This is a genomic window from Paludisphaera soli (assembly GCF_011064595.1).
Classification (GTDB): domain Bacteria; phylum Planctomycetota; class Planctomycetia; order Isosphaerales; family Isosphaeraceae; genus Paludisphaera; species Paludisphaera soli.
The window spans coordinates 57,672-171,364 of sequence record NZ_JAALJI010000015.1; the positions used below are offsets into that span (position 1 = coordinate 57,672).

105 protein-coding genes, 1 tRNA gene and 2 pseudogenes (1 of these 108 only partly in view) are annotated in these 113,693 nt (G+C 70.1%); 84 read left to right on the forward strand and 24 right to left on the reverse strand.

Annotated features, from left to right (window positions below):
* Window positions 1–817: the 5' portion of an ATP-binding protein gene (locus G6O68_RS18625; RefSeq protein WP_165250144.1), read on the reverse strand. The gene continues 524 nt to the left of window position 1, outside the view; the window shows 817 of its 1,341 coding nt (coding positions 1–817); it begins with the start codon at window positions 815–817; the stop codon falls past the left edge of the window.
* Between the two features lie 338 nt (window positions 818–1,155).
* On the opposite strand from G6O68_RS18625, the gene G6O68_RS18630 reads away from it, so the two are divergent.
* From G6O68_RS18630 to G6O68_RS18640, 3 genes are all read left to right on the forward strand, one after another.
* Window positions 1,156–2,058 (forward strand): serine/threonine protein kinase, encoded by a 903-nt coding sequence (locus tag G6O68_RS18630; RefSeq protein ID WP_165250145.1) that lies wholly within the window; start codon window positions 1,156–1,158, stop codon window positions 2,056–2,058.
* Between the two features lie 70 nt (window positions 2,059–2,128).
* Window positions 2,129–3,160, forward strand: a complete 1,032-nt coding sequence (locus G6O68_RS18635) for an acetyl-CoA carboxylase carboxyltransferase subunit alpha (RefSeq protein ID WP_165250146.1) — start codon at window positions 2,129–2,131, stop codon at window positions 3,158–3,160.
* A 291-nt stretch (window positions 3,161–3,451) separates the two neighbouring features.
* Window positions 3,452–4,417, forward strand: coding sequence for an FkbM family methyltransferase (locus G6O68_RS18640; protein ID WP_165250147.1), 966 nt, complete (start codon window positions 3,452–3,454; stop codon window positions 4,415–4,417).
* A gap of 41 nt (window positions 4,418–4,458) precedes the next feature.
* Here G6O68_RS18640 and G6O68_RS18645 read toward each other — a convergent pair whose 3' ends face one another.
* The 5 genes from G6O68_RS18645 to G6O68_RS18665 form a co-directional block, all read right to left on the reverse strand.
* Window positions 4,459–5,913 carry a sensor histidine kinase gene (locus tag G6O68_RS18645; RefSeq protein ID WP_165250148.1) on the reverse strand — a complete coding sequence of 485 codons (1,455 nt, stop codon included), beginning with the start codon at window positions 5,911–5,913 and terminating at the stop codon, window positions 4,459–4,461.
* On the reverse strand, window positions 5,910–6,614 hold the full coding sequence (locus G6O68_RS18650; protein WP_165250149.1) for a response regulator transcription factor: 705 nt from the start codon (window positions 6,612–6,614) through the stop codon (window positions 5,910–5,912). The genes G6O68_RS18645 and G6O68_RS18650 overlap by 4 nt, the downstream gene beginning before the upstream one ends.
* A 70-nt stretch (window positions 6,615–6,684) precedes the next feature.
* A complete protein-coding gene (locus tag G6O68_RS18655) occupies window positions 6,685–6,966 on the reverse strand; it encodes a hypothetical protein (protein ID WP_165250150.1) in 282 nt (93 codons plus the stop codon).
* 220 nt (window positions 6,967–7,186) lie between these two features.
* On the reverse strand, window positions 7,187–7,918 hold the full coding sequence (locus G6O68_RS18660; RefSeq protein ID WP_165250151.1) for a tetratricopeptide repeat protein: 732 nt from the start codon (window positions 7,916–7,918) through the stop codon (window positions 7,187–7,189).
* A gap of 106 nt (window positions 7,919–8,024) precedes the next feature.
* The gene (locus tag G6O68_RS18665) at window positions 8,025–8,177 is read right to left on the reverse strand and encodes a hypothetical protein (RefSeq protein ID WP_165250152.1); all 153 of its coding nucleotides are present in this window, start codon (window positions 8,175–8,177) and stop codon (window positions 8,025–8,027) included.
* A 296-nt stretch (window positions 8,178–8,473) separates the two neighbouring features.
* On the opposite strand from G6O68_RS18665, the gene G6O68_RS18670 reads away from it, so the two are divergent.
* Both G6O68_RS18670 and G6O68_RS18675 read left to right on the forward strand, forming a co-directional pair.
* Window positions 8,474–8,740 carry a helix-turn-helix domain-containing protein gene (locus G6O68_RS18670; RefSeq protein WP_165250153.1) on the forward strand — a complete coding sequence of 89 codons (267 nt, stop codon included), beginning with the start codon at window positions 8,474–8,476 and terminating at the stop codon, window positions 8,738–8,740.
* 286 nt (window positions 8,741–9,026) lie between these two features.
* On the forward strand, window positions 9,027–9,302 hold the full coding sequence (locus tag G6O68_RS18675; RefSeq protein ID WP_165250154.1) for a hypothetical protein: 276 nt from the start codon (window positions 9,027–9,029) through the stop codon (window positions 9,300–9,302).
* A gap of 65 nt (window positions 9,303–9,367) precedes the next feature.
* Here G6O68_RS18675 and G6O68_RS18680 read toward each other — a convergent pair whose 3' ends face one another.
* The 3 genes from G6O68_RS18680 to G6O68_RS18690 form a co-directional block, all read right to left on the reverse strand.
* Window positions 9,368–10,402: a hypothetical protein gene (locus G6O68_RS18680; protein ID WP_165250155.1), complete on the reverse strand. Its 1,035-nt coding sequence runs from the start codon at window positions 10,400–10,402 to the stop codon at window positions 9,368–9,370.
* Between the two features lie 924 nt (window positions 10,403–11,326).
* On the reverse strand, window positions 11,327–12,757 hold the full coding sequence (locus G6O68_RS18685; RefSeq protein ID WP_165250156.1) for a UTP--glucose-1-phosphate uridylyltransferase: 1,431 nt from the start codon (window positions 12,755–12,757) through the stop codon (window positions 11,327–11,329).
* A 777-nt stretch (window positions 12,758–13,534) separates the two neighbouring features.
* Window positions 13,535–14,344, reverse strand: a complete 810-nt coding sequence (locus G6O68_RS18690) for an MBL fold metallo-hydrolase (protein WP_165250157.1) — start codon at window positions 14,342–14,344, stop codon at window positions 13,535–13,537.
* A gap of 167 nt (window positions 14,345–14,511) precedes the next feature.
* On the opposite strand from G6O68_RS18690, the gene G6O68_RS18695 reads away from it, so the two are divergent.
* The 3 genes from G6O68_RS18695 (at window position 14,512) to G6O68_RS18705 (ending at window position 16,953) form a co-directional block, all read left to right on the forward strand.
* Window positions 14,512–15,513: an IS701 family transposase gene (locus G6O68_RS18695; protein ID WP_165250158.1), complete on the forward strand. Its 1,002-nt coding sequence runs from the start codon at window positions 14,512–14,514 to the stop codon at window positions 15,511–15,513.
* Between the two features lie 81 nt (window positions 15,514–15,594).
* Window positions 15,595–15,668, forward strand: a tRNA-Arg gene (locus tag G6O68_RS18700).
* 97 nt (window positions 15,669–15,765) lie between these two features.
* Entirely contained in the window at window positions 15,766–16,953 is a 1,188-nt protein-coding gene (locus G6O68_RS18705; protein ID WP_165250159.1) for a tyrosine-type recombinase/integrase, read from the forward strand.
* A gap of 130 nt (window positions 16,954–17,083) precedes the next feature.
* On the opposite strand, the gene G6O68_RS18710 is transcribed toward G6O68_RS18705, so the two are convergent.
* The 5 genes and pseudogenes from G6O68_RS18710 to G6O68_RS18725 form a co-directional block, all read right to left on the reverse strand.
* Complete coding sequence (locus G6O68_RS18710; RefSeq protein ID WP_240911390.1) at window positions 17,084–17,995, reverse strand: hypothetical protein; 912 nt, start codon at window positions 17,993–17,995, stop codon at window positions 17,084–17,086.
* A 54-nt stretch (window positions 17,996–18,049) separates the two neighbouring features.
* Window positions 18,050–18,223, reverse strand: a pseudogene (locus G6O68_RS33605) (DNA methyltransferase); the annotation flags it as partial.
* Window positions 18,220–19,206 (reverse strand): hypothetical protein, encoded by a 987-nt coding sequence (locus tag G6O68_RS18715; protein WP_165250161.1) that lies wholly within the window; start codon window positions 19,204–19,206, stop codon window positions 18,220–18,222. The pseudogene G6O68_RS33605 and the gene G6O68_RS18715, both read right to left, overlap by 4 nt.
* Window positions 19,199–20,353, reverse strand: coding sequence for a hypothetical protein (locus G6O68_RS18720; RefSeq protein ID WP_165250162.1), 1,155 nt, complete (start codon window positions 20,351–20,353; stop codon window positions 19,199–19,201). Before G6O68_RS18720 ends, G6O68_RS18715 begins: the two co-directional genes overlap by 8 nt.
* A gap of 454 nt (window positions 20,354–20,807) precedes the next feature.
* Window positions 20,808–21,269, reverse strand: a complete 462-nt coding sequence (locus tag G6O68_RS18725; protein WP_165250163.1) for a hypothetical protein — start codon at window positions 21,267–21,269, stop codon at window positions 20,808–20,810.
* A gap of 405 nt (window positions 21,270–21,674) precedes the next feature.
* Between G6O68_RS18725 and G6O68_RS18730 the strand changes: the two genes are divergently transcribed.
* The 45 genes from G6O68_RS18730 (at window position 21,675) to G6O68_RS18950 (ending at window position 52,978) form a co-directional block, all read left to right on the forward strand.
* Window positions 21,675–22,001 (forward strand): hypothetical protein, encoded by a 327-nt coding sequence (locus G6O68_RS18730; RefSeq protein WP_165250164.1) that lies wholly within the window; start codon window positions 21,675–21,677, stop codon window positions 21,999–22,001.
* Between the two features lie 37 nt (window positions 22,002–22,038).
* Window positions 22,039–22,500 carry a hypothetical protein gene (locus G6O68_RS18735; protein WP_165250165.1) on the forward strand — a complete coding sequence of 154 codons (462 nt, stop codon included), beginning with the start codon at window positions 22,039–22,041 and terminating at the stop codon, window positions 22,498–22,500.
* A 62-nt stretch (window positions 22,501–22,562) separates the two neighbouring features.
* Entirely contained in the window at window positions 22,563–23,222 is a 660-nt protein-coding gene (locus tag G6O68_RS18740) for a hypothetical protein (protein ID WP_165250166.1), read from the forward strand.
* 94 nt (window positions 23,223–23,316) lie between these two features.
* Window positions 23,317–23,784 carry a Rad52/Rad22 family DNA repair protein gene (locus tag G6O68_RS18745; protein ID WP_165250167.1) on the forward strand — a complete coding sequence of 156 codons (468 nt, stop codon included), beginning with the start codon at window positions 23,317–23,319 and terminating at the stop codon, window positions 23,782–23,784.
* Entirely contained in the window at window positions 23,781–24,704 is a 924-nt protein-coding gene (locus G6O68_RS18750; protein WP_165250168.1) for a bifunctional DNA primase/polymerase, read from the forward strand. Before G6O68_RS18745 ends, G6O68_RS18750 begins: the two co-directional genes overlap by 4 nt.
* Entirely contained in the window at window positions 24,683–26,041 is a 1,359-nt protein-coding gene (locus G6O68_RS18755; RefSeq protein ID WP_165250169.1) for a hypothetical protein, read from the forward strand. Before G6O68_RS18750 ends, G6O68_RS18755 begins: the two co-directional genes overlap by 22 nt.
* Window positions 26,038–27,630, forward strand: coding sequence for a DEAD/DEAH box helicase (locus G6O68_RS18760; RefSeq protein ID WP_165250170.1), 1,593 nt, complete (start codon window positions 26,038–26,040; stop codon window positions 27,628–27,630). The genes G6O68_RS18755 and G6O68_RS18760 overlap by 4 nt, the downstream gene beginning before the upstream one ends.
* A gap of 413 nt (window positions 27,631–28,043) precedes the next feature.
* Window positions 28,044–28,565, forward strand: a complete 522-nt coding sequence (locus G6O68_RS18765) for a hypothetical protein (protein ID WP_165250171.1) — start codon at window positions 28,044–28,046, stop codon at window positions 28,563–28,565.
* Between the two features lie 175 nt (window positions 28,566–28,740).
* Window positions 28,741–29,073 (forward strand): hypothetical protein, encoded by a 333-nt coding sequence (locus G6O68_RS18770; RefSeq protein ID WP_165250172.1) that lies wholly within the window; start codon window positions 28,741–28,743, stop codon window positions 29,071–29,073.
* Window positions 29,074–29,267: 194 nt separating this feature from the next.
* Complete coding sequence (locus G6O68_RS18775; RefSeq protein ID WP_165250173.1) at window positions 29,268–29,753, forward strand: hypothetical protein; 486 nt, start codon at window positions 29,268–29,270, stop codon at window positions 29,751–29,753.
* A gap of 313 nt (window positions 29,754–30,066) precedes the next feature.
* Window positions 30,067–30,303, forward strand: coding sequence for a helix-turn-helix domain-containing protein (locus G6O68_RS33295; protein WP_261345603.1), 237 nt, complete (start codon window positions 30,067–30,069; stop codon window positions 30,301–30,303).
* Between the two features lie 91 nt (window positions 30,304–30,394).
* Window positions 30,395–30,676 (forward strand): hypothetical protein, encoded by a 282-nt coding sequence (locus G6O68_RS18785; RefSeq protein ID WP_165250175.1) that lies wholly within the window; start codon window positions 30,395–30,397, stop codon window positions 30,674–30,676.
* A complete protein-coding gene (locus G6O68_RS18790) occupies window positions 30,676–31,413 on the forward strand; it encodes a hypothetical protein (RefSeq protein ID WP_165250176.1) in 738 nt (245 codons plus the stop codon). The genes G6O68_RS18785 and G6O68_RS18790 overlap by 1 nt, the downstream gene beginning before the upstream one ends.
* A complete protein-coding gene (locus G6O68_RS18795) occupies window positions 31,410–32,132 on the forward strand; it encodes a hypothetical protein (RefSeq protein WP_165250177.1) in 723 nt (240 codons plus the stop codon). The genes G6O68_RS18790 and G6O68_RS18795 overlap by 4 nt, the downstream gene beginning before the upstream one ends.
* Window positions 32,129–32,464 carry a hypothetical protein gene (locus tag G6O68_RS18800; RefSeq protein WP_165250178.1) on the forward strand — a complete coding sequence of 112 codons (336 nt, stop codon included), beginning with the start codon at window positions 32,129–32,131 and terminating at the stop codon, window positions 32,462–32,464. The genes G6O68_RS18795 and G6O68_RS18800 overlap by 4 nt, the downstream gene beginning before the upstream one ends.
* A gap of 61 nt (window positions 32,465–32,525) precedes the next feature.
* Window positions 32,526–32,903 carry a hypothetical protein gene (locus G6O68_RS18805; RefSeq protein ID WP_165250179.1) on the forward strand — a complete coding sequence of 126 codons (378 nt, stop codon included), beginning with the start codon at window positions 32,526–32,528 and terminating at the stop codon, window positions 32,901–32,903.
* 104 nt (window positions 32,904–33,007) lie between these two features.
* A complete protein-coding gene (locus G6O68_RS18810) occupies window positions 33,008–33,700 on the forward strand; it encodes a hypothetical protein (protein WP_165250180.1) in 693 nt (230 codons plus the stop codon).
* Window positions 33,688–33,960, forward strand: coding sequence for a P27 family phage terminase small subunit (locus G6O68_RS18815; protein WP_165250181.1), 273 nt, complete (start codon window positions 33,688–33,690; stop codon window positions 33,958–33,960). Before G6O68_RS18810 ends, G6O68_RS18815 begins: the two co-directional genes overlap by 13 nt.
* A 4-nt stretch (window positions 33,961–33,964) precedes the next feature.
* Window positions 33,965–34,309: an HNH endonuclease signature motif containing protein gene (locus tag G6O68_RS18820; protein ID WP_165250182.1), complete on the forward strand. Its 345-nt coding sequence runs from the start codon at window positions 33,965–33,967 to the stop codon at window positions 34,307–34,309.
* Window positions 34,302–34,730: a hypothetical protein gene (locus tag G6O68_RS18825; RefSeq protein ID WP_165250183.1), complete on the forward strand. Its 429-nt coding sequence runs from the start codon at window positions 34,302–34,304 to the stop codon at window positions 34,728–34,730. The genes G6O68_RS18820 and G6O68_RS18825 overlap by 8 nt, the downstream gene beginning before the upstream one ends.
* Window positions 34,663–35,184 (forward strand): phage terminase small subunit P27 family, encoded by a 522-nt coding sequence (locus tag G6O68_RS18830; protein ID WP_165250184.1) that lies wholly within the window; start codon window positions 34,663–34,665, stop codon window positions 35,182–35,184. Before G6O68_RS18825 ends, G6O68_RS18830 begins: the two co-directional genes overlap by 68 nt.
* Entirely contained in the window at window positions 35,126–36,790 is a 1,665-nt protein-coding gene (locus G6O68_RS18835; RefSeq protein WP_165250185.1) for a terminase large subunit, read from the forward strand. The genes G6O68_RS18830 and G6O68_RS18835 overlap by 59 nt, the downstream gene beginning before the upstream one ends.
* A gap of 2 nt (window positions 36,791–36,792) precedes the next feature.
* Window positions 36,793–38,043: a phage portal protein gene (locus G6O68_RS18840; RefSeq protein ID WP_165250186.1), complete on the forward strand. Its 1,251-nt coding sequence runs from the start codon at window positions 36,793–36,795 to the stop codon at window positions 38,041–38,043.
* Window positions 38,040–38,675, forward strand: a complete 636-nt coding sequence (locus G6O68_RS18845) for an HK97 family phage prohead protease (protein ID WP_165250187.1) — start codon at window positions 38,040–38,042, stop codon at window positions 38,673–38,675. The genes G6O68_RS18840 and G6O68_RS18845 overlap by 4 nt, the downstream gene beginning before the upstream one ends.
* 58 nt (window positions 38,676–38,733) lie before the next feature.
* Entirely contained in the window at window positions 38,734–40,125 is a 1,392-nt protein-coding gene (locus tag G6O68_RS18850; protein WP_165250188.1) for a phage major capsid protein, read from the forward strand.
* A gap of 92 nt (window positions 40,126–40,217) precedes the next feature.
* Complete coding sequence (locus G6O68_RS18855) at window positions 40,218–40,574, forward strand: hypothetical protein (protein ID WP_165250189.1); 357 nt, start codon at window positions 40,218–40,220, stop codon at window positions 40,572–40,574.
* Between the two features lie 62 nt (window positions 40,575–40,636).
* Entirely contained in the window at window positions 40,637–40,834 is a 198-nt protein-coding gene (locus G6O68_RS18860) for a hypothetical protein (RefSeq protein WP_165250190.1), read from the forward strand.
* Window positions 40,835–40,837: 3 nt separating this feature from the next.
* Window positions 40,838–41,416 (forward strand): head-tail connector protein, encoded by a 579-nt coding sequence (locus tag G6O68_RS18865; protein ID WP_165250191.1) that lies wholly within the window; start codon window positions 40,838–40,840, stop codon window positions 41,414–41,416.
* Complete coding sequence (locus G6O68_RS18870; RefSeq protein WP_165250192.1) at window positions 41,413–41,748, forward strand: head-tail adaptor protein; 336 nt, start codon at window positions 41,413–41,415, stop codon at window positions 41,746–41,748. Before G6O68_RS18865 ends, G6O68_RS18870 begins: the two co-directional genes overlap by 4 nt.
* 4 nt (window positions 41,749–41,752) lie before the next feature.
* The gene (locus tag G6O68_RS33300; RefSeq protein WP_165250193.1) at window positions 41,753–43,150 is read left to right on the forward strand and encodes a collagen-like protein; all 1,398 of its coding nucleotides are present in this window, start codon (window positions 41,753–41,755) and stop codon (window positions 43,148–43,150) included.
* On the forward strand, window positions 43,150–43,725 hold the full coding sequence (locus tag G6O68_RS18880) for a hypothetical protein (RefSeq protein ID WP_165250194.1): 576 nt from the start codon (window positions 43,150–43,152) through the stop codon (window positions 43,723–43,725). Before G6O68_RS33300 ends, G6O68_RS18880 begins: the two co-directional genes overlap by 1 nt.
* A 15-nt stretch (window positions 43,726–43,740) precedes the next feature.
* Window positions 43,741–44,226 carry a hypothetical protein gene (locus tag G6O68_RS18885; RefSeq protein WP_165250195.1) on the forward strand — a complete coding sequence of 162 codons (486 nt, stop codon included), beginning with the start codon at window positions 43,741–43,743 and terminating at the stop codon, window positions 44,224–44,226.
* A gap of 3 nt (window positions 44,227–44,229) precedes the next feature.
* Window positions 44,230–44,718, forward strand: coding sequence for a tail completion protein gp17 (gp17, locus tag G6O68_RS18890; RefSeq protein WP_165250196.1), 489 nt, complete (start codon window positions 44,230–44,232; stop codon window positions 44,716–44,718).
* A gap of 14 nt (window positions 44,719–44,732) precedes the next feature.
* The gene (locus G6O68_RS18895) at window positions 44,733–45,161 is read left to right on the forward strand and encodes a phage tail tube protein (RefSeq protein ID WP_165250197.1); all 429 of its coding nucleotides are present in this window, start codon (window positions 44,733–44,735) and stop codon (window positions 45,159–45,161) included.
* A gap of 66 nt (window positions 45,162–45,227) precedes the next feature.
* Complete coding sequence (locus G6O68_RS18900) at window positions 45,228–45,578, forward strand: hypothetical protein (RefSeq protein ID WP_165250198.1); 351 nt, start codon at window positions 45,228–45,230, stop codon at window positions 45,576–45,578.
* Window positions 45,579–45,610: 32 nt separating this feature from the next.
* On the forward strand, window positions 45,611–45,886 hold the full coding sequence (locus G6O68_RS18905; RefSeq protein ID WP_165250199.1) for a hypothetical protein: 276 nt from the start codon (window positions 45,611–45,613) through the stop codon (window positions 45,884–45,886).
* A gap of 3 nt (window positions 45,887–45,889) precedes the next feature.
* A complete protein-coding gene (locus tag G6O68_RS33305; protein ID WP_165250200.1) occupies window positions 45,890–46,774 on the forward strand; it encodes an HK97-gp10 family putative phage morphogenesis protein in 885 nt (294 codons plus the stop codon).
* Entirely contained in the window at window positions 46,774–47,913 is a 1,140-nt protein-coding gene (locus G6O68_RS18915; protein WP_165250201.1) for a hypothetical protein, read from the forward strand. The genes G6O68_RS33305 and G6O68_RS18915 overlap by 1 nt, the downstream gene beginning before the upstream one ends.
* Before the next feature lie 90 nt (window positions 47,914–48,003).
* Window positions 48,004–48,402: a hypothetical protein gene (locus G6O68_RS18920; protein WP_165250202.1), complete on the forward strand. Its 399-nt coding sequence runs from the start codon at window positions 48,004–48,006 to the stop codon at window positions 48,400–48,402.
* 15 nt (window positions 48,403–48,417) lie between these two features.
* On the forward strand, window positions 48,418–49,401 hold the full coding sequence (locus G6O68_RS18925; protein ID WP_165250203.1) for a hypothetical protein: 984 nt from the start codon (window positions 48,418–48,420) through the stop codon (window positions 49,399–49,401).
* A 2-nt stretch (window positions 49,402–49,403) separates the two neighbouring features.
* Window positions 49,404–49,769, forward strand: coding sequence for a hypothetical protein (locus tag G6O68_RS18930; RefSeq protein WP_165250204.1), 366 nt, complete (start codon window positions 49,404–49,406; stop codon window positions 49,767–49,769).
* Between the two features lies 1 nt (window position 49,770).
* Window positions 49,771–50,532 carry an Ig-like domain-containing protein gene (locus tag G6O68_RS18935; protein WP_165250205.1) on the forward strand — a complete coding sequence of 254 codons (762 nt, stop codon included), beginning with the start codon at window positions 49,771–49,773 and terminating at the stop codon, window positions 50,530–50,532.
* Window positions 50,533–50,536: 4 nt separating this feature from the next.
* The gene (locus tag G6O68_RS18940) at window positions 50,537–50,818 is read left to right on the forward strand and encodes a hypothetical protein (RefSeq protein WP_165250206.1); all 282 of its coding nucleotides are present in this window, start codon (window positions 50,537–50,539) and stop codon (window positions 50,816–50,818) included.
* Window positions 50,819–51,223: 405 nt separating this feature from the next.
* A complete protein-coding gene (locus G6O68_RS18945) occupies window positions 51,224–51,607 on the forward strand; it encodes a hypothetical protein (protein WP_165250207.1) in 384 nt (127 codons plus the stop codon).
* Between the two features lie 528 nt (window positions 51,608–52,135).
* Window positions 52,136–52,978, forward strand: a complete 843-nt coding sequence (locus tag G6O68_RS18950; RefSeq protein ID WP_165250208.1) for a sigma-70 family RNA polymerase sigma factor — start codon at window positions 52,136–52,138, stop codon at window positions 52,976–52,978.
* A gap of 425 nt (window positions 52,979–53,403) precedes the next feature.
* Here G6O68_RS18950 and G6O68_RS18955 read toward each other — a convergent pair whose 3' ends face one another.
* The gene (locus G6O68_RS18955; protein WP_165250209.1) at window positions 53,404–54,192 is read right to left on the reverse strand and encodes a transglutaminase-like domain-containing protein; all 789 of its coding nucleotides are present in this window, start codon (window positions 54,190–54,192) and stop codon (window positions 53,404–53,406) included.
* A gap of 189 nt (window positions 54,193–54,381) precedes the next feature.
* Here G6O68_RS18955 and G6O68_RS18960 point away from each other — a divergent pair, with 189 nt between their 5' ends.
* On the forward strand, window positions 54,382–55,110 hold the full coding sequence (locus tag G6O68_RS18960) for a class I SAM-dependent methyltransferase (protein WP_165250210.1): 729 nt from the start codon (window positions 54,382–54,384) through the stop codon (window positions 55,108–55,110).
* Window positions 55,111–55,258: 148 nt separating this feature from the next.
* Window positions 55,259–55,711, forward strand: coding sequence for an oxysterol-binding protein (locus G6O68_RS18965; RefSeq protein ID WP_165250211.1), 453 nt, complete (start codon window positions 55,259–55,261; stop codon window positions 55,709–55,711).
* Window positions 55,712–55,856: 145 nt separating this feature from the next.
* Here the strand turns inward: G6O68_RS18965 and G6O68_RS18970 are convergent, their stop codons facing one another.
* From G6O68_RS18970 to G6O68_RS33615, 3 genes and pseudogenes are all read right to left on the reverse strand, one after another.
* Window positions 55,857–56,720 (reverse strand): transposase, encoded by an 864-nt coding sequence (locus G6O68_RS18970; protein WP_206108138.1) that lies wholly within the window; start codon window positions 56,718–56,720, stop codon window positions 55,857–55,859.
* 29 nt (window positions 56,721–56,749) lie between these two features.
* The gene (locus tag G6O68_RS33610) at window positions 56,750–57,073 is read right to left on the reverse strand and encodes a hypothetical protein (protein WP_240911391.1); all 324 of its coding nucleotides are present in this window, start codon (window positions 57,071–57,073) and stop codon (window positions 56,750–56,752) included.
* 30 nt (window positions 57,074–57,103) lie between these two features.
* Window positions 57,104–57,376: pseudogene (locus tag G6O68_RS33615) on the reverse strand (hypothetical protein); the annotation flags it as partial.
* 54 nt (window positions 57,377–57,430) lie between these two features.
* On the opposite strand from G6O68_RS33615, the gene G6O68_RS18980 reads away from it, so the two are divergent.
* A complete protein-coding gene (locus G6O68_RS18980; RefSeq protein WP_206108139.1) occupies window positions 57,431–58,450 on the forward strand; it encodes an IS630 family transposase in 1,020 nt (339 codons plus the stop codon).
* Window positions 58,451–58,713: 263 nt separating this feature from the next.
* Window positions 58,714–59,316, forward strand: coding sequence for a transcription termination/antitermination protein NusG (nusG, locus tag G6O68_RS18990; RefSeq protein WP_165250213.1), 603 nt, complete (start codon window positions 58,714–58,716; stop codon window positions 59,314–59,316).
* On the opposite strand, the gene G6O68_RS18995 is transcribed toward nusG, so the two are convergent.
* Complete coding sequence (locus G6O68_RS18995; protein ID WP_165250214.1) at window positions 59,306–60,646, reverse strand: FHA domain-containing protein; 1,341 nt, start codon at window positions 60,644–60,646, stop codon at window positions 59,306–59,308. The two genes, nusG and G6O68_RS18995, sit on opposite strands and share 11 nt — an antisense overlap.
* A 929-nt stretch (window positions 60,647–61,575) precedes the next feature.
* On the opposite strand from G6O68_RS18995, the gene G6O68_RS19000 reads away from it, so the two are divergent.
* The 20 genes from G6O68_RS19000 to G6O68_RS19095 all read left to right on the forward strand — a co-directional run bounded on the left by G6O68_RS19000 (window position 61,576) and on the right by G6O68_RS19095 (window position 89,409).
* The gene (locus G6O68_RS19000) at window positions 61,576–62,478 is read left to right on the forward strand and encodes an exosortase/archaeosortase family protein (protein ID WP_165250215.1); all 903 of its coding nucleotides are present in this window, start codon (window positions 61,576–61,578) and stop codon (window positions 62,476–62,478) included.
* A 78-nt stretch (window positions 62,479–62,556) separates the two neighbouring features.
* Window positions 62,557–64,857 (forward strand): polysaccharide biosynthesis tyrosine autokinase, encoded by a 2,301-nt coding sequence (locus G6O68_RS19005; protein WP_165250216.1) that lies wholly within the window; start codon window positions 62,557–62,559, stop codon window positions 64,855–64,857.
* A gap of 22 nt (window positions 64,858–64,879) precedes the next feature.
* Window positions 64,880–65,545: an exosortase-associated EpsI family protein gene (locus G6O68_RS19010; protein WP_165250217.1), complete on the forward strand. Its 666-nt coding sequence runs from the start codon at window positions 64,880–64,882 to the stop codon at window positions 65,543–65,545.
* A 77-nt stretch (window positions 65,546–65,622) separates the two neighbouring features.
* Window positions 65,623–66,357 (forward strand): sugar transferase, encoded by a 735-nt coding sequence (locus G6O68_RS19015; protein ID WP_165250218.1) that lies wholly within the window; start codon window positions 65,623–65,625, stop codon window positions 66,355–66,357.
* Window positions 66,358–66,466: 109 nt separating this feature from the next.
* Window positions 66,467–70,684 (forward strand): tetratricopeptide repeat protein, encoded by a 4,218-nt coding sequence (locus G6O68_RS19020; protein ID WP_165250219.1) that lies wholly within the window; start codon window positions 66,467–66,469, stop codon window positions 70,682–70,684.
* Window positions 70,685–70,985: 301 nt separating this feature from the next.
* On the forward strand, window positions 70,986–71,684 hold the full coding sequence (locus G6O68_RS19025) for a PEP-CTERM sorting domain-containing protein (protein WP_165250220.1): 699 nt from the start codon (window positions 70,986–70,988) through the stop codon (window positions 71,682–71,684).
* Between the two features lie 381 nt (window positions 71,685–72,065).
* Window positions 72,066–72,773, forward strand: a complete 708-nt coding sequence (locus G6O68_RS19030) for a PEP-CTERM sorting domain-containing protein (RefSeq protein WP_165250221.1) — start codon at window positions 72,066–72,068, stop codon at window positions 72,771–72,773.
* A gap of 149 nt (window positions 72,774–72,922) precedes the next feature.
* Window positions 72,923–73,636, forward strand: coding sequence for a PEP-CTERM sorting domain-containing protein (locus G6O68_RS19035; protein ID WP_165250222.1), 714 nt, complete (start codon window positions 72,923–72,925; stop codon window positions 73,634–73,636).
* 414 nt (window positions 73,637–74,050) lie between these two features.
* Entirely contained in the window at window positions 74,051–75,145 is a 1,095-nt protein-coding gene (locus tag G6O68_RS19040) for a glycosyltransferase family 2 protein (RefSeq protein ID WP_165250223.1), read from the forward strand.
* Window positions 75,142–76,413 carry a glycosyltransferase gene (locus tag G6O68_RS19045; protein WP_165250224.1) on the forward strand — a complete coding sequence of 424 codons (1,272 nt, stop codon included), beginning with the start codon at window positions 75,142–75,144 and terminating at the stop codon, window positions 76,411–76,413. The genes G6O68_RS19040 and G6O68_RS19045 overlap by 4 nt, the downstream gene beginning before the upstream one ends.
* A complete protein-coding gene (locus G6O68_RS19050) occupies window positions 76,410–77,609 on the forward strand; it encodes a glycosyltransferase (RefSeq protein ID WP_165250225.1) in 1,200 nt (399 codons plus the stop codon). The genes G6O68_RS19045 and G6O68_RS19050 overlap by 4 nt, the downstream gene beginning before the upstream one ends.
* Window positions 77,606–78,787, forward strand: coding sequence for a glycosyltransferase (locus G6O68_RS19055; RefSeq protein ID WP_165250226.1), 1,182 nt, complete (start codon window positions 77,606–77,608; stop codon window positions 78,785–78,787). Before G6O68_RS19050 ends, G6O68_RS19055 begins: the two co-directional genes overlap by 4 nt.
* Window positions 78,788–78,791: 4 nt before the next feature.
* Complete coding sequence (locus tag G6O68_RS19060; RefSeq protein ID WP_206108140.1) at window positions 78,792–79,409, forward strand: acyltransferase; 618 nt, start codon at window positions 78,792–78,794, stop codon at window positions 79,407–79,409.
* Window positions 79,410–79,425: 16 nt separating this feature from the next.
* Window positions 79,426–80,679: an O-antigen ligase family protein gene (locus G6O68_RS19065; protein WP_165250227.1), complete on the forward strand. Its 1,254-nt coding sequence runs from the start codon at window positions 79,426–79,428 to the stop codon at window positions 80,677–80,679.
* Window positions 80,615–82,027 (forward strand): glycosyltransferase family 4 protein, encoded by a 1,413-nt coding sequence (locus G6O68_RS19070; RefSeq protein WP_165250228.1) that lies wholly within the window; start codon window positions 80,615–80,617, stop codon window positions 82,025–82,027. The genes G6O68_RS19065 and G6O68_RS19070 overlap by 65 nt, the downstream gene beginning before the upstream one ends.
* 45 nt (window positions 82,028–82,072) lie before the next feature.
* Window positions 82,073–82,960 carry an FkbM family methyltransferase gene (locus G6O68_RS19075; protein ID WP_165250229.1) on the forward strand — a complete coding sequence of 296 codons (888 nt, stop codon included), beginning with the start codon at window positions 82,073–82,075 and terminating at the stop codon, window positions 82,958–82,960.
* Between the two features lie 127 nt (window positions 82,961–83,087).
* Window positions 83,088–84,554: a lipopolysaccharide biosynthesis protein gene (locus G6O68_RS19080; protein ID WP_165250230.1), complete on the forward strand. Its 1,467-nt coding sequence runs from the start codon at window positions 83,088–83,090 to the stop codon at window positions 84,552–84,554.
* A 135-nt stretch (window positions 84,555–84,689) separates the two neighbouring features.
* The gene (locus tag G6O68_RS19085; RefSeq protein ID WP_165250231.1) at window positions 84,690–86,513 is read left to right on the forward strand and encodes an asparagine synthase-related protein; all 1,824 of its coding nucleotides are present in this window, start codon (window positions 84,690–84,692) and stop codon (window positions 86,511–86,513) included.
* 26 nt (window positions 86,514–86,539) lie between these two features.
* The gene (locus G6O68_RS19090; RefSeq protein ID WP_165250232.1) at window positions 86,540–87,949 is read left to right on the forward strand and encodes a phenylacetate--CoA ligase family protein; all 1,410 of its coding nucleotides are present in this window, start codon (window positions 86,540–86,542) and stop codon (window positions 87,947–87,949) included.
* The gene (locus G6O68_RS19095; RefSeq protein ID WP_165250233.1) at window positions 87,946–89,409 is read left to right on the forward strand and encodes a hypothetical protein; all 1,464 of its coding nucleotides are present in this window, start codon (window positions 87,946–87,948) and stop codon (window positions 89,407–89,409) included. The genes G6O68_RS19090 and G6O68_RS19095 overlap by 4 nt, the downstream gene beginning before the upstream one ends.
* Here G6O68_RS19095 and G6O68_RS33440 read toward each other — a convergent pair.
* Window positions 89,372–94,030: a PKD domain-containing protein gene (locus G6O68_RS33440; RefSeq protein WP_165250234.1), complete on the reverse strand. Its 4,659-nt coding sequence runs from the start codon at window positions 94,028–94,030 to the stop codon at window positions 89,372–89,374. The two genes, G6O68_RS19095 and G6O68_RS33440, sit on opposite strands and share 38 nt — an antisense overlap.
* A gap of 1,818 nt (window positions 94,031–95,848) precedes the next feature.
* Between G6O68_RS33440 and G6O68_RS19105 the strand changes: the two genes are divergently transcribed.
* Both G6O68_RS19105 and G6O68_RS19110 read left to right on the forward strand, forming a co-directional pair.
* The gene (locus G6O68_RS19105; RefSeq protein ID WP_165250235.1) at window positions 95,849–96,901 is read left to right on the forward strand and encodes a hypothetical protein; all 1,053 of its coding nucleotides are present in this window, start codon (window positions 95,849–95,851) and stop codon (window positions 96,899–96,901) included.
* Window positions 96,902–96,963: 62 nt separating this feature from the next.
* A complete protein-coding gene (locus G6O68_RS19110; protein WP_165250236.1) occupies window positions 96,964–97,977 on the forward strand; it encodes an XrtA system polysaccharide deacetylase in 1,014 nt (337 codons plus the stop codon).
* A gap of 125 nt (window positions 97,978–98,102) precedes the next feature.
* Here the strand turns inward: G6O68_RS19110 and G6O68_RS19115 are convergent, their stop codons facing one another.
* Window positions 98,103–98,720 (reverse strand): GntR family transcriptional regulator, encoded by a 618-nt coding sequence (locus G6O68_RS19115; RefSeq protein WP_165250237.1) that lies wholly within the window; start codon window positions 98,718–98,720, stop codon window positions 98,103–98,105.
* A 224-nt stretch (window positions 98,721–98,944) separates the two neighbouring features.
* On the opposite strand from G6O68_RS19115, the gene G6O68_RS19120 reads away from it, so the two are divergent.
* The 4 genes from G6O68_RS19120 to G6O68_RS19135 all read left to right on the forward strand — a co-directional run bounded on the left by G6O68_RS19120 (window position 98,945) and on the right by G6O68_RS19135 (window position 109,421).
* Window positions 98,945–100,321 carry a DUF1501 domain-containing protein gene (locus G6O68_RS19120; RefSeq protein ID WP_165250238.1) on the forward strand — a complete coding sequence of 459 codons (1,377 nt, stop codon included), beginning with the start codon at window positions 98,945–98,947 and terminating at the stop codon, window positions 100,319–100,321.
* A 51-nt stretch (window positions 100,322–100,372) separates the two neighbouring features.
* A complete protein-coding gene (locus G6O68_RS19125; protein ID WP_165250239.1) occupies window positions 100,373–102,877 on the forward strand; it encodes a DUF1553 domain-containing protein in 2,505 nt (834 codons plus the stop codon).
* Between the two features lie 10 nt (window positions 102,878–102,887).
* Window positions 102,888–105,713: a c-type cytochrome domain-containing protein gene (locus tag G6O68_RS19130; protein ID WP_165250240.1), complete on the forward strand. Its 2,826-nt coding sequence runs from the start codon at window positions 102,888–102,890 to the stop codon at window positions 105,711–105,713.
* Window positions 105,714–105,878: 165 nt separating this feature from the next.
* Window positions 105,879–109,421, forward strand: a complete 3,543-nt coding sequence (locus G6O68_RS19135; RefSeq protein WP_165250241.1) for an FAD-dependent oxidoreductase — start codon at window positions 105,879–105,881, stop codon at window positions 109,419–109,421.
* Window positions 109,422–109,448: 27 nt separating this feature from the next.
* Here the strand turns inward: G6O68_RS19135 and G6O68_RS19140 are convergent, their stop codons facing one another.
* The 3 genes from G6O68_RS19140 to G6O68_RS19150 are packed head-to-tail and all read right to left on the reverse strand — an operon-like array spanning window position 109,449 to window position 112,562.
* A complete protein-coding gene (locus G6O68_RS19140) occupies window positions 109,449–111,047 on the reverse strand; it encodes an ATP-dependent DNA ligase (protein WP_165250242.1) in 1,599 nt (532 codons plus the stop codon).
* On the reverse strand, window positions 111,044–112,108 hold the full coding sequence (locus G6O68_RS19145; RefSeq protein WP_165250243.1) for a ligase-associated DNA damage response exonuclease: 1,065 nt from the start codon (window positions 112,106–112,108) through the stop codon (window positions 111,044–111,046). Before G6O68_RS19145 ends, G6O68_RS19140 begins: the two co-directional genes overlap by 4 nt.
* A 58-nt stretch (window positions 112,109–112,166) precedes the next feature.
* Window positions 112,167–112,562, reverse strand: coding sequence for a nuclear transport factor 2 family protein (locus tag G6O68_RS19150; RefSeq protein ID WP_165250244.1), 396 nt, complete (start codon window positions 112,560–112,562; stop codon window positions 112,167–112,169).
* A gap of 237 nt (window positions 112,563–112,799) precedes the next feature.
* Between G6O68_RS19150 and G6O68_RS19155 the strand changes: the two genes are divergently transcribed.
* Window positions 112,800–113,678, forward strand: a complete 879-nt coding sequence (locus G6O68_RS19155) for an MIP/aquaporin family protein (protein WP_165250245.1) — start codon at window positions 112,800–112,802, stop codon at window positions 113,676–113,678.
* Window positions 113,679–113,693 lie beyond the last annotated feature (15 nt).

A 113,693-nucleotide genomic window follows, 5' to 3' on the forward strand; every position in this document is an offset into this window, starting at 1 on the left:
AGGCCGACGGCTCGACGGGGGCCGCGACCGGGCGGTCCGCCGGGACTGCGGGGGCCGGAGCGAGGACCTCCCGGCGCACGACTGGGGCCAGGGCCCGCGAGGCCCGGTCGCCGGCCAGGGCGAGCAGCCGGCGCGGGTTGCCCGCGGCGTCGCGGTGCAGCCGCTCGACCTCCGAGGCGTCGACGCCGGCCAGCAGGCGCGCCGCCTCGTCGACGTCCAGCGGCGGCAGATGGACATGCTTCGCCAGTCGGCTGGCGACCGGCCTCAGCGGCCGCGAGGCCAGCCGTCGCGCCAGGTCGGTCCGGCCGACCAAGACCACGCCCGCGAAGCCCCCCGTCGCGTGCAGGCCGTCGCAGAGGGCCTCGATCTCGGCCCAGACCTCGGCCGAGGCGTGCTGCGCCTGTTCGACGACCAGGAGCCAGGGCCGGCCCTCGCGGGCGTCGTCTTCCAGGGCCTCGGCGAGGGCGATCCGCAGGGTGGCCGGGCGGTCGGCGGCGCAGGCCGCGCCGAGCCGGGCGGCGGCCAGCGTCAGGAAGTCGACCGCGTCGATCGTCGGGGCGACCTCGACCACGGCCGCCCGCCAGCCCTCGGGGAGCCGGTCGACGAGCCGCTTGCGCAGCCAGGTCTTGCCCGCGCCGGCCTCCCCGGTGAGCAGCAGGACCGGGCCGGCGCCGGGGGCGCCCGGGAGGGTCGAGCCGAGCGATTCGAGGGCCGTGCGCCGGCTGGCCACGGCGTCCCCCGCACCCGACCCGGGGCCCGCGACGGGCCGAGGTTCCGGGGCGCTTCCCTGCGGGGCGTTGTGCCGATTCCGCTCCATGATCGACCGACTCCTTGATTGGCTCCTTCGGGCGACGCGGCGGTCGCCCGATCGGTCCCCGACTTCACGCATCGACGGCCGAGGGGCCGCGTCGTCTCGTCGTGGCCGCCGGCGCGCGGACCGCCCGGCGGATTTCCCGCAATCTCATGATCGACGCGACCCGCCTCCACTCTTGAATGCCGCGTCGGACGGGACGGCGGCGAGGCTTGCGGGCGCGTTGTCGGCGATCCCGAGATTTTGTAGGATGAATCGGGTCGTGCGGCATACAGGGATTTCGCCGAGGACGCGGTCGCGGCCCCACGGGGCCGACGAGACCGCCTGCGCGAGGGGGCTGGGGATTGGCGACGAGCGGCGGCGCGGCCAGCGCGGAAGATCGAATCGGCGCGTATCGCGTCGTCCGGGTGATCCACGCGGGCGTCACCTCCGTCGTCATGGAGGTCGCCGACGAGTCCACCCACCGGCGTTACGTCGTCAAGCAACTGGCGGCCTCGCGGTGCGACGACGCCTCCGAGCGCCGGAAGTTCGCCTTCGAGGCCAAGCTCGGCCTGGAGCTGCGGCACCCGAACCTGATCCGGGTCCACGAGTTCGTCAACGACCGCGAGCAGCCGTACTTCGTGATGGAGTACTTCCCCGGGCTCAACCTGAAGCTCCCGCTCTCGCGGCCGAACGTCTACCCGATGCCGCGCGAGCACCTGCGCAAGATCATCCGCCAGGCGGCCTCGGGCCTCGCCTTCATGCACGAGAAGGGCTGGGTCCACCGCGACGTCAAGCCCGAGAACATCCTGGCCGACCGCGGCGGCGAGGTCCGGGTGATCGACTACACGATCGCCATGCGGCCTCGCTCGGGCCTCGCCCGGCTCTTCGGCGGCAAGATCCCCCGCCAGGGGACGGGGACCTACATGGCCCCGGAGCAGATCCGCTGCGAGTCCCCCGCCCCGACCGCCGACGTCTACAGCTTCGGCGCCACCTGCTACGAACTGGCCTGCGGCCGGCCCCCCTTCCGGGCCAACTCCCAGCAAGAGCTGCTGAACAAGCACCTTCGCGAGAAGCCCCTGGCCCTGACCTCGCGGGACGACCAGATCACCCCGGAATTCAGCGAGATCGTCCTGCGGATGCTCCGGAAGAACCCCGAAGAACGCTTCGCCGGCCTCCAGGAATTCCTGGCCGTCTTCCGGAATATCCGGATTTACCGGAACGACCCCGACCCGTGCGCCGATAATCGGGACGGGCCCTTCGCCTGAACTCGTCCGGCCCCGCCCCCCCGACCGCGACCGCGACCGTGCGTCCCCGAATTCGAGGATCAAGCGTCCCATGCGCAGCGCCCACGAACAGCGTCTCCCCTTCGAGGCCCCCATCTACGAGATGGAGCAGCGGCTCGGCGACATGGAGGCGCAGTACGCCAAGAACCGCGCCGGCGGCGACAACTCGAAGATCGGCGAGCAGATCCGCCGCCTCCGCCGCGAGCTGGCGGCGCTCAAGCGCGAGATCTACTCGCAGCTCGACCCGTGGCAGACGGTGCAGGTCTCGCGACACCCCCAGAGGCCCCAGACCCGCGACTACATCGACATGCTGTTCGGCCAGTTCCTGGAGCTTCACGGCGACCGCGCCGTCGGCGACGACCAGGCGATCGTCACCGGCCTGGGCTACCTCGACGACGTGAAGGTCATGTTCGTCGGCCACCAGAAGGGGAAGAACCTGGCCGAGCGCACCGCCTGCCACTTCGGCTGCGCCCACCCCGAAGGCTATCGCAAGGCGATGCTCAAGATGCGGTTCGCCGAGAAGTTCGGCCTGCCGATCGTCACCTTCATCGACACCCCTGGCGCCTACCCCGGGATCTCGGCCGAGGAGCGCGGGCAGGCCGCGATCATCGCCGAGAGCCTGATGGAGATGTCCGGCATCGCCACCCCCATCGTCTGCGTCGTCATCGGCGAGGGGGGCTCCGGCGGCGCGCTCGGCATCGGCATCGGCGACCACCTGGGGATGCTCGAGCACACCTACTACTCCGTCATCAGCCCCGAAGGCTGCGCCACCATCCTCTGGAAGGGTGCCGAGCACGCCCCCAAGGCCGCCGCCGCCCTGAAGTTCACCAGCCGCGACCTGCTCCGCTTTGGCATCATCGACGAGATCATCCAGGAGCCCCTCGGCGGCGCCCACCGCGACCACGCCGAGATGTCCACCGCCCTCAAGCAGTTCCTCCTCCGCAACATCCGTCGCCTCAACACCGTCCCCAAGGACGAGCTGCTCCAGCGCCGCTACGACAAGTATCGCAAGATCGGCGTCTTCCACGAGCAGGCCCCCGACATCGAGATCCGCCGCAACGGCCACGCCCCTTCGCCCGCCTGACCCGCCCCCCGGAGCAAGAATCGCGGCGGGCTTCGCGGACGCCCAAACCCTCTCGGGCGAGGAATGGCGTGAATCCTGAGACTCCATTCTCAGTTGCGAGTCGATCGCCCAAAAGTTTTCCCCCATTTTCGTTGCCCGGTCCCCTCCGCCTCGGCCATGCTCCTTAGCTGGTATCCGGATGACTTCGGACGATCCCCCGCCAACGCCGGGCCCAACTTCCATCGAATCCGCCGATGACGCGGGCGACTTTCACGGGCTGGCCGGTGCTGATTTCCGCCAAGAGAGGCCGCTTTGAACCTTACACAACGGCTGATCCGCCCCTACATCTTCCGCGAATTGCCAGGCTGGGGGCGACTGTACGGTCGGTTCGTGGGCGACTATCGGCGCGACGTGCACTGGGCCGGCGCGGGTCGGCGCACGATCCGGGGCAAGCTCCACGGCTACGAGATGGACCTGGATCTCTCCCACTGGTCGGAGCGGACCACCTACTTCCTGGGCCGATTCTACGACCTGGAGATGCAACTGCTGCTCATCGGCCTCCTACGTCCCGGCGACCGCTTCGTGGACGTCGGCGCCAACATCGGCATGATCTCGCTGGTCGGGGCCAGGTTAGTGGGGGAATCGGGGGTCGTGGACGCGTTCGAGCCGAACCCTGCGTGCGCCTCCCGCATCGAGTCCTTCGTCGCCCGCAACCGGATCTCCCAGGTCCGCATCCATCGCATGGGCGCGGGCGAGGCCGACGCGGAACTGACCCTGACCATCCCCCGTCGCAACGCCGGCGAGGCGAGCCTCACCCGATTCGACGGCGAGGCGATGGACCCCGAGGCGTTCGAGCGCGTCTCCGTCGCCGTCCGCCCGGCCGACGCGGTCCTGGACGAGGATCCGCGCCCTCCCGTCTTCATCAAGATCGACGTCGAGGGCTACGAGTGCTTCGCGCTCAAGGGCCTGGCCGGGACGCTCGCCCGGCATCGCCCGCTGGTCGCCACCGAGGTGGCCGCCGACTACCTGAAGCAGGCCGGCTCCACCCCCGCCGATTTGGCCCGCATCCTGGAAGGGCTCGGTTACCACGGCTGGAGCATCACCTCGCGTCGCGTCGGCCTCCGGCGCGAGCTGGCCCTGGAGCCGATCGATCCCGCGTCGACGTTCTACAACGCGCTCTGGATCCCCGACGAGGGCCCCGCCCGGGAACGCTTCCTCGCGAGCTTCCCGAACCTGGCTCGCCTCGTCAGCGCCCCCGGCGTGGCCGTCGCCCCCTGACGCCACGATCGGTCCCCGGCGCGGCGGCCCGGCCCGTCCCGTCACCGCGCCGCGTCGGCCGCGGGCAGGCGGATCGTGAACCGCGAACCCCCGCCGGGGACCCCGTCGACGGCGATGGTCCCGCGCGAGGCGCGGACGATCCGCTGGACGACCGAGAGGCCCAGGCCGACGCCGCCGCGCCCCAGCAACCGCGCGCGGGGGGACCGGTAGAACGGCTCGAACGCGGCGTCGCGCTCCTCCTCGGTCAGGCCGCAGCCGCGGTCCGAGACCGACAGCACGGCAGCGCCCGGCTCGCCGCGGACGGACACGACGACCGGCGTGCCGGGCTCGCTGTACTTCAGGGCGTTGTCGATCAGGTTCTCGACCGCCTGCGCCAGCAAGGGGGGATGCGCGCGGACCCAGACCGGCCTCGACTCGCCCGCCAGGCCCAGGTCCGACGCCCGGGGCCGACCGTCCCAACGCCGGAGCAGCTCCGGGAGCCACGCGGCCAGGTCGATCGGCTCCTCGCGCGGTGGATCGGCCTCGGATTCGGCACGCGCCAGGAAGAGCAGCGATTCGACGATCTGGTTCAGGCGCGCGGCCTCGCGGCGGACCTGGTCGAGCGTCTGCTCGTACTCCTCGGCGGGCCGGGGGCGACGACGCACCACGTCCACCAGGCTGAGCATCCCGGCGATCGGCGTCCGCAGTTGATGCGAGGCGTCGCCGGCGAACCGCCGCTGGCGCTCCAGCGCCTCGCGACGCCGCTCCAGGAGCGCGTTGAAGGCCCCCGCCAGCTCCTCCAACTCGTCGCCCGTCTCCGGCGTGGGCAGGCCCCCCTGATCGTCGGCGTCCCCCTTGGCGCGGGCCGCGGCCGCCAGCCGGGCGATCGGCGCCAGCGCCCGACGGCAGAGCCGGCCCCCCAGCGCGGCGCAGGCCAGCCAGGTCGACGCCGAGGCGGCCGCCAGCGTCAGCCCCAGTCGGGCGACGCCGGCGTCGACCGGCCCGGGGGCCAGGGCGGCGATCAGGATCAACTCGTCGTACTCGCCGTCGTCGGGCTCGTCGGGGTCCGGCCTCCTCCCATCCTGCCGGAGCATCTCCGCGAGCCGCAGGCGACGGCGTCCCACCCGCCAACCGGGATGGTTGGAGAAAGCCGCAGCGTCGCCCTCGGCCCCGTCGAGCGTCCCCGGAACGGCCAGCGGCGGGCTCGGGCCGGGGGCCGACTCCCAGTTCGCCGATCGGTCCACGACCCGCCCCCGGCCGTCCTGGATCGCCCAGCGGACCTGGTCGATCGCCGGGTCGACGCCCATGGTGATCCGGCGCTCCTCGGGCTTCCACTCCAGGCCGTCCGCCTCGAAATGGACGGCCGCCTCCAGAGCCGCGAGGGTCCTCCGCATGTGGTCGTCCAGCCCGCGATGGAGATACGACCGGCCCAGCGCGTACAACGTCGCCGAGAACGCCAGGAGGACCACTGCCAGCGTCCCCAGGAAGTACAGCAGCAGCCGGGTCGCCAGGCTCACGTCCCCTCCTCCTGGGCCGATCCGGGGGGGCGGCCGAACGAGTAGCCCCGGCCCCGGTGCGTGTGGATCAGCCGCTCGCCGTACGCCTCCAGCTTGCGGCGAAGCTCGAAGACGTGGACTTCCAGCGTGTTGGAGATCCCGTCATACCTCTCGTCCCAGACGTGCTCGTAGATCCGCGTCCGCGAGAGCACCTGCTCCGGGTGCCGCACGAAGTAGAGCAGCAGCGCGTACTCCTTGGCCGTCAGTTCGATCCCCTTGCCGGCCCGGGCGACCCGCTGGGTGGCGAGGTCGATCGCGACGTCGGCGTGGCCCAGCCGCGTCCCCCCCCTCCCCTCGCCTCGCCGCACCAGCGCATGGACCCTCGCGAGCAGCTCGTCGAACGCGAAGGGCTTGCACAGGTAGTCGTCCGCGCCGCCGTTCAGCCCCTTGACACGGTCCGAGACCGCGTCGCGAGCGGTCAGGAACAGGACGGGCGTGTCCGGGTCGCGCTCACGCAGCCGCTTGAGGATGGACAGCCCGTCCTGCGACGGCAGCCACCAGTCCAGGATGACGACGTCCCAGCCCCCCTCCGCCTGGAGGGCCCGCCAGCCGGCCTCGCCGTCGGCCTCGCGCTCGACGGTGAATCCTTCCTCGCGCAGCCCCCGCACCAGCGACTCGCCGATGAGTTCGTCGTCCTCCACCACCAGGATTCGAATGCCCATGGATCGGCCCCCTCGCGCGCCCCGCGACGAGAGACGCCGCGCTTTCCTGGGATTCTATCGGCCGAGACCTTCACATCCAGGGACGCGTCCCGCTCGCGACCCCCGACGACGCGGGCAGGAGCCCCATCTCGTCTCGCCGATCGGCCCCGCCGCAGAGCCCGCGCCAGGCCAGTTCGTCGCGACCCGCGGAGTCGTCGACCGCCTCGGCCCAATCCTCCTCATCCTGCTCGTCCCCTTCGATGAGCAGCCGGTCGAAAAACTGGAGCACCAGGGGCCCCAATCCCAGGGCCATCCCCCAGGCCCCCACCAGGCAGGTCGGCAGCGTCAGAACCTCGAACGCCTCGTATCCCATGATCCATCCTCCCTCGTGTTCGACGTCCGGGGCGGGGTCGTCCCGCCCGACGTGAGGAAGGATAGAGGCCCAAGCTTAGGCCGCCGTTAGGCGAGGTTAAACTCGGGATAATGTCGCTGAACACCAAACCGAGGATCGACTTGCGCTCGAAGGAGACCGCCTCTGACCGAAAGTGGGGCCGTGAGGGGCGACCGACGGCACGGATTCCTCGCGATGCTGATCAGATCGCGTCGAACGAGGCCAACCGCGCCGCCAAGACCCAACTCATGGGATCGTGCGCGGGCAGGCCGTGCGCCCGTCGAAGATGGGCGTCGGCCTGCGTCGAGAGCCCTTGCGCACGGGACCATTCGGCGAGGACGAAGTGGCATCCTCGGCGCTTCTCGACGGCCCGGTTGTGCTCCCAGGCGGAATCGGACTCGTTCACATCGGTCAAGGCGAGCAGTTCCGCCTCGCTGAGGTCGCCGGCGAGGAAGCGAGCCAGGGGGACCGGCCACGCCACCAGCTTCTCGTCGCGAGTCCCAGCGACCGCAGCGTCGTCCAGATACCAATCCAGGTATTCCCGGATCGCCGCCAGCCCCAGTTGCGGCTTGCCCTCGAACCGCCGGGCGAGGTCGATCCAGACGAACCGTTCCGCCCCAAGCTCAGGAGAATACCGATACACATGGCGGAAGTCCTGCCGGGAGAAGTCCTCGGCCGCCTCGGACCAACGCCGCTGGACGTAGCGGACGTATCCCCGATCCATCCGGGACCCATGCGCATCAGGCTGGAGGCGGATCGCCTCGTCGAAATCCTCCAGCGCCTTCCTGAGTTCCCCCTTCTTGCCCCACACCAAGGCGCGTCGGCGATGGTAATCGGGGTCGAGCGGGTCGAGCGTGATCGCCCGGCCGAAGTCGGCCAGGGCGAGGTCGTATCGATGCCACTCCTCGTGGAACGAGCCGCGAAGGGCGAACAAGGACGGACCCTCGGGGTCGAGTTCGACAGCTCGATCCAGGTCGTCCCGGGCCGAGCCGTTACCCGACATGGCGAGGAGACATCCCCGGCTCCGCCAGAAGGTCGGCTCATCGGGCTCGCGCGATCGCCTCGCTGAAATCGTCGAGGGCGAGCTGATTCCGACGTTCATCCCAGTAAATCCGCCCGCGCTCCCAGTAGAGCCAGGCGTCGGTCGGGTCGTTCTCGATGGCCCGCGTCAGTTCGTCGATATCCGCGTTCATTCGGGCGGAGGCTGATCGATCCCCCGGCATGCGATGTGGAACCTGGGCGACAGGTCGTGGCCGTGCCCCGGACCCGACTCACGATAGCCCCCCGATCGCCCGCCTGCAAGCCGGGGCGAGATGGCTGGAGTCGACCACGCCCCTGAAGTCCCATCCACGAGATGCCTTCCTGGGTTCAACCTCGTCGGGCGACGAGTTCGGCATGCCGATTGATGATCACTCAACCAGGACGGCGACGGCTCGCCGCGGAAGGGTCGGCCAGCGGACGATTCGCGATCGCGACGGGGGGAGAGGCGATGACGATCCGACTATCGGAGGCCGAGCGGAGCCGGATCCGCGGCATGGTCGCGCGGCCGAGGAGCCGCAGGCAGAAGTATCGCGCCGAGGCGCTGCTGGAACTGGACGAGGGGCGGCCGATCGAGGAAGTCGCGCGTCGGTTCCGCGTCGGCGTCGAGCGGGTCGAGGGGTGGGCGGAGGCGTTCTCGGCCCGCCGCCTCGCCTTCCTCGCCGAGCCCGACGCCGGCCGCCCCCGGCCGATGCCCGAGGCCGACGAGGAGGATTGAGCGACCCGCACGCCCGTCGCCGTCGATGCGGGGACGGCCGAGGTGCCGATCGCTTCACCCCCCCCATCGATCTCGAAGGCGGGCCGGCCCTGACCTTTGCTTATGGCCCAGGTCCCATGCCGCGAACCTCGCGCAGTTCGGAGGAACAAGGTATCATGGCAGCGTCCAGGAGATCGGCGAGACGGCGCGATCGATCGCCAGGTCGACGGTTCGCTGAGCAGCCGGCGCGAACTTCCTCTACCTTCGGCAGGCTACCGATCGACCCTCGTTCCTGCGGGGCGGCACTTTGGATCGCATCAAGGCGTACGTCGTACTCGTCCGGGAGTTGGAGCGGTTCCGTAGCCTCCCCCATGAGGAACTCTTGCGGCTCATAGGCGGCCCGACCATCGAGAAGACGGTGGAACATGAGGCGGGGCCGTTCGTGGTCGAAGTCCGGTTCGAGGGGGACGAGAACCGAGAAGGAACCGTCCGCATCCGCGCAACCGCCAACGGGCCGAGTTGGTGGCGGTTGGAACGGATGGAAGAAACGGCCCTGGTCTCCCCTCCGACGGTCGAGGGATGAATCCGTAGCCTGTCATCGGGCGAGCGTCGGACCGCGAGGCGATCCGCCTCGACTCGGCCGGGCTTTCAGCTCGCCGGCGGCTTCAGGGGGCCGAGCCCCAGGACCTTCTCGACCTCTTCCGCAGCGATCGCCAGGCGGCCGATGAGATGGCGATGCAGGTCCGTGACGCCGTCTAGCACCTGATCGGCCGCCTGCATCAATTGGATGGGGCTGTCGAGCGGCGGCATGACCGGCAGCAGGTGCTGCTCAAGCGTGAGGGGGCCGTCGGCGTCGAGGAGCGGCGAGTGGTCGGTCGCGGCGAGGGTGCGTCGGATGGCGGCAAGCCGATCGCCCAGCGCCCGGCAGGACTTCGCCGCCGCCTCGCCGAAGCTCTCCAGGGCCTTGGCCTTGGCCTGGACGGCCATGAGGGCGACCTGGGCAACCACCTGGTTCGCGTGCATCAGACCGGACTGGGATTCGACGACCTGCCGGGCCAGGTATGCGGCGGTCGGGTAGATGGTCCGGCTCCCGGATCGGCGCGTCGGCCCGCCGGCGACCCGCTCGGCGACGCGGTCGTCCTGGAGCAGCGCCAGGGCGATCGCCAGGCGTCGAGCGGCGGCCTCCTGGAACGGTTCGAACGCCGATTCGAGCCTTCGAATCCCCTCCTTCGCCGCCGCAAGGGCCGCCTCGGCGGCGAGGGGGGTCGCCTCCCGGAGGTCGAACTCGGCGGGCGCGATCCGCACGCCTGAGCGGAGCAGCAACGCGGCGGCCTCGGCCTTGACCGCGCGGGGCGCGAGCACGTTCAGCCGCCCCAGCGCGGCGAGATTGGCCTCCTGGGCGACCTCCATGTCGCGTCTTGCGTCGATCAGCTCGGCCTTCGCCGCCTTGAGGTCGGCGGGCGCGACGGGGAGTTCCGGGGGGAGCGGCAACGGCTGGATCAGGCTGATCGAATCCATGAAGAATCGGTCGAACGCCTCGACGGCCTGCGGGCCGGTCGCCTCGGCGGGCGACGGGACGACGACTTCTTCCTGGCACTTCGGGCAGCGTCCACGACGTCCCGCATGGCCGTAGGCCACGCGGAAGGATCCTCGACACGACGGGCACTCGACCGCGATCGACATGACGCAACCTCGCTTCACGAAGCCGTTAGACGTCCCCCCGCCCCCATCCCCGCTCGATCCGCGCGATCCATGCTACCCGTGTCGCGATTGGAAAAGCAGGCCCCCAGGCGCGGGGCAGTCGGGCCGTGGGACCACGAGGGCCCCCCCCGGCCCCCCGCCGCCCCGCACGTACGCCTTTGGGCATCGGCGCCAAGGATTCGACGAGGACTGACCGACCCGCGCGCCCGAGCCACGAGACGAGGTCGTCGCTTTCTCGCATCGCCGAGTCCTCATCCGGCCGGCCGGGCGCATCGTCCACCTAAGGGACCTTGCGCTCGCGAGGTTCCCGGCGACGGTCGGAGAGGTCGAAGCGATGCGCTGGAATGAGACGACGACGCCCGGTTCGGTCGGCCCTCCACGGGGCGATCGCCGCTGTTGCGGGTTCCGGGTCCCGAAGATCGAAGCGCTCGCGCGAGGATCGAGGCGTCCCCTCGGTCGCGAGGTCTCGGCGAGCCGGGGCCACCAATCGTTGCGACGAATCGCGCCGAACGAACCCAATTCCTCGAAGCCAACCACGAACCTAAACCTCTACCATTCAAAATCTTACGTCAAACGAGCCAGTTTCGAGCGTGCGCAAACGAACCCAAACCGAAGCCGATCTGGATCGGTCGACATGGGGCCGGAGTCGCGTCTCGCGCCCGGAGGCCGTCGCGTCTACGGCCGGCGGTTCGAGGTCCGGCGAACGCCGCCGACGGGGCCGAGGCGAGGGAGGTCGGGCGAATCCTCGAAAGCGCGCCGAACGAACCCAATTCCGGGGGCGGAGAACTGAGGTCAACGTCCATCGAGAAAACGACTTACGTCGATCGGGTTCATTCGCGGGTCGGTCGAACGAACCCAATATCGGGCCGGGCCGCCCCGGTGGGGTCGGGGCGGCCTTGGCCGAGCTCAGCGGAGGTAGATGGGGCGTTCGACGACGAGGCCGGGCTCGATCCTGGACTTGAGTTCGTGGGCGTCGAGGGCGAACAGGGGGCTGATCTCGATGGCGAAGGGGACGGTCCCGTCCGAGCGGCGGGGGACGACGGCGCCGGCCTGTTCGAGCCAGCCGCCGAACAGGTCGCTCATCCGCTGGTGGACGGTGGCCGGCGAGTCGGGGCCGACGGCGTTCTTGAGCGGCTCGAACTCCACGGCCCGGTCGGTCTCGACGATCACGAACCGCTCGGAGGCCGGCAGGGCGTCGAAGATGAACTGCTCGAACTTGACCGCGTTGGGCTCGGCCGGCTGGACCGTCCGGCCGTCGGGGGCGAGGAACGGGACCTTCTTGATCGCCCGGTGGAAGGGGAGCTTCAGGCCCCCCACGAGCCGCTCGACGAACGCGGTCTCGAAGGCGTGGATGGCGATGCTGCCGGCCCAGTAGGCGAGCTGGCCGTCGTCGCCGCGCTTCTCGGCGAGGGCTTTGGGGAGGTCGGAGTACTCGATGACCTGGGGGCGGTCGTCGACCAGGACGACGACGCCGACCTTCTCGTCCGGGGCCATCTTCTCGACGACCTTGAACGACATCTCGGCCTGGGCCTGGCGGTGGAGGCCGATGAAGGTCGGGTCGGCGATCTCGACCAGGGCGTTGTCGACCTGGAAGTAGAAGAGGGTCCGGACGCCGCGATCGCCCATCTCGGCGAGGCAGCTCGGCTCGCAGCCGGCGTCGCCGGGGCCGGCCAGGGCGGCGAGCGTGCCGCCGTGGCCGTCGGGGCTCATGGCGAGCCGGTCGCGGCCGGCGAGCAGGATCTTGCCCGTCTCCAGGTCCACGGCCGGCATCCGACCCTGGACGAAGAACCGGACGTGGTCCAGGCCGAACCGGTCGTGCTTCTCGAAGAACTCGACCGTCGTCTCGTGGTTCTCGGGGCTGGTCATGACGTACAGCGGCGGCTGCTTGCCGTGGCGGCGGCCCAGGGCGACGAGCTTCTCGGCGTGGATCTGGAAGAGGCTCGCGGAGGAGACCGGGCCGATCGGGAACGTCCCCTTGGGGCCGGCGAAGCCCAGCCGCGTGCCGGAGCCCCCCGCGACCAGCACCACGCCGACCTCGCCGGCGGCCAGGGCCTCCTCGCCCGCCTCGGTCGCCCGCCGCCGCGCGGCCCGCTCGCCGTCGGTCTGGGGCATCCGGACCACGTCGATGGGGAGGACCCGATCGGCCGCGACCTCGGGAGCCTCGCCGCCGCCTCGCACCAACTCGGCGATCAGGCGGTCGAGCTGCTCGAAGTCGATCGACTCGATCTCCTTCGCCAGCAACTCACGCCCGTCCTCGTCGAGGTCGTCCCAGAATTGAAGCAGATGCTCCTGACCATGCTTCCCCAGCCGTCCCGCCAGATCCTGCTTCAGAGCCATCGCGCGGCATGCTCCTGATTGATCGCCTGAGCGGCGCCCGTCGCCGTGTCCTCGTCGGCGCACCCGTACAGTAGGATAACAATTTCCGGCTGCTTCGGCATCCTCGCGACCGCCCTACGCCCGATCGGGCCGGGGCCGACGCGGCGGGGTGGGCGGTTCAGCCGGCGTCGGCCGTCGGGCGGGCCTCCCGGGGCGTCCGGCGCAGGATCTCGGCCAGGGCCTCGGCGAGCTTCGCGTTCGCGGCGGGGGTGGAGGGCCGTCCGCGACGAAAGTCAGGCGGTTCGAGGTCGGGCAGATCGCGTCGGTATTCTGCATCACGTAGTTGGGGGGACGCCGCCGGGCCGGCGACCTTGCGGACGGCGAATCTCGGCTCGACCCCGCAAGTAGTCCACCACCTGCCCCAGCGAGTCGGCCCGGAAGAGCATCCAGCCCTGGTAGGTCAGGACCAAGAACAACCCCATGGCGAGGACCGCGCCGGCGCGGCGACCGAGGTCGAGCCTCCCGGCCGGGGTCGGCCCGTGGTAGGCCCCCCAGAGGACGAAATTTCAGGCCGCGCCGTGCCAGAGCCCCCCCCAGCAGCATGGTGATCATCAGGTTGCGACGAGGCCGACTTCCCGCCGGCCGCTTCCTCCTCCAGCCCTGGCCACGGCGCCCCGTCGCAAGGCCGCCGAGGATCAGCCCGAAGGCCCGGGGGGCGACCGGCGGGATCTCGTATTCTCCCCGCGTCTCGGGCCGCACGCCGTTTCCGACGGGCGGACGCCCCGGCCCTCGGGTACCCTAGAACGGCACCACCAGCCCGTCAAAGGCCAGCTGCACATCGGACGGCAGCATGGCCTCGACTCGGGCGTGGTCGAACTCGTGCGAGCAATGCGTGAACAGGGCCCGTCGGGGCCGCAGCCGCTCGACCACCCGGAGCGCCTCTTCCAGGTGGAAGTGGGTGGGGTGGGGGTCGAACCGGAGGGCGTCGAGGACCAGGACGTCGAGCCCCCGGAGCGCCTCGAAGGTCTCTTCGGGGATCCGGTTGACGTCGGTGCAATAGGCGAGGCCCCCCACGCGGAAGCCCAGGACCTCGAACCGCCCGTGGTGGAGCCGGACGGGGAGGATGGTCTCGCCCAGGACTTCGAAGGGCCGGTACGGCTCCAGCCGCTCGAACTCGATCTTGGGGACGAAGCCCGCCGGCCAGTTGCGGGTCTCTTCGCGGAAGGCGTAGGAGAAGACCCGCTTGATGTAGTCCTCGGTGTCGGACTCGCAGAAGACCGGGACGGGCCCGCCGATCCACTTGGGGAACATCCGGGCGTCGTCGAGGCCGAAGAGGTGGTCGGCGTGGTGATGGGTGAAGGCGATGGCGTGGATCCGCCGCACCCCCTCGCGCAGGAGCTGGATGCGCATCTCCGGGGTGGTGTCGATCAGCAGGTTCCCCGCCGGGAAGGTCATCAGCACGCTCGGCCGGGTCCGGTTGTTCCGGGGATCGTCCGACGTGCAGACCGAGCAGTCGCAGCCCAGGACGGGGACGCCGGACGACGTCCCGGTGCCCAGGAAGGTCAGGCGCCGTTCCGGCGGATTGGGGCTCTCGATCAACCGACTCATCCTCCAGGCCCAGGCGCGTCCCCCCGACCGACGCCGGCCGGGCGCCTCGGGCGAGCGCCATTCTACAGCCCGAGCCCCCCTCCCCGCGACCCGAACCCCGGTAGGAGTTACGCAGTTGGCGCGATCGGCACTTGCGCCCGGGGCGGGTCGGCGGTAGTTTCGACGGCATGAACCCGCCCCGCTGCAACGACGAGGACTACATCCAGTTCCTCTTGGCCACACCCAAGGTCTGCTCGGCCCTCGAGGCCGCCCGCGTCGGGCCGCCGGGGCCCGCCGCCCCGGCCCACGACGCCTTCACCCGGCTCCTGCACCGGCTGGAGCCGGACGCCGAGGCCCTCTGGCGCGAGGTCGGGCCGCTCGTCGCCCGCGACGGCGGCGTCCTGGTCGTCGACGACAGCGTCCTGGACAAGCCCCACTCCCATCACATCGAGGCGGTCTCCCACCAGTGGTCGGGCCGCCACGGCGGCGTGGCCCGGGGCATCGGCCTGGTCACCCTGGTCTGGACCGACGGCGACCGCATCTACCCGGTCGACTACCGCATCTACCACAAGGAGGCCGACGGCAAGACCAAGAACGACCACCTCCGCGACATGCTCGCCGAGGCGAAACGCCGCGGCTTCGCCCCGCGGTGCGTCCTGTTCGACCGCTGGTATTCGGGCCTGGAGAACCTCCTGGCGGTCCGGGACCTGGGCTGGAGGTTCCTGGCGCCGACGCCGGGCAACCGTCGCCTGAGCCTGGAGCGGAGCAAGTCCGCCCGGGCCGACGCCCTGGCGATCGATCGGGCCGGCACGCCGGCGTGGCTGCCGGGGTTCGGGCCGGTGAGGGCGTTCCGGATCGTCGCCAGAGACGGCGGCGCGGAGCACTGGATCACCGGCGACCCGGCGATGACCGAGCTGGAGCGGCAGGAGCTGGACGCGCTGTCGTGGTCGATCGAGGAGTACCACCGGGGGCTGAAGCAGCACTGCGGCGTCGAACGCTGCCAGGCGAGGGCCGGCCGGGCCCAGCGGACGCACGTCGGACTGGCGATCCGGGCCTTCGTCCGACTGGAGTGGCACCGCTGGGACACCGGCGTCAGCTGGTTCGAGGCCAAGACGAGCATCGTCCGCGACGCCGTCCGCCGTTACCTGGCCGCCCCCTGGTATCGGCTCCCCGATGCGCCAACTGCGTAACTCCTACCCGGTTCCGCCGCCGCCGTCTTGACAAAGCCCCCCGCCCGCGGTGGAATGAGACCCTCAGCTAGACGGTCCGACGCACCCGTAGCTCAATTGGATAGAGCGTTAGCCTCCGGAGCTAAAGGTTGCAGGTTCAAATCCTGCCGGGTGTACTACCTAAGTCCTGCCGCAGCCCTCAGTTAGGGCTCACCCGCCCAAGGGCGGCGACGCGGCCAGAAACGGTCAACTACCGTTTTTGGAGTCGGCGTCATGCCCTGGTCCCGCGACCGCACCCCCTCCTATCGCCATCACAAGGCCTCCGGGCGGGCCGTCGTCACCCTTGACGGCAAGAACATCTACCTCGGCCCCTACGGCTCCGACGAGAGCCGGGCGGCCTACGACCGCGTCGTCGCCGAGTGGCTGGCCAACGGCCGCCGCCTCGCGTCGGACGACGTCCTCACGGTCGAGATGCTGGTCTCGCGCTACCGCGCGCACGTCGAGGCCCATTACCGCTCGCGGGAGCCGGTCAACATCCGGTACGCGGTCCGGCCGGTCCGCGAGGCCTACGGGCCGACCGATGCGGCGGACTTCGGGCCGCTCGCCCTCAAGGCGATCCGCCAGCGGTTCGTCGAGGCGGGGAACTGCCGGACGATGGTCAACAAGCGCGTCCGGATGATCGTCCGGATGTTCAAGTGGGCCGTTTCGGAGCAGCTGATCCCGGCGTCGACGTGGGAGGCCCTGCGGTCCGTCGAGGGGATCCGCCGGGGCTCGAAGGGGGTCCGCGAGGCGGCCCCGGTGAAGCCGGTCCCCGACGCGTTCGTCGAGGCGACGCTCCCCCACCTGCCCCGCCAGGTCCGGGCGATGGTCGAGCTGCAGCGGCTCACCGGGGCCCGGCCGGGGGAGATCTGCATCATGCGGACGTGCGACCTGGCGACCTCGGGCAAGGTCTGGGAGTACCGGCCGGCCGAGCACAAGACCGAGCACCACGACAAGGATCGGGTGATCTTCGTCGGCCCGGCCGCCCAGGAGGTCCTACGCCCCTGGCTGCGGGCCGACCTCCTCGCCTACCTCTTCCAGCCCCGGGAGGCGAACGAGGAGCGCATGGCGGCCAAGCGGGCGGCCCGCAGGTCGAAGGTCCAGCCGTCCCAGGCCGACCGGAGCAAGCCGGCGCCGCTCAAGAAGCCGGGCGAACGCTACACCCCAGGCAGCTACCGCCAAGCGATCACCCGCGGCGTCCAGAAGGCCAACGCGGAACGGAAGGCGAAAGACTCCGACGCCCCGGAGGTCCCGAACTGGCACCCCCACCAGCTGCGGCACTCGGCCGCGACCGCCCTGCGGCGGGAGTTCGGGCTCGACGTCGCCCGGGCCGTGCTGGGGCACTCGTCGCCGGCGGTGACGGAGGTCTACGCCGAGCTGGACGAGGCGAAGGCCCGGGAGGCGATGGAGCGGGTGGGGTGAAGCGTCCACAGCCATCGTCGGGTCGAGGACCAAAGAGCCTGCCCGAGCGAGGCTTGTTTGCGACTCATTAGGCCTTTAGGCTAAGAGCCTAAGGCGGCAACACGCTCTTGGGACCGCTAAGTCGGGAGTTTCAGACTAAGGTTTCGCTTGTAGGCGTATGCCTTACCATATTGCCAATGTCAAATTGGAAATGGCAGTCGATCTCTACGAGGCAGCCCTTAGTTCCAGGCCTAAAGGCATCGGTTTGCCTGTTCTTCAGTTCGCTGATTTCTTGATGCACGAGCTTGACGTCGCGTCCGGAAAAACGGCTGCTAGCTACAAGAAGATGCTGCAGCTTCTCCGGGCTGGTGATGCGGCTTCCCAGCCTCACCACCACGTTCGCACGATGTCCCATCACCTGCCCCATCGAACGCCACATATCGGCGATGAACCGCCAGTAGGCGTCCGAGGACTCATGCCGATCGTCGCGCGAAAGTCGACCGCGGGTAGGATGAGTCGGACCTCCCAGGAACCACAAGCGCAGCCATTGGTCCTCCTCGAAATTGGTGACGTCCAGATAGGGGGGCGACATGATCGCGCAATTGATCGGTCCAGGCAAAGTCTCGGTTAACCTGGTCAGTTGTCGCATGTCCCTATGAAGGATGACGGCATCGCCGGTCGGCGGCGGCGTTTCGTATCGGTAAATCGCCCTCGCCCTGAGCAGACCGAACACGTCCCGCTGAGGTGCGACGAGTTCACGCTCTTGCCAAAACCTAACTGAGTAGGCAGGTTTCGTACTGATCGTCCGCGGCATCTGATTGCTGAAGTACGACGACGACTTATCCATTTCCCCGTGAAGGGAACCGAGGACGAGTGCGGCGACCATTCCATCGCAACGCGAGCTTTTCCACTTCAGCTCGCTGCGAAGATACAGCAACTGCGACAATGTTTCGTCATGAAACGCGTAACGAAAGAATTCCGGGGCAGCCTCGACGGCTTCTCGCCACTTGGTTGCGACATAGCCCGATTGGAGAATCGTAAGCCGCCGTTTCAGGGTGGCCAAGGCAGGTGCGTTGGTTTTTGCTCTTGTCAGACAATAGGCCACATCATTCACATCACACGCGATGGCACGCCTCTGCATAAGGAGCGCGCACGTCGCTGTCGTGCCACGACCGCTGAAGGGATCGAGGACGACGTCACCAGGTCGCGTAAGCTCGCTAATCCATCGCTCGGCGAAGGACTCGGGAAACATGGCGAAATATGGGCAAATCGCGTGAAATCGATGCCTCATGGGGATGTCTTAGCCTTAGCAATCACATCATCGAGCCACTTTCTACAATCGGCGAGCGTCTCCGACTTGATCGAGTTTCCATAGTGCGCGATACGACAGCGATCAAAAAGTAGACCACCCGCGCGGGTGTCTTCATCCCAGCGATTTGCGACAATCCGATGCGGCACCATATAGATTCGCATGGGATCGACGAGCAGAGGCGAGACCATGTAATTCCCGCAGAAACCGCGTGGCTGAAGCTTCGGCAGATGCTCTCTCCAGTGAATGCCGGTCTTACATTGAGCGAAACCAACAAGGCTTCCAGAACGTCGATCGCGAAACCTGCGATATACGACTACGTCCAGCTTGCCGTCTCCAGCACCGGGCGACCGAGCATTAGTTCTCCAACCAATGCCTTCCTGAAGGACAGAGCAGAGGTGATTAACATGATGCGAGAAGACATTGCTTCTAGCGCCTTTGGGTTTAGCTTTGCCTTTAGACTTCACGGACAACTTCGCCGTGCCAAATACGATGCAGTCAGAGTGGGCTGACTCACCACCCCAGAATTCCTTAAGCACGTCAGCACAAAGTCGCTCAAAAATCTTCGTCGGATCGAGCTTCGCCCGCTTGCGGGCCTTCGAACTCATATCCGATCGAGTCAATGCGAGTAGGAACAAATAGAGCAAGCCGGCATCTGGTGCACTAGCGTCAGTGGATTTCTTCTGAAGCATGGTGTTTCCGTCCACCAGCTCGAAGGGGTAGCACGAGACCCTTGGATGAGAGTTCTCTCCGCAGGACTCTATTCGATCAGCCAGCTCATCGAAGGCATCCTGAGCCAATTCCCGGGCTCTGCTCTGGCTCAAGGAGCGGTCAAGTGCGATTGCACGTGCCAAATCTTCTTGGGACACGTTGCCATCGGCCTTGAACAAACTGGAGGCCTCGACCCAATCAGCATGCTCGACGATTTCATCATCCCCGGATCCAACATAGAGAATGCTACTCATCGCTAGCCTTTTCCCTATCACTCTCTCGCTTCGCCCTCTTCCGCTTCTGCATCATCCCCATCATCAGATCACTAGCCAGCTCCTCAACGTCCTGCGCGATCCTGAGGAGGTCGACATCCGAGGCAGTGTAGCCCGTGCTTAGGGTGCCGTGAGCCTTCTGCAACTCCTGCTTTGCCTGCTGAAGCGCCTGGCGAAAGAGCTTCTCGTCCCCAAGGCTTATGTCCTTAGCGACTCCCAACGGGAATCCATCCCGCAGTGCGTCTACGCCCTGCTTACTCATCAGGACAGTGTCGAGCACCTTTAAGTCAGGGTTCTGAGAATGAATCAGCGACGGCTTATCTCGCGTGCTATTGCCGTAAAGCCATTCCAAAACCTCACCAAGCTGTTTAGTCCTACTCTTAGGAACTGGCTCGCGAAGAGTTGTGGTTTTGGACCCTAAACCGAGAAATGCTGTAAAGCCTGGGTAATCAATCGCAGTATAAATATAATTGAAGTAGAACGAGGGCTTGGAGATCTCTTGACGATCGAAAACGCCGCTCTTTTCGGCCTGCTCGATCACCATAAGCCCGCGATACATGCGATAGACGGTAGAGTTGTAATCACCAATCTGCCTGGCGATTTCTTCAAGCGGAACGCCATAATTGTGATGCACCTTTGCTACATACTGAGCTTTCGCGTAAGACCCCCAACTCGACGGCCCATTGACATGCTTGAAGCCGAGATACCTCCAGACTTCTTCTCGCGTCGTAACAATGGCCGGGATGGTCTGCAGCTCGGCATGCCGCTCCTCAGAGATTTGGGGCAGGTCGGTCGCACGCAGCCTCTCGCGTAGAGATTTGTCGAGGAGCAGCTTGACCGCCGCCAGGCGCCGATTACCCTCAATGACAACTAACTCGGCTCCCTGCTTTTCTATAAACAAGGGCTCGTGAACAAAATACCCGTTGTACGCAATCGACATGGCGACTTCCTCGATCGCCATTTTTTGCCACAAGATCCTTAGCAGATCGAACTGCGTGGTCTTATCGTCGATGACATATTCGGCGAGACGAGGATTTTCGGCGTCGAACAAAAGTTCGGCGACGGGGAACCTTTGATAAGGTTCTCCCTTCGACTCCATCTGCTCTCCCAAGCTTTTAGTTTTCGCCATTCGACAATCCGATCACGAGAACAGACCACCTACCCTAGACAATCCCAGTCAATTGGTCGGCTCCAGGTGGGTAGGCCGATCACAAAATTCCGCTACAGAGAGTGAGGGACGGCTACGCGAGCCGAGTTCCCGATTCGGACTGCTGAGGATCACCCTATCCAAATAGAACACGGCGGGCACTGATACACAAGAGCCGGAGAGGCGGACGGTAAAGAATAGGCAAAATGGGCAATCTAAGGCCCTAAGACCTGAAAGCACTCGACGAAGGATGAAATCGACTTAGGCCGCTTGATCACTGATCGTCCGTACAGTATTCTTGCCGCAGAACGATGGGGCGGCGGAGGGCGGGGCGATGCGACTCGAATTCGCGCGGATCCGGACGGTGATCGAGGGGGAGGTCTACGAGCAGGAGGTTTGCGAGGCGTCGGCCGAGGAGTGGGCCTGGGCGGTGGAGTCAACTCCCGCGCTTGCGGGCTGGAGCCTTGCGCGGTTTCCGAGCGGGCGCGTCGTCGCCGTGGAGCCCCTGCCCTGCGTCCTCCGGCGGGTCCGGGAACTCGCGAGAGTAGCGAGTCACGGTTGAACGCGGCATCGCGGGTTGCGCATCCTGAATAGCCTGATCGGCGTCGGATGCCTCTTCGAGCGAAACCTCTGGGACTATGTCGTCCGCCGGTTGATGTTCCGCCCGTTCACGCACTTCCAGCCGAGGAAGCCACTTCGACAGCACTTCCTCGCGCTCGGCGGACGTCATCGATAAGAACGACTCTACAAGAGCCCCGACGCAAGGCTCGACGCCGAGCCTGCGACCAAAGTAGGTGTGCCGGTCGGCAACCTCTTGGATCCACGTGCGAAACTCGGTGTTCAGACCTCGCGGAAGTCTGACGTTCAGCTTTCCGGCGTGGGATTTCGTTCTCGCCATGACAATTAGTTTCGCCATAACCCCTTGGACGGTCAACAGTAAATACGGAAGTAAGAAAGTGCTTACTTTCCAGCTTGACTCAGAATTTGCGGCGGTTATCCTGTATCTCAATCAAAGTAAGCACTTTCTCACGTGCTAACCAAGGAGGTCAGCGATGGCCGCGAGAGGGAAGATCCGCGTCACTCGTGATGGCGAGCGTCTGACCGCCTTCATACCGCCTGCCCTCAACGAACAAGTCCGAGTCGAGGCCGTCGTCCGCCGCGAATCCATCTCGGACGTAGTTACGCGACGCCTCTCCGACTCTTACCGGCGTGATGCAGATCTCCAACCTGCGAAGTCCGGATAAATCCTCACGAGTTGTCGGGAGCATACACCACGTTTCTTCTCGTCTATTACGAGGGAGCCATGATCCCGCCCGTCCCTCCGCTGGAAGACCTACAGCCGTTCAAGGCGGTGGCCGCGTCGATCGGCCTGACCATCACCGCAGCGCATCGGTGGCGGCACAACCCGGACACGCCGTTCCACGCGTGGAAGGTGGGGCGGGAGTGGATGACGACCGAGGCGGCGGCGGCCGAGTTCATCCGGCTCCGGACGGAGCGGGCGTCGCGTGGTCGCGGGGCGGTCGAAGGTCCGCCCTCGCCTCGACCGGAGCAGGCCGCCCGGGTGCTCGACCGGCACGCCCGACGACTCCACCAGGCCGCGAAAGCGGCCAACGACCGGGCCGGCTGGTGAGCCCGGCCCCTTCCCCGCCCCACCGAGGAACCGCCTCATGAAGACGACGCCCGAATCCGTAGACGCCGAGCTGCGGGACCTCGCCCACGGGTTCCGGCTCCCCGACGACTTCGCGTCCGACGAGGTCGTTCGCCGCGCGGCGGCGTTCGACGCGGCGGGGACCGTGGAGTTCCCGACGCGCCTGCTCGCGTTCGCGGCGGCCCTCGACGGGTTCGCCGAGCATCTGCGGGCGATCGACACATCCCCCGCCTCGCTGCGGATGACGCCGGCCGCCTGGGGCGATCCGGAGGGGAGCTTCCTCAAGGCGTACGCCTCGATGGGGACCCTCCCCGCCCGATCGCTGGGGCGCGCCCTCGCGGCGTTCCGGCGGGGCGATCGGGCGGCGGCCGCCGACCACCTGGCGGTGACGCTCGCCCACGTAGTCTACGCGGCCGACCAGCTCGGCCTCGACCTGGGCGAGGCCGTCGCCCGGGTCGCCCCGGCCGTCGCCCCGGCCTGACCGGCCCGGCGGCCCCTCGTCCGAACCGACCTCCCTGATCCATCACCACCGAGGAGTTGAACATGAACGACGGCAAGTCGTTGACGGAGATGCTGCGCGCACGGGCCGAGCTGGAGGACCGCATCCGGGAGCATGAAAAGCGGTACGCCCGGACCAAGGCCGAGTGCACGGCGAGGGCGGCCGAGGAGTACGCCCGGGTCTGCAAGCCGGCGATCGAGGCGGCGATGGCGCCGCTCGACCCGGTGGCCGAGGAGGGGAAGCCGCTCGCGGCCGAGGCGGTCGCCCTCGACGACCGGATCGGCCCGGTGCTGGAGGACGGCAAGGTCGTGCTGTTCTTCCGGGCCGGGGAAGAGGGCCCGTACGCGGCCTACCTCGACGCGGACGGCGACCTGGCGATCGCGCCGGCGTCGTGGTCCTCGTCGCTCCCCCTCCCGGATCCGGCCCCCGAGCGGGCCCCCGCCGGACCGGACGTCGAGTCCGAGCGCGGCCCCGACGGCGTGCTCCGGGTGATCGCGGACGGCGTGCGGGACGCGCTCAAGGCCCGGGGGTTCGAGCCGGTCGACGTCGACGCGCGGGGGTGGGCGGCGGCGGTCTCGGGCTGCCGCTGCCCGAAGTGCCGGGCGGCCCGGGGCGAGGTCCGGGAGGCCGACGCGTCCCCGCCGGCCGCCGAGCCGGCCGACGTCGAGGAGTCGGTCGTGGCGATCGACGCGGAGGTCTCCTGAGGTTCGGCCGGCGGATCTTCGACGCGGCCCGGGCGATTGAGCCGGGCCGCGTCGGGGGCGGTCCACGATCCCACCATCTTGCGAGGCGACGGCGATGGACGAGGTCGACGAAGGGGGCGAGATCCAGGCGGCGAGGAAGCCGCCGAGCAACCACACCATCTTCGCGTACCTGGCGGCCCCGTTCCCGAGGGACGCGGTGCGGTCGAGGGAACTGAAGGGGGAGCGGTTCCACTACGTGACGGCCCGGACGGTCATGAACCGGCTGGACGAAGTGCTGGGCCCGTGGAACTGGTCGGACCATTACGAGGTCACGCCGCTGGGCGTGAAGTGCGTGCTGACGGTCCGGCTGCCGGACGGCCGGGAGGTCGTGAAGGAGGACGTGGGGGGCCTCAGCGCCACGCCGGACGCGAGCGACAAGGAGAAGACGGCGTTCACGGACGCGTTCAAGCGGGCGGCGGTGAAGTTCGGCGTGGGGCGCTACCTGTACAAGGACGGCGTGCCGGACTTCGTGCGGGGGATCCTCGCGGCCGAGGCCGAGGCGCGGAAGGAGGGCCGGCGATGACGCCGCTCGACGTCGCCGAGTGCCGCCGCTGGGCGGCCTTCTACCGGTCGCGGGGGTTCAACCCGCTGCCGAGCCGGACGGACGCCAAACGGCCGCTGGTCCGGTTCGCGGACCTCTGGGAGAAGCCGCTGCCGGCCGGGGCGTTCGACCGGTTCGAGACCTCGAACGTGCAGGTGATGACGGGCCGGCGTTGGGGCCTGCTGGTGATCGACCTGGACGGGCCGGAGGCGGCCGAGCGGTTCGACGCGATGGGGCCGGTCCCGCCGACGTGGGCCAGCCACTCGGGGGGCGGCGGTCGGCATCTCTGGTTCGCGGTCCCGACGGAGGGGCGTCCGCTGCCCAAGGCGTTCCTCTGGCGCGGCGACGGCGGGCATTCGGCGATCGAGCGGCTATGCGACCGCTCGCTGATCCTGGCGCCGCCGTCGATCCACCCGAAGACGGGCCGGCGTTACCGGTGGCTGGACAAGCGGCGTTCGCCGCTGGGGATGGGGAAGCCGGCCCCCTGCCCCGCCTGGGTCCTGCAGCTCGCCCCGGAGGCGGCCCGCGTCGAGCCGATCGTTTCGGCCCCGGTCGCGGCCCGCCCCTCCCGAAACGCGCCGGGGCGGGCTCCAGGGCCTTGGATCCCCTGGCGGGAGGTCGTCGCCCGGCTCGACGTGCCGGCCGTCGCGAGGTCGTGGGGCGTGCGGACGGTGGGCGAGCCGCAGAGGCGGCCCTCGGGGACGTGGCTGCCGTGCCACGCCATCGACCGGCCGGACGCCCACCCGTCGGCGGCGATCCACGTCGAGACCGGCGCGTACATCGACTCGGGATCGGGGTTGAAGCTGCGGTTCTGCGAGCTGGCCGTCGCGCTGGGCGTGTACGCGACGGACCGGGAGGCGTTCGAAGACCTGGGGGAGTCATGTCTAGCGCGACGGCGATGAAGGCGAAGCGGTGGGCGGCGTACCGGCGGATGGCGGACGGCTCGGCGAGGCTGCTGGGCGTGGTCGAGGCCGACGGGGAGAAGGCGGCGATCCGGGCGGCGATGGCCGAGCACGGGCTCGCCTGGCGGGCGGTCGCGGTCCGGATCGCCGGCGACGGCGAGCCCGCGGGCTCGATCGTGGTGGGACGGCCGGCGAGCCCGAGGCCCTGGGACGGGACGGAGCTGGTCCGGCACGAGCTGTCGGCGATGTTCCCGGACATGACGCCGGACGTGTACGGGAAGCTCGTCGAGAGCGTCCGCGAGCACGGGGCGATGAAGCCGGTCGTGCTGCACGAGGAGGCGGTACTCGACGGCTGGCACCGCTACCGGGCGTATCGCGAGGTCGGCGTCCCGTTCGACGTCGAGGACTGGAGCGGGGAGTACGGGTCGGCCCTCGCGTTCGTGCTCGCCGAGAACGAGGTCCGGCGCGACCTGACGCCCTCGCAACGGGCGGCCCTGGCGGTCGAGGTCAAGAAGCGGCTGGGGGAGGAGTATCGGGAGCGGTCGATCGCCAACCTCAAGTACAGCGGCGAAGAGGCCAAGGATCGAGTTACCAAGATTGGTAACTCGATGGCGAACGCCCAAGCCGAAGCGGCCGAGGCCCTAGGAGTTTCGAAAGGCTACGTCCACGACGCGGAGCGGATCGAGGAAACCTCTCCCCAGACGTTCGAGGCGGTCAAGCGGGGCGAGAAGACGATCCCGCAGGCCAAGCGGGAGCTGGGGCTCGACCGGCCCAAGCCGAAGGCCGAGCCGGAGCCGGAGCCCGCCCCCGAGCCGAAGGCCCCGCCGAGGACGGTGGTGAACGGCGAGGCGAGGGAGGACGCGGCGGTCGAGCGGCTGCGGGCGAAGGGGGTGATCCCGGCCGACGCCCTGGTGACGGTCGAGGATCCGGGCGAGGACGCGACGGACCTGGAGGCGATCAAGGAGGAGCACGCCGAGCGGGCGGCGAAGGCGGACGAGCTGCCCGACGACGAGTGGCTCGCCCGGCTGCCGCTGACTTCGAAGCTGACCGGGCTGAGCCTCGACCGGTTCAAGCGGGACGCGCTCTATTACCGGCGTTTCGAGGCGATGCGTCGGAAGCTGGTCGACTTCCACGGCCGAGCGGTGAAGGAGGTCTTCAAGGGGACGGCGTTCCGGGGCTTCGTGGCGTTCTCGGTCGCCCGGCTGCTGAAGGTCGAGCACCCCGACCGGTGGCACCCCTGCCCGGCCGTGGACAAGGGGGGCTGCGACGGGTCCGGCACGGTCCCGATGCTCGGCGACTGCCCGATGTGCCGAGGGAGGGGGTATCTGGCCCGATGAACGCCACCCTCCTCGCGACGCCGGAACTCGGCGAGAACACGCTCTCCCCCCGGCCGTACCAGGTCGAGGCGATCGACGCGGCCCGCGCCGCGCTGGCGGGGAAGCGGTCGACCGTGGTGATCCTCCCCACCGGGACGGGCAAGACGGTGCTGTTCGCGACGATCGTCCGCCGGGTCGTCGAGCGGGGGGGGCGGGTCCTGATTTTGGCGCATCGCGCCGAGCTGATCACGCAGGCGGCGGACACGATCGAGCGGGTGGGGGTGATGCCGGGCGTCGAACGGGCGGAGAGCTACGCGCGGTCGGCGTTCGACCCGGCCTGCGTGGTGGCGAGCGTCCAGACGCTCTCGGGGCGGAAGCGGCTCCAGTCGTGGGACCCGGACCACTTCGACCTGATCGTGATCGACGAGGCCCATCACGCCACGGCCGAGACTTACCAACGGATCTTGAAGCACTTCCGCCGGGCGAAGGTGCTGGGGGTGACGGCGACGCCGGACCGTGCCGACGACGACGAGATCGCCGACGTGTTCGAGTCGGTCGCGTACGAGATGACGATCTGGGACGCGATGACGGCCCCCTCCCCCGGTCCTTACCTGTCGCGGCTCAAGGTGGTCCGGTGCGAGACGCCGGTCGACCTGCGGGGGATCCGGACGACGGGGGGCGACTTCAACGCGACGGACCTGGAGGACCGGATCGGGCCGCTGGTGGAGACGCTGGCGAACGCGGTCCGCGACCAGGTGGGGGACCGTCAGACGATCGTGTTCACGCCGGACTGCGGCTCGGCCTCGGCGATGGCGACGGCGCTGCAGAGCCTCAATTTGAGGGCCGACTACGTGTGGGGCGACTCGCCCGACCGCGAGGCGAAGGTCCGGACGTACAAGGAGGGCGACCTCCAGATCCTCTGCAACTGCATGCTCTTCACCGAGGGCTTCGACGCCCCCCGGACGTCCGCCATCGCGTTGTGCCGGCCGACGCAGAGTCGGGCCCTGTACTCGCAGATGGTGGGACGCGGGACGCGGCTCGCCCCCGGCAAGGAGGACTGCCTCCTCGTCGACTTCGCGTGGCTGACCGACTCGATGGATCTGGTCCGGCCCGCCGACCTGTTCGACCGGTCGGACCGGGGCGACGACGAGGCCGAGGTCCTGAACGAGCTGATCGAGGCCTCGGCCGGCGCGATCGACGTCGTCGAGGCGTCGCGGCAGGCGAAGGAAGAGGCGACGCGGCGGCAGGCCGTGCGGGTCAAGGCGAAGGCACGAAAGATCGACATGCGGTGGGTCTCCTACGACCCGCTGGCGATGGCGGACACGCTGGGGATCTCGTTCCGGGGATCCTCGGCGGCCGTGCACGACCCGGCGACGCCCAAGCAGGTGGCCCGGCTGGCCGGGTTCGACGTGGTCGAGGCGGACAAGCTGAGCCGCCGCCGGGCGTCCAAGCTGCTCGACGTGATGGTCGAGCGACGGAACAAGAACCTCGCCACGCCCAAGCAGGTGACGTGGCTGATCAAGAAGGACGTGCCGCCGGAGCTGGCGCGCGCGATGAGCTTCCACGAGGCCAAGGCGAAGTTGGACGAGCTGTTCAACGGCCGGGGCTGACCCAAAGCAGTGCAACGCAGCAGAGGACAGTTCGACGACCTCGCCGCGCGTCGCGGCGGGGCGGTGGCCCCGGCCTTCCGTCAAACGGCCGGGTGATCCTCCCTAAGCGCAAGCCACGGAGGCGGGCATCGGGTTGGAACCTCCCCGAGTGACGCGAGGCCGATCGCAGGGCGGCCGAATCGACGAGCGAAACCAGCTCCCCTACGGGGGTTCCGGGCAACGGGCGGGTACTCGATCCCGCAAGCGGCTTACGTCCCGGTCGACACGCGGTGAGTCGGTGAATGAAAAGCTGGACGGTAAGCGAGTCGTAGCGTCTGCAAAGCCGGAGATCGTCGGACACGAAGCCGGGGGCCGGAACCCAATACCGCAGGGGAAAGCCGCCCGTATCGACACCCATGAGGAGATATAGACTCGTGCTCTCATTAGACGCGAAATCGGTCCGGGTGGTCCTGGAGGGGACGGCGCCGTTGGTGATGGAGGTGCACCGGCTGCGGTTCGAGCGCGACGGGGACGGCCGGGTGGTGCCGGCGGCCGTGCCGATCGCCCCGGACGCGGTGGCGGCGGACTACCTGGAGACGGACGGGGACGGGCGGCCGTGCATCGGCTGGGCCGGGCTGATCCATCGGATGGTGGCGGGGCCGGGCGAGCGGGTCGACGAGGGGACGCTGCGGCGGGACTGCGGGCTGGACGTCGAGGGGGGCCGGCTGGTGGTCGAGGGCGCCTGGATCCCCCGCCCCGTCGAGCGGCGCGGCCCGGACGGGCGGTCGTGGACGTCCTACCTGCCGGCGTTCGACGCGTGGTCCGCGTCGGGGGTGCTGCTGTACGAGCCGTCGCTCTGGACGGAGGACGAGCTGCGGCGGGCCCTGGAAGGGGCCGGGGGCGATTCGTTCCGGGTGGCGTCGTGGGAGCCGTCGCGGAAGGCGGTGGCGGCGTGACGGCGCTGCTGGGGGCCGCGGGGGCGTGGATCGTCGCGGCGTTGATGGTCGCCGCGTGCGTGGCGGCCGGGCGGGCGGACGAGGCCCTGGGGGAGGACTGAGCGATGCCGGGTTGGCTTTGGGTCGCGGCGTTCTGGATCGCGTTGGGCTGGATCGCGAGGAAGGAGCCGCCGCCGTGAACGACGAAGCGCCGCCCGACTTCACGCGCGGCTGGCGGGGCCTGACCTGGACGGACCCGGACCTCGACGACGACGCGCGGGCCTGCATCGAGGAGGCGATCGCCTCCCGGAACTACTTCTGCGGTTCGGAGACGCTGGCGGATTGGCTCCGCGAGCGGGAGATGGGAAGGGCGACGAACGGATACGGGAAGGAGGCGGGCGGTGTCCCTGACGAAGCGGCTGATCGAGGCGGGGTGGAGGGGGCCGCATCCGCTCGCGTCGTGGAGGTCGGCGGCCGAGCGAAAGGCCGAGGCCGACGCAAGCACGCGGCGGGCCCTTCCCTCTTCTGACGCCCCGTTCGAACCGGCCGTCCGCCGCCCTCGCCAGGCCTCGACGGACCCCATCGGGCCGTCGGGGCACGTGCCGCTGCCGGGACAGCTGTCATTCCTCGACCGGCTCGACGACGAGCCCTCGCGACGGCCGAGGCGGCGGCGTCGCGAGGAATCCACGCCGCTGTTCGACGGGCTCGAACCTTGAGGGGGCGATGGCGAGACGCGAGACGAGACGGATCGAGCTTCCCCCCGCCCCCGAGGCCGACGTCCTGGCCTCGTGCCGGGACCTGCTGCGGGCCAAGGGCTGCCGCGTCGAGCGGCGGAACACCGGGAAGTTCGTGCTGCCGGGCTCGAAGCGGTCGCGGGTCTTCCGGGCCGGCGAGCCCGGGGCGGCCGACCTCTTCGGTTGCTTCCCCGACGGCCGGCACTTCGAACTGGAGGTCAAGCGGAAGGACGAGCGCCCGAGGCTCGAACAGGTGCGGTGGCTCCGCGAGGCCAACCGCTGGGGGCCCGCGTTCTGGGTCGACTCGACGGCGTGGCTGGAACGGATCCTCCCCGCCCTGCTGGACGGGGCGATCGTCGAGTACCTGCCGGACCGATGGCGGTTCCGCGTCGAGCTGGAGCTGCCGGGCGGCCGCAAGACGTCGGCGTGGCTGATGGAGGCGGGCGGGGACTACGACCTGGGCTGGCCGGGCTGATTTACATGCATGCACTTTGCCCGGCAGAATGCGCATGCATGCAGATTTCACATAGGGGGTTGTGAATATGTTGAAAAGCGGGAGACGCAGACCGCCGGAGGTAAGTCGATCGCGAATTTCCCGGCAATTGCGAGGGCAAATTGTCTTCCCCCTTCCTGGCCCGGTTCCGGAATCAGCGCCGGGACGGCGTCGGGACCTCGGCCCAAGTACTGCGGAACGCTCGAACATTTTTTTATCTGGTGACGCTTGAACGGCTTGCGTCGCCCCGTTCGAGGCCGATCGGACATTCGTGTTCCATAGGGGTGCTTTCACGATGCTCGCGACGAAAGCGGGGGTCAGCGTTCTTGCTTCCAAGCCGCAACGTAGGCGGTGGCGTCCCGAGGAGATCGACCGTGCGAGGGATCTGAGCATGTTGTCCATGCGGCGGCAGGGCATCCCGCTCTCTGTGATCGCCGAGGTTTTCAACGTCGCCAAGTCGACCGTCTGCCGGCGGCTCGCGGCGATCCCCGAGGATGCGAGGGCTCACTATGCCGGCCGGGGCTTGGTCTGACTGGTCCCCCGACGTCGACGTCGTCACGGGGGAGGGATTCATCCCCGTATTCCCGGCCGACTCGTTCGTCCCGGATCGGATCTGCCCGCACATGATCCTGGACCCGAAGACGGGCAGGCCGACGGGCAGGCTCCGGCCGATGGCCGAGGGCGAGCGGCGGGTCTGCATGGGCTGCCATCAATCGGGGTATGACGACCATCCGGCGATGAAGCCGAATCCGCTCGTCGATCCGAGGCCGGAACCGGCCGAGGACGACGGCGAGGGGCGGCCCGACGACGAGGTCGGGCCGGCTCCGGCCCCGCCCGAGACGCGAAAGAAGCGGCGGGCGCGGCTGTTCGACGAGTTGAACCGCGAGGCGGTGCGGGGGCGTTGATGCGAGTTCGATTCGCGGCGGCGGTGCTGTGGTCGGCCCTGGTCGTCGCGGCGGCTCGCGGCCAGTCGATAGAGGACGGCGGCGAGGTCTGGACCTCGGAGCCGGTCTATCGGGGCGTCCGGGCCAACGCGGCGGTCCCGGCCTGGCTGCACATCCTGAACGAGGGGGGCAGCGACGGGGCCGGGCTCTGCGTGGTCGCGTCCAACACGCTCGACGGGCTTTATCAGGGGGTGCCGGAGTTCGCCGAGGGGAAGGGCTCGAACGTCTGGCGGCTCGCCAAGGAGCGGCCCGGCGGGTACTACCCGGAAAAGCTGGAGGGGCTGTTCCGCGACGCCGGGCTCGAAACGGCGTGGTTCCAGGCCGAGGGCGACGCGGCCGAGCTGCTCGCGGTGATCGAGCATTACAACCGGCAGGGCATCCCGGTCGGCATCACCTGGAACTTCGGCGAGCATTACGGCACGAACATTCACCACATGGTTTCGCTTATCCATCTCGACTCCGAGATGGCTTGCATCGTCGACAACAACTTTCCCGGCGAATACGTCTGGGTCAGTCGCGACGAGCTGGCGAAACGGATCGTCGACGGGCCGGCGGGCTGGGTCGTCGTGCTGCTCTGGCTCAAGGGTTCGGTGAACGTGCCGGTCCTGGCTGCGGCGGGCGGGCTCGCCCTCGCGGCCGTTCTGAACGGGGCGGCGGTGTCCGGTGGTCTCCTCGTCTTGCTGAGGCGTCCGCGATGAAGCGGGATCTTCTTTTCCTGGGGGCTGGTTACATGCTGGGCGCGTTGGCGGCGGTGCTGGCGGTCGTGCTCGCGGGCCAGTCGGCCCCCGAGGTCCCGAACGCGAAAGCCTGGCACCTGGTCGAGCTGAACGGCTCGGCGGTGCCCGTTTACGGCTGGCTCCACGGCGAGCGGCTGATCTGGTCGGTCGATGAACAGACGTGGTCGGCGGCCCCGGTCGACGGCGACCCGGGCGGCCGGGCGATGGGCTGGTATTTCGTGACGATCAACCAAGCCGAGGCGAGGGTCCGGGGCTGGGTCGACGATGCGGGCGGGTTGGGCTGGCGGTGGGCGGACCAAAAGCGGGCCCTGGCGACTCCTCGGCCGGCGGCGGTCAACCCGGCCGGGGCGATGGCGAACGGCGTCGACGCCGGCAAGCTCGACGGGCGGACGACGATCCGGGCGAGCGACGAGGCGACGGCGGGCGAGGTCCGGGCGGTCATGCAGGCGGCCAAGCCTCCCGACGCGGCGGCCCCGTGCAAGCCGGACGGCGGGCCCTCGAAGCCTGCGGCCCCGGACCGCATCAAGCCTCCCGACCTCGTCGGCGGCGGCCTCGGCATTCCCGGCGGTTTCTGGCTCTGGGCGGGCGTCGCGATCTGCGGCGGCCTCGCGTTCGGCCTCACGGTCGTCTGCGGCCTGCTCCTCCTCGCGTTCCTGCGGCGGAAGGGGGCGGCGGCATGACGTGGGAACACTGGATCCTGCTGGGAGCCGCCGTGGCGGTCCTGGCGAGCCTCGGCGGCTGTTTGCTGCTCGTGGGCGTGCTCTGGTTCACGAGGGGGAAGGCGGGCCCGGCGACGGTCCCGGCTCCTACCACTGAGGGCGGGCGGTCGGCCCCGTCTTCCTCCTCGTCGGACCTCCTCCTCGCGGCCTTCCGAATGGTCAAGGCTGAGGGCGAGATCGAAGCGGCGCGGGCCTTCGCGGGCGACCTGCGGGCGGCCGAGGCCGAGGCGGCGAGGGCGGGCATGGGCCGGACGCTCTCCCCAAAAGCGGGCGGCCCTCCGGGGCAGCCGTGAAGCGTAGGAAGGTCGCGCGATGGTACTTCCTCCCGGCTCGAAACGAAAAGGGGTCGTCTGCATGAGATGGGTTCTCGGTCCGAAAATCGACCTCCTCGCCCTGGTCCCTCCCGGCGAGACGCCGGCCGAGGCTCCCGGCCTTCGCGACGTCGAGCCCGAAGCGTTCTGGGATCCCGACTCTCGCGAGCTGACGGTGACGACCAAGCCTTTCGATCCCGAGGCCGAGGTCTCGCCGATCGTCGCGGCCGTGGTCGTCGTGCCGGACGGCTCCGAGTTCCTCGGCGCTTCGGCCGACGAGCTGATCCTCTCGCCGCTCCCGCGCACCACGACTCCGCTCTCGACCGATCCGGCGGGCGGCCAGTCGACGCCGGTTCCCCTGCCTGGCTACGACGACTCGATCAACAACGCGGTAGTCCTCCTGTACGGCTACCGCGCCTGACACAAGCGGGGGGGCGGCCGTTTACGGTTCGCGTTGGGGGCTTCGCGGCCGTTGGGGCGGCGGCCGTCCCTCCCTTGTTTTCCTCCAGCCATGCGGCGGGCGTCATGGGCGAAACGCGGTCGGACAAGCTGTTGCGGGCGGTCGGCGATCGGGTCTCGCATCATCGGCGGGTCTCGGAATCGTTCCGGTCTGCGGCCGAGACGATCGGGCCCATCACGAAAGGCATGCACGTCTTCTCGCTGACGCGGGGGCAATTCAGCCTCCTCGACTGCATCCTGCACACGCTGGAGCAAATCGGCCCGGCTCATCTGTCGGTCTGGGCGTTCGCGGTCTCGGATTACGACGTCGGGGCGATTCGCGGCCTCATGGCCCAAAGCGAGCTGCTCTCGGGCCGGCTGATGGTCGACTCTGCCATCGAAAAACGCTCATACGTCGCGGTCGAGCAATGGCGCGAGCGGTTCGGGGACGACGGGGTCCGGGTCTGCCGGAATCACGCGAAAATGTCGCGGGTCTGGAACGACGATTTCCGGGTCCTGATCCGGGGCTCGTTCAACCTCAACTACAACCCGCGATTCGAGCAATTCGACTTAACCGAGGGCGGCCCCGAGTTCGACCTCGTCGGGGCGGTTGAGGATTCGATGCCGGCCCTCTCCCGGGCCTACACGCACGCCGAGGTCGAGGCGGTGTCTCAGACCTCGCAATCCTACGAATTCCGCACGCTGGAGATGTTCCAGGGCGTCAAGGCGTTCGGCGAGCCGGTGAAGTTCGCGGGGGGGCTCAAGACGTGGACGAAGTGACGGGCCAGGGCGTCGAGGACGAGCGGAAGCGGGTCAAGGCGTGGCTTGTGGCTCGGGGCGAGCGCGTCGACGTGGCCGAGGCGTACGCGTCGGCGTTCGTCGAGTACCGCGAGGCGGCGGCCAACGTCAACGCGAACGGGTCCATCGTCCAGCATCCGAGGACGGGCAACCCGATAACGAATCCATACATCCCGATCCGGGACGCGGCGTTGCAACGGGCTCTCGCCCTCAACGTCCGGGCCGACGAGCTGTGGAGCTGACGGAGTGGACAAGGCCCCGACGTTCAAGACGGGGCCGGACCGCGAGGCGGTGTTCAAGCCGGTCCGCAAGCGGCCTCCGACTCCCGAGGAGGACAGGGAACATCATCGGTTCCTCTGCCGCGCGGCGTGGAAGCGGTGCCGGCTCCAGAAGCTGAAACGCTCGCCCATGTGCGAGCGGTGCCGGAAGGCCGGCGACCCTCGCGTCCCGGCGGTCGACGTCCACCACGTCATCGAGGTTCGCGACGCTCCGGGGCTGGCGTACGACCTCGCGAATCTTGAAAGCCTCTGCAAACGCTGCCACGGTCGCGAGACGCGGACGCGGCAACGGATGGAGTCTCGACGTGGCTGATCTGCTGCTTTTTCGGCTCGGCGGCGTGCTCCTGCTCGCCCTTCTCGGCGTGCTGCTGATCCAGGCGGCCTCGGCGGTCGCACTCTGGCGGATCTTCCGTCACGTCGACGCTCACGGCTGGGTCATCAGGGGTCGGGCGAAGGCGGCGATCTCGATGCTCGGCGAGGTCGAGGACGGGCTCGCCGAGCTGAGGCGGTCCGTCGACGAGCTGAGGCGTTCGCAGGACGCTCGCGGGCGGTGGATCGACCGGCGGACGCGGTCGGCCCTCGTCGGCTCCGCGAGCATCACGGCGGCCCTCCTGCGGAATCGCCTCGACGAGGCGGACGGGGTCGAGGCCGAGGAGGGGGGCGACGATGGCGAAGAGGGGGCGGAAGCCGGACCCGCCGAAGTTGAAGATCCTCAAGGCCAACGCGGGGCGTGACGCGGGCCCGTTCGCGGCGGTCCGGCAGGGGGGCGAGCCTCCGAAGCCGGACACGATCGCGGCCGACCCGATCGCCTCGGCGATCTGGGATCGGACGGTCTCGCTCCTCATGGACCGACGCGTCCTCTCGCCGGCCGACGAGGGCGTCCTAGTCGCCTACTGCTCGGCTTATGCGACGGTGACGCGGGTTCGCGACTTGATGCGGGGCCGGGACCTGGTCGTCACGAACTTCAAGACGGGGGCGGTCAAGGCCCATCCGCTGCTCGGGGTCCTGAGCGGGGCCGAGCGGTCGTTGCACTCGTTCGCGGGGACGCTCGGATTGACTCCTACCGATCGGGGGCGGGTCGAGGTCATCGGCGACGGCGAGGCCGGCTTGTCGAAGCTGGAGCAACTCAATGCCGCCGCAATCGCGAATCGAAATCGCTTCCTTCGATCCGGTTCGGAACAAGGCTGACGAGCTGGCGCTCCGCTCCGGGTACATCTTCGATCCGGCCTCGGCCCTCGCGGTCGAGAATTGGATCGAGGCCCTCTGCAAGCTCAAGACGGGCAAGTGGCGGGGGCAGCCGCTCCGGCTGATGCCCTGGCAACAGGATTGGATCTATCGCCTTTACGGCTGGGTGCACAAGGACACCGGCCTCCGGCGGTTCACGCAAGGCGGCCTCTTCGTCGCCAAGAAGAACGGCAAGAGTCCGCTGATCGCGGCCCAAAGCCTCTATCACCTGATCGGCGAGGGCGAGGCGGCACCGGAAGTTTATATCAACGCGTGCTCCCGCGATCAGGCGGGCATCATCTACCGCGACGCGGCGGCGATGGTCCGGCAGGAGCCGGAGTTGTCGGGCATCATCCAGGCCGTGCCGTCGCAAAAGCGGCTGATCTGCGAGGACAACGACGGAATCCTCGTCGCGAACTCCTTCGAGAGCGAGAACAAGGACGGCGTACAAGCGTCGTTCACGATCTTCGACGAGCTGCATCGTCAGCCGAATGACGACCTCTGGAACGTCTTCCAGTACGCGGGCGACAGCCGAGAGCAACCGCTCTTGGTCTTCATCACGACGGCGGGGGCCGATCAAACCACCGTCTGCTACCGGCAGTATCAACGATGCCTCGCCCTGGATCGCGGCTCGAATCAGGAATTGCATTTCCTGGGCATCGTGCACGGGCCGACCGATCCGACGCCGGATATCGACGATCCTCGCGTATGGCGGATGGCGAATCCGTCGATGGGCGTCACGATCGACGAGGCGAAGTTCGCGGCGCAGCTGGAAGAGGCCAAGGCGGGCGGCCCGGCCCTCCTCGCCAACTTCAAGCGGCTCAAGCTGAACATCTGGACGAAGGAGGATGAGAAGTTCGTCGACATGGGGCGATGGCACGCGGCCCCGAAGCGGCGGACGGTCGAGGAGGTCGAGGAGGCCGGGGACGTCTGGTCGGCCGGGCTCGACATGGCGATCAAAACCGACTTGAACGCTTATGTCAGGGTGGCGGGCAACCTCAAGAAGGGCGTCGACGTCTGGTGCAAGGTCTGGGTGCCGGAAGCCACGGCCGAGCGGCGGTCCAAGGAGGAGAATCTCCCTTATCTGGAGCTGGCCGAGCGGGGGTTTCTGGAGCTGGTCCCGGGCGAGGTCATGAATCCCGAAATCGTCCAGGATTTCATCGAAGAGGAACACGACCGATTCAAGCTCAAGTATGTCTTGAGCGACCATGTGAATACGGGGGCGATGGCCCCTTACCTGCGTAAGCGGGGCGTCCCGTTCGAGCACCTCAAGCCGGGACACCTGGCCCACACCTTCCCGACGAAGACGCTCGAAGCCCTGTACCTCCAAGGGCTCTTGCGGCACGGGGACAACCCGATGCTCGCGTATGCGGCGGGCAACGCGGTCGTCGATCGCGACCCGAAGAATGACAACGTCTGCCTCGTGAAGGGCAAGAGCACGGGCCGAATCGACCCGATGATCGCCCTCGTTTCGGCCCTCGCCGGGCTGATGCGGGCTATCGGCATCGACGGCCAGGGCGGCGACGCATCGAAGCGGCGGCCCTCCTCGATAGACTTCAAATGGGCCTGACCATGCGTAAGCTGCCACGACGAGCACTCGCGACGCCGGCCTCGCTGCTGAGGTCGGGCGGCTCGCCGGTCGGTCGCGATGATTTCCTCGTCTCGATGCGTCGCGAGTTGTACGGCTGGGGCCTCGGCCCCGACGAGGTCGCGGCCAAGGTGAACGTCTGGGGCATGCTGGGCCTCGCCACGGCCCGGCGGTGCATCGAGGCGATTTCGCGGGACCTGGCGTCGATGCCGCTGAACCTGGTCCGGGTGCGGGACGACGACACCGAGGAGCACGACCCGACGCATCCGCTCTACTCGCTCTTTCGCTGGTCGCCGGACGGGGGTTTGACGACTCCGATCGGGTTCCGTACGGCGATGACGGCGAACGCGCTGGCCTGGGGCAACGGGTACGGCGAGATTGCGACGGCGGCGGGGCGGCCTCAAATCCGGCTCCTCGGCTCGGGCACGACCGACCTCGCCTTTCGCGAGGGGCGGGCGGGCTATCAGACCGAAGCGGGATGGCTGCCGGCCCGGAGCGTACTGCATGTCGCCGGCCTCGGCTGCGACGGCGTGCGTGGGTTCAACCCGGTTCGGCTCCACGCGCATACGCTGGGGCTGACGGTGACGGCCGAGCGGTTCGGGGCGGCGTTCCTCGCCAACGGGGCGTTTCCGAGCGGGTACATCACGGCCGACGCGGCGATGGGCGACGACGAGGAGGCTTACATCCGCCTCCGAGAGGCGTTCATTAAGCGGCACGCGGAAGGGGTGGGCAAGGCCGGGCGAGTCGGCGTGCTGCCGCCGGGCTTCGGGTTCACCCAAGCCTCCGTCGATCCCGAGGTCGCGCAGTTCCTCGAAACCCGCGAGTTCCAGATCCTGGAAATCTGCCGGATCTTCGGAGTGCCTCCGCATCGCGTAATGCAATACAAGGACATGCATTATTCGACGGTCGAGGCGGTCAAATCGGAGTTCGCCCAAACGACGTTGCTCCCCTGGGCCCGGGTCTGGGAGGAGTCCTTGAACCTCCGGCTCCTCGGCCCGGACGACGTCGCGGCGGGCTGGACGTTCCGCCACGACTTCACGGGATTCCTGCGGGCCGACACGGCGGGCCGGGCGGTCATGTACCGGACCCTCTTCAATATCGGGGCGATCAGCCCCAACGAGGTCCGGGCTCAAGAGGGCTACGACCGGCGAGACGGCGGGGACGAGTTCTTTACTCCGTTGGCGATGTCTTCTCGGGCGAAGGCTCCGGCGGCGATCGAGGGGGGCGGGGCATGAGTTCCAAGGTCCGGCGGCGTCTGCAACAGGGGGCGGGGTTCCGGCGGCGGGACGCGGCCGAGGGCGAGGCCGAGGGGCCTCGCGTGCTGCGGGGGCACGCGGCGGTTTTCGGCGAGTCGACGGTCCTCTATCGGGCCAGGGGGTGGGAGGTCCGGGAGGTCATCCGGCCCGGGGCGTTCCGCAACGCCCTCGCCGAGCGGATGGACGTCCGGGCGCTGATCGACCACAACTCGACGCTGATCCTCGGCCGGACGGCCTCGGGGACGCTGCGGCTCTCCGAGGACGCTCGCGGCCTGGCGGTCGAGATCGACCCGCCGGACACCCAGGCGGCCCGGGACCTCCTCGTCTCGATCGACCGGGGCGACGTGTCGCAAATGTCGTTCGCGTTCGTCCCTCGGAAGGGGGGCGAGGTCATCACGACGCGGATGGACGGGGACCTGGAAGTAACGACGGTCGAGCTTATCGACCTCGACCTTTACGACGTGTCGGCCGTCACCTATCCGCAGTATCCCGGGACCGACATTCGGGCCGGGGGCGAGGCGGCGGACGTCGTCGACAAGGTCAAGGCGGATTGGCTGGCCGAGCCGGGGCGTGCGGCGTTGTTCGCCGAGCTGGAGCGGCGGGGGGCCTGACGGCGGCGGCGTTGCCGGTCCGGGGCGGTGGATTCCTGATAGCTGGGGAGGGTGAGGTATGACGCTGGCGCAAATGCGGGCGGCTGCGGCCGAGGCTCGTCGTCGGGCCCTGGAGCTGCGTAGCGAGTATCAGGCGGCCGAGGCCCCGACGCCGGAGATGCGGGCGGCGGTCGACGAGGCGGGGGCGACGGCCCTGCGTCTGCTGAACGAGGCTGACGCCGAGGAGCAACGGTCTCGCCTGTTCGCGGACCTGGAGTCTCGGGGCTCGGCCAACTTCGTCAACCGTTCGATCGCGGACGGCCGCGACGCGCACGGCGGCGAGCGCGGCCAGGAGGCCGAGTGGCGTTCGCTCGTCTCCCGGTTCTCGATCCGCCGGGCCCTCTGGGGCGCGGCCGAGCTTCGCGAGAACCGACCTTTCGACGGCGTCGAGTTCGAGGTCTCGCAGGAGCTGCGCCGCAACTCCGTCGCTCTCCGCTCCCGCCCCGGGGTCTCGATCCCGTGGGACGCTCCGGTCTCGCGGCGGATGTTCCCGAGGGGCTACGACTTCTCGCGGGTCGAGTATCGCGACCTGACCACCACGACGGGGGCCTCGACGATCCCGACCCTCGTCATGCCGACGATGATCGACCTCCTCCGGGCTCGGCTGGTGCTAACCGAGCTGGGCGCGCAGGTCCTGACCGGGATTACCCAGCCGTTCAACCTCTCGCGGCAGAACGCGACGGCGACGATCGCGTGGGTCGGCGAACAGGGCTCGGCGACGGCCTCGAACCTGGGTACGGACGACGTCCAGTTTCGCGCGAAGACGGTCACGGCGAACACGATCATCTCGCGGAAGTTCCTCTATCAGACGAACATGTCGGACGGCGAGACGTTCGCGGTCGACGACCTCATGAAGGCCGTCCAGCAGGGCGTCGAGCGGGCGGCGATCAACGGCTCGGGCTCCTCGAACCAGCCTCGCGGCGTCCTCCAGACGTCGGGCGTCGGCTCGGTGGCGACGGCCGGGGCGAACGGCGGCCCGATCACCTGGGCCCTGCTGAACGCGATGATCGGCAAGGTCAACAACGCCAACGCGCCCGACAACGCTCGCGGCTGGCTGACCAACCCCGACGTTCGCACGAAGATGGCGTCGACGCCCCGCGAGGCCGGCTACCCCAAGTACATCTGGGACGCCGACTCCCGCGACGAGCCGATCGCCTCTTACCGAGCTATGACCACCACGAACGTCCCCAACAACCTCGTCAAGGGCACGTCGGGGACGACGCTGTCGGCCATGATCTTCGCCGACTGGTCCGAGCTGGTCGTCGCGCTCATGTCGCAACTCGACATCCTCGCCGATCCGTTCTCGCTGGCCCACACCGGCGACATCCGATACGCGATCTTCCAGGACGTCGACATCAACGTCCGGCATCCGGGCTCGTTCTGCATCTGCTCGGACATCTCGACCGTCTGATCCTCGCGGCCCCGGGCGTTCCGGGTTCTCGGCACTGAGCGGGGCGGGCCTCGCGCCCGCCCCGCGTTCGGCAAGGCATGGGAGTGCGGTTCATGGGTCAGCGTTTTGAGCAAGTGCGGATGCTTCGGGCCCGGCTCGTGGGCGACGTCAACCGCGAGGTCGGCGACGTCGTCGAGCTGGAAGAACAGGCGGCCGAGCATTTCGTCCACTACAAAGACGCGGAGTACCTCCGCGAGGTCCCCGAGGTCGTCGGCGGCGACGACGAGGCGAACGACGAGGCGGTCCGGTCCATCCTCTCGGCCGTGGCTGACGGCTCGCAGGACCGGCCGGTCGGCGATCCCGGGCCGGAAGGCGAGCCGGGGCCGGCGGACGCTCCTGCGGCCGCCGAGGCGGCTCCTGCGGCCACCGAGGCGGCCGGGCGTCGCGGGCAACGGCTGCCGGCTCGCTGAGGCCGGGCGGGGCCGGGCGTTCCGGCCTCCTGATCGAGGGCGTCTGACGGGGAGGGCGGTTCATGCCGCGAATCGAGTTCACGGGCGGGGCCTGGGTGCAAGGCCGGGAGTTCAAGCGGGGCCAGTCGGCCGAGCTGCCGGACGCGGTCGCGGCCGACGTCGTCAAGTCGGGGGTCGGGCGGATCGCGGCCGAGGCCCCTCGCCAGGCCGTCGCGACGGCCCCGGCCGAGGCTCGGAAGGCCGTCAAGCTGGGGGGCTGATCCTTGGAAACGATCGTCGTGGTCGGGCCGGCGGCCGAGCCGGTGACGCTGGAGCAACTCAAACGGCATGCTCGGCTGCCGCTCGACCTCGACGACGAGGACGAGGAAATCCTCGGGTACGGCAAGGCGGCTCGGCGGCTCGTCGAGAAGCGGACGGCTTTGCGGTTCATCAATCAGACGCTGGCGACGACGTTCGAGGCGTTCCCGGACTGCGGCGAGCCGCTGCGGCTGCCGTGGGCCCCGGTGCGGTCGCTGGTCGCGGTGACGTATCGCGACGAGGCCGGGGCCGAGGCGACGCTCGATCCGGCGGCCTATCGACTCGCGGGCCGGACGCCGGGCGAGGTCCGGCTCGTCGACGTCGGCGGCCGGTGGCCTGACGGCTGCGAGGTCCGGGTCGAGTACGTCGCGGGCTACGGCGACGGGCCCGGCGACGTTCCCGAGGACGCGGGGCTCGCCCTCATGATCGTGGCCGGGCTCTGGTACGACCGACGTCTGCCGGTCGCCGCGGGCTCGATGGCGAATGTTCCGCTACACGTCAAAGACCTTATCGACGGGCTGCGGTGGGGGGCGTTCCCGCGATGATCGACCCGGGCTTGATGCGCGACCTCTGCTCCTATGAGGAGCCGGTCGAGACGGGGCCTCGCGACCTCATGGGCAAGCCGGTCTTGGCCTGGGTCGAGCGGTTCCGGTTCCGGGCCCGGGTCCGCGAGAAGCCGGGCGAGGAGGTCGAGGATGCGGCGAAACGGCTCGCGAAACGGCCGGTCCTGCTGGACTGCCGGTTCCGGGCCGGATTCGCGGCCGTGGGGCGGGTCCGGCTCCTCCCCTCCGGCCGGACGCTGCAAATCGTCTCGACGACGGACGCGGACGGGCGGCGGGAATGGCTGGAAATCGCTTGCATCGAAAGGTTGGGATGAGTCGATGCCGAGTCCGAATCTCTTCCTGAACGACGCTCGCGGCTCGGTCGTCGCGGCCCGATCCGAGGGCGGCGGCCTCCTCCAGCTCGACGACGCGTCCGGGTTCGGCTCGCCGACGCCGGACCTCTGGGCGAAGGTCTCGATCCTCCGGGCGGGGCGGCTGGTCACGATCCTCCGCGCGACGGGCCGGTCGGGGAACGTGCTCACGATCGCGGGGACGGCGGACGGCGAGGCCGACGCGACGGTCCTGCCCTCCGACGTCGCGCTCGTGGGCTGGACGAAGGGCGACGCGGACGGGGTCCATGCGAGGATCGACGCGGCGACGGCCCTGGTCGCCTCGGTCGAGGTCGACGACGGGCCGACGATCGTCCTCGATTGGGCGGCCTCGCCGACGCAACGCGTCGTCCTCGGCGGGAATCGCGAGGTCGAGTTCGACGGCGTCGAGGACGGGCGGTCCCTCTTTCTCCTCCTCGTCCAGGACGCGACGGGCGGACGCGTCCCGGACTGGCCGCCGGGCCTGCTCTGGCTGACTCCGGGCGGCGTCCCGCACGTCCCGGTCGGCGATCCGGGCTCGACGTCCGTCTACAGCTTCGTCGCCACGGCGGCGGGCGTGTTCGCGATCGTCGGCGGCGACGACGTCTCCAGCCTCGTCGGGCCGCAGGGCGAGCCGGGCGAGCCGGGGGCGACGGGGCCGCAGGGTCCGCCGGGCGAGCCGGGGGCGACGGGGGCGCAGGGCGAGCCGGGGCCGCAGGGCGAGCCGGGGCCGCAAGGCGAGCCGGGGGCGGCCGGGACTCCGGGCGCCACGGGTCCGGCCGGGCCCGGAGTGCCGGCGGGCGGGACGACGGGGCAGGTCCTCAAGAAAGCCTCGTCGACCGACTACGCCACGGTCTGGGGCGACGAGGCGGGGGGCGGTGGCACCGGCGACGTCACGCTCGAAGGCGCGCAGACGCTCGAAGACAAGAGTTTTCAGGCGTCGGGCTCGGGCGACGCACTCGCGATCCTCGATACCCTCGGCCTCGCGGCCTCCGGGTACGACGCGGACGGGTACGGCGGCGACTACTCGTTCTCGTTCCGGCTCGGGGTTCGGGTCGACGTCGTGAACGGTACGGCGGTGACGGGGGGTAAGACGGCGGGATGCGTCGGCAAGATCCGCGAAATCCTGTTTCGGGCCGGGGTCAACGGGCCGGCCGGGGGCTGCGTCGTGGCGGTCTTGCGGGACGGATCTTCGATCGGCACGAAGACGATCAACCCCTCGTCGACGTCGCAAGTCGTGATGACGGCGGCCGAGATGTCGTCGCTGACGTTCGGCAAGTCGACGCGTTTCGATTTCACGATCTCGGGCGCCGGCACCGGCCTCCAGGATCTTGAAATCGACATCAAGCATTCGAGAAAGAATCGCTGATGCCTGCGAGTTTCATCGGTCGCAACACGGTGCGGCAAGGCTATTGGAGCGGCCAGTATGGGCGAGACGGCTATCACGTCCTCGCCGGCTCGACTTACTCGGTCCTCCCGTCCTACGTCTCATCGGTGGCCCACGCCAACACCGGCGGCGGCGGGTTCTTCAGCTGGGCGGCCGGCGACTCGAATGCGAGGGCGATCCGGCGGCCCCCTCCGGCCGATCAGTCGACCGGGGACCGATACGCGTACTTCGGCAACACCACTGTAACGGTCACTGTCACGCTCGCCGACACGACGCCTCGCGTGTTCTCGGCCTACTTCCTGGACCCGGAATCGGGCTCCCGTTCTCAGACGGTCGAGATCCTGTCGTCTTCCGACGTGGTGCTCGACGCGGCCCGCGCGATGTCGAGCTTCACCGGCGGCCTTTATTACACCTGGCTCGTCAACGAGTCGTTCAAGCTGAGGCTCACCAAGACGGGCAGTTTCAACGCGGTGTATTCGAGCCTCTTCTTCGATCCGCACCATCGCAATCTCGCCGGCTCGCTCCCCTCGAACGGTTTCGGCAACTTCGCCTTTTGATCGGAGTCTCAAACCGTGCCTCTAGTCGGTCCCTACGTCGATCCGCGGAGCGGGGCGACTTTGCCGGCGGCTTACGCGGTCTGCAACCTGCTGCCGCTGAACTTCCGCAACTACACGGCGGCGATGGTCTATGACGTGTACGCGTCGGCGCAGGCCTGCTACTCGGGGAGGCCGGCGGTCGCGACGGTGGTCTATCCGATCGCGGCCGGGCCGACGCCGGGCGTCTACGGCCAGGCCGAACAACTGACGCCCTACGTCCCGCCGACGTACGGCGAGCCGGACCCGGAGACGGGCGAGGCGGTCGAGCTGTCTCCGGCGGTCGAGCCGACTTTCGGCCCGGCTCCGGTCCTGCGGGCTCCGCTCGTCGGCCTGGTCGAGTTCGTCGGCTCGCATCCGGCCCTCTTCGGCCAGCTCCGCGAGGCGGTCGACGGCGAGGCGGTCAAACAACCCGAGTTCACGGGCTGGGCGATCGTGCCGTCGCCTTTCGAGCAAGGGGGCTGATCCATGTTCGCGGGGTTCGCGTTCGCTACGGGCCCGTTCGCGGGCCTCGCCGATTGGTCGGGGCCGACGCCGGACCCGGGCCCGACGACGCTGCGGCAGGCCGTGCGGCGGCTCCTGCTCGACGCCCCGGCGGTCGCGGCCCTCGTGGGGTCGCGGGTGGCGTTCGCGGGCTCGGGGCGGTCCGACGCCTATCCTCGGATCACCTATCTGTGTCCGGCGTTGACGGCCGGTCGCGACCTCGACGGGCCGGACGGCACGGCCGAGGCTCGGGTCCGGGTCTCGTGCTGGTCGGACGATCCGATCGAGGCCGAGGCCGTCGGCCTCGCGGTCACTGAATCCCTCGACGGGCTCGGCCCGGTCTGGGTGGGCTCGATCTTCGTCGCCGACGTCGCGTACCTCCGGGAGTACGACCTCCCGGAATACGAGGGCGACGGCGGCGACGCGCAGACCTATCAACTCATCGTCGACTTTGAATTCGATCTCCGGGGCTGAGGAGGGGCGGCGGAATGGCTCGTTTGAAGTGCAAGGGCATGACGTTCTCGGTCGACAAGGTCGGCACGGGTACGACGTTCACCAAGATCCCGCAGGTCCATTCGATCTCGGGGCCCTCCAAGTCAGTCGGCACGATCGACGACACGGACCTCGATTCCGTGGCCGAGGAGATGTCTCCGGGGCTGACGGCCTCCGGCGAGATCGCGGTCGAGATGCGTTTCGACCCGGCGAACACCGATCACGCGTACCTCGACACCTGGACCGACGCTCCGACGATCAAAAAGGTGCAAGTCTCGGTCCCGACGTCCCCGGCGACGCTGTACACGGTCGACGCGTTCCCGGTGGGGCTCGACCGGCCGGGCGGGGCGAATCAGGACGCCTACATGGCGACGTTCACCCTCCAGGCCACGGGGCCCTGGGTCAAGACGACGGCGACGCCCTGATCGGGCGAACGCACAAGCGTCAATTGATGGTTTAAGCTCTGGTTTCGATTTCGGGGAGGGCGGCGGATGGGTTGCTTGTCGCGGTCGGATTTCTTCAAGGCGGTGGAGCCTCGGCGCGAGCGGGTCGAGGTCCCGGCCCTCGGCGGGTACGTCAACGTCCGGCAGGTTACGGCCGGCGAGGTCGACGAGCTGGAGTCGCGGATGTCGCGGCTCTCGCGTCGCGAGCGGCGCCGGCAGTCGCGGGCGCGTACGGTGGCGATGGTGGCGGTCGACGACGCGGGCTCGCCGCTGTTCGGCGAGGACGACGTCGAGTCCCTCGCCGATCGGCCGGTCGCCGAGCTGGAGCCGATCCTCCGGGCCCACATCAAGCTCAACACGGTCTCGACCGAGGAGGCCGACGAGCTGGGAAAAGGCTGAGGACGCGCCAGGCGGCCCGCGAGCCTTTCGAGATGGCCCTCGACCTCGGCTTGACGCTGGCCGAGGTCGAGGGCATGCCGGCCCGCGAGCGGGCGCGGTGGCGCGTCTATTTCCGGCATCGGCCGAGGTTCGACCCGTGGTGGGCGATGTCGCGGCTCGGCGTGGCGCTGTTCGAGGCGTTCGGCGCTAAGGCGACGATCGAACAGTTTTATCCGAAGGTCGAGGTCGTCAAGCGGCGTCGGCGTCGCTCGCTCAAGCCGGAAGACGCGGCGAGGGCGTTCGAGTCCATGTTCGGCGTCGGGGGGTGACTCGTGGCGAGACGGGCCGGCGGTGGGCGGGGGATCAGCCTGAACGTCGACGGCGACGTCGAGTTGATTCGGGCCCTCTCCTCCGTCGCCAAGGGGGTTCAAAAACGCGTCCTCCGGCGTGCGACGCGGGCGGGCATGGACGTGGTGACGCGGCTGGCTCGCCAGTTCGCGCCGGTCCTCACGGGCCGGCTGCGCGCGGCTATCAAGACGGTCGACGCGAACTCTCGCGGCCCGTGGCGGGTGCGGACCGAGACGCGGGTCGGGGCCGGCGACTTCAAGGGCGTCACGTTCTACGCGGCTATCGTCGAATTCGGCTCGAAGCGGTCGCGGCCCCGGCCTTACCTCACTCCGGCTTTCGAGTCGGGCAAGGGCGACGCGCTGAGGATCGCACGGGCCGAAATCCTCGACGGGGTCGAGGCCGAAATCTACGCGGCGGCGTTCCGGCGGACGGGCCTGGGGCGGATCGTGGCGCGGGCCGAGCGGGCGGCGGGCCGGGCGTCGAGGACGGCCTCGCGGGCGGCCAGGCGGGGCCGCAAGGCGGCCAGGGCGGCGGGCCGGTCGGCGAGGCGGACGCGGAAGCGGGCGACGAAGGCGGCCAAGCGGACGCGGCGGACGGTCAAGCGGGCCTCGAAGCGGCTGGGGCGGTCGGCCTCTCGGGTGCGGAAGCGGGCGACGCGCGCCACGAAGCGGCTCAAGCGGACCTCGACGAGGCGGACGCGGTCGGCGAGGCGTGCGGCCAAGCGGACGACGAAGCGGCTCGGTCGGACCTCGGCCAGGGCCGCGAAGCGGCTCAAGCGGACCTCGACGAAGGCGACGAAGCGGCTCCGCAAGTGGCTGCGGAAGGCCCTCCGGCCCTCGCGGCGGCGGCGTAGGCGAAAGGGGCCTTGATGGGAAGCCTCGGAAACATCAACGTCGGCATGCAGTTGGATGCGGTCGACTTCCATCGGGGGATGGGCGGGGCCCGCGCCGAGGTCCGCACGTTCGGGCACGACGTCGATCGGATGGGCTCGGCCCTCCGGGGCGTCTTCGCCGGCATCGCGGTCGGGACGGCGGTGCACGGGCTCGTCTCGATGGCGAAGGCGGCCGCGCACGTCGAGGAGGCGGTTCACGGGCTGGGGGTGACGTTCGGCGACCAGGCCGACGCGATGGAGGAGCACGTCCGGCGGATGTCGGGGGCGTTCAAGATCGGCCTCGGTACGCTGCTGGATCGCACGAATGCGATCGGGTCTTTCTTCCAGGGGGCGGGGCTCGACGACGAGAAGACGGCGCAGTTCACCAAGGCGATGCTCCAGGTCGCCAACGACTACTACGCGTTGAAGGACGTCCCGATCGACGTCTCGATGGAGAAATTCCAATCGGCCCTCGCCGGGGAGATCGTCCCTCTCCGGGCGTTCGGGATCCAGCTGTCGGAAGGCATGGTCAACGCGGAAGCCTACCGGCTCCGGCTCGCCAAGGCGGGCGGGGAGGTCTCGGAGTTCGCGAAGATGCAGGCGCGGGCGAGCCTCATCGTGACGAAGGGGGCCGAGGCCCTGGGCGTCGCCGCGCACGAGGCGGACGGGGCGGCGGCGAAGATGGCGGGGTTCTCCGGGGCCTGGGAGAACTTCACGACGCAGGTCGGCGAGACGTTCGCGCCGGCGGTCGGCGAGGCCCTGGGCACGGCCTCGGACCTCCTCACGGTGACGGCCGGCCTCTGGAAGGACAACGAGGCGGCGTCGACGTCGTGGCTCACGGGCCTTTCGGCCGAGCTGGGGCTCGCGACGACGGGGCTCGGGGCGATGACCGAGGCGGCGGGCCTGCTCGCCGACGCGGGGTGGATGATCAACCACGCGTTCACGGCGGCTCAATCGGGCATCCTCGGCGCGCTCGGCGAGGCGGCGGGCTTCCTGGGCGACCTCATGCCGGACCACAACGGCAAGCTCGTCGGCGGCGGCGGCCTCGACGAGGCGTTGGGCCCGTTCCTCCGGGCGTTCGGCGAGGAGGCCGGGTTCCGGGTGAAGGACATGGACGCGGAGTTCCTCAAGGCTTGAGGGGCGGGCCGGCCCTCCGATCGGCTGGCGAAGGAGCTGGAGCGGCTCCGCGAGAAGCTCGCCAAGGCTCGCGAGGAGCTGTCGAAACCGGTGGAGCTGCCGGTCTCCAAGCCGGAGCGGATGGTCTCCAATTTCGGGCCGATCGGGGCCGGGGCGTTCGCGGGCCGGTCGCAAGCCGGGTTCCCGGGCCTGCTCGGCGGGCCCGGCGGCCTGGCGGCGATCGCGGCGGCGGCGGGCGGCATCGCGGCCAGGCTGGGGACGGACCCGAAGTTCGCCAAGGTCCGGGAGTTCTCCCCTGCCATGCTCAAGGGCTCGGCCGAGGCGGTCGAGACGATCCTCCGCTCGAAATACGGCGGGGCGAAAGACCCGGTCGCGAAGAACACGAAGGACGCGGCCGACGTGTTGAAACGGATCGAACAGAAGTGGGACAAGCCCCCGGGCCGCGACGCCTGGGATTTCCGGGGCATGAAACTGATCGAGATCGTCTGATCCGAGGAGGGCGGCGTGGCGATAACCGAGATCATCGAGGCGAAGAACGGCATATCCGGCGGCTGGAACCTCCAGGCGGGCCGGCGGTTCACGGTCAAGCTCTTCGTCCACGCCGACGATCGCGACACGGGGCCGCAAGCCCTGATCGAGGCCCTCGGCCTGAACGTCGGCGACACCTACCGCTATCCGCTCACGCGGACTGCGACCGAGACGAACGCACGGCTTTTCCTCCAGGACATCTCGCTCGACGGCGTCGAGTACCTCGCGAGCGGGCTCCGCGGTACGGTCTCGGTGGCGTTCGGGCCCTACGATCCGTCGAAGAACGAGGGGCCGGTCGGCCCGGACGGCTACCGCGATCCGTTCGCGGCGCCGCCGCAGGTCCGGGGCTACGGCGAGGCCGAAGAGGAGGCGGTCTTGAAGGACGTCGTCACGGGCGCGCCTCTCCTCAACTCGGCCGGCGATCCGCTGCCGGGCGTGATGCGGCCGAGGTCGACGCACGTCGTCGAGGTTACGCGGGTCGAGCGGTTCCACCCCCTCTTTCGGATCACGGATTATAAAGACCACGTCAACGCCACGGCGTGGATGGGCTGGCCCTCCAAATCGGTCCTCTGCATGGACATCCAGCCTTCCCGACGCTGGGAGCCGGAAGTCTCGGGGTACGTCTGGGACGTGACGTACAAATTCGGGTTCCGCCAGGACATCCTCTCCGAGGAGGAGGGCGAGCCGGTCCTCTACACGGGCTGGAAGAAGCAAGTCCTCGACGCGGGCCTGCGTCAGAAGGTCGGCGGCGTGCGGCTGCCTATCCTCGACGGTCACTCGCCGGTCTCGGCACCGGTCTGCCTCAAGCCGGACGGGACCAAGGCCGGGCCGGACGACGATCCGCATTATCTGTACGTCGATGTTTATGAAACGGCCGAGTTCGCGGACTTCGGCTTTCCGGCCGACCTCTTCACGGCCGGCACGCCCGAACCTCCCCCCGATCCTCCCGAGGAGCCTTGACGATGGCTGGCGAAAACGACCCGGTCGCGTTCCGGCACAAGGACGGTCGCCGCATCGCTCGCGCGGTGCGGCGATCCGAGGGCCAGCCCCCGACCGGCGGCGATCGGCCGGTCGCGTCGGCCTGGGGCTGGAGTCCGGGCGTCCTCCGGGCCCGGGTGACGACGGCGATACCGGCCGGGACCATGTCGTCGCCGAGTTCGTCGGGGCGGGTGCGGCTCTGGCATCGGGTCGACGGGGCGTGGGCCGAGATCGCGGAAGACGTCGAGGTCTGGAACGACCACGCGTTTACGTCCTCGGTCGCGGTCAACAAGGCCGTCAAGGTGGGGTGGATCGGGCTGCAACTCTGGCTCGTGCAGGCGGATTGCTGACGTGCAGAAGATCAACTGTCCGGGGTGCTACTGCCCGACGCCGGGCCTGTGCGCGGCCTACACGGTGCGGTGTTGCTCGCCGACGAATATCAACCCGGGGGCGGGCGTGCCGGTCCGCATCCGGGCGTCGAGCGGCGGCGCGGTCGTCGCGTCGGGCGTCACCGATTCGGACGGCCGGGCGACGCTCTGCGTGCCGACGTCGGCGACGCGATGGGTCGAGGCCGACGTCCCGCATTTCGCGACGTTCGGGGCCTCGCTCCCGACCGGGACCGTCGCGCAGACGCTCAACGTCCCTGGGGCCTCCCTGCTCCCGGGCTGGTGCTGCAACGCGGCCTCCTTCCCCTGCACGCCGATGGGCGTCCGCCCGCGACTGTACATCACCGACGCGTTCGGGACATGGTCCCATCCGACCGTCTGCCAGCTCGACCAGATCCAGGCCGTCACCCCGGGGACGGCGAACACGGGCGCCCGGACGAGCCTCTTCGTGCCCTGCGAGGTCGGCACGAATCCGCTCCCCTACCTGTATTCGCTCGCGGCTATCCCCGGCCCTCTCTGGCGGCTTCGGCGGACCTGGGGCGAGGCGGCCTTGGTCGGCGGGGGCTGGCGCTACTCGGGGCAGAATTGCGGTTCCGACACGACGTGCATGGCGGACGCGACGTTCGGCCCGATCGACTGCGAAAACTTCTATTGGTCCGGCTCCCTCGTCCAGACGGCGGGGGCCCTCCCCGACCCTGTCGGCGGCACCGTGGTCGTGAGCGGATAGGCCGATGAACGAAACCCTTCGCGCCCTGCTGGCCTCCAAGCTCGACGATCCCGACCCGGTGGTCCGGGCCCATGCGGCGGCCCGGCTCTCGGCCCCGGCGGCGGCCCCGGGCGTCGAAGAATCCCGGCAGCTCGCGGCGTCCGTCCGGCTCATGAGGACGGCGGCCCGTTGCCCCTATCGCTCAACGTCGGCGTCGTGCGGCTGTTTCGCGTGCGGCGTCGCGGGCGGGGCGAGGCGGACGCCTCAAGAGTGCTGGAGCTGCGTCGAGACCTACGGCGTGGCCTGATCCATCGAGGAGCGACGATGCGAGTAGGCGTGAACGTCGGCGGCGGACTGACCAATTACGACGGTCGCCATTTCGCGGACCTGGTCCGCCAATCCGGGGTGCCCCTCGGCGAAGTGGGGTGGCCTCGGCGGCCGTCGCCGGCCGCCCTGGCCGCGTCGGCGACGACAAGTCCTATGACCGGCTCGAAGCCCCGGATCGCCGACTTCTAAGGATGCCAAATGGGAGATGCGCCGCGGAACGCCGGACGCACGAAGGCAGGCTCGGGGCGAAATGGGATCCGGGTGGAGAAGTCGTGTGGGAGATCCGTTCACGACGTATATGATGATAGAGACGGCGCAGGTCTCGATGGCGAGCCGCGCGACCTTGAGAGGGCGGAGCCCTCCTGTGCGACGAAGAGGACCATGAATGGCCGGCCACGATGCTCTTAACATCGGAAGACTTCCGAACCCGAGCCGCGACGGGGAGCCCGGCGAGGCCCCCATCGTCCTGGAGATTCTGCGCACCCTCGCCTCGCCCGCAGAGGTGGAGTTCCTGGCCGGACGCGCGTTCGGCGACGTCGATCTCGACTCCGTCCCTCGGGCCCGCGAGAGCATGGCCTTCCTGGCGGGGATGGCCGTCCGGGCGCGCAACACGGGGGCCCCTTTCGAGGCCACCTGGAGCCTCCTCAGCGAATGCAAAGGCCTCGACCAGATCACCGACCCCGCAGCCAAGGCCTTCTGGAACCGCGTGCGCCGCGCCATGAAGGACCTCTCCCGCCCGGATTGGAAGCCCTCCCCTCGCGAGGTCTGACTCCGTCGCAGCCCGCGACCTCGCTCCCCCCCGACGCCGTCTTTCGAGGCCCGGATCGACCTCCTATCCGGTCCGGGATAATCCGATCGGGCCTGGTCCTGTTGCACACGGCACGAAACGTGTCCTAGAGACTCTTTAGTGCGTCATGGCACCCTCGAAATCGGGCAATCATGACTGATTGCATGCATTCATTGGCCTTCAACGACGTTATTCATGCTTGCCCCCTATAAAATTTAGGTTTTAAGCAACCAGCCTCTTGAACAGCAGCCTACTTAGGGTAAGATCTAGGAGTGCATGGAACCTAGCTTGTCCCGGAATCCCGAAAGGGCCCGAGGATTTCTAGGCTCGCCACGACGCGAGATTTATGCACGGCCGATCGACGATGAACGCACGATCGGACGCCCCCCTCGCCGCATCGCCTACTCTCATCGATCCTCTACGACCGAAGACGAACCGGCCCCCTCCGGCCGTCCCCGGTCCGCGCCGCGACTCGGAACTAAGATACACATCTGTGGACGGAGCATTCGCATGAATCGCAACGAAGCGACCCGGTGCGACGTTTCGCACTCCCTGAGCACGTACCTCCACGACATCAACGAGGTCGCCCTGCTGACGGCCGACGACGAGCGTCGGCTCGCTGTGGCCATCGAACGCGGCGACGAGGAGGCCCGCGCCCGGATGATCTCGGCCAACCTGCGGCTGGTCGTGCGGATCGCCCGCGACTTCCAGGGCCGGGGCATGTCGCTCGACGACCTGATCGGCGAGGGGAACCTCGGGCTGATCCGGGCCGCCAAGGACTTCGACCCCGGGTTCGGCGTCCGGTTCAGCACCTACGCCGGCTACTGGATCAAGCAGTCCATCCGCCAGGCCCTCGTCGACACCACCCCCACGATCAGGATCCCGCACCACCTGGTGGGGACCCTGACCGAATGGCGGCGGGCGGAGGCCGAGCTCTCCCGCGAGTTGGGGCGGGCCCCCGAGTTCGACGAGGTCGCCGGCCGCCTCGGGCTGAGCGAGCTGCAGAAGTCGCTGGTCGCCAAGGCGAAGAAGGCCCAGGGCATCAAGGCGGAGGGGCACACGGACGACGACGGCGACTCCTGGTCGGCCGACGAGTCGGCCGCGCCCGATTTCGACCCGGCCGCCGATCTGGAGGGGCGGGACGAGCGGGACGACCTGCTCCGCCGGATGGCGGCGCTCGACGACCGCGAGCGCCTGGTGGTCTCCCACCACTACGGCCTGGACGGGGCCGAGACGCTGAATCTCAAGCAGATCGGCGAGCGGCTCGGCTTCACCCGCGAGTGGGTCCGCAAGATCGAGCGGCGCGCCCTGGCAAAGCTGCGGGCCGCCGGCCGCGAAGCCGCGATCGCCTGACAAGCCGGCGCGGCCCGGAGGGCCCGCCCCGAGCTACGTCATGGGCCGCATCCCGAGGATCGGCGCGGCCCATGGACGCGCGAACACGAAAATCAAAAACGGTATTTGACCGTTTGTACCGCCGAATCGGGGCCGATCTGGGCGATTTCGGTGAATTTTCGCGGGCTTGACTCGACCCCACCTTCGGCTACAATCTCAAACACGGAAAGAGTTTACCGTCTCTAATTCGGACTAGGCGGTGTGCCCCCGAGGGCTCCTCCGGAGCTAAAGGTTGCAGGTTCAAATCCTGCCGGGTGTACTCAGCGGGAGGGGATTCCCAACCCCCTGGATCGACGAATCCGCCGCCCTCGGGCGGCGGCCCCCGGGGTCGGCCGCTGCGATCTCGGCTCATCTGGGATGAACCCGACGCACGTCGAAGCCTCGGATCATCCCTCGACTTCGCAGACCTCGACGGTCTGCGAGATCAGCTCGCCTGAGCCCCAGAGGGTCGTCATGGCGACGTCGGCGGCGTCGCGGCCGACGGCGATCGGGATGAGGACGGGGCGCACGCCCTCGTAGGTGGCGTCGACGTTGTGCCAGGCCCGCCCCAGATAGACCTGGACGTGGCCGTGGAAGTCCGGCGGCTCCAGGCCGAGCGCATAGGCCGAGACGTAGCGCGCCGGCACCCCCAGCGCCCGGCAGAGGGCGATCGTCAGGTGGGCGAAGTCGCGGCAGACGCCGATCCGCTCGGTCGCGGTGTCGTAGGCCGAGGTCATGGCGTCGGTCGTCCCGTAGCGGTACTCGACGCGGCGCCTGACCCACTCGGCGATGGCCAGCACCCGCCCGCCGCCGGGGGCCAAGTCGCCGAACTCGCTGCGGGCCATGCGGTAGAGCAGGTCGGACTGGCAGTAGCGGGACGGCAGGGTGTAAACCATCGCCTCGGCGGGGATCTCCTGCGGCGGGTGCTCGGGGGCGTCGGGCGGGACCGGGGAGTTGGCGTCGGCGTCGATGGTCGCCGTGAATGTGAAGCCGAACGGCCCCCGGGGGGCCAGCAGCCGACGCTGGATGTTGCCGTGGAGGTCCGTTCGAAGCTCGCCGAGGGAGGTCTGCGTGGTGACCAGACGCTCTTCCCGGACGTTGTACCCCGGCCCGGCCAGGGGCGGCTCGACCATCAGGAGGACGAAGGTCTCTTCGGGCAAGTCGTAGGCGGCGGCGGCGCGGACGGAAAGCAGCATGGGCGGGGATCCCTCGATTTGTGTCGCGTCGTCTCCGCCATTATGCACCATGGCCGGGCCGAACGGCCCTGCCGTCGCGGATCGCGGGGATGGGGCCGAGGCGCGGACGGCGTCCCGGCGTAGAATCGCCCCGGTGGGTCGGAGGTCCGGCCCCGAGAGCGGACCGCGCAAGAGAGGCTCGGGGAGACGATGGGCGAGGCGTCGGATTCGGACGAGCTGCTGGAAACGACCGCCGGGGACTTCCCGCTGCTGGACTATCGCCTGAGAAGGGGCGGCCGCGAGTGGACGGTGCTGCACGTGGGGGCGGTGCTCACCGACGAGGACGAGACCCGGGCCATCGTCCGCAAGACGAACCGGCTCCCCTACGGGGTGTCGCTCTGGCCCTCCGGCATCGCCCTGGCCCACGAGATCGCCGTCCGCGAGGCCGAGTTTCGGGGGCGGAGCGTCCTGGAGTTGGGGGCCGGCGTCGGCCTGCCGGGGATCGTGGCCGCGACGCTCGGGACGCACTCGGTGCTGCAGACCGATCGCGACGAGGTGGCGCTGCACCTCTGCCGACGCAACGGCGAGCGGAACGGCCCGACGACGATCGAGCACCGCATCGCCGACTGGGCCGATTGGGCCGAATCGGGGCGCTACGACTGGATCCTGGGCGCCGACGTGCTCTACGGCGACTCGCTGCACCCGGATCTCCGGCGGATCTTCGAGGCCAACCTCGCCCCCGGCGGCCGGGTCCTGCTCTCCGATCCGTTCCGCCCCGGGGCGCTCGGCTTCCTGAACTCGCTGGAGGCCGACGGCTGGCGGGTCGAGTTCGCCCGCTGGGAGGTCGGCGAGGAGTCGACCCCCCGCCCCATCGGCGTCTTCGAACTCGCGCCGCCGGCCGACGGACGGGCCGAGCGACCGGGCGGCCGGGAGCGCTGAACGGGCCGCCGGGTCCGTCGCCGACGGGATCGAACCGACCTTGCCAGACGTTCCCGTCCGACCATACTATGCAGGGCGTCGCGAGATGGATCGAGCGATCTGCCCGGCCCGCGGTCCCGCGTCAAGCCAACCGAGGTCTCGGTCACTCATGGTCGACGAATCGTCGCGCCGTCTGCCCACGCACCGGCCCGGTCGGAAAATCCGCCTGGCCGATGGACGGCCCTGGTTCGTCCCGGCTCCGCCGACGTCGAACGAGCCGCACGACCTGAGGGCGGGCCCCGAGTACGACCAGCTGCTCGACGCCGCCTGCGAGGCGGATTCCGAGGCCGAACGCTTCCTGGCGGAACTGGCCCTCGTCCTGTTCCTCCTGGGCCGCAACTACGACCTCGGGCCCTCGGATTATCAGCAGTTGCTCAGCTTCCCCCCCGACTCGCCGGCCCTCCTCGAATGGCGGGCCGAACTGGGGGAACTCGTGCGCGAACACCTCCGAGCGCGCGGGGGGCCGTCGGGCCCTGCGCCCGCATCGACGGCCGAGCCCCTCTCCCAGGGGTGGCTCACCCGACTCCTCGCCCGGTTCTGGCTCTCGCCCACGGATCGGTGAAGCCCGGGATCGCGGCGGCGTCCCAGGCCCGCAGGGCTTATGCGGGTGTAGTTCCCGAGTCCAGAGATCCGAGGTTCCAGCCTCGGCGAAGCCTGGGCGCGGCCCCACGCGGACCGCGACCGTGGGGCGGCCGGCCCGGCCGCCCTCAGGGGAGTGGCCTTGAAACTGCCTCACTGATCGAACAACCCTCAGAAACCACGGAATCGGGAGCTATCCCTAGTCCACCAGGGTGAGCTGGTGCTTCAACCTGCGTGGGTCCACGACCGACTAGGGTCACTTGGCTCGCCAGTGGCCATAATCCCGCATTTCGTGGGACCGGGGCGCACGAGCAGGCCCCCGAGCCGCCGTGGCGATGGCGACGCTCGCGATGCCGCCGTCGGCGGGCCGCCCGCTCGCCGCCCCATCCGAAAGGCGTGGGCGACGCGTCCCAATGCCGTGCGGCCGCTTCGTACCAGGCGATGATCCGGGCCGCGTCGGCCGGGTGCTGGCCGTCCAACGCCCGCCGCTTGAGGATCCGCTGGAGGTCCTCGGCCATGTTCAGCCACGAGCCGCCGACCGGCGTGTACAGCGGCATGATCCCGTGCGCGAACAGCCAGCAGACGAGCTCCGGCGTCTTGTGGCCGGCCAGGTCGTCCAGCACCAGCAGCATCCGCAGCGGCGGCAATTCGGCGAGCAGGGTCGGCTTGATCGAGAGGCCCTCCTGCCACCGCTCCCAGGCCGGACGCCGCCCGGCGGCGGGCTCGGCCGGCGGGCCGGGCATCGCGGCCAGGATCGCGGCCAGCTCGCGCCTGAGCCAGGGGTGCAGCACCGCGTTGGGGCAGCACGTCACGCCGTTGACGCGGGCGTGGCCGTCGGCCGGGCGGAACAGCGTCAGGGCCTTGGCCGTGCCGTCGCGCAGGTACTCGTGGGGCTGGCGAGACGGCCGGCCCTCGGGCCGCCACGACTGCCCGGCGTAGGGGATCGTCTGGTAGGGGCCGGCCTGGTCGGCGCACCACACCGCCAGGCCCATCGCCTCGCCCGCGAGGTAGGCCGCCTCGATCAGCTTTTTTTGGGCTCGGCGTCCGGGTCGGCGACGACCACGGCGCCCGCCTTGCGCCGCCGCAGCGCGTTGCCGGCGGGGCACCAGGTCCGGGTACGCTGGCAGCCGGCCCCGGACTCGCGCAACACCAGCCGGATCGTATACGTGGAGACCTTCGGCAGCCCGTCGGGGGCGGCGCGGAGCGTCCGCTGCAAGGTCGAGAGCGACCAGGTCGCGGTGCCGTCGGCCTCGGGCGTCGGCGTGCGGGCCGCCTCGGCGGCGATCCGCGTCCGCTCCGGCGGGCCGTAGGTCGGCCGTCGGCCGCCGCCGTGGCGGGGCTTCAACGCCTCCAGCCCCTCGGCGTTGAAGCGGGCGACGAGGTGGGAGACGGCGTCGCCGGAGCGGCGGCCGACCGAGCGGGCGGCGTCCTGGTAGTCGTCGCCGCGGGCGACGGCCGGCAGGATCTTGGCCCGGATGACCTCCGCCGCCGGCGCGGAATGCGACCGGCCGAGCTGGACCAGTTCCTGCCGCTCCGGCTCGGTCAGCTCGCGAGCGGGTCCTGCTTGCGACGCGACATGGCGGCCTCCGTGGTGCGAGAGGCCGCCGATCCTACCATGGCCCGCAGTTATGGCTACGCCAAAGCCAATTGACCCACTAAGCGGGTGGACATGGTCTTCCTATAATTCGGCATGATCCGCACCATGCTCGACGACGACACCCGCGACCAACTCCGGGCGATACGACGGACCGACCTGCCGGCCAAGGCCCGCGACCGCATCGAGATGGTCATCCTCTCCGACGCCGGCTGGCCGGCGCCGAGGATCGCCCGGCACCTCGGCCGCCACCCGCAGACCGTCCGCGACCTGCTCCGCTCCTTCAACGCCCGCGGCGCGGCGGCCCTGCGGCCCTTCCCCAGCGGCCCGGACCCCGACGCCGAGCGGGCCGACCGGGTCGAGGCCGCCCTGCGCGAGCTGCTGGCCAAGCGGCGCACCTGGACCAGCCGGCAGCTGGCCGAGGCGCTGGCCGGCCGCGGCGTCGGCCTGGGGTCGAGGCAGGTCCGCCGCCACCTCAGGCGCATGGGCGCCCGCTACCGCCGCACCGGCTCGACGCTGCGGCACGAGCAGGACCCCGAGAAGGCCGAGCGGGCCGGCGGGGTGCTGGCCAACCTGAAGGCGAGGGCCGCCGCCGGGCGGCTGAAGCTCTACTACCTCGACGAGTGCGGCTTCGCCCCCACGCTGCCGACGGCCTGCAGCTGGGCCCTGCCCGGCGACGGGAAGCTGGTGGAGTACGAGGCGCCGCAGGGGCGGCGGGTCAACGCGATCGCCGCCTACCGGCCCTACGGCCCGGCCCCGCGGCTGGTCGCCTTCACCGCCGAGCGGACCTGGGACGCCCACGACCTGCTCGGCTTCCTGGGGGCCTTGCCGCCGGCCAAGGTGCCGCGGGTCGTGGTGCTCGACAACGCCGGCCTGCACACCGGCCGAGTCGTCCGGTCGGCGCGGGCGGGCCTGACCCGGCGCGTCATCCACCTGTACTACCTGCCGCCGTACAGCCCCGAGCTGAACGAGGTCGAGCCGGTATCCCGGCAGGTCAAGTACCAGGAGATGCCGCGGTGCAGCTACACCAGCCGACTCGGACCACGCGAGGCGGTCGAGGCGGCCTTTGACGGCTACGGTCGGAGCTTGCCTCGTAAAAGTCCGGGAAGACTACGTCCGGCCGCTTAGTAGGCCCTGGCGGCGAGGCAAGGCACCTCGCCGGTCGTCCTACCTGTCGACCGCGGCCGCCTCGAAGGCGTCGACCTCGAGCCGGAGGAAGACCCCGCGCATCGCCCCGAAGGAGGGTCGGCGTCGACTCCGAAGGTTGACATCGCCGCGATGATCAATTACACATCAGGTGTGTGAAGATGGTTCGACGAGGCCGAAAACATGCCGATTCGGCCCGCCGTCCCGTCGCAGGGATCCATGGTAGGCAAGGAGGCGGGATTTCCATGACGATCCTCGCCGCCGAGGCCGATTTCCATCCAGAGACCTTGTGGGATGAATCTCCCCCGGCCTCGCCCGACTCTCCCGAGGTTCGCTGGTGCTGCCTGCACACCAAGCCTCGCCAGGAGAAGGCCGTCGCCCGCGAACTGCGGCAGGCGGGGTTGAGCTTCTACTTGCCGCAGATCCTTCACGAGAGCCACACTCCCCAGGGCCGGGCGATCCGCTCGCTCATCCCGCTCTTCCCGGGTTACGTCTTCCTGAAAGGAGACCAGAACGACCGGGTGACGGCGAATCGCCGCAATCGCCTGGTCGGGGTGCTGGAGGTCTTCGACCAGGAGGCCCTGAGGCAGGACCTGCAACGCATCCACGCGATGCTGCGCTCGGGGCTCCCCCTGGCCGCCGAGCCCCACGTCCAGCCCGGCATGTGCGTGCGGATCAAGTCCGGGCCGCTCGCCGGCATCGAGGGGCTCGTCGTCCGGCGAGGGGGCGGCGACCACTTCGTCGCCATCGTCCGGTTCCTCTCGCGAGGCACCAGCGTCCAACTCCAGGACTGGCAGGTGGAGCCGATCTCGCAGAGAGGGACGTCGCGAGAGGCCTTCACTTGCTGAACTGGCCGATGATTCGTCGCCAGTAGCCCTGACGCTCTCGCTGCAGGCTCGCGATCCGTTCGGTCAGCAATCCGTGGGCGACCATGGGGTCCGCGAACCCCGCCGGCCCCTCGCCCTCCCCCGTCCGGGAGGATTCGCGAGGGGCGTCCGGCCTCGGCTCCGCCCCCTCCCGCCCCGGCGTCCCGCCCGACCGAGGAGGTGCCTTCGGGCTCCGCGATTCGGCCGAGGGCGGCGGCGCGCCGTTCCGCGGGAGGTCCGCCTCTCCGGCCGCGAGGCCCCGACTCTCCGACTCGTCAGCGGCCCGCCGGTCCGCCCGATCGTCCCCGGCGAGTTGCTCCTGGAGCGTGCTCAGCTCGCGGGTGAGCTGCTCGACCCGGTCCAGCTCGACCCGGACCGTGGCCAGGTGCTCCTTGTGCATCGCGACGAACATCTGGACCATCAGGATCATGTCGTTGTGGAACGACTCCATCAGCTGCATCTGCTGCTGCCAGATCGCCGGCGGCATCGGGCCGGCCTCCGAGGGGGGCGGCCAGGCGAGGGCCGAGACGCCGCCGAGGATCGACGGGGCCCCCACGGCGGGCCTGGAGGGCAGCAGCGGGCCCGGGGTCGCCTTCGGCCGTAAGGCCAGGTCGCGGCCTCCGGTCCGCCCCGAACGACCCCGCGAGCCCCCCCCGGGGGCGTCGACCGACGCCCCCGCCGCGAGCGGGACGTCGCGACGGCTCAGGCCGCCGCCCCCGTCCGGGCAGCGGACGATGAAGGAGAAACGGCCGATCCGGACCACGTCGCCGTCCTCGAGCCACGCCCACCGGACGGGCTCCCCGCCGACGATCACGCCCTCGCGGGAACCGAGGTCCACCGCCCAGGTGCCCAGCGGGGTCCGCAGCAGGACGGCGTGCAGCCTGGAGACGCTGTCGTCCGAGAGCGCCAGGTGGCAGCCCTCGGAACGGCCGATCAGGGTCGCGCGGGCCGGCAGCCGCCAGGGCTCGTCGCCCCCGGGCGTCTTGATCGGCCACTCCAGCGCGACCGTCGGCAGCCCCGAAGATTCGTCGGGGTCGGTGGGCGGCGCGGGAGATCCCCCGGACGAAGCCTCGATGGGAGCCTCGTCGACGACGACCCTGCGGATCTCCGCATCGCCGACCTCGAGCGGCTCGTCGGCCGCCAGCCACCCGCGATCGACGCGGCCGCGACCGCCCGGCCAGATCAACCCGGTCCGACTCCCCAGGTCGAGCACGAACAGGCGACCGTCCAGGACCTGGAAGTAGGCGTGCGACCGGCTGACCCGCGGATCGTCCAGGACGAGGTCGCAGCGCGGATCCCGCCCCGCCAGCACGAAAGGTCGGTCGAATTCATGGATCTCCGAACCGTCCCCCGAAGCCCGCCGACGGTCCCGACGCGCAAGGACGAGAGGCCCGTCGAGGCCGCATGCCCGGCGAAACAAGTCGAGCGGAGACTCATTCATGACGTCCGTCGATTCCGAAGCGGCGCGGCGGCGGCGTCCCCGGTTCGGCCTCGCTGGCCTCTCGGACCGGATCAGTCCGTCTCCATTCGATCGTCCGGGTCGCCCGTTTTCAAGAACCCACGAACGTTGCCGCCCTGACGGCACCGCGGCCTCCGCATCGCGAGGCCGTCCTTCGAATGTCTTCATGTGGCCCGGCGTCGACGCGTATTGCCGACACGAGGCCAGTTCCGCACACGTCGATGATGCAGAAAATCACCGTATGGAGCTTTTTTATTCTGGCCTATTCCAAGCGCATTGGCATCCACCCCGGCGGTCGGAAGCCGTCGACGTCCTAGCGCCATAACCGCGTCCCGCAGGTGCAGGAGGCCGCGAATCGGCCATAGAACCGCGTTTGCCAGTCCGCAATCAATTCGACGCGCCATCGTGATGATATAAGCCGATTTCGAGGATCCGCCTACTTATCCTTGGTTCCTTTTGAATCATTGTAAACCGGTTCTTGACAGCGCCGACCAGGCCTCGCAAGAATGACCAAAAGACTCGATCGAGGGGATCAGTCTTGGCTGAATGCACCCCTCGTCTCAGAGAGGTCGTGCTGAGAAATTCGTCGATTTCGCTCGCAGGGTTGTCCATTGCAACCCAAGGGGACGAAGTCCAACCTTTTTCGGCCCTCGCCGATCGCGGGCCCCCTCTCAACGACCGATCAGCCGGAGCCGCGCATCGGTGCCTCGACGCTTCAGGGCGAGCCTCATGAACCGCGATTCCGGATCCTGATCCCCCGACCTATTCGTGGAACGACGAAGATGCAACCAAAGAGATCACCCCTGGCGACGGCGCCATGGCTTCTTCTCCTGCTCTGCGTCTTCTGGGCGCTCTGGCCGTCGTTGACGACCATGGCCGACCGGTGGGCCCGGGATCCGCGCTACGCCCACGGCTACCTGGTCCCGCTCTTTTCGCTCGGCCTCCTCTGGAGCCGGCGCTCGGAGTTCGCGGACGACTCGCTCCGACCGAGCGCGTGGGGGATGGTCCCGATCGCCCTCGGGGCGGGTCTTCAGCTCGTGGGTGGCTTCCTGCTCGTCAACTCGGTCGAGGGAGGCGCGCTGATCCTCTACCTGACGGGGGTGGTGCTGCTCCTGGCGGGGGGGAAGGCGTTGCGACGGGCCTGGCCGGCGATCGCCTTCCTCGCGTTCATGATCCCCCTGCCCTGGACGATCGAGAACGCGATGGGCGGGCCGCTCCAGGCCGTCGCCACCCGCTCCAGCACCTTCGCGCTGCAGACGCTCGGGTTCCCGGCCTTCGCCGAGGGGAACGTGATCCAGCTCGAACGCGGCCGGATCGGGGTCGTCGAGGCGTGCAGCGGCCTGAGCATGCTGATCACGTTCGTCGCGCTCTCGACGGCCGCCGCGATGGTCGTCCGCCGGCCGATGCTCGACAGGGTCATCCTGGTGGCCAGTTCCATCCCGGTCGCCCTGGCGGCGAACATCGCGCGGATCACGCTCACCGGCGTGCTCCACGAGACTGTGGGAGAGGAGGCGGCCGGCCACTTCTACCACGACCTGGCGGGCTGGCTCATGATCCCCTTCGCGCTGGCCCTTTACTGGCTGGAACTCAAGCTGCTCGCCCGAATCCTGATCGAGGTCGACGAGGCTCCGCTTCTGGTGGGGCTCATGCCGGCGTCCCCGGCCCCGGCCCCGGCCGAGGCCTAAGCCTACGCCACGCGTCCGGCGATCGAGTCGGGCGCCCTGGTTCGGATCAGCCGCATCCCTTTCGCCCGGTGCATCGCCATGCAGTTAGAAAACTCATCGGTCCACCAGAACCCCGTCCCCGTGCCGACGTCGCTCCTGGCGAACGGGGCGGCGAGGCCGGAGCTGGTCGTCGCCGCGCGAGGCTCGCTGCTGGCGACGAAGACGACGTCGGCCCCGGGCCCGGCCGAGCTGCTGCGAGCCCTGCGGCGGCGACTGACCCTGGCGCTGGGGCTCGCCGTCCTCGCGGCCTCCATCGCCGGGCCGGCCGCCTGGTTCCTGGTCCCCCGGGCGAAGTTCCGGGCCCAGGCCGTCTTGCAGGTCGTGGCGCAATCCCCCCAGATCCTCTTCAAGGTGATCGAGTCGCAGGGCAACGGCGGCGAGGAGTACAAGCGATATCAGAAGACCCAGGTCAACCTCGTGAAGAGCCGCCTCGTCCTCAACGCGGCGCTGCAGCAGGAGGGGGTGGCCCGATACAAGATGATCCGCCTGGAGGCCGATCCCATCAAGTTCCTCCAGGAAAAGCTGGAGGTCGGCTTCGTGGGCGAGTCCGAGCTGATGGAGATCGCGCTCAGCGGCGAGGACCCCCAGGAGCTGGCCGGCCTCGTCAACGCGGTCAAGCGGGCCTACCTCGACGAGGTGGTCGATTTCGAGCTCAAGGGCCGCACTTCGCGCTATGAACAGCTGACGAAGCTGAGCAAGGAATACACCGAGCTGTCGAAGGGGAGGCGGGAGGCGCTCCGCAAGCTCGCCGAAACCGTCGGGTCCGACGACCGCGGGACCCTGGCGATGAAGCAGCAATACGCCCTCGACAACATGGCTTCGATCCGCAAGGAACTGCTGGACGTCCAGTCCAAGAGACGCAGGCTGGAGGCCCAGCGGAAGGCGAACCGGCCCGAGGCCCTCGGCCTGGAGCCCGACGTCGCCGAGGTCTCGAGCCGCGACCTGGACCGCCTGATCGACGAGGACCCCGAGGTGGCCGCCCTGACGAACCAGGTCGCGGAGCTCCAGCAGAGGCTCTCCGTCCAGACCGTGCACACGCGGCAGATCGCCCGCAAGCCGGCCGGGGAGCCCCTGATCAAGGCCCTGCGGGCCCAGGTGGACGCGGCCCGGAGGGAGCTGGCGAGGCTGCGGGCCGCGGTCCGCCCCGAGGCGTTGCGGAGGCTGCAGACGCCGGGGGCGGGGGACGCCCCCGCCTCGTCGGAGGGCGAGGTCGACCGGGAACTGGCGGCGCTCACGCTCCTCGAGGAGCAGTTGGAGGGGGAGATCGGGAGGCTGTCCGAGGGGAATCAGACGCTCACCGTCCAGACCCTCGACCTCCAGGACAAGCAGGACGAACTCTCCAAGCTCCAGGAGGCCTCCGGCCGGATCGGTTCGGAGGTGGAGGCCCTCAAGGTCGAGCTCAAGGCGCCGTCGCGGATCCGCAAGCTGGAAGACGCCGAGGTGCCCCGCACGCGGGACGAGACGAAGCGGTTCATGATGATCGGCCTGATCACGCTGGGTTCGTTCTTCGGGTCGATCCTCGGGATCGCCTTCCTGGAGATGCGGACGCTCAAGGTCGACAGCATGGACGACGTCAGCGGCGGCCTGGGCCTGCGGATCGTCGGCTCGCTCCCCGTGCTGCCGTCGAGGGTGCGGAGCGGGCGGGCCCTGGCGAGGAATCCGAAGGACCGCCTCTGGCAAAACCTGCTCCTCGAGTCGATCGACGCGATCCGGACCATGCTCGTGCACGCGGCCCGGTCCGCCTCGCACCGCGTGGTCATGATCACCAGCGCCGAGGCCGGCGAGGGCAAGACGTCGCTGGCGAGCCACCTGGCGACCAGCCTGGCTCGCTGCGGCCACGCGACCCTGCTGATCGACGCCGACCTCCGCAACCCGTCGATCCACAAGCTCTTCGACCTCCCCCCGGGGCCCGGGCTCGGCGAGGTGCTCCGGGGCGAGGCCGCCGCCGAGGACGTGATCGCGGCCACCGCGATCGAGGACCTCAAGGTGATGACGGCCGGCGGCTGCGACGAGCGGCTGCTCAGGATCCTGGCGCGCGGCGACCTCGGCGAGGTCTTCGCCGCCCTGAAGGGGCGGTTCGACTTCGTGATCGTCGACTCGTCGCCGATCCTGCCCGTCGCCGACGCCTTGATCGTCGCCCAGCAGGCCGACGCGGTCCTCCTCTCGATCTTCCAGGAGCGGAGCCGGAAGGCCAAGGTCCTCTCGGCCCTCCAGCGCCTCGACGCGCTGGGCGTCGAGGTCCTCGGGGCGGTCGTGATGGGGGGCGCGGAGAGCCTGTACGGGAACGACTACTACCGGGACGCGTGGGCCACGGCCGAGCCCTCTTCGACGAATTCCTGAACATCGCCGGGACACTTCGACCATGCAAGACGCCTTCCGCATCGCCGCGGCCGCCGCCCTGATCGTCGCCGCGGGCGTCGTCCACGGTGCCTGGACCAACCGCTGGGGCAACTCCGCCGCGCTGGCAGAGACGGCCGCCAAGGTGGACCTCGTCCCCCTGACCGTGGGCGACTGGAGGGCGACCTCCTCCGTCATGGACGAGAGGATCCGGGCCATGGCCGGCGCGGTGGGATACCTCTCGCGCGTCTACCGCGACCACCAGGGCCGGGCCGTCTCCGTCATGCTGATCTGCGGGCTGCCCGGCGACGTCGCCACCCACACGCCCGACGCCTGCTATCCCGGGGCCGGATACGCCCTCGGGCCCCAGGAGGTCGTCGGCGTCCGGGACGGGCTCGGCCGCTCGTCCTCGTTCCGGACCGCGACCGCGACCCGAGGCGGCGCCACGCCCTCTTCGCTGCGGATCTTCTGGGCGTGGAACGACGCCCGGGGATGGTCCGCCCCCGGCGACGCGCGATGGTCGTTCGCCTCGGCCCCGGCGTTGTTCAAGCTCTACGTGATCCGAGAAACCGTCGAGGCGGGGGGCGATGCAACGGGGGACCCGTGCGTCGAATTCCTCCGCGATTTCCTGCCGACGCTGGACTCCGCCCTGTTCGCGCCGGGCGGGGCCGTCGCGGCCGCCGCGCATTGACCTCCATCCGTGGAAGCACGCCTCGGGAAACGACACCAATGCATCCAATCGACGTCGATCGATCCATTGAGGACATCATGAAACTCCAAATCCACCCCGTCGGCCGGCCCAGCTACCAGCACCTCAAGCTGGCGAGCGACGTGAGCTTGGCCGGCCTGCTGCTGCTGGCGACCGCCCCCCTGATCATCCTCTGCCTGATCGCCGTCCGGCTGACCTCGCGAGGGCCGGCGATCTACACCCAGCGGCGGGTGGGGCTCCGGGGACGGCCGATCACGATCTACAAGATCCGGACCATGTACCAGGACTGCGAGCGGGAGACCGGCGCGGTCTGGTCGACGCCGGGCGACCCGCGGGTCACCCTCGTCGGGCGGTTCCTCCGCTGGAGCCACTTCGACGAACTGCCCCAGTTGGTCAACATCCTGCTCGGGCAGATGAGCCTGGTCGGCCCCCGGCCCGAACGCCCGGAGATCATCTCCCGGATCGAGAAGGCCCTGCCCGACTACCTGAGGCGGCTGGAAGTCCGCCCCGGCCTCACCGGCCTGGCCCAGGTCCTCCAGCCTCCGGACACCGACCTCGGCAGCGTCCGGAGCAAGCTGGAGCTCGAACTCCGGTATCTCGAGCAGGCGGGCCCCTGGATGGACGTCCGGATCCTCCTGGCCACGCCCTTGCACATCATCAGGTGCCCCAAAGACTGGATCGCCCGGATCTTCGGGTTCTCAGGCCGGGGGGCCCCGGCCCTCGAAGCGGCCGTCACGCCCGACTCCGCGGTCGGGGCCGAGGGCCCGCTCGTCCGGCCTCATTACGCGGGCTGACCCGGCGGACCGCGATCCGGATCTGCGCGGCCTCCTCCCCCGCGACGTCGCCGTCGTTCGGACGTCGCCCTCGGCCCCATCCCCGACCTCGAGTCCAGGCCCCAATACCGTGAGAAAGCTCAACCTCCCCTACCTGCTCGTCCTGCTCACGGCCGTCGCCGCCCTCGGGGCTTCGGGATATTTCCTGAACTCCTGGCAGGTCCGGCGCCAGGTGGCGTCGCTGCTGGACCGCGCCCGCGCGGCGGAGGCGGCCGGAGACCTGGCGAAGGCCGCGGAAAGTCTCGGGCAGTACCTGAGCTTCGAGCGCGAGGACGCCGAGGGATGGAAGTGGTACGCCCGGATCCTGGACGCCTCGGATCGGGACGGGCGGGGGAAGGAACGCGCCTTCCTCGCCGGCGAGAGGGCCCTGCAGTTCGACCCGAACGACGCGAAGCTGGAACGCCGCTGCGCCGACCTGGCGTTGGAACTCGGGCGGCACGGCGACGCCGACCGCCACGCCAAGCGGCTGCTCGCGCGGCTCGACACGGACGCGGCGGCCGGGCCGGCGGCGGCGGAGCTGGAGGAGATGATCGGCCGGTGCGCGGCGGCGACGTCCCGGCCCGACGAGGCCGAGCAGGCGCTCCGGGCGGCCGTCGGCCACGATCCGGCCCGGATCTCCGCCTACGCCCGGCTCGCGAGCCTGCAGGCCGGCGAGCGGCGCCGCCCCGAGGAAGGGGCCGCGACGATCGACGAGATGCTCGCCAAGAACCCGACGTCGGCGCGGGCCTTGATCGCACGGTGGCGGTTCCGGGCCGAATTCCAACCGCCGGCCGATTCCGCCGACGTCGAGCGAGCCCTGGCCCTGGCCCCCGACGACCCCGACGTGCTCCTCCCCGCCGCGGTCGACTCCGAGCGGAAGGGCGACATGGCGACGGCGCGCGTCCGCTGGGCCAAGGGCCTGGAAGTCGCCCCACGGAACGAGGCGTTCGCCGTCGGCCTCGCCCGCATGGAAAGCCGCGAGCGGCGTCCCGAACGCGCCGAGGCGATCCTGCGCCGGGCGTTCGATGCGACGCCGACGGCCACCCTGGCCTTCCTGCTGGCCGACTCGCTGATCGAGCGGGGGAAGATCGAGGGGCCGGGGGGCGCCGCCGAGTCCATGGCCCTGCTGCGGAGCCAGGGGCTGGGGGACACCTACGTCCGTTACCTCGAGTCCCGGGTCCTGATGCAGTCGAGGCGATGGGACAAGGCCGCCGTCGAGATCCGCCGCGCCCGGGTCCTGCTCAAGGACGAGCCGGTCCTGACGTCCCAGCTCGACTTGATGCTGGCCGAGTGCCAGCGTCGGCTCGGCCGGGACGAGGAGCTGATCCAGACCCTCCAGCAGGCCAGCCAGGGGGAGGGCGCCGCCTCCGACGCCTCGCGACGGGAACTGGCCCGGCTGCTCGCCCTCGCCGGGAAGGTGGACCAGGCCCTGTCCGTCCTGGGGACCGCGGCCGCCGACCAGCCCGAGGCCCAGGGCGAGCTCGTCCGCCTGCTCATCCAGCGGGCCCTGCGGCAGCCCCGCGATCGTCGCGACTGGACGGCGGCCGAGCAGGCCGTGCAGCGGGCCGCGAAGGCGCGCGGGGAGTCCGACGGGACGGTCGTCCTGCTCCGCGCCGACCTGCTCGCGGCCCAGGGCCGCCTGGACGAAGCGACCTCCACGCTCGCCTCGGCGGCGGCCGGCGACCCCGCGAATCGGGCCTATCGCCTCGCTCTGGCCAGCCTGGAGGCGAGGCGAGGCCGGCTGGACGACGCCGAGCGGCGGATCGACGCGGCCGAGCGTGACCTGGGGCCGAGCGTCGACGTCCAGATCGCGAGGCTGGAGCTGTGGGGGCTGCGCGGCGGCGAGGAGGCCGGGCGGGCGATCGCGGGGATCGCCGAGGGCCGCGAGCAGGTCGACCCGGCCGTGCGTCCCGCCCTCCTCAGGGGGCTGGCCGAGGCGGAACGTCGGCTCGGCCGGCCGGACCTCGCCCGCGGCCACCTCCGCGAGCTGGCGTCCCTCCGGGCCGACGAACTGATCGTCCGGCTGGACCTGTTCGACCTGGCCCAGGCGGCGGGCGACGCCCGGGAATCCGAAGCCCTGATCGAAAAACTGCGGAAGATCGAGGGCGACGACGGCACCTACTGGCGGTATGGTCGCGCCAGCCTCCTGATCGCGGACGTCCGCCGGGGCGGGGGCGCGAACGCGGAGATCGACCGCAGGAAGCTCGAGGAGGCCGCCGCCCTGGAGGCCGAGATCTCCCGGCGACGGCCCGAGTGGTGGGGAGGTCCGGCGCTGGCCGGCCAGGTCGCCGAGCTTTCGGATCGCCCCGACGAGGCGATCGCGCGCTTCACCCGGGCCCTGGAGCTGGGGAGCAACCAGCCCGAGCTGGCGCGACGACTGGTGGGCCTGCTGGATCGCCAGCATCGTCTCGACGAGCTGGACCGCCTGGCCGCCCTCTTCGGCGATCGCTCGGTCGTCCTCGAACAGGCGACGTTCATCGAGGCCCTGACGGCTCTCCGGGCGCGGGAATTCGACCGCGCCGCGACGCTGGCCCGCCGCGTCTTCCCCGAATCCTCCACGAACTTCGCCGACCACCTGGCCCTGGGGCGGATCCTCAACACCGCCGGCCGGGGGCGGGAGGCCGTTCAGGAGTTCCGCCGCGCGACCGAACTCGCAGCCGGATCGCCGGAGGCCTGGTTGACGCTCGTCGCGTCGCTGGTCGGCGAGGGGCGGCTCGACGAGGCGAAGGCCGCCATGGAGGCCGCCCGGAAGGCGCTCCCGCCCGGCCGGACCGCCCTGATGACCCTCGCCCAATGCCACGCGGCGCTGGGGGAAGTCGACCAGGCCCGGAAGCTCTTCGACCAGGGGCTGGCCGACGCCAAGAATCCCCCCGATCGCGGCGAACTCCGCGCCGCGACGCTCTTCTTCGCCAGGCATGGCCGATCGGCCCAGGCGACCGGCCTGATCGACCGGCTGGAGGCCCTCCCCGCGGCGTCGGCCCAGGATCGCGCCTGGAACCGCCGGGCGCGAGGGCTCGTGCTGTCGACGACCGGACGGCCCGAGGACCTGGACGCGGCCTTGCGGCTCGTCGACCAGAACCTCGCGGCCGCCCCGGACGGGATCGAAGACCTCCGGCTCAAGGCGGCGATCCTCTCCCAGCGGCCGGCCGGGCGGGCGGAGGCGGTCGCCATCCTCGAACGGCTCCGCGGCGACCAGAGGTTCGGCGCCGAGGACCACTTCCTGCTGGCGCGGACCTACCTGGCCCTGAAGGACTGGAGCAAGGCGAAGCCGGAGTTTCAGGCCGCGCTGGAGGGCCGGCCGGCCGACCCGGAGTCGCTGACCGCGTACGCCGAAGCCTCCATCCAGAACGGCGAGGCCGAGGCGGCCGGCGAATCGATCGCGAGGCTGGAGTCCGTCGCGCCGGAGGCCCTCGAGACGGCCCAGCTCAAGGCCCGGCGGCTGGCCGCCCTGGGGCGGGCCGAGGAGGCGGTCCCTCTCCTCAAGCAGCACGCGCAGGCGCACGCCGACCGCCGCGAGCGCGTCGCCCTGACCCTGGAGGCGATCGGCCGACCGGAGGCGGCCGAGGAACTCTTCCGGGCCCTGGCGGCGGAGGCCCCCGGCGCGGGGGGGCGGCTGGCGCTCGCCTCGTTCCTCGTCCGCGGGAAGCGGACCGCCGAGGCGCTCGACGCCCTGGAGGAAGCCTGGAAGGTCCCCCCGGAACCGATTGAGCCGCTGGCCGCCGCCAGCGTGGAGGCGGTCGTGCGATCGCAGGCCGACCAGGCGCAGCGGGGCAGGGTCGAGGGGTGGCTCCGGGGGGCCCTCCGCCGGCAGCCCGACAGCCTCCCGCTCCAGTTCCACCTGGCCACCCTGCACCTGTTCCAGGAGCGTTACGACGAGGCCGAGGCGATCTACCGCCGCCTCGAGGCCCAGGACCCCAGCAACGCGGCGGTCCTGGACAACCACGCCTGGCTGCTCGCCGTCCAGGGCGTCCGGCTCGACGAGGCGCTCGCGCTGAGCGAACGCTGCCTCGCCCTGGCCGGCCCCGCCCCCGAGGCGCTCAACACGAGGGCCCTGGTCGCCATCGGCCTGAAGCGTCCCTCGGAAGCGATCGCCGACCTCGACCGGGCCGTCGCCGCCGGGTCGCCGACGCCGGAAATGTACCTCCACCTGGCCCGGGCCCAGATGCTGACTTCGAACCGCCAGGCGGCCGCCCGGGCCCTGGAGGACGCGGGGAGGGTCGGCCTGTCGGCCGAATCCCTCCACCCCCGAGAACAGGCGGAGTTGCGTCGCTTGACCGAGGAGCTAAAGGGAACCCCGGATCCCCGCTAGAGCCCCGTCGTCCCGTCGCCCCTTACGAAGGAGGTGCCATCCGGATCGTCCTCGACGTCGTCGCCCGACCTTGAGCCTTCCTCAGACGCGCCGACGCACGATCGCCTTCGCGACGCCTCGGACGCCGAAGGCCGTCCGCACCGGGACTCGGTCCGTTCGACTCGACCGAGCCGTCCCCGCAAACCAAGCACTCGAACCCCGACCAGCGTTGTTCGGGGAGACCCCAGTCCGACGAGACGCCACCCCCGCTCGCGGTGGAGACGTCCCTCATGTTCCAGGAAACGCTCCGGAGGATTTCCCCATGTCTGTCAAGATGATCCGACTCGCTTCCGCGCTCGCGGTCGCCCTGGCCGCGACGACCTGGGCGGCCCCGTCCGCCTCGGCCCTCAGCACCACCTACGCCCTCTCGACGAACATCACGAACAACGGCAACTCCTACGTGGGGAACCAGCTGTTCGTGGACGTCAACGACGTCGCCGGCCAGCCCCAGCAGGTCGACTTCGTGTTCCGCAACGTCGGCCCGGTCGCTTCCTCGATCACCGACGTCTACTTCGACGACGGTACGCTCCTCACGCTGCTCTCCACCACGGTGAACAGCAGCGCCGGGGTCGCCTTCAGCGCGGGTGCCAGCCCCGGCAATCTTCCCGGCGGGAACGCGGTCAACTTCCAGACCACGGCGGGCTTCTCGGCCGACTCGGACTCGCCCGTGTCGACTAACGGCGTCAATCCCGGCGAGTACCTCACCGTGCGGTTCGCCTTGCAGGGCGTCCAGACCTATGCCAGCGTCATCAACGCGCTCGCCCTGGGGCTCGCCAACCCGGGCGTGAACTACACCGGCGCCCTCCGCATCGGCGTCCACGTCCAGGCGATCAGCCCGCAGGGGGGTAGCGACAGCTACATCAACGGCGAGCCGGTTCCGGAGCCGTCGACGCTGGCGATCGCCGGCCTCGGGGCGCTGGGGATGATCGGCTACGGCCTCCGCCGCCGCGCCCGCTCCTGACCGCCGGAGCCGAGGCGGTCGTCGCGAGCTTGGGGCTCGCGACGGCCGCCTCGACCCGGATCCGCGAACGGATTCCCCCCGACGAAGACGGCCGATCGCGATCCGCCCGGCGGCTCATCCGAGCCCGGGGGATCCTCCGTCGTCGCCTTCGCTTGACGTCGAGCCTTCCACATCCGATGCCAAGGACGTCGATCTGGAAGGCATCCCCTCTCGGGTCCCGGCCCGACCTCTCGGCCGGCCCCCGCGTCCCGCCCTCCGGATCCCGATCGACGATGCTCGGGGAGTTTCCAGCCCGAATCGACAACCGTCGGGATCGCGACGATGCTCAGACCACAGGGAAGACGTTTCTTTCGTTCCAGGGATCACTCCGGAGGATTCTCCATGCCCGCCAAACTGCTGCGATTCGGTTCCGCGCTCGCGATCGCCCTGGCCGTGGCGTCCTGGGCGGCCCCGTCCGCCTCGGCCCTCAGCACCACCTACGCCCTCTCGACGCTCCTCACAGACGACGACAACCCCTACGTAGGCGGCCAACTGTTCGTGGACGTCGTGGACGTCGCCGGCCAGCCCCAGCAGGTCGACTTCGTGTTCCGCAACACCGGCCCGATCGCCTCGACGATCACCGACGTCTACTTCGACGACGGCGCGCTCCTGGGGATCAACTCGACGACGGTGGCGAGCAGTCCCACCGTAGCGTTCAGCCAGAACGCCTCCCCGCCCCAACTGCCGGGCGGCACCACGGTCGATTTCAACACGTCGGCGGGCTTCTCGGCCGACTCCGACCCGCCGGTGATTCAGAACGGGGTCAACCCCGGCCAGTTCCTCACGATCCGGTACGACCTGCAGGCCGGCAAGGTTTACGCCGACGTGATCAGCGCGATCGCCCTGGCGTTCACCAACCTGAACACGGACATCGATGGCGGCCTGCGCATCGGCGTCCACGTCCAGGCCATCGACCCGACGGGCAACAACGGCAGCGACAGCTACATGCTCGGCGAGCCGGTTCCGGAGCCGTCGACGCTGGCGATCGCCGGCCTCGGGGCGCTGGGGATGATCGGCTACGGCCTCCGCCGTCGCCGCGCCCAGGCCTGAGCCTCCGCCCTCGAATCGGCTCCCGCCCCCGGCCTGGCCGGGGGGCGGGGTCGGCGGCGGATTTTCGTCGCCGGGAGGGGGCGGCCCCGATCGGGGCCTCTCCTTCCTCGTCGTCACCGTCCGATTTTCAACTGGGGGGTTTCTTCTTCATGTCTCCAAAACTAGCGCGGATCGGTTTATCGCTCGCGATCGTCCTGGCCTGGGCGGCCCCGCCGGCCTCGGCCCTGACGACCACTTACAACCTCGCGACGAACATCACGAATACGTCGACCTCCGTCGGCGGCCAACTCTTCGTGGACGTCGTCAGCATCTCCGGTCAGCCCAACCGGGTCGATTTCGTGTTCCGCAACGAGGGGCCGCGTCCCTCGTCGATCGGTGCCGTCTATTTCGACGACGATTCCCTCTTGACGCTGCTCCCCACGACCGTGCGCAACGACACCGGCGTGTGGTTCAGCGCGGGCGCCAACCCGGCCAACCTCCCCGGTTCGAGCGCCTGGAATTTCCACGCGACGTCGAACTTCTCGGCCGACGCCAACCTTTCGGACCTGGTGTTCGGCGTCAACCCGGGCGAGCGGCTCACCATGAGGTTCGGCCTGCAAGGGGGCCGGACCTACGCCAACGTGATCCACGCGATCAATCTGGCGGGGACCAATCCGACCCGGGACCTGCCGGGAGGCCTTCGCATCGGTGCCAGCGTCCTCTTGCCGAGCCTCGGGATCCTCTGGGGCGACCCCTGCTACGACAGCTATCTCCTGAGCGCGCCCGTGCCGGTGCCGGAGCCGTCGACGCTGGCGATCGCCGGCCTAGGGGCGCTGGGGATGATCGGCCATGGACTTCGCCGCAGTCGCCGCGAACGAGCCTGAGCCGCGGATCAGCTCGCGGACGGCGCGAGCCGGGACCGACGCCGTTGGTCGGACTCCCCGGCCGCTCGTCCACGCGCCACGTCGCGTGGACCCGAACGACCACCCAACGCCCCGCGCATCGCGTCGACTCTTGTTGATTTTTCTCACACGTCCTTGCGACCGGCCACGCAGAGTCGTACTGATGATGCATGGACTCTTGAATTGCGACACGGGCCCTCGATGGCGCCCCTCGCGTCGCGTCGACGGTCCCCGCGTTCGATGCCGAACGGAAGCGACCAGGCCCCGGGGCTCCTCGCTGCAACCGACGGGGACGGAGTCCGCCCGGGCCCCGAAAAGCGGCCCTCCCCGGGGCGCCTCATCCATCCAGATCGACGCCCGACGGCCTCGGGCGGCGGTCGATTCCGAGGGACGCCCGTGACAACCCCAATACCAACGCTCGTCGCCGACGCCTCGACGCGGGAAGGCCTCGATTCACGACCGGCTCCCCCTCCGTTCATCACCGTCGTGGTCCCGGTCCGCAACGAGTCGCGTTTCGTCGCCCGGACGCTCGAGCAGCTGATCGGGCAGTCCTACCCCTCGGGCCGATTCGAAATCCTGGTGATCGACGGAGCTTCGACGGACGCCACCCGCTCGATCGCCGAATCCATCGCGGCCGACCATCCAAACGTCCGGGTGCTCGACAACCCCCGCCGCCTCTCCAGCTCGGCGAGGAACGTCGGGATCCGCGCGGCCCGGGGCGACCTGATCGTGGTGGTCGACGGCCACTGCGAGCTCGAGGGCCGTGGGTATTTCCGCGACCTGGCCGAGGCGTTCGAGCGCAGCGGGGCCGACTGCATCGGCCGCCCGCAACCGCTCGACGTGGCCGGCGCGACCCCGCTCCAGAGGGCGATCGCCGCCGCGCGGTCGAGCCGGTTGGGCCACCATCCGGACTCGTTCGTCTACTCTTCCGAGGAGCGCTTCGTGCCGGCCCAGAGCGTGGCGGTCGCGTATCGCCGATCGGTCTTCGAAGAGCTGGGCCTCTTCGACGAGACATTCGACGCCTGCGAGGACGGGGAGTTCAACCATCGGATCGACCGGGCGGGCCTGCGCTGCTTCTTCACCCCGAAGGTCCGCATCCGCTACTTGCCCCGTCCCACGCCCGCCGCCCTTTTCCGGCAGATGGCCCGCTACGGCCGGGGCCGCGTCCGGCTGGCGCGTAAGCATCCGGCGACGTTCTCCATCGGCGGGTTCGTGCCCGCCGCCTGGCTCGCCGGCCTGGTCCTGGGCCCCTTGATCTGCACGCTGCGGCCGTCGCTCTGGTGGCTCTATGGAGGTGTTGTCGCCCTGTACCTGGCGATCGTCGCGGCGACCTCGATCGGCATCGCCGTGAATCGAGGCGAGCCGGGCCTGATCGGTCGGCTGATCTTGGTCTTCCCGACCATTCACGCCGGCTCGGGTTGGGGCGTCCTGATGGAACTGCTGGGCGGAGGCCGCCGGACTGCCGGATGGAGACGGGAGCAGCCGCGATGAGGGTCGCCATCGTCGACGAGGAGCTTCCCTACCCGCCCGATTCGGGCAAGCGGATCCGGACGTTCCAGCTCGTCCGGCGGCTCGCCCTCCGGCACCGCCTCACCTACCTCTGCCATCGCAACGCCGACCCCGCGGAGGCGCGGCGGGCCGAGGCCGCGTTCGGCTCGCTGGGGATCGAGACCGTCGTCGTCGACCGTCGTCCCCCGCCGAGGTCCGGGCCAGGGTTCTACGCCCGCCTGGCCGCCAACCTGGCGTCGCCCCTCCCCTACTCCGTCGCGTCGCACGCCAGCCCGGAAATCCGCCGGGCGGTCGAGCGTCTGGCGCAGGAGGGCCGGATCGACCTCTGGCAGGCGGAATGGACCCCGTATCATGCCGCGCTGCAAGGCCTGCCCCCCGAGGCGCCGCGGCTCATCATGGCCCACAACGTCGAGTCCCAGATCTGGCGCCGCTATCACGAAGCGGAGGCCAACCTGGCCAGGCGCTGGTACATCGGCCGGCAATGGCGGAAGTTCGAGCGCTTCGAGAGTCGGGCGTTCGCCGAGGCCGACGGGGTCGTCGCCGTCAGCGAGGAGGACGCCGAGGCGATCCGGGGCCGGTTCGGCGGCCGTCGCGTGGTCGTCGTCGAGAACGGGGTCGACACCGATCAATTCCGTCCCGGCTCGGGCCCGCGCGACCCCGACCTGGTCCTCTTCCTCGGGAGCCTCGACTGGAGGCCGAACCTCGACGCGGTGGACCGGTTGCTCGCGTGCGTGTTCCCCGCGGTCCTGAAGCATCGGCCGTCGGCCCGGCTCGCGATCGTGGGGCGGAATCCGCCAGAGGCCCTGCGGCGTCGCACGGCCCTGCTCCCGAACGTCGAGCTGCACGCCAGCGTCGCCGACGTGCGCCCGTTCCTGCACCGGAGCGCCCTGATGGTCGTCCCGCTCCGGATCGGGGGGGGCTCGCGGCTGAAGATCCTCGAGGCGTTCGCGGCCGGGCTGCCCGTGGTCTCGACCCGCGTGGGCGCCGAGGGGTTGATGGTCGAGGACGGCCGGCACCTGGCCGTGGTGGAGGGGGTCGAGCAGATGGCCGATCAGGTCGTGCTCGGCCTGAGGGATCCGGGGGCGATGGCGGCGCGGGCGGCCCTGGGGCGGAGCCTGGTCGAGGCCCGGTACGACTGGGACGGTCTGGCCGAACGCCTCGAATGGGCCTGGGCCGACGTCCTGGAGCCGGGACGCCCCGCGGCTCGACCGTTCGCGGACTCCGAGCCGGAAGCGCGGGTGCGATCATGACGGCCGTCTTCCACCTGACCGCCTCGACGTTCCACGGCGGGCCCGAGCGCCAGATGCTGGGCCTGGCGCGGAGCCTCGCGCCAGGGGTGCGCACCGTCTTCCTGTCGTTCTCCGAGGGGGGGCGCTGCCGCGATTTCCTGGAGCAGGCGCACGCCCGAGGATTCGAGGCCCACGCCCTGGGCAACGACACGCCGCGCCTCCTCGCCGCCGCGGACGAGCTGTCGCGTCGGCTCCGCGCGGCGCGGCCCGAAGCGCTCCTGATGCACGGCTACAAGGCCGGCCTGATCGGCCGGATCGCCGCGCGGCGGGCGGGGGTGCCGGCGGTGGCGGTCTCGCGAGGCTGGACCTATGAGAGCCCGAAGGTCCGGCTCTACGAGGCGATGGACCGCTTCAATCTGCGGCTCATGGACCGCGTGGTGTGCGTCTCGCGAGGCCAGGCCGCGAAGGTCCGGCGCGCAGGGGTCCCGGAGCGGAAGATCCTGGTGATCCCCAACGCCGTCGACGTCGAGAGGTTCGCCGCGACGGACCCGGCGGCCCGTGGGGAGCTCCAGGCGCTCTTCCCCGCGTCGGTCCGCCGGATCGTGGGGGCCGCCGGGCGGTTGAGCCCGGAGAAAGGCTTCGCCGACCTCGTGGACGCGGCGGCCCGGGTCGCGGCCCGCGAGCCCGACGTCGGCTTCGCGATCTTCGGCGAAGGCGTGCTTCGCGAGAGCCTCGGCGCGCGGATCTCGGCCGCCGGCCTCGACGGCCGCTTCATCCTCGCCGGCTTTCGTCCCGACCTGGACCGACTGGCGCCCCACCTCGACTTGTTCGTGCAGTCCTCCTGGACCGAGGGGATGCCGAACGTGGTGCTCGAGGCGTGCGCGGCGGGGGTCCCGGTGGTGGCGACCGCGGTCGGGGGGACGCCGGAGATCCTCGACGAGGCGGAGGGGGACCTCCTAGTCCCCCCCGGCGTGCCGGCGGCCCTCGCCGGGAAGATCCTGCACGCGCTCGGCCAGGCGGAAGCGCGACGCGACGTGGTCGAGCGGGCCCGGCGGCGGATGATCCGCGAGTTCTCGTTCGCGGCCCAGGCCGAGCGGTATCTCCGGCTCTTCGAAGACCTCGCCGCTCCGGATCCGGTGAGGGGCTCGACGGGCCGCCAGGCCGACGCGACGGCGGCGCGAGTCGGCGGCCCCGCGTACGGAGGGCGAGCGTCATGACGACTTCGGCCCCAGGTTCCGTCGAGGCGTCGCGTCCGGTCCGGGGGGGCCGAGCGGGGCGAGGGGAGGCCGGCCGGCCGATCCGCGTCTGCTATCTGATCGACCGGCTGCGCGTGGGGGGGACCGAAACCCAGCTGCTGTCGCTGATCCGGCACCTCGACCCATCGGTCTTGCAGCCCTACCTGTGCCTCCTCGACGGCGAGGACGAGACCTCGCGGGCGCTCGAGCCCCGGGGATGCCCGGTGACCCGCCTCGGCGTGCGCTCGATCCGAAGCGTCCGAGGACTGACGCGTTGCGGGATCTTCGCGCGGCAGCTCCGTCGCGAACACATCGACGTGCTCCAGGTGTACTTCCGCGACAGCGCGATCTTCGGCGCCGTCGCGGGGCGGCTGGCGGGGGTGCCTCGCGTCGTGCGGGTCCGGAACAACCTCGGCTACTGGATGACCCCTGGGGACCGCCGGACGTTCCGCGTCGTCAATCGGCTGATCACGACGACGTTCACGAACAGCGAGGCCGGCCTGCAGGCGCTCGTGGAACAAGAGGGCCTCGCCCCCGGCTCGATCACCGTCGTCGACAACGGGATCGACCTGGATCGCTACGACCGCCCTCGGCCGGTCCGCCCGCGCGGCGGGGCGACGCCCCGCCAGGTGGGGGTGGTGGCCAACCTGCGGGCGGTCAAGGGGCTGGACGTCTTCCTGCGGGCGGCGGCGACCGTCGCCGCGAAGCACGAGGACGTACGGTTCACGATCGCGGGCGAAGGGCCCGAGCGGGCGAGCCTCGCCGGGCTGGTCGACGAGTTGGGTCTCGCGGACCGGGTCCGGATGCCGGGCCAGGTCGACGACGTCCCCGGCTTCTTGGCCGATCTCGATCTGGCGGTGCACAGCTCGTCGTCGGAGGGCCTGTCGAACGCCGTCTTGGAATCGCTGGCGGCCGGCTTGCCGACGATCGCGACCGCCGTGGGGGCGAACCCCAGCCTGATCCGCGACGGGTTCAACGGCCTCCTGGTCCCCGCCGGCGAGCCGGCGCGGCTGGCCGCGGCGATGGATCGCTTGCTGAGCGATCCCGCGGCGGCGGGAGCGATGGGGCGGGCGGCTCGCCGGTCGGTGGGGGACCGCTTCTCCTGGCCGAACGTCGCTCGCGCCTACGAGGGCCTCTACGGGCGGATCATGGGGGTTTAGCGTCTTGGCCACGAAGAAAAGAGCCGGACGGCGGCTGGCTCGGGGCGTCCTGCTCGCACTGGCGATGTTCCTGACGTCGCCGCTCTGGATCCTGGACCGCCTCGAGTCCGCGCTGGGCGGCGAAGCGTGGTTCAACTTCTGTTCCGAGCTGCTCAGCCTGTGCCCCGGGGCCCCCGGCGTCCATCTGCGCCGGGGCTTCTATCGGATGAGTCTCGAAGCCTTCGGGGGCGGGGGTGAGAGCGTCAGCATCGGCTTCGGCACCACACTCTCGCATCGCGAGATCCGGATCGGCCGGCGCGTGTACATCGGGCATCGCTGCACGATCGGCCGGGCGGTCATCGCCGACGACGCCGTCCTCGGCAGCAACGTCGACGTGCTCAGCGGCGGCCGTCAGCACAATTGCGACGACCTGGACCGGCCGATCCAGGAACAGGGGGGCTCGTTCCGGCAAGTCCGGATCGGCGCGAACTCGTGGATCGGCAACAGCGCGGTCGTCATGAACGACGTGGGCGACCAATGCATCATCGGCGCGGGGAGCGTGGTGGTGCATCCCATCCCGGACCGCACCGTCGCCGTCGGGAATCCCGCGGTCGTCAAGAAGCATCGAGCCCCGGCGAGATAGCACGGATCGCTTGCCCATGCTTTACCTCCTGTTCGGATACATGTTCCTCTACATCCACCGGCCCTTTGAGATCTGGACGCGGCTCGCGACCATCCAGATCGAGCGCGTCTACGTCATCACATGCCTCGTCGCGCTGCTCGCCTACGATCGGAGGACCTGGTCGCGTTCGCCGCACACGGTCGCCATCCCGCTGTTCATCGGCTCGATGCTCGTCTCGTACCTGACGGGAAGGCACTCGGAGGAGGGCTACGCGACCATCGACAAGTATTTGAAGATGAGCGTGTTCTACCTGCTGGTTTTGAGCGTGGTCGGCGACGCGCGGACGCTGCGCAAGCTGCTGATCGGCTTCTTCGTCGTGATGGCCGTCTATCTCGCCCATTCCCTGCTCGAGTATCACAACGGCCGACATCAGTACCGGATGGGCATCGTGCGGATGATCGGAGTGGACGAATCCAACAGCGAACCCAACGCCTTCGCCGCCACGATCGTCTACTCGTTCCCCCTCGTCCTGCCGCTCTGGCCCCGGCGCGGGCATCCCGGCGAGGCGGCGCGCGACGACCGGCGGCTGAAGCGGTTCCTCGCCGGCTACGTCGCGCTCGGCCTCCTCTGCATACTCCTGACCGGATCCCGACAGTCGTTCGTCGGGCTCCTGATCCTGGGCCTTTACGGCGTCAGCGTCTCGCGGCGCCGACTCCTGCTCCTGCTGGCGCTCGCGGTCGCGGCGCCCGTCGGCTGGCAGATGCTCCCGGAGAGCCTCCAGAACCGCTATCTCACGCTCTACGACTCGAGCTACGGGCCGGAGAACGCCCAGGAATCCGCCGAAGGTCGCAAGCAGGGCTTCTACGACGGGATCGCGCTCTGGGAGAAGAGCCCCGTCACGGGGGTGGGCCCCGGCGCCTTCGGCAAGGGGACGGGCAAGGGATTCCAGGCGCACAACCTGTACGGGCAGGTACTCGGAGAACTCGGCACGCTCGGGGCGTTGGCGTTCGGCGGCGTCCTCGTCGCCTTCGCGCTCAACGCGAGGAAGATCCGGAGTTCGACGACGTCGGCCGAGGACGACGAGGGCCTGTTCCTCCGGGACCTGGGGAGGGCGATCTCGCTGGTCGTCGTGATGTTGCTGATCTTCGGCAACGGCAGCCATAACCTCTATCGTTACAACTGGGTCTGGCTGGCCGCGTTCCAGGCGGTGGCGATTCATTGCGTCGATGATCGACTACAGGCCGGCCGCGACCAGCGCGGAGGCGTCCGGGGCCGCCATGCTCATGCCTGACATCGGCTTGTCGCAGGTGCTCCCGCCCGATCGGCCGCGCGACGGCCGCACGAGCCCTCTCGCCCGCCGGGCCGCGCCCCGGTCGGACGGAGAAGGTCCGCCGACCTCCGGGCCGCTCGAATCGCCGGCGGGGGGCGTCCGGCCCGCGGGACTTCCCAGCCCGGGCGGAGAGGAGGCCGACGCCGACGCGGCCCGCAGGATCCTCTCGGTCGTCCGGTGGCCGGTCGGCGGAATCCGGACCTATCTCCTCTACAACTACCCCCGACTGCTGGATCGGGGCTATCGCTTCACCTTTGTGGGGCCGGCCGACGAGTCCTTCCGCGCGATGGCGGCGGAGCTCTCCGACTGGCCGGGGAGCGAGTTCGTCGAGGCCCCTCTGGTCCGGGGGCGATGTCGGCTCCGGCGCGTCGTGGGCGACCAGATCGCGACGGGTCGTTACACGCTGATCCACTCCCAGGGTTTCACCGCCGGGGCGGAGGCGGTCCTCGCCAACTGGCGGCGTCGGCTCCCCCACGTCATGACCTCCCACGACGTGCTGAGGCCGGATCAGTTCGCCGGAGCCGTCGGACGGCTGAAACGGTGGACGCTCCCTCGCCTGCTGGGCCGGGTCGACGTCGTCATCAGCGTGACGCGCGACGCCGAGGTGAACCTCCGGGGCTATTTCCCGTCGCTGGGGCGAGGACGCGCCCGGCTGACGGTCGTCGAGCACGGCATCGATCTCGAGGGCCTGGACGCCGCCCCCCCCGAGGGGGCCCCCGGTCTCCGAAGCTCCCTGGCCCTGCCGCCCGAGGTCCGCCTGGTCGGCTTCCTGGGGAGGTTCATGGAGCAGAAAGGGTTCCTGCCCCTGCTCCGCGCCCTGAAGATCCTGGAGGAGGATTCCTCGCTCCCCCCCTGGCACCTGGCCGCGGTCGGCGGCGGGGACTACCTCGGGGAGTACCGTCGGGAGGCGTCGCGACTCGGGCTCGCCGATCGAATCTCCTTCCTGGACCCGGTAACCCGGTCCGGGCCGGTTCTCGCCCAGCTCGACGTGCTCGCCATGCCCTCGCTCTGGGAGGCGGCCGGGCTGCTCGCCATGGAGGCGCTCGCGCTCGGCGTGCCCGTCGTCGGCTCGGACTGCCCGGGGTTGAGCGAGGTGCTGCGAGGATCGCCCTCGTCGACCCCGAAGGCGGGCGACGTCGGGCTGCTGGCCCGGGCCCTCGGCGAGGCGATCCGGTCCCCCTGGCGCCGGGCCGCCGAGGCGTACGCCTCGATCGCAAGGGCGCGGTTCGACGCCCGGAGGTCGGCCGACGAGCTGCTGCGATGGATCGAGTTCGCCGCGCCGCCCGAAGGGCCGGCGCAGGGGGCCTGAGATCGGACGCCGACGAACGACCATCATCACGCGGAGGAGATCGAAGTGCCGGCCGCCGCCAACAGAATCGCCCGCTCGGTCGGGCTCCGATACCCCTTCCTCAGCGGCCAGGGGACCCTGGTGCAGGCCCGGCCGCTCCGACGGCTGACCTTCGTCGAGCGGACGCTCCTGGTGCGCCTGTCGTCCGGGAAGAGCCTGCTCGTCTTCCCGAACGACCACATCGGCCGGCTCGCCTACTTCTTCGGCGACGTCGACCCGAAGGTCACGGAGCTGCTGCGGAGCGTCCTGGACGAGGGGGACTGCCTCGTCGACGTCGGGGCCAACGTGGGGGTCGTCTCCTTCCAGTGCCTGGACCGGGTGGGGCCGGGCGGCCGGGTGGTGGCCGTCGAGCCCCAACCGGGCTGCGCCTCGATGCTCCGGGAGTCGATCCGGCTCAACGAGCTCGCCAACGTCGAGGTGCACGAGCTCGCCCTGTCCGACCATCCCGGGGAGGGTTCGCTCCACGTGCCGGACGGCTCGAACCTGGGGATGACGACCCTCGAAGGCCGGGGCGAAGGCGCGATCCGGGTCCGGCTGACGACGGGGGAGGCGTTCCTGGACTCGCTGGAGGTCGCCGGCGACTACGTCATCAAGATCGACGTGGAAGGGCACGAGGGGAAGGTGCTGCGGGGGATGCTCGGCTACCTCCGCCGCCGGCCCCCGAAGGCTGTCGTCTTCGAATCCAACTCGTATCTCTACGGCGGCACGAGCTTCTTCGACGAGCCCTGCTTCGACCTCCTCTCCGGCCTGGGGATGCGGCTGTTCGAGATCCGCAAGTCGCTCCTGAAGATCCGCCTGAACGAGCTGACCTCCAGTGACGCAGAGCCGCGGGCGACGGATTTCATCGCCGTCCGGGACGATCAGGTCGATCGGCTCTGGGGCCGCCGCGGCTGAGCAGGCCGAGGGGGCGAGGGGTCGCGGCCGGGAGGATCCGCCGGCCGACCGTATCGCCTCGGCGACCGCCCGAATTCGAAACGCACGGCCCGAGGGCCATCCTTGCACCGCTGACTCGCGAGCTTTCATGACGAAACCGATGCTGGTCTACCTGACGGGCGCGATGGTCCTGAAGGCCGGCGGGATCCTGCTCCTGCCGATCTTCACGAGGTTCCTGGACCCGGACGATTTCGGCACCCTCGAGCTCCTCAATCGGGCGACCGACGTCCTCCTGCTCTGCCTGTTCGCCAACGGCAGCTGCCTGGCGGTCATCACATTCTACAACCAGGCGACGGACGAGGGACGTCGGCGTCGGATCGCAGCCACCGCGTTGCTCTACGGGGCGTTGAACGTCGCGGCCGTCGGGCTCCCGGGGCTGCTGCTGGCGGGACCCATCGGCGAGTGGCTCGGGATCGGCGACGCGTCGCTCGTGCGACTGGCGTTCCTCGGGGCCCTCTCCGACGCCTTGCTCCTCGTGTGCCTCTCCCTGGTCCAGGCGAGGGTCGAATCGATCCGACACACGGCGCTGCTCCTGGCGGGGTTCTGCCTCCGCCTCGCCCTGATCGCCGCCCTGGTCGGCCTGGGTCGCATGGGCGTCCGCGGGATCCTCTATTCGACGATCGGGGCCTCGTCGCTCCTCACGACGTACCTGGTGTCGGTTGAAGTCCGGCGGTCCGGCTTCCATCCCGACCTCGGGCTCCTGTGGTCGATGGCGAAGTTCGCGCTCCCGTTCCTGCCGGCGGGGCTCTGCGGCTTCATCCTGGGCGCCGGGGACCAGTTCCTGCTGTCGCGCTACGTCGACAAGGCCGAGGTGGGGTTTTACGCCCTGGGCTGCAAGATGGCGGTGATGGTCGGGGCCGTCGCCCTCGAGCCCCTGATGAAGGTCTGGGGGGCGAGGATGCACGTCGTCGCGCGGGGGGAGGAAGCCCCCCGCGCCTTCGGGCGGGTTTTCAGCCGATTCTCCGCGATGTACCTCTTCGTGGGCCTCGGCCTGGTCCTCTTCTCGGAGGACGTGATCCTCCTGCTCGCCGGGCCTCGGTATCTCTCGGCAGCGGGCTTCATCACCCCCGTGGTGGTGGCGTACTTCTTCATGGGATGCGGGGACCTGATGGATTCCGCGTTCTACATCCGCCGTCGGACCCTGGTCAAGCTCTGGATCACGCTGGCGACGACGGCGACGACGCTCGCCCTCTACGGGCTCCTGATCCCCCAGTACAAGGCCATGGGCGCGGCCTATGCGACGCTGGGCGGCTTCGCCTTCCGCCTGATGGTCGTGCGTTTCGTCTCGCAACGCCTCTTCGCCGTCGAGTACGAATGGGGGCGGCTGGCCCGGATCGCCTCGACGGCGGCGGCCTGCTGGGCCCTCTCGCTCGCCGCCTCCGGGACGCGGTACGAATTCTCCCTCAAGGCGGCGAGCCTCGCCGCGTTCCCGATCGCGCTCTGGCTGACGGGCTGCGTCACGCCCGAGGAGCGCCAGGCGGTTGCCGTCCCCCTCGCGCGGCTCCTGAGGCGCGTCGACGGGACGCGCGGCCGGCCCCTGCCGACCGAGAGTTGAGCCCAGGGCTCGAATTCCGACGCCGCGACGGGCCTCAAGGCCGGCGTCACGCGGCGTGGCGCCGGAAAGGTCGAAGGACGTCCGCCCCCTTTTCGATTCGATCGCGGTCCGCAATTCAGGAAGGCGCGAGGTCACGTGGGATATCTGGGCTGGGTGTTCTCCAAGTGGCCTTCCGAGGAAGGCGCGATGCGCAACGGGGCGGTCGAGCCCGCCTCGCCGGCCGTCCGCGTGCTGGATCGCACCGGCCGCAGGCTGGGACTTCGCACGTCGGGCGAGTTCCTGAGGACGGCCGCGCGCGGCCGCGTCACGCTGCTCGTGCGCGGGTTGATGGTCCTGTCGGGGGACGAGGGCCCCCCCTCCTCCCGCGCGGACCGGGCGGTCGAGGCTGCGTTCGCCCATTATGCGGCCCGGGGCGACCTGCCGGCGGAACGATTCGAGGGGAGCTTCACGCTCGTCCTGATCGACGAGGAGGCCGGCCGCGTCCTCCTGTTCCGGAACCTCGTCGGCGCCGGCTTCACCTACTACGCCGAGACCGACGGGGGCCTCCTGTTCGGCAGCAATCCCGCCGAGCTGGCTGAATACGGGGGCGCCGTCGCGGCGGTCAACGACTCGGCGCTCCCGGCCTTCTTCCTGTACCGATTCGTGCCGGGCCGGGAGACCCTCTTCCGGGGGGTCCGACGGCTGCTGCCGGGGGAGATGCTCGCCTACGACCGGGACGGGCTCCGGCTCCGGCAACGCCAGACCATCGGCGGGCTCCGGGGAGGTGAGACCGGGGACGGGGGCGGCGACGCGGTCGAGAGACTCGGGGCGACGATGGCGCGGGTGCTCGCGGACTGCGCCCTCGACCATCCCGGCGCCGTGAACCTGCTGTCGGGCGGCGTGGACAGCTCGTACATCCAGGTCGTCTGGAACGAGGGGCTCCCGGCCTCGTCGCGGCCGCCGGCCACGTACACGATCAACGTCGACCACCCGCGGACCCTCCCCGACGCCGAGTACGCCCTCTCGGCGGCCTCGCTGCTGGGGACCCGCCACACCCTCGTGCCCGCCGACGACTACGCGGCGAGGTATCTGGTGGAGGCCGTGGCGGGGACCGGCGAGCCGCCGAACCACGTCCAGTCGATCTACTTCCGCCGCCTGGGCCGGGTGCTCGCGGATCGGGGGGTGCCGGCGGCGCTCTGCGGCGAGGGGGCGGACAGCCTCTTCGGGGTCGGCTCGACCGCCACCCTCCAGACGGCCGAGGCGCTCCGTCGGGTCCTGCCCTGGAAGTTCGGCCGCGACCTCGTCTCGGCCGCGGCGGCCTTCGCGGGCCATCCCCGGCTGCCCGGCTATCTCGACCTGGCGGGACGGCTGGGCGACTTCACGCACCCGGGCCATCCGGTCAATGAGGTGGCCGTCTTCGCGGACCTGCGCGCCGTGCATTCCTGCTTCGGCGAGCCGGCGGCCTCGTCCGCCTTCGCCCTCCGCCGCGAGCTGGCGAGGATGCACGGCGTGGCGGACGACCCGCTCGAATTCGTGAACTTCGCGGGCTTCCTCGGCGAGGCCGCGGACACCGCCTCGCTCTGGACGGGCCTCTTCAACCTCGAAGGTTGCGACATGAGGTGCCCGTTCCTGGACTCGCGGATGATCCGATTCGCGATCGGGCTGCGGCCGCAGGAACGGTACCCGTTCCGGAAGCCCAAGGAACTCCTGAAACGCGCCCTGAGGCGACGCGCCCCGGCCGTCCTGGCCGATCGATCCAAACGCGGGTTCGGCCAGCCGATCTTCGAGTGGCTCGCCGTCGGCGGCCAGCTCCGCCCCCTCGTGGACCGGATCGGCGACTACGACTTCGTCGCCCACCGGGCGCTGGCGGAGGCTCGCGAGCGACCGAACTGGTTCCTGTACTCGCTGCTCTGCTTCGACGTCTGGCACAAGCTCTTCATCGAGAAGCGGCCCGCGTCTGCGATCGCCGACGCGACCTGAATCACCCTCCAACCGTGCGCCCCAACATGGACATCCAGCGACGCTTCATCGGTCGGGTCTCCCTGCCGGCCTACGCCTGGCTCAAGGGGACCACGGCGCAGTTCCGCCACCTCCGCGAGTTCGAGGCGTCCCAGCGCCTGCCGGTCGACGAGATCCGGGCGCGGCAGCTCTCGCGGCTGCGCGCGCTCGTCGACCACGCCTACCGTCGATGCCCCTACTATCGGGAACGCTACGATCGGGCCGGGGTCGTCCCCTCGGACCTCCGGAGCCTCGAGGACCTGAACGCGTTCCCGATCCTGGACAAGGGCGACATCCGCGCCCATGGCGACGACATGGTGTCGAGCGACTGGCCGGAAGGCGACCTGATCCCGAACTACACGGGGGGATCGACCGGGACCCCCCTCGAGTTCTACCTGAGTCGCGACCGGAAGGACTCCCGGTGGGCGGCGACCGTCCGGCACAATCGCTGGGCCGGCTGGGACTTAGGCGAGCGGGTGGCGTATTTTTGGGGGGCGATCTCGGACGGGCCGGCCCCCGGCGGATGGCGGCGGCGGCTCCGGCACGCACTCCTGGAGCCCCAGCTGTTCCTCAACACGGCGAACCTCACCGAGGCGGGCATGGCCGGCTTCAATGAGGCGATGAAACGGTTCCGCCCCAACGTCGTCCTCGCCTACGCCCGCTCCGCGGCGATGATCGCCCGGTACCTGCGGGCCCGCGGGATCCCGGCGTACCGGCCCCGGGCGATCGTGACGAGCGCGGAGATGCTCGAGCCCGAGGATCGCCAGGTGATCCAGGAGGTCTTCGGCTGCCCCGTCTTCAATCGCTACGGCTGCCGCGAGGTGAGCGTGATCGCGTCCGAGTGCGAGGAGCGGCGGGGGCTCCACACCATGGCGGAGTGCCTTCACGTCGAGATCGTCCGCGACGGGAAGCTCGCGGAGGCCGGTCAGGACGGGGAGATCCTCGTGACCGACCTCGCGAACCTGGCGATGCCGCTGATCCGCTACCGGATCGGCGACGTCGGCGCCTGGGAGGGGGGGCGATGCGAGTGTGGGCGCGAACTCCCCCGGTTGCGTCACGTCGCGGGTCGGGCGACCGATTTCCTGGTCGGCCATGACGGCCGGATGGTCTCCGGCCCCTTCCTCACGCTCGCGGCGGTCGGGGTGCGCCCCAGCATCGGCCAGCTGCAGATCGAACAGGAACGGATCGGCCAGGTCCATTTCCGGATCAAGCGCGGGTCGCGGTTCCAGGCCGCGGAGGACCTGGAGTTCCTGGTCGCCGCGGCCCGGACCTACCTGGGCGAGACAGCCGAGGTCGGCTGGGAGTTCGTGGACGAGATCCCCTCGGAGGCCTCCGGGAAGTTCCTGTTCTGCAAGTCGAAGGTCTCGCCGGCCTTCCTGCGGGATTCGATCGAGGCTTCGGGGGCGGATCGGAAATGATCGGCACATCGGAAACCGACCGCGTCCCGTCCCCGACGCCGGACGGCGGGGGGCGGCCGGTGGGGACGCTGAGGGCGGCGGCGAACCTCGCCTGGCAAGGCGTCCGCTGGGGCTCCTTCCGCGGCGGATGGTTCCCGCGCCACCTCCTCCGCCACCGGCCGTTCGACCTGGCCCGGATCCCGGCGGGGACGCCGGTCGACGTCATGGTCGCGATCGTCGACCACTTCGAACCGAGCGGGCGGAACGGCCCGGGCGCCGCGGCGGGACGGGTCCGCGGCTGGTGCGAGGCGCATCGGGCGATCGCCGATCGGTTCCGGGACGCCGACGGCCGGCCCCCCCAGCACACCTGGTTCTACCGGACCGAATACGCGAACTGGGCCTGCCTCGACGTCCTGAGCGAGGCCGCGTACCGAGGCTTGGGCGAGGTCGAGTTCCACCTCCACCACGCCTACGACGACGCCGAGTCGTTCGCCGCGAAGCTGCAGGCCGGCCTGGACCTCGGGAACCGGGCCGGGGCGATGCTCACCGCCGAGGCCGAACCTCGCCGACGATTCGCCTACATCGCCGGCAACTGGTCGCTCGACGACGGCGCGCGCGACCCGGCCCTGGGCGGCTGCGGCACGGAGCTGCTCGCGCTGAAGGAGGCCGGCTGTTACGCCGATTTCACCTTCCCCGCGCTGGGGAGCCGGGCCCAGCCCCGCACGTCCAACGCGATCTACTACGCGAAGGACGACCCGGGGCCCAAGTCCTACGATTCGGGGGTCGAGGTCGCCGTGAGTCGTCCCGCCTCCGGCGACCTGATGATCGTCCAGGGACCTTCGCTGTTCGACCGCCGCCGGGGCGGGTTCGAAGGCGCGGCTCTCGAATCCTTCGCGCCGCCCGACCCGCGACGGCTGGACGCCTGGACGCGCGCCAACATCCACGTCGCCGGCAGGCCGGAGTGGATCTTCGTCAAGCTGCACACCCACGGGATGCAGAGCCTCGACGCCCTGCTGGGCCCCCGGCTGGGGTCGCTCTTCGAAGGCATGGTGGGGCGGTGGGACCGGCCGCCGTTCCGGCTCCATTTCGTGACGGCCCGCGAGATGTACAACATCATCAAGGCCGCGGAGGCTGGCCGTTCCGGCGACGCCGGGCTCTACCGGGACTTCGAAGTCCCCCGGCCGGCCAACCGGGTGGTCCGCTGCGACCGGCCGTGGGAGCTGCTGGGGCACGACGCGACCCGGATCGCGCTGAAGGTCCACGACCCGGGTCCGGCCTGCATCGAGTTCAAGCACGGGCCGCTGCGTCGGGTCCGGGGCCGGATCCGCTCGCTGGAAGCCCGTTTCGCCGACGGCCGACCACCCGAGGTCCGGATCGACGGGGAGGGCGGGTGCGTGACCGACCCTCCCCTGGATTGTCATTTCGAGGGCCCGGACGGGGCGCTCACTGGACCACGATGCGGAGAGACTGGGCGCCCGTGAGGCTCACGGCGGCCGATCCCCGCTTGGTCCCGGAACTCGCCTTCACCGTGAACGGGCCGAAGGAGGCGTTCGTGATGAGGGAGGAGTCGGAGGTCTTCTGCTGGTAGTCGACGAATGCGATCGGGATCGCGGCCAGCATCCCCCTCGAATCCGCCGTGCCCGAATACGCGAGGGCGCCCCTCTGGTCGAACACCTGGACGTTAGCCCCCCCCGCCGCGGTCCCGTCCGCGAACCGGACGTCGAGCGTGAGGAGCGATCCGACCTGGACCTGCTTGACGCCCTGACCGGACCAGGAGATCGTCGACGTCGCGCCGTTCTCCAGCCTGGTGTCGAGGATCCGCACGTTCGACAGGCGGGCGGTGTAGTAGCCCGCCCTGATCCCGGTATAAGGCCGAGACGCGCCGGAGGCCGACTTCCGGAGGGTGTTGGAGATCAGGTCCAGGTCGCTGACGTCGGCGGCGTTGTAGCCGCCCACCGCCAGCGAGGTGTCGTTGCTCTCGAGGACGTTGTTCGAGATCTTCATGTTGATGCCGGCGCCGAGGCCGTCGACGACCAGCGCGGCCGCCGAGTAGGCCGGGTCGGCCGTCGTGACGAGGGCCTTGATGAGGTTGTCGTGGATGCTCACGTTGGCGTCGTTCATCGCGCCGCCGTTGTTGGCGTAGCCCACCCAGACCGTGTAGCCGTAGAGGGAGGCCCCCGGGCCGACCGTGGTGACGAAGGTGTTGCCCGAGACGTCGATGTTCCTATGGGCGCCCTGCATGTCGACGTCGTTGCGGATGCGGAGCGCCCGCGCGTAGGTCCTGAGGCCGGTCTCTCGGTTGGGAGGCTCCTGGGTCAGGACCGTGTTGTTCCGGATCACGCCGAAGCTCGAGGCCTGGGCCCGGAAGCCGTCGATCGCGATGCCCTCGCCCGCGATCGGGTCGATCTGATTGTTGGTCACCCGGAAGTTCGACGCCGAGACGAGGCCGATCGCCGAGGCGTCGGCGACCAAGGCGTTCTGGCTGATCCGGTTGCCGTCGATGACGATGGGGCCGTTCGAGGTGTCGATCTTCACGCCGGTCTGGGGGGATCCCAGGATCTTGTTGCCCTGGATCAGGATGGCCCCCGACGTCCGGATGAGGGAGATCGCGGCGGGGCCGGCCATTCGGTTGGTGACGTTGTTCGCGCCCTGCCGGATGGTGGAGTTGGTGATCGTCATGCGGGGGCCCGACGAATTCTCGAGGTTGATGCTGGTGGTGTCGACCCCGACGTCGCTGGTCTGGACCCTGTCGATGGCGATGCCGGAGCTGTACGCGGCGAAGATCGGCGAGCTGGCGAACCCCGCCCCCTGGCCCTGGACGACGGAGCCGTTGACGAGCCGGAAGTTCGTCACCTTCATCCGGTTGGCGTCCCAGACGGCCTGCACGGCCGCCCCCAGGTTCCGGTACCCGAGACCCGCGTCCCCGGACCAGGCCCTCGACGCGACGACCCCATAATCGAAGGAGGTGGTCAGCGTCGCCTCGTCGAGGTCGAGAGAATCCGTCTGGCCGGCGGCCGGCGTGACCACGACCTTGAGGACGACCTGGCCCGCCGTCGCGGGCACGAAGTGGACGACGGCGGAGAAGCCGCGCTGGACGTTGGCCGAGGTCGCCGAGCCCAGGACCTGATTGGTCGCCGCGTCGAGCACGAGGAGCTGCACGGTCGAGTTGGAGTTCACGCCGGCGGGCGTGATGGTCGCCGTGTAGGTGCGATTCGGCGTCGCGATGGTCATCGGCTGGGAGACGATGGTCTGGGGGGTGCTGAAGTTGCTGAGCCGCAGCACCTGCGAGCCGAAGAGGTAGTTGGAGTTCGCCGCGACGGCCGCCCGGGGGGCCTGGCTCAGGTTCCAGCCGGGGACACTGGCGCCGCTCCCCTGCTCGAATCCGCCGTTGGCGACCACGATCGGCTGGCTGTTGCCGTAGGTCACGGTGTGGCCGTTCAGGTCGAGCGTGACGTCCTTGTTCAGCACGACGAAGGCGGTCCCCGAAGTCGTGACGTCCGTCATCAGGGAGTAGACCGCCCCGGCCTGGTTCAGGATGTAAGGCCCCGCCCCCTGTCGGCTCAGCCAGGCGGCGTCGATGGGGATCACCGTCGCGAGCGAGATCGCGAGCGTCGTCGTCGCCAGCATGGTGGTCGCTCCTTCGGAACTCGTGGCGCGGACCGTGACGGTGTAGTTGCCCGGGCTCGAGTAGACGTGGCTCGGGGCCTCGCCGACGCCGGTCGAGCCGTCGCCGAAGTTCCAGGAGTAAGTGTATCCCGCGAACCACTCCGTGGGGCTGGGATCGGCGACCGAGCCGAGGAACTGGACGGCGGTGTTGACCGGGGCGACGGGCGGGGCCGCGATCGCGACCGTCGACGCGACGTCTGCCACGCTGATCCGCGCGGTGGAGACGCCGACCTGCCCGCTCGCGTCCACCACCGTGAGGGTCGCCGCGTACTCGCCGTCGGACTGGTAGACGTGGCTGGGGGACAGGGTCCCGCTCGCCGTCGCCCCGTCGCCGAAATTCCAGAAGTAGCTGTAGGGTGCCGTCCCTCCCGCCGCCGAGCCGACGAAGGTCCAGGCCGACCCCTCGGCCACGCCGCCGCTCGCCCCCGCGGAGACCGACATCCCCGACACCTGCAAGACCGAGGTCGCCGCCTGGCTGACGACCCCGTCCCACGACGTCGCCGTGACCGAGACCGTGTACGTCCCGGGCGACGCATAGACGTGCGTCGGGCTGGCGCCCGTCCCCGTGGCCCCGTCGCCGAATCGCCAGTTGTAGGTGAAGCCCGCCGCCCGGTCGAGGGGGCTGGGGTCGGTCGCCGAGGCCGAGAACGGCACGGCGGTCCCGGGCCCGGCCGAGGTCGGGGCGCTCAGGGAGACCGTCGGGGCGACGTCCAGGACCGTGACGGCCCTGCGGGCGGTCGCGCTGCGGCCCTGGGCGTCGGTGACCGTGAGGGTCGCCGTGTAGGCGCCCGAATCCTCGTAGCGATGCGAGGGCGTCGAGCTCCCCGAGCCGACGTTCAGGCCCTGGCCGATGAAGAGCCCGTTCAGCACCGCCGAAGGGCCCGCCAGTCTCGTGATCCGGAACTGGACGTGGCCGCCGACGTTCCAGGTCAGGTGGACCCCCTGCGAGAAGTCGGACACCGTCCGAGTGTCGAGCACGGCGCCCGTCGCCGCGTTCACGACCTCGACCTGCTGAGACCGGCCCTCGCGCCAGAAGTCCAGGAAGTAGAGGTCCACGGGGTGGACGTCCCCGTCCGTCAACTTGACGTCGACGACGAACGTCGTCGTGCTGTTCCAGGCGGCGGCGATGCGATCGGCCGGATTGGCGGGCTTCTGGAGGGCCCTCGCGTCGGTCGTGCTGGACGCGAAGGTGTAAGTGCCATTGCCCGTGGCTCCCACCTGGGCGTACGAGGGGAGTCCGACGCCGGCGCCGACGACGTTGTGGCCGGCCCCGCCGTAGACGCCCATCCAGCTCCCCTTCGTGGTCGCATCGCTCCCCACGAAGCCGGCGCTGGAGGTCGCCGCGGCACCGTCCCCGAAGTCCCAGCGATACTGATACGGGCCCGTCCCTCCCGAGACGACGGGCGCGAAATCGACCGTACCGCCCTCCGTCGTGACGACGTCGGGGCCGGCGCTCACGATGAGGCCGCTGGAGGCCGTCACCTGCACGATCCTCGAGGCCGCCGCGCCGACGCCGCCGTCCTTATCCCTGGCGGCGACCGTGACGGTGTAGGTCCCCGGGGCCGCATAGGCGTGCGTCGTCGTCGCGCCGAGGCCGGTCGTCCCGTCGCCGAAGTTCCAAACGTAGGTGAAACCCGCGGCGGTATCCGCGACACCGGGGTCCGTCGCCGAGGCGGTGAAGCCCAGCGCCGCGCCCACGGCCCCGCCGGTCGAGCCCCCGATCGTCGCGGTCGGGGCGACGTTCGCCACGGTCACCGGCACCCAGCTCGAAGCGGCCCGCCCGGCTGCGTCGCGGACGGTGAGAATGGCGGAAAACGTGCCGTTGTCGGCGTATCTGTAGCTGGGCGTGAGCGAGCCGGAGGCCGAGCCGCCGTCGCCGAAGGTCCAGGAGTACGTGTACGGGGCCGTCCCGCCGACGACCGAGCCGGCGAACGCGATCGCCGAGCCCTCGGCGCCGCTCCGGGCGGCCCCGGCGCTGACCGTCGGGCCCTGGTCGATGCGGATCCAGTTCACGTTGCCGGCCCAGCCGGTCCCGCCGACGGAATCGAAGGCCAGCCGCATGACCTGCTGCCCGGCCTTGAGCGACACGTTGACGCTCACCGTCTGGTAGACGTCCCACGAACCGGTGTTCGGGATGGTGAGCGAGCCCGTGGCGTCGACGCCCCCGAAATCGACGTGGAACTTGCCGCCCAAGGTCGGCGAGGCCGCGCGCAGGCTCAAGGCGTAGACCCCGGCCGCGGGAACGTCGATCGTGTAGTTGACCCACTCCCCCCCCTTGGTCCAGCCCAACGCGTAGCCGGGCCCGGAATCCTGGATGCCCTGGATGTCGACGTCGGTCGATCGGTAGTAGCCGCCGGAGTTGCCTCGCGAGTCGTCGACGTACGCGAAGTTCTTGCCCCCTTCGTCGAAATCTTCGGCCTGGATCAGACCGGGCACCGCGAAAGGCGTCCCGCCGAACGGCGAGCTGCGGCTCAGCAGCGTCCGATCCTCGAGAAGCTCGATGCGAGGGGGACGTCGACGGCGTTCGAGGCGGCTCCGGTGAGGGCGATCAGGGCGCGAGGGGGCGTCCCCCCCGTTGCGCAGCGGGGTGCTGGACCACATGGATGATATTCTCCGCGGCGAGTGGAAGCCGATTCTTAATTGAGTGCGTGACGGAGGAGATAGGGCGGCGCGGCGAGCGTCAGGGCGCCGAACGATACCGTCGTCGAATGCGACCGACGGGCGACGTCGTCCGTCTCGACACAACCCTAGGACGGGCGAGCGGGACTTTCAATTTTCAGACATTTTCAATCTAGAGAGGACGCAGCGTGAAACGGACGCATCGGCCGGGGAAGCGGACGAGCCGCGTCGAAACGAGGCCGAACCAGGCCTCCGAGACGCTCGCGACCCCACCAGCACGGGACGCGACGCCGAGACCCGAAGCACAGACTTGTTCACGATTGTTATTCAACAACTTCCGAACTTTTTGCGTCCGGGCCTCCCAGGCTCGGGGCGTCGACGCCGTTCTGGCTTCGAGATCGCGTCGCGCGGCGTCAGAACCTGCGCCGGGCGACGCCGGGGATCCGGCCTTGGGACCGCGACGAAGGGGGGCCCACTCGGTTCCGATCGAGGCGGACGGCGTCCTCGTCGGCACGGGCACGAAGCACACGCCGCGCCGGGGGCCCGCAGGTCGATTCCACCGCGGGAGACGCGACGGTCGGCCGGCGTGGGCCCGCGCGTCGGCGAGGCCCCTGGTCGGCCCGAGATCCCGTCGAGGCGACGGACCGCCCCCGCTCCGGCGAGAGGTCCGCGTCGCGGCGGCCTGAAGGCGGCGAGGATCGGCCCGAGTCGTGTTCGCTGAGGCGCGTGTCGACGGCCGCGGCGCGGCGACCCGGCTCGCCGCGCGAACGACGAACGAGGCCGAACGGCTGGACGCCGGTTCGATAGATCATGAATTCATGCTTTATGAGTAGGTCGAGGAACACGCGAGGTAGGGCCTGCCGCCATGCATCGCCCGAATGGGCGAGACATGGGATCCACACTCCATCCGACGGGCCGTCGCGAGGGACTTCCGCCCCCACTCCGGCGCCGTCGAGCGTCCGTGGATCGAGAGAAGCGAACCGGGTCCTGGAGGTCCTTCGTCGAGCCGACGGCCCCCCTTGGGCGACCACCGACTGACTCAGACCACCGGGGACGCGAAGCCGGCGACATTGCCGAAGGAGGCAAGGCGCCTGCTTAATAGAACATAAATCAGTCGATCATGGAGATACAATATGGGCCGAGGGCCGCCCCCCCCGCAAGCCACAAGCTCCAGTCGATCGTATTTTTTAAAGCCAAACATTGCTGACTGAGTGATTGACGCGAATCCCTTCGGCGCTTCGAGTTCGGTCTGCGGTTCGTGTCGAGAGCGGGACTCAACCGCACGATTCGAGATTTGCCCGAATGGCGGCCACGGCCTTTCTCGGCCGGCGGTCGAGCGAGGGGGGCTCGAAACTCGGATCGATGATATGCCCCTCGAAGCGTCGCAACGACGGCCGGACAAACTAAGATTACCATTGAACCCATTCGCTCGTCCACGCCATCTTTGACGACAACTGTCCGCCCGGCGACTCCTGGCCTAGCATAGGTCGGATCGCTTTATTTGTGCAAACCATCGGTGCCGACATTCTGATTCCACAGTTCCATCCCGCGGCCCGCGACCGCCGCCTTCGACGGCCCCTCGCCACGGGTCGTCCGACGCCCGCGGCCCGTAGGATCCCCCGAGGGCTCCCGGAGATGTGCCTCGCGACCACCATCCTCGGAATCTGTCTCGGGCTCCTGGCGCAACCGCCGGGATCGGGGGCCTGGGAGGTCGTGCGGACCCCCGAGGGGGACGTCGCGTTCTCGATGCCCGCGATCCCCACCAGGACCGAGGAGGAGGCTCACGAGGCCGGTGGTCGCGTGATCGTCACGGCCTATCGCTGCCGCATCGGAGGCGCGTCCTACGAATTCCTGCGCACTCAGGAGCCGGCCCCGGCCGCCCGGAATTTCGAGGCCGATCGGCTCAAACTCCTCAGGCCGCGACTCCTCGGCCCCGGCGCCCGGCCCGTCGCCGAGGCGGATCTCGTCGTCGACGGCGTGCCCGGCGACGACCTCACCTGGACGGCCCCGGCCGAAGGCCAGGCCGGCCTCACCACGTCCCGGGCCCGGCAGTTCGCGCACGGGTGCCACCGCTACGTCTTGAAGGTCGGATCCGCGCCCGGCGATCCGCTGCCCGAGGACGCCGGCAGGTTCCTCTCGTCCCTCACGTTCGAGGCGATCGTCGCGGCGGGCTACGGATCGCCCCCCGCGTCTCCGGCCCCACCCTCCCCCCCCGACGCCGCCTCGCTCGCGAAGCCGACCGGGGCCGAGAAGCCTGCGGACGAGGGAGTCGAGATTCGCGACCGCACCCCCGAAGACGCGCTGAGGACGTTCCTCCTGGCCATCGCCGCGAAGGATCGGGACCTGCTTCGCGCCGTCTCCCTCGCGGACGAGTCCCTCGACGTCCTGGTCGCGGGCCTCGACGCGCCAGCCCCGCCGGGATCGCTCGGGGCGCTGCAGTCGCGATTCGATCGGATGACGTTCAGGCGGCTGAAGGCGGGCGATCGGGTGACGATGCCGGGCGGTCGCGGGGGGACCATCCAGCCGTCGGACGTCCGCGAAGGGCGCGTCGTCCTCCTGCCCGAGGGCCAGCGGACGCCCACCCGCCTCGAACTCGTGGACGGGCGCTGGAAGGTCTTCGCGCGGCCGTTCATCGCGGCCCGAGGCGCGGCGAGGCCGCCGGCGACGGCCACTCCCCCGGCGCGCTGAAGATGGCTCGACGAATCGCCTCGCCCATCCTTGGCCCTTATTTTGGAACGTGGAGCGACGCCATGGCGGATGACGCCGCGACGGTGACGGCACGGCCGGAGAACGACGTGGCCACGGGGCCGGCCGCGGCGGCGCGCGGCAAGCCGATGGTCCTGAGCTTCGACGTCGAGGAGCACCACCGCATCGAGGCGGCCTCCGGGCTCTCGATCGATCCAAGGCTGAAGGCCGATTACGGCGATCGCATGCGGAAGGTCACGGAATGGCTCCTGGGGGAGTTGGCCGAGCGGAAAATCCTCGCCACGTTCTTCGTCCTGGGGCAGATTGCGGAAGCCCTCCCGAAAATGGTGCGGGCGATCGCCGAGGCGGGCCACGAGGTCGCCAGCCACGGCTGGGATCATCGTCGGATCCACCTGATGGACCGCGACGGCTTCCGGGAGGACGTCCGTCGCAGCAAAGACGCCCTGGAACAGGCCTCGGGATCGCTCGTCGCGGGGTATCGGGCGCCCACGTTCAGCGTGGTCCGGCGGACCGCCTGGGCCGTCGACGTGCTCGCGGAAGCCGGGCTCCTGTACGATTCGTCGATCTACCCGGTGCGTCACGACCGTTACGGAGTCCCAGACGCGCCCCGTAACCCGTTCCTGGTTCGTGGGATGGAGCGAGAGATCCTCGAGATCCCGCCGGCGACGCTGCGGCTGGGGGGCGTCAATCTCCCGATCGGCGGCGGGGGATACTTCCGCCTCCTGCCCTATCCCGTCACCCGATCGGCGCTCGCCCTGGCTCGTCGTGACGAGGACTGCGTCGGGACGATGCTGTACTTCCACCCCTGGGAGTTCGACCCTGGGCAGCCCGTACTCCCCTTGAAGGCCCTGAGCCGTCTCCGGACCTACGTCGGCGTCGGTCGCGGGCGGCGACGCCTGGCTGCTCTCATGTCCTCGCACTCCTTCATCCGGGGCGTCGACCTCGCCCGGCTGCAATTCGAGCGTCGCGCGGACCTGCCGAGGTTCTCTCTCGGGGCGGGGGCGGATCGGGGGCCTGAGGAAGCGGGTCCGTCCCGGGCGCGGATCGAGCAAGCCTGACCTCACCTCATTTCGGCCGCCCGCGCAGGCCCGCATCGTGTGGACTCGAACCTCGACGCCCCGGGCGGCCGCCGCCACGGGGCGTCTCGCGTTTCGAAATGGCCGGCCGCGCGGCCGGCTCGCGATCAGGTGATCTTGTCCTTGAGCAGGCGGACGGCCGCGGCCAGGTCCCGGCCCCGGAACGATTCGGCGAGGGCCTGGTGCTCCTCGTAGATCTCCATCGGGTCGGCGCTGCGCTTCTGGGTCTCGCGGAAGTGGGATCGGATGCGGCCGACCAGGGTCTCCCAGATCACGATCAGGTCGGGCTGGCCGGCTCGCTGCAGGAGCCGGCCGTGGAAGGCGAGGTCGGCCTCGGCGATGGCGTGGAAGTCGCGGCGGGCGCAGGCGTCGCGCATCCGGCCGAGGACCGCGTCCCAGGCGGCGAAGTCGGCGTCGTCCAGCTCGTCGAAGACGAGGCGGAGGGCGTAGACCTCGACCGTGCGGCGGATCGGGATGATGAGGTTGCGGATCTCGCGGGGGGCCTCCGGCGCGACGACGGCCCCCCGGTTCGGCCGGCTGATGACCAGGCCCTGCGAGGAGAGCTTCTGCACGGCCTCCCGCACCAGCCCGCGGCCGACGCCGAATCGGCTGGAGATCTCGGCCTCGGTGAGTCGCGCCCCGGCCTGGAGGCGGCCGGTGAGGATGTCTTCGCGGAGCTGCCGGGCGACCTGGGGTTCCGGAGGCTCGTCGGTCTCGTCCGTCATGTCCGGGGTCTCGGGAGAGGGTGGACGCGACCGGCGAGGCGCACGCCCGCCGCCCGAGCCGCACACTCCCAATCGTAGACGATCGGCCCCGGATCGTCGACGAGACTTGCGACCGCGGACCTGGTTCTCGTCGGCGATTCGGGCGACGGAGCCTGGCGTCGGCGGCCCGGAGCGCGATATCCTCGATCTCAATTCGCATCCTCACGCGACGAGGGGGTCGGCACATGCTCAAGCTCATCGGCGAGGGACGAACCTCGACCTGCGACGGGACGACCCGCCGCGACTTCCTGCAGGTGGGGACGCTGGGGGCGATCGGCTTCGGCCTCCCCCACTGGTTCGCGGCCCGTGCCGCCGGCGCGGTCAGGCCCGAGGCGAACGACCGCTCGTGCATCATGATCTTCAACCTGGGCGCCCCGAGCAACATGGACCTCTGGGACATGAAGCCCGACGCCCCGGCGGAGATCCGGGGGCCTTTCAAGCCGATCGCCTCGAAGTCGCCGGCAATCCAGTTCTCCGAGATCCTCCCCCGCCACGCCCAGATCGCCGACAAGCTTTCGCTGGTCCGGTCGGTCCACCACGGCGGCGCGGCGGTGCACGACGCCGGCTGGCAGATGATGCAGACCGGCCGACTGTTCGCGGGGGGGGTGAACACCCCGCACATCGGCTCGGTCGTCAGCTACCTGGAAGGCCGCAAGACCGACCTGCCGCCGTTCGTCGTCCTGCCCGAACTGATGGGGCGCGGCGGCGGCAACCTGCCCAACGGCCAGGCGGCCGGGTTCCTGGGCAAGGCTCACGACCCCTTCGCGCTGAACGCCGACCCCTCGAAGCCCGACTTCCGCGTCCCCGACCTGCTGCCGCCCAAGGAGATCGGCGAGCTGCGGCTCGACCGCCGCCGCAAGATCCGGGAGCTGGTGGACGACGCGGTCTCGACGTTCGAAGCGTCCGAGGACGCGGCGCTGCTGGACGACAACTTCCAGTCGGCCTTCCGCCTGATGACGAGCCCCAAGGCTCGCGAGGCGTTGGACCTGACGCGTGAATCGACGGCCACCCGCGAGCGCTACGGCATGTCCCGGTTCGGCCAGTCCTGCCTGCTGGCGAGGCGGCTGGTGGAGAGCGGCGTGCGGTTCGTCACCGTCAACGCGTTCCTCACGGTGTTCGACGAGATCACCTGGGACATCCACGGGTCGAAGCCGTTCACCTCGATCGAGGGGATGCGCGACATCGTCTGCCCGATGTACGACCAGGCCTACACGGCGCTCGTGGAAGACCTGGATCAGCGGGGCCTGCTCGACGCGACGCTGGTCTGCAACCTCGCCGAGTTCGGCCGAACTCCCCGCGTGAACCCCGCCGGCGGCCGCGACCACTGGCCGAACTGCTTCACGGTCGGGTTCGCCGGAGGGGGCGTCCAGGGAGGCCGCGTGATCGGCGCGAGCGACCCCATCGGGGCCGTGCCGGCGGACCGCCCGGTCGGACCGGGCGACGTCGCCGCGACCATCTTCCACAGCCTGGGCCTCGACCTGGAGGCCACCCTCCCCGGCCCCGCCGGACGGCCCTTCCCGCTCGTCGACTTCGGTTGCCGCGAGATCCGCGAGCTGTTCTGACCGACCCGCTCCGACCCGCCCGCCTTCCCACCAGCCGAGGTGAATCGGACCATGACCCGAGCCCTGACAGCCCTCGCCCGGCCCCTCGTCGCCCTGGCCGCGACCCTCGTCGCCGCGAGGGGGGGCGAGCCGATCGCCCTCTTCCCCGCCGAGGTCGCCCTGAGCACGCCCGAGAGCCGCCAGCGGCTCATCGTCCAGGAGATGGAGCGCGGCGAGCCGGCCCGGCAGGTGGTCGAGGGGATCGCGTGGTCGTCGAGCGCCCCCGAGGTCGCCGCCGTCGCCGACGGCCTGGTCACCCCCGTGGCCGACGGCCGGGCGACCATCACGGCGAAGGCTGGGGACCGATCCGCGACGGTCGAGGTCGCCGTGTCGGGGATGGCCCGGGCCTTCGACTGGAGCTTCCGCAACCACGTCGAGCCGGTCCTGGCGAAGCAAGGGTGCAACTCGGGCGCCTGCCACGGGGCGCTCGCGGGCAAGGGGGGATTCCGGCTCTCGCTCCAGGGCTACGACCCCGACGCCGACTTCTTCAACATCGTCAAGCAGGACCGGGGCCGCCGCGTCGAGTTCGGCGACCCGGGGCGGAGCCTGCTGCTGGCCAAGCCGTCGGGCGCGATCGCGCACAAGGGGGGCGTCCGGTTCGCGACCGACTCGCTCGACTACCGGATCCTCTCGCAGTGGATCGCCGCCGGCTCGCCCCCCCCGGTCGCGGAGGACGCCCGCGTCGAGGGCCTGGAGGTCTTCCCCGAGCGGTCGCTCCAGCAGGTCGGCCGGGCCCAGGAGATCCTCGTGCGGGCCCGCTACTCGGACGGTCGCACCGAGGACGTCACGCGGTGGGTCAAGTGGTCCTCGGCCGACGAGTCGGTCTGCCGGGTCGACGACCGGGGGCGGACGCAGGTGGTCGGCCCCGGCGAGGGGGCCGTCGTGGCCTGGTTCGCGAGCAAGCTCGCCATCGCGCGGGTGACGGTCCCCTACGGCGACGGCGCGGCGGCTTCGGCCGAGGTCGCCGACGGTCGCAAGCCCCGGAACTTCGTCGACGAGCGGATCGACGAGCAGCTCGCGCGGCTGAACCTGCCGGCATCCCCGGCGTGCGAGGATGCGGAATTCGTCAGGCGGGCGTACGTCGACACGGTCGGCCGGATCCCCACGGTCGACGAGGCCCGCGCGTTCCTCGCCGACCCGTCCGAGGCCCGCCGCGACGCGCTCGTCGATCGGCTGCTGGCCGCGCCGGAGTTCGTCGACTACTGGACCTACAAGTGGTCCGACCTGCTCATGCTCAACGGCACGCGGCTCCGCCCCGCGGCACTGAAGGCTTACTACCAGTGGGTCCGCAAGCAGGTGGCCGACGGCGTCCCCTGGGACCGTTTCGTCCGCGAGATCGTGACGGCCTCGGGGGAGAGCGTCGAGAACGGCGCGACCAACTTCTACGCCCTGAGCCAATCGCCCGAGGACATGACGGAGAACGTGAGCCAGGCGTTCCTCGGCCTCTCGATCGGCTGCGCCAAGTGCCACAACCACCCGCTCGAAAAATGGACCAACGACCAGTACTACGGCATGGCCAGCCTGTTCTCCCGGGTCCGCGCGAAGGGGTGGGGGGGCGAGGGCCGGCAAGGCGACGGCCTCCGCACGCTCTACGCCGCCGAGTCGGGCGAGCTGGTCCAGCCGAGGACCGGCAAGCCCCAGCCGCCGACCCCGCTCGACGGCCGCCCCCTGGACTTCGACGACCCGGCCGACCGTCGCGTCGAGCTGGCCCGCTGGCTGACCGCGCCGGAGAACCCGTACTTCGCCCGCTCGATCGCCAACCGCGTCTGGGCCAACTTCTTCGGCGTCGGCCTGGTCGAGCAGGTCGACGACATGCGGGCCTCGAACCCGGCGAGCAACGAGAAGCTGCTCGCGGCGGCGGCGGCGTTCCTGGTCGAGAACAAGTTCGACCTCAAGGCGCTGATGAAGGCGATCCTGCTGTCGAACGCCTATCAGCGGTCGAGCAAGCCGCTGCCCGGCAACGCGGCCGAGCGCCGGTTCTACTCGCGGTACTATCCCCGACGGATGATGGCCGAGGTCCTGCACGACGCGGTCGTCCAGGTCACCGAGGTACCCACCAAGTTCGAGTTCATCGGCTTTCCCGGCGGCGACCGCGAGAAGACCGACTTCTACCCCCCGGGCACGCGGGCCGTGCAGCTCTACGACGCGGCGGTCGAGAATTACTTCCTCCAGGCCTTCGGCCGCAACGCCCGGCGGATCGTCTGCGAGTGCGAGCGGTCCGACGAGCCGACGATGGTGCAGGTCCTCCACCTCTCCAACGGCTCGACGCTGAACGAGAAGCTCCGGGCGCCGGGCAATCGGCTCCAGAAACTCCTCTCGCTGCGGGGCCGGGGGATGGCGCCGGCGGCCCTGGTGGACGAGCTGTACCTGGCGTGCCTGTCGCGCTTCCCGACCGAGTCCGAGCGCGAGGGGCTTCTGGCGATGCTCCCCCCCGCCGGCGATCCGTCGGAGGCCGAGGTGGTCGAGGACCTGTTCTGGGGCCTGATGAGCAGCCGGGAATTCCTGTTCAACCATTGAGGGAGCGACCATGCCCCGCCTGCTGATCCTGGCGAGCCTGCTCGCCTCCGCGACGGTCACCGCCGACGACGCCACGGCCCCCGACTACCAGCGGCAGGTCGCCCCCCTGCTCCAGAAGTATTGCGCCGGCTGCCACAACGACGAGGACGCCGAGGGGCGGTTCTCGGTCGACAGCTACGCCTCGCTCCAGCGCGGTGCCGAGCACGGCCCCGCGTTCCTGCCGGGCGACCCCAAGGGGAGCCTGATGCTCCGGCTCATCACCGACGGCGGCAAGCGGACGATGCCCCCCAAGGACGAGCCGAAGCCCACGGCCGACGAGGTCGCGGTCCTCGACGCCTGGATCGCCTCGGGCGCGCGGGGTCCGAGCGGGGCCGAGCCCTCGCGGATGACCCTGATCGTCCCCAAGGTCCCCTCGCGGGCCGCGACCCGGCCGATCACGGCGATAGACGCCTCGCGCGACGGCCGATGGACGGCCGTGGCCCGCGACACGAGCGTCACACTCCACGAGGGGACGGCCGGCGATGGGCCGGGCCGGGCGATCGGCGAGTATCCGGGTAAGGTCACGGCCGTCCATTTCACCCCCGACGGCAAGCGGCTGGTCACGGCCTCCGGCGTCGCCGGCGCGGGGGGAGTCGCCGCGATCTGGAACGTCGAGGACGGCTCGCTCGTCCGTTCGTTCGAGGGCCACCGCGACCTGCTCTACGACGCCGAGCTTTCGCCCGACGGCGGCCGTCTGGCCACCTGCGGCTACGACAAGAACATCGAGGTCCGCGACTCCGCGACCGGCGCGCTCCTGCACACGCTGGAAGGCCACACCGGGGCCGTGTACGACCTGGCGTTCAGCCCGGACGGCGCCTTCCTCGCGAGCGCCAGCGCCGACGACACCTGCAAGGTCTGGCGTGTGGCCGACGGCACGCGGATGGACACCCTGCCCCAGCCCTTGAAGTCCGAATCCTGCTGCCTGTTCAGCCCGGACGGCGCGTTCATCGTGGCCGGCGGGGCCGACAGCAACATCCGCGTCTGGCGGTTCGTCTCGCGGGAGAAGCCCGAGATCAACCCGATGGTCGTCGCCCGGTTCGCGCACGAGGGGGCCATCGTCCGCATGGGCTTCTCGCCCGACGGCTCGACGCTGGTCTCGCTGGCCGAGGACCGCACCATCAAGGCATGGCGCGCCGACGATTACACCGAGATCCAGGCCTGGGGCGGCCAGCCCGACGTGGCCTCGGCCCTGGCCTTCGCGGCCGACGGCGCCACGTTCACCGTCGGCCGGATGGACGGCTCGCTGGCGACGTACCCGCTCCCACCTTCGCGGCCGGAGGCCCCGGCGGCCGGGCCGGCGAGCGTCGCGGCCGTCGCGGTTCGCGAGTCGGCGGCCGTCCAGGAGATCCCCGAGCGGGAGCCCAACGACGCGGCCGATCGCGCGGGCGTCATCCAGCTCCCCGCCAAGGTGACGGGCGTGATCGCCCCCGCCTCCGAAGTCGCGGGGACCGACGTCGACCTCTATCGCTTCTCGGCCAGGGCCGGCGAGGAGTGGGTCTTCGAGATCGACGCCGCCCGCTCCGGGTCGAAGCTGGACTCGTTCCTGGAGGTCCTCGACGCCGAGGGCCGGCGGATCCCCCGGGTGGTCCTCCAGGCGGTGCGCGACTCGTACTTCACCTTCCGGGGCAAGAACGGCACGGAGGTCTCCGATTTCCGGGTCTTCAACTGGGAAGAGATGGCGATCGACGACTACCTCTACGCCAACGGCGAGGTCGTCAAGCTCTGGCTCTTCCCCCGGGGGCCGGATTCGGGATTCTTCGTCTACCCCGGCCAGGGGAACCGCTGGGGGTACTTCGACACGACCCCGCTCGCCCACGCGCTGAACGAGCCCTGCTACGTCGTCGAGCCCCACCCGCCGGGGACGAAGCTCCTCGCGAACGGCCTCCCCGTCTTCACCCTTCACTTCGAGAACGACGACGAGGCCCGGCGCGAGCTGGGCAAGGACTCCCGCCTGAACTTCGTCGCCCCGGCCGACGGCGAATACCTGGTCAAGGTCCGCGACGTCCGCGGCCTCCAGGGGCCCGACTTCAAGTACACCCTGACCGCCCGCCCGCGCCGGCCCGACTTCGCCGTGGCCCTGGAAGGGGCGAACCCGACGGTGAGCCCGGGCGTGGGCCGCGAGTTCAAGGTCTCCGCCCGCCGCCTCGACGCGTTCGACGGCCCGATCCGGGTGGACGTCGCGAACGTGCCGGCCGGCTTCCACGTCGCGTCCCCCCTGGTGATCGAGGCCGGCCAGCTCGACGCGTTCGGCGTCGTCTTCGCCGACCCGGACGCGGCCCAGCCGACCGAGGAGGCGTCGAAGGCGATCAAGCTCACGGCGACCGCCCGCATCGGCGACCGCGACGTGGTGCACGAGGCCGGCTCTCTGGGCGCGATCAAGCTCGGCCCGCCCCCCAAGCTCAAGGTCGCCATCGCCCCCGTCGAGGGGGCCGCCGCGGCGACCGACGGTCCGCCGGAGTTCGTGATCGAGGCCGGCAAGACGATCCAGCTCAAGCTCGTGGTGGAGCGCGTCGATTTCTCGGGCCAGGTCCCGTTCGGGAACGAAGGCTCGGGGCGGAACCTGCCGTTCGGGACGTTCGTGGACAACCTGGGGCTCAACGGCCTCCTCGTGCTCGAAGGCCAGGACGACCGGACGTTCTTCATCACGGCCCATCCGGGCACGCCCGAGCAGGTCCGCCCGTTCCACCTCACCACGACCGCCGCCGACGGCGTCTCCAGCCGCCCGGTCCGTCTGCGGGTCGTCAAGCCGGGGAATTCGGCCGCGACGACCTCCGAACCGGACCGGACGGGCCGCTGAGGGCCGTCCGTCCGGGCGCCGTGACGACCCCCGCCTCGCCGGCCCGACTATTTGCTTCGGGGGCGATCCTGGTAAAATGTCATGCGTCGGCGACCGATCGTGCGAGACCCCGGGCTTCGCCATGCGACCGCGGTCCGTCCCTCCCTCCGAGATCCACAGAATTCCATGAATGCAGAATCCCGCAGCCCCTTGGGGTTCGGCGTCTCCTTCGATGAACTCTACCGGCGTTCGGGCCTGCTCCGGCTGGATTCCCTCTTCCAGGACTACCTGATCGAGCGCGCCCCCGACCTGCAAGGCCGGCTGGGCGAGGCGCGCCGGGACCCGTCGGCCCTGGAGCCGAAGCGGGCCTCGGAGCTGATCGTCGGGCTCGCCCCTCATGTGGAGGACTTCCTCGGCCGGCTGTTCGGGATCGAGAAGGAGTTGGCCGCCCTGCAGGCCCGCCACTCCGAACTGGCCCCCCTCCGCGCCGTGAAGCGGAAGTTCGTCCAGCGCAAGCTCGTCGGCCGCACGCCCGAGCAGGCCCGCGAGGTCGACGCGACGTCGGTGGCGTCCCAGCTGGAAGCCTTCACGCTCGCCCCGCTGACCGAGATGAGCTACGCGACGCACGTCGCCCGCTGGATGGAGGCCGAGGCCGACCACGAGCCCGAGCTGAAGCTGGCGGCCGACTACGCCGTTTGGGCCGTCCTGACGCCCGAGGGCCGCGACAAGCATCGCGACGGCGTCCTCTTCAAGCTCCCCCACAAGATCGACGTGAACCACCTGGTCCCGCACGACTCGGCGACGGTCGACGGGGCCCTCCAGTTCCTGATGGAAGGGGGCCGCTACCGCCCCCGCGACGGCTTCCACCTGACCGACCCGGGGACCGACCTCGCCGGCGCGCTCGACCAGGTGGGCTACTGCATCAAGTGCCACCACCAGGGCAAGGACAGCTGCTCCACGGGGATGCGCGAGAAGGCCGGCGGCTTCAAGAAGAGCGTCTTCGGCGTCCCGCTCGCGGGCTGCCCGCTCGGCGAGAAGATCTCCGAGATGAACGAGGTGAAGGGCGAAGGCAACCCGATCGGGGCCCTCGCCGTCGTCACCATCGACAACCCGATGGCCGCCGCCACCGGGCACCGGATCTGCAACGACTGCATGAAGTCCTGCATCTACCAGAAGCAGGAGCCGGTCGACATCCCCCAGGCCGAGACGCGGACCCTCAAGGACGTCCTGGAGCTCCCCTGGGGCTTCGAGATCTACAGCCTGCTGACGCGCTGGAACCCCCTGAACTTCGACCGCCCCTACCCTCGCGAGGAGACCGGGCGGAAGGTCCTGATCGTCGGCCTGGGGCCTGCGGGGTTCACGCTGGCGCACCACCTGATGAACGACGGCCACACCGTCGTCGCGGTCGACGGCCTCAAGATCGAGCCGCTGCCCGAGCGGATCTCGGGCGTCGACCCGCTGGGCCGGCGCGTGGATTTCGACCCGATCGTGGACGTGACGTCGATCTACGAGCTGCTGGACCGGCGGGTGATGGCCGGGTTCGGCGGCGTGGCGGAGTACGGGATCACCGTCCGCTGGAACAAGAACTTCCTGAAGGTGATCCGCCTGCTGCTGGAGCGCCGGGGCGAGTTCTCGATGTTCGGCGGCGTGCGGTTCGGCGGCACCCTGACCGTCGACGAGGCGTTCGACATGGGCTTCGACCACGTCGCCCTCTGCATGGGGGCGGGGCGGCCGACGGTCATCCCCATGAAGCACGGCCTGGCCCGGGGCGTCCGCCAGGCGTCCGACTTCCTGATGGCCCTGCAGCTCACCGGCGCGGCCAAGACGGAGTCGCTGGCCAACCTGCAGATCCGCATGCCTATCGTGGTGATCGGCGGCGGCCTGACCGCCATCGACACCGCCACCGAATCGCTCGCCTACTACGTCGTCCAGGTCGAGAAGTTCCTCCAACGCTACGAGGAGCTGGCCGAGGCCCACGGCGAGGGCTTCGTCCGCTCGCGGTGGATCGGCGACGAACCGGAGACGGCCGACGAGTTCCTGGCCCACGGCCGGGCGATCCGCGAGGAGCGCCAGGCCGCGGCCCGTGAAGGCCGGCCGCCCCGGCTGATCGACCTGCTCAACTCCTGGGGCGGGTCGACCGTGGCCTACCGGCGTCGGCTGATCGACGCGCCGAGCTACACGCTCAACCACGAGGAAATCACCAAGGCGTTCGAGGAGGGCATCCGGTTCGCCGAGCTGCTCGCCCCCGAGGAAGTGCTGATCGACGAGGGGGGCGCGGCCCGGGCCCTGCGGTTCCAGAAGCAGCGGATCGACGAGGCGACCGGCCGGATCGCGCCGAGCGGCGAGACGGTGACGCTCCCGGCGCGGACGATCCTGGTCGCGGCCGGCACCCAGCCGAACACCGTGCTGGCCCGCGAGGACGAGCACAACGTCCGGGTCGACGGCCGCCACTTCCAGGCGCTCGACGAAGAAGGGATGCCGGCGAAGCCGGAGCCGATCGCCAAGCCCGACGCGGTCCGCGTCCTGATGTCGATCCGGCCCGACGGCCGCGCCATGAGCTTCTTCGGCGACCTCCACCCCTCGTTCGCGGGGAACGTCGTCAAGGCGATGGGGAGCGCCAAGCAGGGCTACCCGGTGGTCTCGCGGGCGCTGGCCCGGACGGCCCCGACCGAGCCCCCCGCCGCCGAGCTGACGGCCCGGCTCAACGACGAGCTGCGCACCGTCGTCCACGAGGTGATCCGGCTGACCCCCAACATCGTCGAGGTCGTCGTCCGGGCCCCGATCGCCGCCCGCGCGTTCAAGCCGGGGCAGTTCTACCGGCTCCAGAACTTCGAGAGCCTCGCCGCCCGCGTCGACGGCACGGTCCTGGCGATGGAGGGCCTGGCGCTCACCGGCGCCTCGGTCGACCACGAGCGCGGGCTGCTCTCGACGATCGTCCTGGAGATGGGGGGCTCGTCCGACCTCTGCGCCCTGCTCCGTCCCGGCGAGCCCATCTGCCTGATGGGACCGACCGGGGCGCCGACCGAGACGCCGGGCCGGGAGACGGTCCTGCTGGCCGGCGGCGGGCTGGGCAACGCCGTGCTGTTCTCCATCGGCCAGGCGCTCCGGGCCGCCGGCTCGCGGGTGCTCTACTTCGCCGGCTACAAGAAGCTGATCGACCGCTACAAGGTCGAGGAGATCGAGAAGGCCGCCGACGTCGTCGTCTGGTGCTCCGACGAGGCGCCCGGTTTCACCCCCGGCCGCGTCCAGGACCGCTCCTACGTGGGCAACATCGTGATGGCGATGGCGGCCTACGCGGAGGGCCAGCTGGGCGACCTGGGCGACGCCGAGATCCCGCTCGACCAGGTCGACCGCCTGGTCGTCATCGGCTCCGACGGCATGATGCGCGGCGTCCAGCAGGCGCGGCACGGCATCCTCCGGCCGTTCCTGAAGCCCGACCACCACGCTATCGGCAGCATCAACTCGCCGATGCAGTGCATGATGAAGGAGATCTGCGCCCAGTGCCTGCAGACCCACCAGGACCCCGTCACCGGGGCCGAGACGGTGGTCTTCTCGTGCTTCAACCAGGACCAGCCGCTGGACCATGTCCGGTTCGACAACCTGCGGAGCCGACTCTCGCAGAACGGCGTGCAGGAGAAGCTGACCAAGCTCTGGATCGACGAACGCCTGCACCACCTGGGGCACCGCTGGCGGGCCGAGGTCGTCGTCCCCGCCCTGCCCCAGGCCTGAGCGTGCGCCACGCCCCCCTTCGCCGCCTCACGGCGAGGGGGGGAGCATGCCCCGGATCGACTCCAGGGTGTCGGCCTGCTCGGCGGGCTTGTCCTGACGCCAGCGGAGGATCCGGGGGAAGCGGACGGCGATGCCCGACTTGTGGCGGGGCGAGCGCTGGATGCCCTCGAAGGCCAGCTCGAAGACGAGTTCGGGCTTCACCGTGCGGACGGGCCCGAACTTCTCCACCATGTTGCGGCGGATGAAGGCGTCGACCCGGGCGATCTCGGCGTCGGTGAGGCCGGAATAGGCCTTGGCGAACGGGATCAGCCGGCGGTCGTCGTCCCAGACGCTGAAGGTGTAGTCGGTGTAAAGGCTCGCCCGCTTGCCGCTGCCGCGCTGGGCCGCCGTGAGCACGGCGTCGACCGTGAACGGGTCGACCTTCCACTTCCACCAGTCGCCCCGCTTGCGGCCGACGTGATACGGCGAGTCCAGCCGCTTGAGCATCAGCCCCTCGGCCTGGCGCGACCGCGACTCCTCGCGGGCGGCGGCCAGCCCGGCCCACGAGTCCGCGACGACCGTCGGCGAGAGGATCAGCCTCCCGGGCTGGTCGACCCGCTCGACCAACGCGGCCAGGAGCGTCCGCCTCGTCTGGAAAGGCTCGGCGCGGAGGTCGCGACCGTCGAACTCCAGCAGGTCGTAGGCGATCAGGACAACGGGGACCTCGGCCAGGATCGTCTTGCCGACCGATTTCCGGCCGATCCGCCGCTGGAGCTGCGCGAACGGCAGCGGGAGGCCGTCGCGATAGGGCAGGATCTCCCCGTCGATCGCCGTGCCGTCGGGCAGGAACGCGCCCAGGGTCCCCAGCTCGGGATAGCGGTCGGTCACCAGCTCCTCGCCGCGCGACCAGAGGAACGTATCCCCGGCGCGACGGATCAACTGCGAGCGGATGCCGTCCCATTTCCACTCGGCCTGCCAGGCCTCGACGGGGCCGAGCGCCTCGGGCTCCCCCTCGATCCCGTGGGCCAGGCAGAAGGGATAGGGGCGGCTGTGGTCGGCGTCGGCGGCGTCGGGGGCGAGCAGCCGATTGATGAACCCGGCGTCCGGTTCCCAGTCCCCCATCAAACGATGCGCAACCACCGCCGGCTCGATCCCGCCCACCTTCGCCAGGGCCCGGGTCACGAGCTGCTGGGAGACGCCGACCCGGAACCCACCGCTGATGAGCTTGTTCCAGACGAACCGCTGGGGACGGTCCATCGACCGCCAGGCGTCGAGCAAGGCGGCCCGCTGCGCCGACTCCTCGACCCCGCGCAGGGGGAGCAGGCGGTTCTCCACCCAGTCAGCCAGGGGGAGGTCGGTCGACTCCTCGGACGGCGGGAGGAGCAGGGCCACGGTCTCGGCCACGTCCCCCACGGCGTCGTACGATTCCTGGAACAGCCAGTCGGGGACACCCGCCTCGATCGCCGCCCATTCGCGGAGCTTCTTCGAGGGGACCACCTGCTTGGGCTTGCGGCCGATCAGGAAGTAGACCGCCCAGGCGGCGTCGGTCGGCGGGGCCTGCTCGAAGTAGCGCGTGAGCGCCTCGACCTTCTCGCCGGTGCGGGTCGTCTCGTCGAGCGCGGCGTAGAGCCGGGCGAAGTCCCTCATGGGGCCTCCTGCACTTCGGCCGCCGCCTCGGCCTCCAGCTCCTCGGCCTCGGCGCGGTCCTGGGCGTCCCCCTCTCCCTCGTAGCGGGTGGCGAGCACCTCGGCTTCGAGACCCTGCTCGCGGAGGTGGCGGACGACGACCGACGTGTAACCGTGCGTGACCAGGACCCGGCTCGCGCCGGTCGCCTCGATCGAGCCCATCAGGCCGGGCCAGTCGACGTGATCCGACAGGACGAAGCCGCGGTCGAGCGCCTTGCGGCGGCGGGTGCCGCGGATCGTCATCCATCCCGAGGCGATCCCGGTCGACAGCGGCGCGAACTTGCGGGCCCAGGGGGTGCCGTGCGCCGAGGGGGGGGCGACGATCATCGCGCCGGCCCAGCTCTTTCCCTTCACGGCGGCCCCGGCGTAGGCGGTGGGCGGGAGGGCCACGCCGCCGTCGCGATACGCGCGGTTGAGCTTCTCGACCGCCCCGTGGGTGTAGATGGGCCCGATCTCCGGGTCGAGCGCCGACTGCAGCCGCTGCGACTTCCCCAGCGCGTAGCCCAGCAGGAGGCTGGCCTTCCCCGCGTCGCGGTTGGCCCGCCACCAGGCGTTGATCTCGTCGAAGACCGCCTGTTGCGACGGCCATCGGTAGATGGGCAGGCCGAACGTGGACTCGGTCACGAACACGTCGCATCGCACCGGCTCGAACGGGGTGCAGGTGGCGTCGGGCTCCACCTTGTAGTCGCCCGAGACGGCCCAGACCTCGCCGCGATGCTCCAGGCGGACCTGCGACGAGCCCAGGATGTGCCCCGCCGGGTGGAGCGAGACCCGCACGCCGCCGATGGTGATCGACTCGCCGTAGGGAAGCGCGTCGACGACCGCGTCGCGACCCATCCGAATCTGGAGGACGCCGGCGCCCTCGGCCGAGGTGAGGTAGCGCCCGCATCCCCAGCAGGCGTGGTCGGCGTGGGCGTGCGTGACCACGGCCCGGGGGACGGGCCGCCAGGGGTCCACATAAAAATCGCCGGCCTCGCAGTAGAGGCCCAGGTCGGTCGGTCGGAGCAGGTCGTCGGGCTTCATCGTCCTCGTTCTCGGCTCGCGGCCGTCGTCGACCGGATTCGATCCGCATCCGGCCGGGTCAGGCCTCCGCGTCGCCGGCCTCGTCCTTCTGGACGGCCGTGCTCTGGTCGAGGACTATCTCCCAGAGCCCTCCCCGCAGGGCCAAGACCAGGGTGAGGAGGCTCTGGCGATGCACGGCGGGGCCCTCCTCCTGATCCTCGCGATAGTCGAGGACCAGGGTCGCCACGCCGAGCGTCGGCGATTCGATGACGCTGAGCATCGAGACGTCCAGGGTCCACGCCGGGGACGCGAACCAGGCCTGGTGGATCCGCGCGAACTCGGCCGGCGTCCGGATCACCCGCCCCTTGGGGGTGATCAGGGTCATGTTGTCCGGGGACACGGTCCCCATCAGGGCCCCGAGGTCGCGGCCCTGGATGGCCTGCAGGTGGAGCGTCAGGGTCTCTCGGAAGGTCATGAATCCACCTCGTCGTCGATTCGATCGCCGGCGGGGCGGAAGTCGCGCGACCGGTCCTCCCCTACCCAGCGAACCTCGCCTATGCAAGCCCGGCGCCGGCCCGGGGCGAAACCCCGGATCCGACCATTCCGTGGTCGCGGGCGGGACGCTTGCGGCGCGGCCGGGCCTGCGCCAGAATGGGCGGTCTCCCGTCTCCTCGTCGTGCGAACCGCCCCCGAATTCGAGCAAGGAATCCTCGTGATCGTCGTCCAACCTCCCCTGGCGAAGCGTTGCCTGGCCGAGTTCGCCGGCACGTTCATCCTGATCTTCCTGGGCCTCGGCGTCGTGCATACGTCGGTCCTGACCGGGGCCCAGCAGGGGCTCTGGCAGGTCGCCGTGGTCTGGGGCGCGGCGGTCACGCTCGCGATCTACTCCGTGGGGGGCGTCAGCGGCGCGCACATCAACCCGGCGATCACCGCGGCGCTCGCGACCTGGGGACGGTTCTCCTGGCGCGAGGTCGTCCCGTACGTCCTGGCGCAGACGGCCGGGGCGTTCACGGCGGCGGCCTTGCTGTTCGTGCTGTTCAACCCTTACCTGAAGGAGCGCGAGCGGGAGAAGGGGGTTGAGCGGGGCCGGACCGGCAGCGAGATCACGGCGATGTGCTACGGCGAGTTCTTCCCCAGCCCCGGGCCGCTCTCGAACTCGGAGGGGCCCTACTCGCTCGACGAACACCAGCGGATCAACGCCTTCGTCCCCGAGTCGTCAGCCTTCCTGGGAGAAGTCCTGGGGACGATGGTCCTGGCGATCGTGGTCCTGGCGGTCGCCGACCCTCGAAACACGGCGGCCCCCACGGCGGGGATGGCCCCGGCGTTCATCGGCCTGACGGTCGCGGCCCTGATCTCGATTTTCGGCCCCCTGACCCAGGCGTGCTTCAACCCGGCGCGCGACGTCGGGCCCCGTCTGTTCGCGATGCTCGCCGGCTGGGGTACCGCCGCCCTGCCGCGCGGGACGGGCGTGGTCACGGTCTACATCCTCGCCCCCACCCTGGGCGCCATCCTCGGCGCGGGCTTCTACGACCGGGTCCTCAAGCCCGGCGAGCCCGAGCCCGTCGACCCGACGCCCGCCGCCCGAGCCTGACGCGACGTCGAGGAC

Bases quoted from the DNA above. Each gene is read 5' to 3' on its own strand.
- G6O68_RS19110 (WP_165250236.1), top strand. From the start codon at position 96,964: ATGGCGGATGACGCCGCGACGGTGACGGCACGGCCGGAGAACGACGTG.
- G6O68_RS18850 (WP_165250188.1), top strand. From the start codon at position 38,734: ATGACGCTGGCGCAAATGCGGGCGGCTGCGGCCGAGGCTCGTCGTCGG.
- G6O68_RS19105 (WP_165250235.1), top strand. From the start codon at position 95,849: ATGTGCCTCGCGACCACCATCCTCGGAATCTGTCTCGGGCTCCTGGCG.
- G6O68_RS18735 (WP_165250165.1), top strand. From the start codon at position 22,039: ATGAAGACGACGCCCGAATCCGTAGACGCCGAGCTGCGGGACCTCGCC.
- G6O68_RS19120 (WP_165250238.1), top strand. From the start codon at position 98,945: ATGCTCAAGCTCATCGGCGAGGGACGAACCTCGACCTGCGACGGGACG.
- G6O68_RS19015 (WP_165250218.1), top strand. From the start codon at position 65,623: ATGAAACTCCAAATCCACCCCGTCGGCCGGCCCAGCTACCAGCACCTC.
- G6O68_RS18720 (WP_165250162.1), bottom strand. From the start codon at position 20,353: ATGGCGAAAACTAAAAGCTTGGGAGAGCAGATGGAGTCGAAGGGAGAA.
- G6O68_RS18805 (WP_165250179.1), top strand. From the start codon at position 32,526: ATGAGATGGGTTCTCGGTCCGAAAATCGACCTCCTCGCCCTGGTCCCT.
- G6O68_RS18750 (WP_165250168.1), top strand. From the start codon at position 23,781: ATGACGCCGCTCGACGTCGCCGAGTGCCGCCGCTGGGCGGCCTTCTAC.
- G6O68_RS18740 (WP_165250166.1), top strand. From the start codon at position 22,563: ATGAACGACGGCAAGTCGTTGACGGAGATGCTGCGCGCACGGGCCGAG.
- G6O68_RS18775 (WP_165250173.1), top strand. From the start codon at position 29,268: ATGGCGAGACGCGAGACGAGACGGATCGAGCTTCCCCCCGCCCCCGAG.
- G6O68_RS19070 (WP_165250228.1), top strand. From the start codon at position 80,615: ATGATCGACTACAGGCCGGCCGCGACCAGCGCGGAGGCGTCCGGGGCC.
- G6O68_RS19150 (WP_165250244.1), bottom strand. From the start codon at position 112,562: ATGACCTTCCGAGAGACCCTGACGCTCCACCTGCAGGCCATCCAGGGC.
- G6O68_RS33295 (WP_261345603.1), top strand. From the start codon at position 30,067: ATGCTCGCGACGAAAGCGGGGGTCAGCGTTCTTGCTTCCAAGCCGCAA.
- G6O68_RS18900 (WP_165250198.1), top strand. From the start codon at position 45,228: ATGGGTTGCTTGTCGCGGTCGGATTTCTTCAAGGCGGTGGAGCCTCGG.
- G6O68_RS18970 (WP_206108138.1), bottom strand. From the start codon at position 56,720: ATGGGCCTGGCGGTGTGGTGCGCCGACCAGGCCGGCCCCTACCAGACG.
- G6O68_RS18915 (WP_165250201.1), top strand. From the start codon at position 46,774: ATGGGAAGCCTCGGAAACATCAACGTCGGCATGCAGTTGGATGCGGTC.
- G6O68_RS19125 (WP_165250239.1), top strand. From the start codon at position 100,373: ATGACCCGAGCCCTGACAGCCCTCGCCCGGCCCCTCGTCGCCCTGGCC.
- G6O68_RS18860 (WP_165250190.1), top strand. From the start codon at position 40,637: ATGCCGCGAATCGAGTTCACGGGCGGGGCCTGGGTGCAAGGCCGGGAG.
- G6O68_RS18635 (WP_165250146.1), top strand. From the start codon at position 2,129: ATGCGCAGCGCCCACGAACAGCGTCTCCCCTTCGAGGCCCCCATCTAC.
- G6O68_RS18810 (WP_165250180.1), top strand. From the start codon at position 33,008: ATGGGCGAAACGCGGTCGGACAAGCTGTTGCGGGCGGTCGGCGATCGG.
- gp17 (WP_165250196.1), top strand. From the start codon at position 44,230: ATGTTCGCGGGGTTCGCGTTCGCTACGGGCCCGTTCGCGGGCCTCGCC.
- G6O68_RS18790 (WP_165250176.1), top strand. From the start codon at position 30,676: ATGCGAGTTCGATTCGCGGCGGCGGTGCTGTGGTCGGCCCTGGTCGTC.
- G6O68_RS19065 (WP_165250227.1), top strand. From the start codon at position 79,426: ATGCTTTACCTCCTGTTCGGATACATGTTCCTCTACATCCACCGGCCC.
- G6O68_RS19145 (WP_165250243.1), bottom strand. From the start codon at position 112,108: ATGAAGCCCGACGACCTGCTCCGACCGACCGACCTGGGCCTCTACTGC.
- G6O68_RS18690 (WP_165250157.1), bottom strand. From the start codon at position 14,344: ATGAGTCGGTTGATCGAGAGCCCCAATCCGCCGGAACGGCGCCTGACC.
- G6O68_RS18950 (WP_165250208.1), top strand. From the start codon at position 52,136: ATGAATCGCAACGAAGCGACCCGGTGCGACGTTTCGCACTCCCTGAGC.
- G6O68_RS19140 (WP_165250242.1), bottom strand. From the start codon at position 111,047: ATGAGGGACTTCGCCCGGCTCTACGCCGCGCTCGACGAGACGACCCGC.
- G6O68_RS19005 (WP_165250216.1), top strand. From the start codon at position 62,557: ATGCAGTTAGAAAACTCATCGGTCCACCAGAACCCCGTCCCCGTGCCG.
- G6O68_RS18705 (WP_165250159.1), top strand. From the start codon at position 15,766: ATGCCCTGGTCCCGCGACCGCACCCCCTCCTATCGCCATCACAAGGCC.
- G6O68_RS19030 (WP_165250221.1), top strand. From the start codon at position 72,066: ATGCCCGCCAAACTGCTGCGATTCGGTTCCGCGCTCGCGATCGCCCTG.
- G6O68_RS18760 (WP_165250170.1), top strand. From the start codon at position 26,038: ATGAACGCCACCCTCCTCGCGACGCCGGAACTCGGCGAGAACACGCTC.
- G6O68_RS19130 (WP_165250240.1), top strand. From the start codon at position 102,888: ATGCCCCGCCTGCTGATCCTGGCGAGCCTGCTCGCCTCCGCGACGGTC.
- G6O68_RS33300 (WP_165250193.1), top strand. From the start codon at position 41,753: ATGCCGAGTCCGAATCTCTTCCTGAACGACGCTCGCGGCTCGGTCGTC.
- G6O68_RS18725 (WP_165250163.1), bottom strand. From the start codon at position 21,269: ATGGCGAGAACGAAATCCCACGCCGGAAAGCTGAACGTCAGACTTCCG.
- G6O68_RS18940 (WP_165250206.1), top strand. From the start codon at position 50,537: ATGAACGAAACCCTTCGCGCCCTGCTGGCCTCCAAGCTCGACGATCCC.
- G6O68_RS18930 (WP_165250204.1), top strand. From the start codon at position 49,404: ATGGCTGGCGAAAACGACCCGGTCGCGTTCCGGCACAAGGACGGTCGC.
- G6O68_RS18680 (WP_165250155.1), bottom strand. From the start codon at position 10,402: ATGTCGATCGCGGTCGAGTGCCCGTCGTGTCGAGGATCCTTCCGCGTG.
- G6O68_RS18785 (WP_165250175.1), top strand. From the start codon at position 30,395: ATGATCCTGGACCCGAAGACGGGCAGGCCGACGGGCAGGCTCCGGCCG.
- G6O68_RS18745 (WP_165250167.1), top strand. From the start codon at position 23,317: ATGGACGAGGTCGACGAAGGGGGCGAGATCCAGGCGGCGAGGAAGCCG.
- G6O68_RS18965 (WP_165250211.1), top strand. From the start codon at position 55,259: ATGGTCGACGAATCGTCGCGCCGTCTGCCCACGCACCGGCCCGGTCGG.
- G6O68_RS18835 (WP_165250185.1), top strand. From the start codon at position 35,126: ATGCCGCCGCAATCGCGAATCGAAATCGCTTCCTTCGATCCGGTTCGG.
- G6O68_RS18800 (WP_165250178.1), top strand. From the start codon at position 32,129: ATGACGTGGGAACACTGGATCCTGCTGGGAGCCGCCGTGGCGGTCCTG.
- G6O68_RS18755 (WP_165250169.1), top strand. From the start codon at position 24,683: ATGTCTAGCGCGACGGCGATGAAGGCGAAGCGGTGGGCGGCGTACCGG.
- G6O68_RS18960 (WP_165250210.1), top strand. From the start codon at position 54,382: ATGGGCGAGGCGTCGGATTCGGACGAGCTGCTGGAAACGACCGCCGGG.
- G6O68_RS19050 (WP_165250225.1), top strand. From the start codon at position 76,410: ATGACGGCCGTCTTCCACCTGACCGCCTCGACGTTCCACGGCGGGCCC.
- G6O68_RS18715 (WP_165250161.1), bottom strand. From the start codon at position 19,206: ATGAGTAGCATTCTCTATGTTGGATCCGGGGATGATGAAATCGTCGAG.
- G6O68_RS18855 (WP_165250189.1), top strand. From the start codon at position 40,218: ATGGGTCAGCGTTTTGAGCAAGTGCGGATGCTTCGGGCCCGGCTCGTG.
- G6O68_RS19055 (WP_165250226.1), top strand. From the start codon at position 77,606: ATGACGACTTCGGCCCCAGGTTCCGTCGAGGCGTCGCGTCCGGTCCGG.
- G6O68_RS19090 (WP_165250232.1), top strand. From the start codon at position 86,540: ATGGACATCCAGCGACGCTTCATCGGTCGGGTCTCCCTGCCGGCCTAC.
- G6O68_RS19010 (WP_165250217.1), top strand. From the start codon at position 64,880: ATGCAAGACGCCTTCCGCATCGCCGCGGCCGCCGCCCTGATCGTCGCC.
- G6O68_RS18695 (WP_165250158.1), top strand. From the start codon at position 14,512: ATGAACCCGCCCCGCTGCAACGACGAGGACTACATCCAGTTCCTCTTG.
- nusG (WP_165250213.1), top strand. From the start codon at position 58,714: ATGACGATCCTCGCCGCCGAGGCCGATTTCCATCCAGAGACCTTGTGG.
- G6O68_RS19135 (WP_165250241.1), top strand. From the start codon at position 105,879: ATGAATGCAGAATCCCGCAGCCCCTTGGGGTTCGGCGTCTCCTTCGAT.
- G6O68_RS18730 (WP_165250164.1), top strand. From the start codon at position 21,675: ATGATCCCGCCCGTCCCTCCGCTGGAAGACCTACAGCCGTTCAAGGCG.
- G6O68_RS18650 (WP_165250149.1), bottom strand. From the start codon at position 6,614: ATGGGCATTCGAATCCTGGTGGTGGAGGACGACGAACTCATCGGCGAG.
- G6O68_RS19000 (WP_165250215.1), top strand. From the start codon at position 61,576: ATGCAACCAAAGAGATCACCCCTGGCGACGGCGCCATGGCTTCTTCTC.
- G6O68_RS18895 (WP_165250197.1), top strand. From the start codon at position 44,733: ATGGCTCGTTTGAAGTGCAAGGGCATGACGTTCTCGGTCGACAAGGTC.
- G6O68_RS18955 (WP_165250209.1), bottom strand. From the start codon at position 54,192: ATGCTGCTTTCCGTCCGCGCCGCCGCCGCCTACGACTTGCCCGAAGAG.
- G6O68_RS19045 (WP_165250224.1), top strand. From the start codon at position 75,142: ATGAGGGTCGCCATCGTCGACGAGGAGCTTCCCTACCCGCCCGATTCG.
- G6O68_RS18830 (WP_165250184.1), top strand. From the start codon at position 34,663: ATGGCGAAGAGGGGGCGGAAGCCGGACCCGCCGAAGTTGAAGATCCTC.
- G6O68_RS18870 (WP_165250192.1), top strand. From the start codon at position 41,413: ATGATCGACCCGGGCTTGATGCGCGACCTCTGCTCCTATGAGGAGCCG.
- G6O68_RS18665 (WP_165250152.1), bottom strand. From the start codon at position 8,177: ATGAACGCGGATATCGACGAACTGACGCGGGCCATCGAGAACGACCCG.
- G6O68_RS19035 (WP_165250222.1), top strand. From the start codon at position 72,923: ATGTCTCCAAAACTAGCGCGGATCGGTTTATCGCTCGCGATCGTCCTG.
- G6O68_RS19095 (WP_165250233.1), top strand. From the start codon at position 87,946: ATGATCGGCACATCGGAAACCGACCGCGTCCCGTCCCCGACGCCGGAC.
- G6O68_RS18655 (WP_165250150.1), bottom strand. From the start codon at position 6,966: ATGGGATACGAGGCGTTCGAGGTTCTGACGCTGCCGACCTGCCTGGTG.
- G6O68_RS18980 (WP_206108139.1), top strand. From the start codon at position 57,431: ATGCTCGACGACGACACCCGCGACCAACTCCGGGCGATACGACGGACC.
- G6O68_RS19080 (WP_165250230.1), top strand. From the start codon at position 83,088: ATGACGAAACCGATGCTGGTCTACCTGACGGGCGCGATGGTCCTGAAG.
- G6O68_RS18670 (WP_165250153.1), top strand. From the start codon at position 8,474: ATGACGATCCGACTATCGGAGGCCGAGCGGAGCCGGATCCGCGGCATG.
- G6O68_RS18795 (WP_165250177.1), top strand. From the start codon at position 31,410: ATGAAGCGGGATCTTCTTTTCCTGGGGGCTGGTTACATGCTGGGCGCG.
- G6O68_RS18905 (WP_165250199.1), top strand. From the start codon at position 45,611: ATGGCCCTCGACCTCGGCTTGACGCTGGCCGAGGTCGAGGGCATGCCG.
- G6O68_RS18685 (WP_165250156.1), bottom strand. From the start codon at position 12,757: ATGGCTCTGAAGCAGGATCTGGCGGGACGGCTGGGGAAGCATGGTCAG.
- G6O68_RS18880 (WP_165250194.1), top strand. From the start codon at position 43,150: ATGCCTGCGAGTTTCATCGGTCGCAACACGGTGCGGCAAGGCTATTGG.
- G6O68_RS18945 (WP_165250207.1), top strand. From the start codon at position 51,224: ATGGCCGGCCACGATGCTCTTAACATCGGAAGACTTCCGAACCCGAGC.
- G6O68_RS18845 (WP_165250187.1), top strand. From the start codon at position 38,040: ATGAGTTCCAAGGTCCGGCGGCGTCTGCAACAGGGGGCGGGGTTCCGG.
- G6O68_RS19115 (WP_165250237.1), bottom strand. From the start codon at position 98,720: ATGACGGACGAGACCGACGAGCCTCCGGAACCCCAGGTCGCCCGGCAG.
- G6O68_RS19025 (WP_165250220.1), top strand. From the start codon at position 70,986: ATGTCTGTCAAGATGATCCGACTCGCTTCCGCGCTCGCGGTCGCCCTG.
- G6O68_RS18840 (WP_165250186.1), top strand. From the start codon at position 36,793: ATGCGTAAGCTGCCACGACGAGCACTCGCGACGCCGGCCTCGCTGCTG.